The organism is Streptomyces sp. CNT360 (genome assembly GCF_000424785.1).
In genome coordinates, this window is the sequence record NZ_AUKO01000002.1 from 115,344 (window position 1) to 229,055 (window position 113,712).

Annotated in this window: 105 protein-coding genes and 5 pseudogenes (1 of these 110 cut by a window edge); 47 read left to right on the forward strand and 63 right to left on the reverse strand. The window is 72.0% G+C overall.

The window, feature by feature from the left end:
- A protein-coding gene (locus H297_RS41190) for a PE-PGRS family protein (protein ID WP_486589408.1) crosses the window boundary here: on the reverse strand, positions 1-246 show its 5' portion. The gene continues 1,701 nt to the left of window position 1, outside the view; only the first 246 of its 1,947 coding nucleotides appear in the window; it begins with the start codon at positions 244-246; its stop codon lies off the left edge, out of view.
- A 332-nt stretch (positions 247-578) separates the two neighbouring features.
- Between H297_RS41190 and H297_RS0105000 the strand changes: the two genes are divergently transcribed.
- Positions 579-1,694: an eCIS core domain-containing protein gene (locus H297_RS0105000; RefSeq protein WP_486589409.1), complete on the forward strand. Its 1,116-nt coding sequence runs from the start codon at positions 579-581 to the stop codon at positions 1,692-1,694.
- A 111-nt stretch (positions 1,695-1,805) separates the two neighbouring features.
- Here H297_RS0105000 and H297_RS0105005 read toward each other — a convergent pair whose 3' ends face one another.
- From H297_RS0105005 to H297_RS0105090, 17 genes are all read right to left on the reverse strand, one after another.
- A complete protein-coding gene (locus H297_RS0105005) occupies positions 1,806-2,870 on the reverse strand; it encodes an NADase-type glycan-binding domain-containing protein (protein WP_027736151.1) in 1,065 nt (354 codons plus the stop codon).
- Positions 2,871-2,874: 4 nt separating this feature from the next.
- Entirely contained in the window at positions 2,875-3,438 is a 564-nt protein-coding gene (locus H297_RS0105010) for a phage tail protein (protein ID WP_027736152.1), read from the reverse strand.
- Positions 3,435-5,399, reverse strand: coding sequence for a putative baseplate assembly protein (locus tag H297_RS0105015; RefSeq protein WP_027736153.1), 1,965 nt, complete (start codon positions 5,397-5,399; stop codon positions 3,435-3,437). The genes H297_RS0105010 and H297_RS0105015 overlap by 4 nt, the downstream gene beginning before the upstream one ends.
- The gene (locus H297_RS0105020; protein ID WP_027736154.1) at positions 5,399-5,821 is read right to left on the reverse strand and encodes a GPW/gp25 family protein; all 423 of its coding nucleotides are present in this window, start codon (positions 5,819-5,821) and stop codon (positions 5,399-5,401) included. The genes H297_RS0105015 and H297_RS0105020 overlap by 1 nt, the downstream gene beginning before the upstream one ends.
- The gene (locus H297_RS0105025) at positions 5,818-6,138 is read right to left on the reverse strand and encodes a PAAR domain-containing protein (protein WP_027736155.1); all 321 of its coding nucleotides are present in this window, start codon (positions 6,136-6,138) and stop codon (positions 5,818-5,820) included. The genes H297_RS0105020 and H297_RS0105025 overlap by 4 nt, the downstream gene beginning before the upstream one ends.
- A 57-nt stretch (positions 6,139-6,195) precedes the next feature.
- A complete protein-coding gene (locus H297_RS0105030) occupies positions 6,196-7,977 on the reverse strand; it encodes a VgrG-related protein (RefSeq protein ID WP_027736156.1) in 1,782 nt (593 codons plus the stop codon).
- Positions 7,974-8,696, reverse strand: coding sequence for a CIS tube protein (locus H297_RS0105035; protein ID WP_027736157.1), 723 nt, complete (start codon positions 8,694-8,696; stop codon positions 7,974-7,976). Before H297_RS0105035 ends, H297_RS0105030 begins: the two co-directional genes overlap by 4 nt.
- Before the next feature lie 55 nt (positions 8,697-8,751).
- Positions 8,752-9,177: a phage tail protein gene (locus H297_RS0105040; RefSeq protein ID WP_027736158.1), complete on the reverse strand. Its 426-nt coding sequence runs from the start codon at positions 9,175-9,177 to the stop codon at positions 8,752-8,754.
- A gap of 53 nt (positions 9,178-9,230) precedes the next feature.
- A complete protein-coding gene (locus H297_RS34575; RefSeq protein WP_158693642.1) occupies positions 9,231-9,455 on the reverse strand; it encodes a hypothetical protein in 225 nt (74 codons plus the stop codon).
- 2,713 nt (positions 9,456-12,168) lie between these two features.
- A complete protein-coding gene (locus H297_RS43625; protein ID WP_199787147.1) occupies positions 12,169-12,327 on the reverse strand; it encodes a DUF6760 family protein in 159 nt (52 codons plus the stop codon).
- Positions 12,324-12,839: a hypothetical protein gene (locus tag H297_RS0105060; protein ID WP_027736159.1), complete on the reverse strand. Its 516-nt coding sequence runs from the start codon at positions 12,837-12,839 to the stop codon at positions 12,324-12,326. The genes H297_RS43625 and H297_RS0105060 overlap by 4 nt, the downstream gene beginning before the upstream one ends.
- Positions 12,836-13,276, reverse strand: a complete 441-nt coding sequence (locus tag H297_RS0105065) for a phage tail protein (protein WP_027736160.1) — start codon at positions 13,274-13,276, stop codon at positions 12,836-12,838. The genes H297_RS0105060 and H297_RS0105065 overlap by 4 nt, the downstream gene beginning before the upstream one ends.
- A 37-nt stretch (positions 13,277-13,313) precedes the next feature.
- Positions 13,314-14,885 (reverse strand): phage tail sheath subtilisin-like domain-containing protein, encoded by a 1,572-nt coding sequence (locus tag H297_RS0105070; protein WP_027736161.1) that lies wholly within the window; start codon positions 14,883-14,885, stop codon positions 13,314-13,316.
- A gap of 39 nt (positions 14,886-14,924) precedes the next feature.
- The gene (locus tag H297_RS34580) at positions 14,925-17,237 is read right to left on the reverse strand and encodes an AAA family ATPase (protein WP_078513753.1); all 2,313 of its coding nucleotides are present in this window, start codon (positions 17,235-17,237) and stop codon (positions 14,925-14,927) included.
- Positions 17,234-17,953 carry a Pvc16 family protein gene (locus H297_RS0105080; protein WP_027736162.1) on the reverse strand — a complete coding sequence of 240 codons (720 nt, stop codon included), beginning with the start codon at positions 17,951-17,953 and terminating at the stop codon, positions 17,234-17,236. The genes H297_RS34580 and H297_RS0105080 overlap by 4 nt, the downstream gene beginning before the upstream one ends.
- Positions 17,950-21,102, reverse strand: coding sequence for a DUF11 domain-containing protein (locus tag H297_RS0105085; protein WP_037792977.1), 3,153 nt, complete (start codon positions 21,100-21,102; stop codon positions 17,950-17,952). The genes H297_RS0105080 and H297_RS0105085 overlap by 4 nt, the downstream gene beginning before the upstream one ends.
- A 184-nt stretch (positions 21,103-21,286) precedes the next feature.
- Positions 21,287-22,024, reverse strand: a complete 738-nt coding sequence (locus H297_RS0105090; protein WP_027736164.1) for a LuxR C-terminal-related transcriptional regulator — start codon at positions 22,022-22,024, stop codon at positions 21,287-21,289.
- Between the two features lie 245 nt (positions 22,025-22,269).
- On the opposite strand from H297_RS0105090, the gene H297_RS0105095 reads away from it, so the two are divergent.
- Entirely contained in the window at positions 22,270-23,619 is a 1,350-nt protein-coding gene (locus tag H297_RS0105095) for a hypothetical protein (RefSeq protein ID WP_027736165.1), read from the forward strand.
- A 359-nt stretch (positions 23,620-23,978) separates the two neighbouring features.
- Here the strand turns inward: H297_RS0105095 and H297_RS0105100 are convergent, their stop codons facing one another.
- Positions 23,979-25,775 (reverse strand): siderophore-interacting protein, encoded by a 1,797-nt coding sequence (locus H297_RS0105100; RefSeq protein ID WP_027736166.1) that lies wholly within the window; start codon positions 25,773-25,775, stop codon positions 23,979-23,981.
- Complete coding sequence (locus H297_RS0105105; RefSeq protein WP_027736167.1) at positions 25,775-26,782, reverse strand: ABC transporter substrate-binding protein; 1,008 nt, start codon at positions 26,780-26,782, stop codon at positions 25,775-25,777. Before H297_RS0105105 ends, H297_RS0105100 begins: the two co-directional genes overlap by 1 nt.
- 94 nt (positions 26,783-26,876) lie before the next feature.
- Between H297_RS0105105 and H297_RS0105110 the strand changes: the two genes are divergently transcribed.
- The 3 genes from H297_RS0105110 (at position 26,877) to H297_RS0105120 (ending at position 29,906) form a co-directional block, all read left to right on the forward strand.
- Positions 26,877-27,893 carry an iron ABC transporter permease gene (locus H297_RS0105110; protein ID WP_199787148.1) on the forward strand — a complete coding sequence of 339 codons (1,017 nt, stop codon included), beginning with the start codon at positions 26,877-26,879 and terminating at the stop codon, positions 27,891-27,893.
- 182 nt (positions 27,894-28,075) lie between these two features.
- Positions 28,076-29,086 carry an iron ABC transporter permease gene (locus H297_RS0105115; RefSeq protein WP_199787149.1) on the forward strand — a complete coding sequence of 337 codons (1,011 nt, stop codon included), beginning with the start codon at positions 28,076-28,078 and terminating at the stop codon, positions 29,084-29,086.
- 43 nt (positions 29,087-29,129) lie between these two features.
- The gene (locus H297_RS0105120) at positions 29,130-29,906 is read left to right on the forward strand and encodes an ABC transporter ATP-binding protein (RefSeq protein ID WP_078513754.1); all 777 of its coding nucleotides are present in this window, start codon (positions 29,130-29,132) and stop codon (positions 29,904-29,906) included.
- Between the two features lie 313 nt (positions 29,907-30,219).
- Here the strand turns inward: H297_RS0105120 and H297_RS0105125 are convergent, their stop codons facing one another.
- Entirely contained in the window at positions 30,220-30,501 is a 282-nt protein-coding gene (locus H297_RS0105125; RefSeq protein ID WP_027736171.1) for a peptidylprolyl isomerase, read from the reverse strand.
- Positions 30,502-30,780: 279 nt separating this feature from the next.
- A complete protein-coding gene (locus tag H297_RS0105135; protein WP_486589410.1) occupies positions 30,781-32,010 on the reverse strand; it encodes a PP2C family protein-serine/threonine phosphatase in 1,230 nt (409 codons plus the stop codon).
- 265 nt (positions 32,011-32,275) lie between these two features.
- On the opposite strand from H297_RS0105135, the gene H297_RS34585 reads away from it, so the two are divergent.
- Together H297_RS34585 and H297_RS34590 are read left to right on the forward strand one after the other, a co-directional pair.
- Positions 32,276-33,334 (forward strand): VOC family protein, encoded by a 1,059-nt coding sequence (locus tag H297_RS34585; protein ID WP_051351544.1) that lies wholly within the window; start codon positions 32,276-32,278, stop codon positions 33,332-33,334.
- A 150-nt stretch (positions 33,335-33,484) separates the two neighbouring features.
- Complete coding sequence (locus H297_RS34590; protein WP_158693643.1) at positions 33,485-35,077, forward strand: FG-GAP and VCBS repeat-containing protein; 1,593 nt, start codon at positions 33,485-33,487, stop codon at positions 35,075-35,077.
- Positions 35,078-35,372: 295 nt separating this feature from the next.
- On the opposite strand, the pseudogene H297_RS44020 reads toward H297_RS34590, so the two are convergent.
- From H297_RS44020 to H297_RS0105150, 3 genes and pseudogenes are all read right to left on the reverse strand, one after another.
- Positions 35,373-35,492, reverse strand: a pseudogene (locus H297_RS44020) (universal stress protein); the annotation flags it as partial.
- 90 nt (positions 35,493-35,582) lie between these two features.
- Positions 35,583-35,717: pseudogene (locus H297_RS43145) on the reverse strand (IS5/IS1182 family transposase); the annotation flags it as partial.
- A 358-nt stretch (positions 35,718-36,075) separates the two neighbouring features.
- A complete protein-coding gene (locus H297_RS0105150; RefSeq protein ID WP_027736173.1) occupies positions 36,076-36,411 on the reverse strand; it encodes a helix-turn-helix domain-containing protein in 336 nt (111 codons plus the stop codon).
- A 170-nt stretch (positions 36,412-36,581) separates the two neighbouring features.
- Between H297_RS0105150 and H297_RS0105155 the strand changes: the two genes are divergently transcribed.
- Positions 36,582-37,724 (forward strand): FAD-dependent monooxygenase, encoded by a 1,143-nt coding sequence (locus tag H297_RS0105155; protein ID WP_027736174.1) that lies wholly within the window; start codon positions 36,582-36,584, stop codon positions 37,722-37,724.
- A gap of 457 nt (positions 37,725-38,181) precedes the next feature.
- Here the strand turns inward: H297_RS0105155 and H297_RS44025 are convergent, their stop codons facing one another.
- From H297_RS44025 to H297_RS34595, 3 genes and pseudogenes are all read right to left on the reverse strand, one after another.
- Positions 38,182-38,481: a glycosyl hydrolase family 65 domain-containing protein gene (locus H297_RS44025; protein ID WP_027736175.1), complete on the reverse strand. Its 300-nt coding sequence runs from the start codon at positions 38,479-38,481 to the stop codon at positions 38,182-38,184.
- A gap of 77 nt (positions 38,482-38,558) precedes the next feature.
- Positions 38,559-38,722 (reverse strand): annotated as a pseudogene (locus H297_RS42565) (hypothetical protein); the annotation flags it as partial.
- A gap of 176 nt (positions 38,723-38,898) precedes the next feature.
- The gene (locus H297_RS34595) at positions 38,899-40,086 is read right to left on the reverse strand and encodes a hypothetical protein (RefSeq protein WP_158693644.1); all 1,188 of its coding nucleotides are present in this window, start codon (positions 40,084-40,086) and stop codon (positions 38,899-38,901) included.
- A gap of 217 nt (positions 40,087-40,303) precedes the next feature.
- Here H297_RS34595 and H297_RS0105175 point away from each other — a divergent pair, with 217 nt between their 5' ends.
- On the forward strand, positions 40,304-40,720 hold the full coding sequence (locus H297_RS0105175) for a hypothetical protein (protein WP_158693645.1): 417 nt from the start codon (positions 40,304-40,306) through the stop codon (positions 40,718-40,720).
- A 108-nt stretch (positions 40,721-40,828) separates the two neighbouring features.
- Here H297_RS0105175 and H297_RS0105180 read toward each other — a convergent pair whose 3' ends face one another.
- Positions 40,829-41,275, reverse strand: coding sequence for an anthrone oxygenase family protein (locus H297_RS0105180; RefSeq protein WP_027736177.1), 447 nt, complete (start codon positions 41,273-41,275; stop codon positions 40,829-40,831).
- Between the two features lie 91 nt (positions 41,276-41,366).
- Between H297_RS0105180 and H297_RS0105185 the strand changes: the two genes are divergently transcribed.
- Entirely contained in the window at positions 41,367-41,945 is a 579-nt protein-coding gene (locus H297_RS0105185) for a TetR/AcrR family transcriptional regulator (RefSeq protein ID WP_027736178.1), read from the forward strand.
- A gap of 176 nt (positions 41,946-42,121) precedes the next feature.
- On the opposite strand, the gene H297_RS34600 is transcribed toward H297_RS0105185, so the two are convergent.
- Genes H297_RS34600 through H297_RS0105200 form a run of 3 tightly spaced genes read right to left on the reverse strand, consistent with a single transcriptional unit; the run spans position 42,122 to position 45,967 of the window.
- Complete coding sequence (locus H297_RS34600; RefSeq protein WP_486589411.1) at positions 42,122-43,483, reverse strand: MFS transporter; 1,362 nt, start codon at positions 43,481-43,483, stop codon at positions 42,122-42,124.
- A gap of 22 nt (positions 43,484-43,505) precedes the next feature.
- Positions 43,506-45,131 carry an AMP-binding protein gene (locus H297_RS34605; RefSeq protein WP_078513757.1) on the reverse strand — a complete coding sequence of 542 codons (1,626 nt, stop codon included), beginning with the start codon at positions 45,129-45,131 and terminating at the stop codon, positions 43,506-43,508.
- Between the two features lie 20 nt (positions 45,132-45,151).
- Entirely contained in the window at positions 45,152-45,967 is an 816-nt protein-coding gene (locus H297_RS0105200; RefSeq protein WP_486589412.1) for an enoyl-CoA hydratase/isomerase family protein, read from the reverse strand.
- 131 nt (positions 45,968-46,098) lie between these two features.
- Between H297_RS0105200 and H297_RS0105205 the strand changes: the two genes are divergently transcribed.
- The 3 genes from H297_RS0105205 to H297_RS0105215 all read left to right on the forward strand — a co-directional run bounded on the left by H297_RS0105205 (position 46,099) and on the right by H297_RS0105215 (position 49,252).
- Positions 46,099-47,007 carry a LysR substrate-binding domain-containing protein gene (locus H297_RS0105205; RefSeq protein WP_027736180.1) on the forward strand — a complete coding sequence of 303 codons (909 nt, stop codon included), beginning with the start codon at positions 46,099-46,101 and terminating at the stop codon, positions 47,005-47,007.
- 459 nt (positions 47,008-47,466) lie between these two features.
- On the forward strand, positions 47,467-48,039 hold the full coding sequence (locus tag H297_RS0105210; protein WP_051351548.1) for a GNAT family N-acetyltransferase: 573 nt from the start codon (positions 47,467-47,469) through the stop codon (positions 48,037-48,039).
- Positions 48,040-48,394: 355 nt separating this feature from the next.
- Positions 48,395-49,252: an alpha/beta fold hydrolase gene (locus H297_RS0105215; protein WP_051351549.1), complete on the forward strand. Its 858-nt coding sequence runs from the start codon at positions 48,395-48,397 to the stop codon at positions 49,250-49,252.
- Between the two features lie 149 nt (positions 49,253-49,401).
- Here the strand turns inward: H297_RS0105215 and H297_RS0105220 are convergent, their stop codons facing one another.
- The 6 genes and pseudogenes from H297_RS0105220 to H297_RS0105245 all read right to left on the reverse strand — a co-directional run bounded on the left by H297_RS0105220 (position 49,402) and on the right by H297_RS0105245 (position 55,126).
- On the reverse strand, positions 49,402-50,748 hold the full coding sequence (locus tag H297_RS0105220; protein ID WP_027736183.1) for an MFS transporter: 1,347 nt from the start codon (positions 50,746-50,748) through the stop codon (positions 49,402-49,404).
- Positions 50,749-51,174: 426 nt separating this feature from the next.
- Positions 51,175-51,594 (reverse strand): annotated as a pseudogene (locus H297_RS34610) (tryptophan--tRNA ligase); the annotation flags it as partial.
- Positions 51,595-51,795: 201 nt separating this feature from the next.
- Positions 51,796-52,191: a GNAT family N-acetyltransferase gene (locus tag H297_RS0105230; protein WP_027736184.1), complete on the reverse strand. Its 396-nt coding sequence runs from the start codon at positions 52,189-52,191 to the stop codon at positions 51,796-51,798.
- A 94-nt stretch (positions 52,192-52,285) separates the two neighbouring features.
- Positions 52,286-52,648 carry a hypothetical protein gene (locus H297_RS0105235; protein WP_027736185.1) on the reverse strand — a complete coding sequence of 121 codons (363 nt, stop codon included), beginning with the start codon at positions 52,646-52,648 and terminating at the stop codon, positions 52,286-52,288.
- 338 nt (positions 52,649-52,986) lie between these two features.
- Entirely contained in the window at positions 52,987-53,946 is a 960-nt protein-coding gene (gene bla, locus H297_RS0105240) for a class A beta-lactamase (RefSeq protein WP_051351550.1), read from the reverse strand.
- 322 nt (positions 53,947-54,268) lie between these two features.
- Positions 54,269-55,126 carry a class I SAM-dependent methyltransferase gene (locus H297_RS0105245; RefSeq protein WP_027736187.1) on the reverse strand — a complete coding sequence of 286 codons (858 nt, stop codon included), beginning with the start codon at positions 55,124-55,126 and terminating at the stop codon, positions 54,269-54,271.
- A 397-nt stretch (positions 55,127-55,523) separates the two neighbouring features.
- Here H297_RS0105245 and H297_RS0105250 point away from each other — a divergent pair, with 397 nt between their 5' ends.
- The gene (locus tag H297_RS0105250; protein ID WP_027736188.1) at positions 55,524-56,777 is read left to right on the forward strand and encodes a glycosyltransferase family 4 protein; all 1,254 of its coding nucleotides are present in this window, start codon (positions 55,524-55,526) and stop codon (positions 56,775-56,777) included.
- On the forward strand, positions 56,774-57,775 hold the full coding sequence (locus H297_RS34615) for a hypothetical protein (protein WP_051351551.1): 1,002 nt from the start codon (positions 56,774-56,776) through the stop codon (positions 57,773-57,775). Before H297_RS0105250 ends, H297_RS34615 begins: the two co-directional genes overlap by 4 nt.
- Before the next feature lie 100 nt (positions 57,776-57,875).
- On the opposite strand, the gene H297_RS0105260 is transcribed toward H297_RS34615, so the two are convergent.
- Positions 57,876-59,303 carry an MFS transporter gene (locus H297_RS0105260; protein WP_027736189.1) on the reverse strand — a complete coding sequence of 476 codons (1,428 nt, stop codon included), beginning with the start codon at positions 59,301-59,303 and terminating at the stop codon, positions 57,876-57,878.
- Positions 59,304-59,711: 408 nt separating this feature from the next.
- Between H297_RS0105260 and H297_RS0105265 the strand changes: the two genes are divergently transcribed.
- The 11 genes from H297_RS0105265 to H297_RS34620 all read left to right on the forward strand — a co-directional run bounded on the left by H297_RS0105265 (position 59,712) and on the right by H297_RS34620 (position 70,182).
- A complete protein-coding gene (locus tag H297_RS0105265) occupies positions 59,712-61,199 on the forward strand; it encodes an aldehyde dehydrogenase (RefSeq protein WP_027736190.1) in 1,488 nt (495 codons plus the stop codon).
- Between the two features lie 110 nt (positions 61,200-61,309).
- Positions 61,310-62,317, forward strand: a complete 1,008-nt coding sequence (locus H297_RS0105270) for a VOC family protein (protein ID WP_027736191.1) — start codon at positions 61,310-61,312, stop codon at positions 62,315-62,317.
- The gene (locus H297_RS0105275) at positions 62,314-63,108 is read left to right on the forward strand and encodes an aspartate dehydrogenase domain-containing protein (protein WP_027736192.1); all 795 of its coding nucleotides are present in this window, start codon (positions 62,314-62,316) and stop codon (positions 63,106-63,108) included. Before H297_RS0105270 ends, H297_RS0105275 begins: the two co-directional genes overlap by 4 nt.
- Positions 63,105-63,950, forward strand: a complete 846-nt coding sequence (locus tag H297_RS0105280; protein ID WP_027736193.1) for an alpha/beta fold hydrolase — start codon at positions 63,105-63,107, stop codon at positions 63,948-63,950. Before H297_RS0105275 ends, H297_RS0105280 begins: the two co-directional genes overlap by 4 nt.
- A 25-nt stretch (positions 63,951-63,975) precedes the next feature.
- Entirely contained in the window at positions 63,976-64,497 is a 522-nt protein-coding gene (locus tag H297_RS0105285) for a cupin domain-containing protein (protein ID WP_027736194.1), read from the forward strand.
- Positions 64,490-65,251, forward strand: coding sequence for an SDR family oxidoreductase (locus H297_RS0105290; RefSeq protein WP_027736195.1), 762 nt, complete (start codon positions 64,490-64,492; stop codon positions 65,249-65,251). The genes H297_RS0105285 and H297_RS0105290 overlap by 8 nt, the downstream gene beginning before the upstream one ends.
- 68 nt (positions 65,252-65,319) lie before the next feature.
- Positions 65,320-66,108: an SDR family oxidoreductase gene (locus H297_RS0105295; RefSeq protein ID WP_027736196.1), complete on the forward strand. Its 789-nt coding sequence runs from the start codon at positions 65,320-65,322 to the stop codon at positions 66,106-66,108.
- A gap of 19 nt (positions 66,109-66,127) precedes the next feature.
- On the forward strand, positions 66,128-67,768 hold the full coding sequence (locus H297_RS0105300; RefSeq protein ID WP_027736197.1) for a thiamine pyrophosphate-binding protein: 1,641 nt from the start codon (positions 66,128-66,130) through the stop codon (positions 67,766-67,768).
- 13 nt (positions 67,769-67,781) lie between these two features.
- On the forward strand, positions 67,782-68,774 hold the full coding sequence (locus H297_RS0105305; RefSeq protein ID WP_051351553.1) for a PDR/VanB family oxidoreductase: 993 nt from the start codon (positions 67,782-67,784) through the stop codon (positions 68,772-68,774).
- Positions 68,775-68,821: 47 nt separating this feature from the next.
- Positions 68,822-69,055: a recombinase-like helix-turn-helix domain-containing protein gene (locus H297_RS0105310; RefSeq protein ID WP_027736199.1), complete on the forward strand. Its 234-nt coding sequence runs from the start codon at positions 68,822-68,824 to the stop codon at positions 69,053-69,055.
- Positions 69,056-69,057: 2 nt separating this feature from the next.
- The gene (locus H297_RS34620) at positions 69,058-70,182 is read left to right on the forward strand and encodes an aromatic ring-hydroxylating oxygenase subunit alpha (protein WP_078513761.1); all 1,125 of its coding nucleotides are present in this window, start codon (positions 69,058-69,060) and stop codon (positions 70,180-70,182) included.
- Here the strand turns inward: H297_RS34620 and H297_RS41205 are convergent.
- The 7 genes from H297_RS41205 to H297_RS0105345 all read right to left on the reverse strand — a co-directional run bounded on the left by H297_RS41205 (position 70,086) and on the right by H297_RS0105345 (position 79,113).
- Positions 70,086-70,646, reverse strand: a complete 561-nt coding sequence (locus H297_RS41205; RefSeq protein ID WP_078513762.1) for a MarR family transcriptional regulator — start codon at positions 70,644-70,646, stop codon at positions 70,086-70,088. The two genes, H297_RS34620 and H297_RS41205, sit on opposite strands and share 97 nt — an antisense overlap.
- Before the next feature lie 274 nt (positions 70,647-70,920).
- Positions 70,921-72,612, reverse strand: coding sequence for an AMP-binding protein (locus tag H297_RS0105320; protein ID WP_027736200.1), 1,692 nt, complete (start codon positions 72,610-72,612; stop codon positions 70,921-70,923).
- 882 nt (positions 72,613-73,494) lie between these two features.
- A complete protein-coding gene (locus H297_RS0105325; RefSeq protein ID WP_027736201.1) occupies positions 73,495-74,199 on the reverse strand; it encodes a peptidoglycan-binding protein in 705 nt (234 codons plus the stop codon).
- 188 nt (positions 74,200-74,387) lie between these two features.
- Positions 74,388-75,386: a winged helix-turn-helix domain-containing protein gene (locus H297_RS0105330; protein WP_027736202.1), complete on the reverse strand. Its 999-nt coding sequence runs from the start codon at positions 75,384-75,386 to the stop codon at positions 74,388-74,390.
- 291 nt (positions 75,387-75,677) lie between these two features.
- A complete protein-coding gene (locus H297_RS0105335; RefSeq protein WP_027736203.1) occupies positions 75,678-76,589 on the reverse strand; it encodes a hypothetical protein in 912 nt (303 codons plus the stop codon).
- Positions 76,590-76,858: 269 nt separating this feature from the next.
- A complete protein-coding gene (locus H297_RS0105340) occupies positions 76,859-78,337 on the reverse strand; it encodes a serine/threonine-protein kinase (RefSeq protein ID WP_027736204.1) in 1,479 nt (492 codons plus the stop codon).
- Positions 78,334-79,113 (reverse strand): hypothetical protein, encoded by a 780-nt coding sequence (locus tag H297_RS0105345; protein ID WP_027736205.1) that lies wholly within the window; start codon positions 79,111-79,113, stop codon positions 78,334-78,336. Before H297_RS0105345 ends, H297_RS0105340 begins: the two co-directional genes overlap by 4 nt.
- Positions 79,114-79,367: 254 nt before the next feature.
- On the opposite strand from H297_RS0105345, the pseudogene H297_RS0105350 reads away from it, so the two are divergent.
- A pseudogene (locus tag H297_RS0105350) lies at positions 79,368-79,514 on the forward strand (amino acid permease); the annotation flags it as partial.
- 167 nt (positions 79,515-79,681) lie between these two features.
- On the opposite strand, the gene asnB reads toward H297_RS0105350, so the two are convergent.
- The 4 genes from asnB to H297_RS0105370 all read right to left on the reverse strand — a co-directional run bounded on the left by asnB (position 79,682) and on the right by H297_RS0105370 (position 84,443).
- Positions 79,682-81,511 carry an asparagine synthase (glutamine-hydrolyzing) gene (gene asnB / locus H297_RS0105355; protein ID WP_027736207.1) on the reverse strand — a complete coding sequence of 610 codons (1,830 nt, stop codon included), beginning with the start codon at positions 81,509-81,511 and terminating at the stop codon, positions 79,682-79,684.
- Between the two features lie 288 nt (positions 81,512-81,799).
- A complete protein-coding gene (locus tag H297_RS0105360) occupies positions 81,800-82,336 on the reverse strand; it encodes a hypothetical protein (protein WP_027736208.1) in 537 nt (178 codons plus the stop codon).
- A gap of 361 nt (positions 82,337-82,697) precedes the next feature.
- Positions 82,698-83,072: a VOC family protein gene (locus tag H297_RS0105365; RefSeq protein WP_027736209.1), complete on the reverse strand. Its 375-nt coding sequence runs from the start codon at positions 83,070-83,072 to the stop codon at positions 82,698-82,700.
- A 198-nt stretch (positions 83,073-83,270) separates the two neighbouring features.
- Positions 83,271-84,443 carry an aldose epimerase family protein gene (locus tag H297_RS0105370; RefSeq protein ID WP_027736210.1) on the reverse strand — a complete coding sequence of 391 codons (1,173 nt, stop codon included), beginning with the start codon at positions 84,441-84,443 and terminating at the stop codon, positions 83,271-83,273.
- Positions 84,444-84,669: 226 nt separating this feature from the next.
- Here H297_RS0105370 and H297_RS0105375 point away from each other — a divergent pair, with 226 nt between their 5' ends.
- Positions 84,670-84,927 (forward strand): hypothetical protein, encoded by a 258-nt coding sequence (locus H297_RS0105375; RefSeq protein WP_027736211.1) that lies wholly within the window; start codon positions 84,670-84,672, stop codon positions 84,925-84,927.
- Positions 84,928-85,027: 100 nt separating this feature from the next.
- On the opposite strand, the gene H297_RS34625 is transcribed toward H297_RS0105375, so the two are convergent.
- Complete coding sequence (locus H297_RS34625) at positions 85,028-85,783, reverse strand: IclR family transcriptional regulator domain-containing protein (RefSeq protein WP_051351554.1); 756 nt, start codon at positions 85,781-85,783, stop codon at positions 85,028-85,030.
- Positions 85,784-85,919: 136 nt separating this feature from the next.
- Here H297_RS34625 and H297_RS0105385 point away from each other — a divergent pair, with 136 nt between their 5' ends.
- From H297_RS0105385 to H297_RS0105440, 10 genes are all read left to right on the forward strand, one after another.
- The gene (locus H297_RS0105385; RefSeq protein ID WP_027736212.1) at positions 85,920-87,062 is read left to right on the forward strand and encodes an amidohydrolase/deacetylase family metallohydrolase; all 1,143 of its coding nucleotides are present in this window, start codon (positions 85,920-85,922) and stop codon (positions 87,060-87,062) included.
- Positions 87,059-87,460 (forward strand): hypothetical protein, encoded by a 402-nt coding sequence (locus H297_RS0105390; protein WP_027736213.1) that lies wholly within the window; start codon positions 87,059-87,061, stop codon positions 87,458-87,460. The genes H297_RS0105385 and H297_RS0105390 overlap by 4 nt, the downstream gene beginning before the upstream one ends.
- Positions 87,461-87,479: 19 nt before the next feature.
- Positions 87,480-87,845: an SFCGS family glycine-rich protein gene (locus H297_RS0105395; protein WP_027736214.1), complete on the forward strand. Its 366-nt coding sequence runs from the start codon at positions 87,480-87,482 to the stop codon at positions 87,843-87,845.
- Positions 87,842-88,177 (forward strand): DUF4312 family protein, encoded by a 336-nt coding sequence (locus H297_RS0105400; RefSeq protein ID WP_027736215.1) that lies wholly within the window; start codon positions 87,842-87,844, stop codon positions 88,175-88,177. Before H297_RS0105395 ends, H297_RS0105400 begins: the two co-directional genes overlap by 4 nt.
- Before the next feature lie 7 nt (positions 88,178-88,184).
- The gene (locus H297_RS0105405) at positions 88,185-88,976 is read left to right on the forward strand and encodes a DUF4311 domain-containing protein (RefSeq protein WP_027736216.1); all 792 of its coding nucleotides are present in this window, start codon (positions 88,185-88,187) and stop codon (positions 88,974-88,976) included.
- A gap of 15 nt (positions 88,977-88,991) precedes the next feature.
- The gene (locus H297_RS0105410) at positions 88,992-89,738 is read left to right on the forward strand and encodes a DUF4310 family protein (protein WP_078513764.1); all 747 of its coding nucleotides are present in this window, start codon (positions 88,992-88,994) and stop codon (positions 89,736-89,738) included.
- A 95-nt stretch (positions 89,739-89,833) separates the two neighbouring features.
- Entirely contained in the window at positions 89,834-90,973 is a 1,140-nt protein-coding gene (locus H297_RS0105415; RefSeq protein ID WP_051351555.1) for a DgaE family pyridoxal phosphate-dependent ammonia lyase, read from the forward strand.
- 82 nt (positions 90,974-91,055) lie between these two features.
- Positions 91,056-91,331 (forward strand): HPr family phosphocarrier protein, encoded by a 276-nt coding sequence (locus tag H297_RS0105420; protein WP_027736219.1) that lies wholly within the window; start codon positions 91,056-91,058, stop codon positions 91,329-91,331.
- Positions 91,328-92,020 carry a bifunctional 4-hydroxy-2-oxoglutarate aldolase/2-dehydro-3-deoxy-phosphogluconate aldolase gene (locus tag H297_RS34630; protein WP_106959560.1) on the forward strand — a complete coding sequence of 231 codons (693 nt, stop codon included), beginning with the start codon at positions 91,328-91,330 and terminating at the stop codon, positions 92,018-92,020. Before H297_RS0105420 ends, H297_RS34630 begins: the two co-directional genes overlap by 4 nt.
- A gap of 875 nt (positions 92,021-92,895) precedes the next feature.
- Positions 92,896-93,369, forward strand: a complete 474-nt coding sequence (locus H297_RS0105440) for an NUDIX domain-containing protein (protein WP_027736222.1) — start codon at positions 92,896-92,898, stop codon at positions 93,367-93,369.
- Positions 93,370-93,421: 52 nt separating this feature from the next.
- Here H297_RS0105440 and H297_RS0105445 read toward each other — a convergent pair whose 3' ends face one another.
- Positions 93,422-93,979 carry a putative immunity protein gene (locus H297_RS0105445; RefSeq protein WP_027736223.1) on the reverse strand — a complete coding sequence of 186 codons (558 nt, stop codon included), beginning with the start codon at positions 93,977-93,979 and terminating at the stop codon, positions 93,422-93,424.
- Positions 93,980-94,199: 220 nt separating this feature from the next.
- Between H297_RS0105445 and H297_RS0105450 the strand changes: the two genes are divergently transcribed.
- On the forward strand, positions 94,200-94,994 hold the full coding sequence (locus H297_RS0105450) for an alpha/beta fold hydrolase (protein WP_027736224.1): 795 nt from the start codon (positions 94,200-94,202) through the stop codon (positions 94,992-94,994).
- Between the two features lie 38 nt (positions 94,995-95,032).
- On the opposite strand, the gene H297_RS43630 is transcribed toward H297_RS0105450, so the two are convergent.
- The 6 genes from H297_RS43630 to H297_RS0105480 all read right to left on the reverse strand — a co-directional run bounded on the left by H297_RS43630 (position 95,033) and on the right by H297_RS0105480 (position 99,820).
- Entirely contained in the window at positions 95,033-95,176 is a 144-nt protein-coding gene (locus H297_RS43630; RefSeq protein WP_199787150.1) for a DUF6126 family protein, read from the reverse strand.
- A gap of 25 nt (positions 95,177-95,201) precedes the next feature.
- Positions 95,202-95,822: a helix-turn-helix domain-containing protein gene (locus H297_RS0105460; protein WP_027736225.1), complete on the reverse strand. Its 621-nt coding sequence runs from the start codon at positions 95,820-95,822 to the stop codon at positions 95,202-95,204.
- Between the two features lie 111 nt (positions 95,823-95,933).
- The gene (locus H297_RS0105465) at positions 95,934-96,455 is read right to left on the reverse strand and encodes a DUF6314 family protein (protein ID WP_051351625.1); all 522 of its coding nucleotides are present in this window, start codon (positions 96,453-96,455) and stop codon (positions 95,934-95,936) included.
- A gap of 238 nt (positions 96,456-96,693) precedes the next feature.
- Entirely contained in the window at positions 96,694-97,725 is a 1,032-nt protein-coding gene (locus H297_RS0105470; RefSeq protein WP_078513765.1) for a DUF3048 domain-containing protein, read from the reverse strand.
- Between the two features lie 95 nt (positions 97,726-97,820).
- A complete protein-coding gene (locus tag H297_RS0105475; RefSeq protein ID WP_486589413.1) occupies positions 97,821-99,029 on the reverse strand; it encodes a DUF2330 domain-containing protein in 1,209 nt (402 codons plus the stop codon).
- 206 nt (positions 99,030-99,235) lie between these two features.
- The gene (locus H297_RS0105480) at positions 99,236-99,820 is read right to left on the reverse strand and encodes a TerD family protein (RefSeq protein ID WP_027736229.1); all 585 of its coding nucleotides are present in this window, start codon (positions 99,818-99,820) and stop codon (positions 99,236-99,238) included.
- 219 nt (positions 99,821-100,039) lie between these two features.
- On the opposite strand from H297_RS0105480, the gene H297_RS0105485 reads away from it, so the two are divergent.
- Positions 100,040-100,615 (forward strand): TerD family protein, encoded by a 576-nt coding sequence (locus H297_RS0105485; protein ID WP_027736230.1) that lies wholly within the window; start codon positions 100,040-100,042, stop codon positions 100,613-100,615.
- 28 nt (positions 100,616-100,643) lie between these two features.
- Here the strand turns inward: H297_RS0105485 and H297_RS0105490 are convergent, their stop codons facing one another.
- The gene (locus H297_RS0105490) at positions 100,644-101,423 is read right to left on the reverse strand and encodes a class I SAM-dependent methyltransferase (RefSeq protein ID WP_027736231.1); all 780 of its coding nucleotides are present in this window, start codon (positions 101,421-101,423) and stop codon (positions 100,644-100,646) included.
- Positions 101,424-101,652: 229 nt separating this feature from the next.
- Here H297_RS0105490 and H297_RS0105495 point away from each other — a divergent pair, with 229 nt between their 5' ends.
- From H297_RS0105495 to H297_RS0105505, 3 genes are all read left to right on the forward strand, one after another.
- Entirely contained in the window at positions 101,653-102,891 is a 1,239-nt protein-coding gene (locus tag H297_RS0105495) for a sensor histidine kinase (RefSeq protein WP_027736232.1), read from the forward strand.
- A complete protein-coding gene (locus H297_RS0105500) occupies positions 102,888-103,553 on the forward strand; it encodes a response regulator transcription factor (protein ID WP_027736233.1) in 666 nt (221 codons plus the stop codon). The genes H297_RS0105495 and H297_RS0105500 overlap by 4 nt, the downstream gene beginning before the upstream one ends.
- A 282-nt stretch (positions 103,554-103,835) precedes the next feature.
- Positions 103,836-105,629: a sugar-binding protein gene (locus tag H297_RS0105505; protein ID WP_027736234.1), complete on the forward strand. Its 1,794-nt coding sequence runs from the start codon at positions 103,836-103,838 to the stop codon at positions 105,627-105,629.
- Positions 105,630-105,655: 26 nt separating this feature from the next.
- Here H297_RS0105505 and H297_RS0105510 read toward each other — a convergent pair whose 3' ends face one another.
- The 3 genes from H297_RS0105510 to H297_RS0105520 are packed head-to-tail and all read right to left on the reverse strand — an operon-like array spanning position 105,656 to position 107,220.
- Positions 105,656-106,477: a rod shape-determining protein gene (locus H297_RS0105510; protein WP_027736235.1), complete on the reverse strand. Its 822-nt coding sequence runs from the start codon at positions 106,475-106,477 to the stop codon at positions 105,656-105,658.
- Positions 106,474-106,842, reverse strand: a complete 369-nt coding sequence (locus tag H297_RS0105515) for a hypothetical protein (RefSeq protein WP_027736236.1) — start codon at positions 106,840-106,842, stop codon at positions 106,474-106,476. Before H297_RS0105515 ends, H297_RS0105510 begins: the two co-directional genes overlap by 4 nt.
- A 60-nt stretch (positions 106,843-106,902) precedes the next feature.
- Positions 106,903-107,220 (reverse strand): TraR/DksA C4-type zinc finger protein, encoded by a 318-nt coding sequence (locus H297_RS0105520; RefSeq protein WP_027736237.1) that lies wholly within the window; start codon positions 107,218-107,220, stop codon positions 106,903-106,905.
- Positions 107,221-107,539: 319 nt separating this feature from the next.
- Between H297_RS0105520 and H297_RS34635 the strand changes: the two genes are divergently transcribed.
- The 4 genes from H297_RS34635 to secD all read left to right on the forward strand — a co-directional run bounded on the left by H297_RS34635 (position 107,540) and on the right by secD (position 112,169).
- Positions 107,540-108,601 (forward strand): sensor histidine kinase, encoded by a 1,062-nt coding sequence (locus H297_RS34635; protein WP_078513767.1) that lies wholly within the window; start codon positions 107,540-107,542, stop codon positions 108,599-108,601.
- Positions 108,594-109,250 carry a response regulator transcription factor gene (locus tag H297_RS0105530; RefSeq protein ID WP_027736238.1) on the forward strand — a complete coding sequence of 219 codons (657 nt, stop codon included), beginning with the start codon at positions 108,594-108,596 and terminating at the stop codon, positions 109,248-109,250. The genes H297_RS34635 and H297_RS0105530 overlap by 8 nt, the downstream gene beginning before the upstream one ends.
- 91 nt (positions 109,251-109,341) lie before the next feature.
- Complete coding sequence (locus H297_RS40150) at positions 109,342-109,782, forward strand: hypothetical protein (RefSeq protein WP_027736239.1); 441 nt, start codon at positions 109,342-109,344, stop codon at positions 109,780-109,782.
- Between the two features lie 80 nt (positions 109,783-109,862).
- Entirely contained in the window at positions 109,863-112,169 is a 2,307-nt protein-coding gene (gene secD / locus H297_RS34640) for a protein translocase subunit SecD (protein WP_486589414.1), read from the forward strand.
- 492 nt (positions 112,170-112,661) lie between these two features.
- On the opposite strand, the gene H297_RS0105545 is transcribed toward secD, so the two are convergent.
- On the reverse strand, positions 112,662-113,684 hold the full coding sequence (locus H297_RS0105545) for a LacI family DNA-binding transcriptional regulator (RefSeq protein ID WP_027736240.1): 1,023 nt from the start codon (positions 113,682-113,684) through the stop codon (positions 112,662-112,664).
- Positions 113,685-113,712: the final 28 nt, after the last annotated feature.

Genomic DNA, 113,712 nt, shown 5'->3' on the forward strand with positions numbered 1-113,712 from the left:
GGTCGTGTCCGAGGCGGCGGGCAGGCGCCGTGCGGACGCGGGGGCCTCGCCCCTCTCGCTGTCGTGCCGGTACGCCCGCATCCATCCGCCGCCCTTCGCTGCTTCGCGCGTCGTCGCCTGCCGCGCGCCCAGGCTCTGTTCCACGGGGACGAGACGGAAGGGCGAGGAGGACAGCACCAGGGGCACCGCCTCTGCCTGTTCGCACAGCAGGGGCGCGAGGGCAGGGCAGTCGGCCCTCCTGGACATCGAAGCTGCCCTCGCAGCCTGCTGACGGCACACGGCGCCCCGGATAGCCTCACCTCGACGACGGAACAGCGGGAGGGAAGCCACCTGTGCACGCTCACGAGGGTGTCCCCGACAGCGAACGCCGGCGCACCACCCCCCGTGCCGGACAACCGGACATGCGGGGGCCGGGGCACGCGCCCTGTGCACCCTCCAGCGCCCGGCCCGTCTCCGCGTTGACCGCCTTGCAGCGCGCTGTGGGCAACGCCGCAGTGACACGCATGGTGGAGCAGGAGCAGGAACGTCAGGGAAGTGCGGCTCCTTCGGTGCAGCGTTCCCCGGCACAGCCTTCGCCGGTGCACCAGGTCCTGCGTGCCGCGGGGCAGCCGCTGAAGGGCGCAGTCCGTGCCGAGATGGAGGCGCGGCTGGGGGCGGACTTCTCCGACGTGCGGGTGCACACCGGAGGTTCGGCCCGTGCGTCGGCAGCGGAGATCGGAGCGCGTGCCTACACGTCGGGCAGCCACGTCGTGATCGGTGCGGGCGGTGGCGACCGGCACACGCTCGCCCATGAACTCACCCACGTCATCCAGCAGCGCCAGGGCAGGGTCGCGGGCAGTGACAACGGCGACGGGCTCAGGATCTCCGACCCCGCGGACCGGTTCGAGCGCGAGGCCGAGGCCAATGCCACCCGCGCGCTGTCCGCACCCCTCGGGGAGCGGGCCCCTCAGCATCGGCAGGGACAGGCGGCTCCCGGCGGTGCCGTGCAGCGGGCTCCTTCGTCGTCGCGGCAGACCGCGTCCTCCAAACGCAAGAAGGACGAGGCAGGCATCAAGGGGAACAGCCCGCCCCCGCGCCGGGCCACGCGGTCCAGTGCACGCGGCCCCGTCGACCTCGACCACCCGAGGCTGGAGTTCAGATCGTGGTACGAGGGCCCCGGCACCCAGCGGCTCGACGCCGACCAGAGCATCGGATTCGGGCAGGCCGCCACTTTGCACAATCCGGCGAACGCACCACAGCGCGTCTCCACGAACTACCACTTCTGGCAGCAGGTCACCGACCGCAGCGTGCAGATCGTCGCCGCGGACGGTCTGCACGACCAGCAGGTGCAGCGGCCCTGGGGGCAGGACAGCAGGTATCGGCCGCCGTACACCAGCGAGGTCATCAACGACGAGCCGACCTTCATCACCTTCAACGACAATCCGGGCTTCAGCACGGACCAACGCCTGGCGGCCGGGTACTTCGTGAAGTCCTACAGCGTCAGCTTCCGCTGGAAGGTGGCGCGCGCGAACGGGACCTGGAACACCAACGACCCGGCCTGGACCAGCCCCGTCGTCACGCACACGTTCACCTCCGAGTTCGATCCCGAGGATCCCGGAACCGCCACCCCGGTGGTCCACCACGCGGCCGGTGACCGCACCTGGACCGTGGACCTCACCAACGTGGGCGGCAACGACGCCGACAACGGGACATAGCGCAGACATCGACGCTCCGGCGCCCGTGACTTCCGGCCATCCCGCGCTGCGGCGCACCCGTGGACCGGGGCGCCGCACACGCTGCACCGGAGCACGAGCGGCGGCCGGGCGTCAGCTCCGCTTGAAGAACTCCACTTCGCCCAGGGCGATGGCGCGCCCCTCCACCGCCCCGGCTGCGGCACGCACCACGAGTCGGACCTCGACGACGTCCGAGATGCCCATGCGGGCCGTCTGCGGGCCGGGCTTGTCGTTGAGGGTGAACTTCTCGGTGCGGCTGGTGCCGTCCTTGCTGGTGACCACGAGATCCACCCGGACCGGACGGGCCTGCCCCCGGAACTCCTCCGGGCTCTTCGAGGCTCCGCTGTGCACCACGACGCCCACCAGCCGGAAGGGCGTGGTGAATCGGCACGAGACCGAAGCGCCCACCGCAGGAGCTCCCCAGTAGGTGTTGGTGAGTCCGTCCGTGGCCGCGGAGGCGGGGTGCCGGGGCACCTGCGCGTCGGCGGACACCTGGGCCGGACCGACCTCGGTGGCCTTTCCGAGCTTGTCGCGGATGTCCTCCACCGCGCCGCGGCCCGCGGGCAGGAGCAGGAGACCGCCGACCGCCAGGGCGAGCACCACCGCGAGGACGACGAGGCCGCGCAGCAGCCGGCCCGAACCGCCCCGGACGCGGCGCCGGAGCGGCCACACCTTGCGCCACCAGGGCAGTACGGGCGCCTGCGGGGTGGGGACGAGTGGCTCCGCGCACCGGCGGCAGAACCGCCGCCCCGGCTGGTTGGGGACACCGCACTTCGGGCAGGGCGGGCCTTCCTGCTGCTGCCTCACCACCGGGGTGCGCGTGGCCGGGCGGCGGGTGGCCGGCTTGGCCGGCTGGACCGCCGTCACAGGGGCCGCCTCATCCGGCACCTGGTCCTGCGGTGGCGTGCGGGACGTCGTGGCGGCGGGAGCGGTCGGCGCCGAGAGGGGTGGCGGTTCCTCCTGGGGGTTCTCCCGGGCTGAGGCAGTCGGCGCAGCGCCTTCCCCGCCGGTCGTGGACGCGGCGGAACCCGAACCGGCCCGCGCCGCGCCCTGGGCCGGCGGCGCCTCCTGGCGCGACCAGCCGAGGTACGCGCCGCAGTTGCCGCAGAAGTCGTCGGTCTCCCCGTTGGCCGCTCCGCATGCCGGACAAGAGCGCATGAGCTCAGTTCCCTCCGTGAGCGGGCGGGCCCGTCAGGATCTCGACGCGGCATCTGAGGTGGACGGGGCAGGAGGCGGCGACGAGTTCCAGAACCTGGGTCTCGGTCACCTCCCGGCCGTCCACGGACCGTACCCGGACCAGCAGTTCCCCCGACGGGGCCGGTGGCAGCTCCGCACCGGGGGTGGTGGACCAGGCCGCTCCGCCCCCGTCGACCACCTCGGCGTGCACGCCGAGGCACAGCCGGAGCCGCTCGCGAAGACCGCGCGCGGTGCCGCGCCACCGGTGCAGTTCCATCGCCCGCACGACGATCGCCCGCCGCAGCTCCTCGGGGCTGTCCGGGTCGATTTCGGCGCCGATCCACGAGGCCAGCCAGAAAAGGAAGTCGCCGGGTGTCAGACGGGGATCGAGGTAGGCGGGCAGGTTGTCCAGCGTGGACAGGACGGGGGCGAGGACCGTGTCGAGCCCGGCGGTGAACCGCTGGGCCAGGTCGTCGTCCGCGTACAGAGCGGGCAGCAGACTGGCGAGGGGGTGCCGGCTGGGCAGGCCGGGTATCGCCGCCCGCGTCATCGGGGGAGCCCGGGTGCGGGGGCCGCGCCGACGACGACCTGGTGCTGGTAGGAGAACACCAGGGCGTTGGGGGCCACGTCGATCCGCTCCGCCGGCGAGCCGCGGCGGCCGGTGATCGGGTCCGCGGGGAACAGCAGCACCTCTTCCACCAGGGCGGTACCTGTGACCGACTGGAGGACGGCGAAGACGTCCCCGTACTGCACCGGACGGCCGAACGCCCAACCCGTCCCCTCGGAGCCCCCGTGCAGCGGATGGAGGTGGCGGAAGAGGGCAGCGGTCGCCTCTTCCCGCACCCGGTCCACGTCGGGGGGTGCGGCAAGCAGCCGGGCGACGACCGTGACGCCCTGGTAGGCGGGCGGTTCGACGACGAGGCGGGTTCCGACCAGACGCCGTTCGTCGAGCCGGGCGGTGATGGCGGCGAGTACCTGCTCGGAGGGGATCATCTGCTCGAACCGCAGCCGGTCCCCCTCGTCGGCGACCGCGTCCGGCACCACCAGGACACGCACGGCCCCGGCTTCCCCCTCGACGGCCGGGAGGCAGCGGACCCGGCGCACCGAGGGAGCGGCCTCCCGAGCGACGCGCTCGTAGTCCTCGGCCGTGACCGCCCTCTCCTGCATCCGCAGCATGTGGGGCGCTCGCAGCTCGGCGTTGGACACGGTCTCCCCGTCGACGCCGCCGCCGGCCGCCTCACGGTTGTCCACCTGGGCGACGTACGGCACCGAACTGCGCAGCACCGAGATCGCACCGCGGGCGACGTTTCCGGCAGCCCCGCCCCCCGTCCGGTAACGGGGCACCCGCAACTGCGCCCCCTTGGCGGGCACCGCCCCATAGGTACGTAGCGTTCCGTCCGCTTCCCGCACCGCGGGCGGAAAGGCGAACTCGCCGCTCGTCGCGTCGAGCACCACATGCCGGTCGCCGGGCGCGGAGGCGCCGAAGTGTTCGACCACGGTCCAGGTCTGCCAGCCCTCGGCCGTCGACACCTCGACCACCGGAGGGTCGCCGTCGAGCAGTACGGGAGGTCTGCTGAGGGTGAACCGCTGTCCGGCCACTCCCTCGGACACCCCCAGGGGGACCTCGTGCACGGCCTCCGCGTGCTGGACGGTTGCGGTGCCCCCGACGGTGAAGACCTCCGCCTCCCGGACCGTCGGGGACTCGGAGTAGAACGCCTGCCCGCGCTCCGGGGCGGTGACCCGGCAGCGCAACCAGCCGGCGCGGGTGCCCGAGACGACCGAGGCGGCGTGCCCCGCGGGGACGAACACGAGCACCTCGCCGGGCCGGTTGAGGCCGCCGGTCGTGTCGGACCGGGTCTCGCAGACGACCCAGCGGCCACCGTCCCACGCCTCCCACGCCAGCGGCGGGTTGCGGGGGTCGACGCCGACGCCCTCCACCCGGCTGTCGAGCCGCACGGCGACGATGCACCGGGGGACGGCGGTCGGGAGCCCCAGCAGCATGGCGTCACCTGCCGCCGGCTGCGCCTGGAAGCACGGGATGTCCGCACCCTCGGCGAGCACCGCGGTCCGGTCGTTCTGCTCTCCCGAGACCGGAGCGGTCACCAGCCGGACCAGTTCACTCGGCAGGATCGGCAGCTCGTCGTCGGTGGAGAAGACGACCACGTCCTCCGACTCGCCGCCCACGGTGGCGACCTCCGTCCCCGCGGGCAGCAGCACCGGATCGGGCTGTGGCGCCGACAGCCAGAAGTCGACCTCCGCGCGGGCCGCGGTGGGCGGGAAGAGCCGCAGACCCAGCAGGTCGAGGAACGCCGCGTAGTTCTTCTCCGGCACCCGGTTCAGCCGGTAGAGCAGCTGGTCGACCATGTAGGCGAACGTCTCGATGAGGGTGATGCCCGGGTCGGAGACGTTGTGGTCCGTCCACTCCGGAGCGCGCTGCTGGACATAGCGTTTGGCCTCGTCGACCAACTGCTGGAACCGCCGGTCGTCCAGGTCGGGTGAGGGCAGGGCCATCAGCGCCCGCCCCCGTCCTGCGCACCCTCGGCGGAAGGGATGGCGTAGAAGGGGAAGACCAGGTTGCGCCGGTCGTTGGTGGAGCGCACGGTGTACCGCACGTCGATGTAGAGGGTGCCCTCCTCGACCGCGTCGAAGGCGATCGCCACGTCGTCGACCTCGATACGCGGCTCCCAGCGCTCCAGCGCGACGCGGACCTCGTGGGCGATACGGCCCGCGGTGGCGCCGTCCGTGGGGGCGAAGACGTAGTCGTGTATGCCGCAGCCGAACTCCGGGCGCATCGGGCGTTCTCCCGGAGCGGTGCCGAGGACCAGCCGGATCGCCTCCTCGATCTCCCGGTCACGCTCGACCATGCCGATGCCCCCGGTGGGACCCACCCGGAGGGGGAAGCCCCAGCCCCGGCCGATGAACCGCTCGCTCACACCACCCCTCCGATCAGCACGGTGGGGTCGCCCGCCACGATGGTCGCTCCGCAGGTGGTGGAGTCCCGCATCCGGGCGGCGGGCAGTCCGCCGATCAGCACCTGTCCGCTCAGCGCGGTGGCCGGGTTCGGCAGGATGAAGTTGCCCGCGGACAGTGCCGCGTGCGGCGGGATCACACAGGCGTGCTCGCTGCCGACGACAGCCGCGGGCCTGCCGCCGATCAGGACGGTGGCCACGCGGGGCGCGGCGGCCGGTGGCGGCGGTCCGACGACTCCGCCGTGTGCCGTGGGATCGCCGGTACGGGCTGCGGGGGGCATGGTGAGGACTCCTTGCCGCGTGGAGGGGATGCTTGGTCGCATGCCGGGAGGCTGCTTTCAGTTGATGCGGATCAGCTTGGCCTTCAGCACCGCCAGCAGTCCGCCGTTGACCGAGACCCGCGAGGTGCCCTTGATGTTGACCGCGCTCCCCTTCACGTTGACCTCGCCGGTACCGGCGTCGAGGGTGATGCCCGAGGGGGAGAGCGTCACGGAGCTGAGAGTGCGCCTGCCGCCCGGGCCCGACACCCGCAGGCCGATCTCGTTGCGCCGCTCGTCGAGGGTGACCCGCAGTCTCTTGTTGCCGCTGGACAGCCGGACACCGAAGATCCCGCGGGCGGTGTCGAGCAGCTCCAGCCGGTGGCCCGAACGTGACACCAACGAACGCCTGTTGATCTTTCCGCTCGTCCGGTCGACGAGCGGCACGTCGTGCGGGGACGGCTTGTCCACCCCGTTGTAGAGGCCGCCGAGCACGTACGGGCTGTCGAGCTGGCCCTGCTCGAAGCCGACGAGCACCTCGTCGTTGACCTCGGGACTGAAGACACCGCCACCGCCTTGACCGCCCCACTGGACGGTACGCACCCAGTCGGACACGTACGTCTCGTCGAGCCAGGGGAACTTCAGCCGGACCCAGCCTCGTTGGGCGCCGCCGGTCTCCCGGATGTCGGTGACCACGGCGACGGCGAGGCCCGGCATCCGTGGCCCGCCCGCGGGGGTGCCGCGGGCGGAGGCCAGAGCCGCCAGCGACCGGTCCGGGGAGGCACTGACCAGGACGGTGGTGCGGTAACCGCCGTGCGGTTCGAGGACGTGCCGCGCGGCGGTGGCCGTGTAGCGCCCCGAGAAGTCCTCGCCCACGGTTCCCAGGGCCACGGGCCGTCCGGCCCGCAGCCGCGGGTCGCCCTCCGCGACGGCCTCGACCTCGCCGAAAGCGGAACTCACCTCCTGGGCAAGGGCGGAGGCCACGGCCCTGGTAGCGGCCTGGGTGCGGTACGGAGTGTCGACCACGGCCATCCGGGCGGACGCACCGAACGCCTGCTCGGCCTTCGACGGGGGCATCCCGGGGGTCACCGTCCCGCTCAGCACGGACGGCTGCCGGGCCACCAGCGGCTGCTTGGTGTCCACGTTCCACCCGCGCACCTCGACGCTGCCGGCGCCTTCGGCACCGGTCAGCACCGCGCGCAGAGCCAGCAGATTGCGGCCGTACTGCAGCACGAACGGGTTGCTGGTTGCCGAGGTGGAGGGTGCGGGTGCGGAGGCGGCGGGCTTGGGGCGGACGAACTCCAGCACCCCCTTGTCGGTCACGCGTACCTGTGCGCCGCTCTCCCCCGCCAGGTACTGGAGGAAGTCCCAGTCCGAGACGTTCGCCTGGGACATCTGCTTGTGCGTGATCCGCGGGGCCTGGATCCGGCCGCAGGGCAGTCCCGCCCCCGCGGCGACCTTGCGGACGATGGCAGCGGTCGTCATGTTGCGGTAGGCCACCACCTTCCGGCCGCGCTGCAACCGGTGCGCCTTGGACAGCGCCCTGACGACGGTGAAGGAGCCGGTGGTGTCGCTGTCCAGCTCGACGGCCGTCACCTCGCCGGCGAACAGCAGCTCCCGGGCGTTGCCCTGCACGGTCACCACGAGGATCCGCAGCACGGTTCCGATGGTGATGTGCGTCGTGGTGAGCAGTTCGTGGTCCGGGTCGCGGTACGTCAGGACGGCGGCGTCGGGCAGACCGACGTTCTGGTCGACCTCGCAGCTCACCAACTGGGTCACCCAGTGCGGTGGGAGCTCGCCGGGCGCCTCCACGATCGGGTCGGCAGCGAACGCCCTGCCCCCGCGGGCTGCTGGAGTGGTCACGCGTCGTCCTCCCGCACCGGATCCGTCGTACCGGGGATGATCAGTTCCCTGCCGGGCGCGAGCACCATCGGGTCGTCGATGTCGTTCGCCTCCGCGATCGTGCGCCACGCCGTCGGGTCGCCGTACTCCCGCCAGGCCAGCAACGGCAGACTGTCACCAGCCACCACCCGGTGGGTGCTGCGTGCCTCGCGCGCACCCGAGGTCGGGTTCTGGCCCGGGGGATCGACGCTCGCCTCCTCGATGGACAGCGAACAGGTGGCGCGCAGCGGGGTCCCGTCGACGTCGAACAACGTGTAGGAGACGGAGAGGTCGCACAGCACACCGTCGAACGACGTCGTCTGCGACGTGCCCCATTCGAACCGGACCCAGGGGCTGGCCGGCTTCTTGCGCGCCAGGCTGCCGGGCGTGGGCACGCACGCCTTCATCAGCGTCTGCACCGTCTTCTCGACGGAGTCGTCGTGGTCGGCCGTCGCGTCGAGAAAGACCTCCATGGACAGAGACCGCGGCCCGCTTCCGACGAATTCGGGCAGTGCGGACTGACCCGCCATCCGGGACGGGGTGCGCCGCCACTCGGTGCGCTTGCTCAAGGACAGCGCCGCCGGGTTGAACTGGAGCGAGACCCGGGCGAGCGTACCGCCGGGCCGGGCGCCGACCTTCGCGGGCGGTTCCATGAGAAGCAGATGCGCGCGGGTACGGCTCGTACGGAACGCGAGTGACACGGCGATCCTCCTTCCTGAAGTCCGGTGCCGGCGTGCGCGGTGCTGCTGGTGCCGGTCAGGCGGGCCTCAGTCCGCCGTGCGCGATCTCCAGCGTCTCGACCGCCGCCTGCGAGCTGGCCGGGTCGAACGAGGGGCCCTGCCAGCGCACCGGGACGATGCCGAGCACCTGCCAGCTCACGATGGGAGACAGATCGGGCTTGAGGGCGACGATCTCCCCGTCTTTCGGTTCCGCACCGGTGAGGATCTCGTCGAGCCATCGCGCGATCTTCATGGTGTCCTCGGTGACGGGCCGGGTCAGCGTGATGTTGGTCCAGGTGATACGTCCGGGAAGCTGCCAGGCGAAGCCGTTGTTGCCGCCCTCCGCGTAGCTTTCCACCTCCACCTCGGCGCCGAGCCCCGAGCAGGTGTGGAAGGCCCCGAGGTCGTCACCGCCGATGGCGAGCCTGAAGAACACGCTCGTCGCAAAGATGCTGTCCGTCATCTCGTTCTCTCCATCGCCGGTCCGTCTCCCCTCGCTGTGCCCGCCGCCGCGGGTCAGCGCCGTCTGTCGTACAGCCGCCCGGCGCGCTCCCGGTCGCGGCGCAGGTCGGCGCGGAGCAGCCGGCTGACCGGGTCGAGCAGCCGTCGGGCGAGCTCCTCGACGTCGATGCCCGCGATGCCCTCCTGTCCCTGGGCTCCCCGCGTGTTCTTCCGCTCCGTATTGCTCGGCTCTGCGTCGGACGCGTCCGCCGACGCCGCGGACCGGACCACCGGGGTCACGGGAACCCCCGTCAGGCCGGCTTCTTCCATCCGTTGCAGGGCCACGGCTCGGGCGGCACCGCCCGAGGCGGGACGGACGCCGGCCTGCGGACGGCCGCCGGGCCCCGGGCGGCGTAGGTGTTCCGGAGGGACCCCGCGCTCCGCGGCACGGCCGGGCCGATGGACAACCGGAAGGGCTGTGTCGCCACCGCTTGCGGGCGCGCGCTGGACGGCGCGGGCGGAACGAGCGCTGTGCGCACGTGCCGGCTCCGTTGCGGCCGGAGGGACTTGCCCGGCCGCAGCCGCCACGCCGGGAACGGGGTCGGGGCCGCTCCCCTCCCTCGGAACCGGGCCCGCGGCAGACGGGAGCGCGGCCCCGAGGGCGGATCCGGCCGCCTTCGGCGGTGCGGGGCGTACGACCGGGATCGCCCGGGACGAGGGAGCGGGGCGGCCCGTCGGAGGGGAAGATCCGCCGGCGTGCGGTGCCCGCTGGAGTGCAAGGGCCGCGGGCGCGTCCGGCTCCGTACGGGAGACGCCGGAGGCGGGGGGCGCGCCGGAGGGGCGCGGCGGAGTGTGCAATGGAGGACATGGAGGACGGGGTACCGCCGTCGACAGATCCGTGGGCACGTGCGGCAGCACCGGCGTGTCCGGCGCCGGGGCGGGCTTGTCACCGGGCCCCGGGCCGAGCGGGGTCGCCGAAGTGCTCCGTCCGACGACGGGCGGCCCGTGCCCACCGTTGACGTCGGAGCCGTGCGGGGACGGAAAGCCGCCGGATGACGGGGCCGGGAGGGAGACGGTACGGAGCTCGCCGACCGGCGTGTCCGGCGGGCGGTTCCCCTGCCCGCGCGGCATGGGAACGGCCCGGTGGGCGGCGGGCCCCGACGGGCCGGATGCCGAGGCACCGGGCGACGGAGCACCGCGCGTCGAGGCGCCCCGCGGAGGGGCATCAGGTGCCGGGGTGCCGGACACCGGGGTGCCGGGCGCCGGGGCGCTGCGCCCGATCCGCCGCTGTACTTGCGGCGCAGCCGTTCCGGTCGGTGCCGTCGCCGTGTCCACCGGGGCCTCGGTCCCCACCGCCGCGTGCTGGCGCCGCCAGGTGACGGGCACCACGGGCAGCGGAGCGTGCGCAGAGGCGGGGAGAGAGGCCGGCAGGGCGTCCGGCTGGGGAGTGGTGATGCCCAAGGGCCGCTCGCCGAGCAGCGCCGCCGCCCGCTGGACGGGAGGGGCCGCGGTCGGGGCCGCCGCCGACAGCCGCACCACCGGCTCGGTACCCGATGCTGCGGCCTCCCTCGGTCCGGCCGGTCCCCCATGGAGGCCGGACCGGCTTGCGGCCCGGACCGCTGAGGCGGCGGGGTCTGCACTGGGTACAGCGCGTCGCTCGGCGTCCGCTGGTGCGCTGTGGTCCCGCCGGTCCGGCACGTGTGTCCGGGAGGGGCCGGTGCCGCTGTTGCGGGTGGGGTCGCCGCGGAGCGCTGCCGTGTCCCCCGTGGTGGCGGTGGGCGGCAGCGCGGGAAGGGGCGCGCCGAGGCCCGTGCTGCGCCGTGGGCCGGTCGGCCCGGTGGCACGCGGCGCGTCCGCGCCCGCGCGCTGCACCCTCGTGGGCCTGCGCGGGCCGGAGGGTTCGTCGCCGGGCGGTGCACTTGGGGGCGGTGCGCCGTCGGCCGGCCGCGCCGGTGGCGTCGAACCGGCCGACGGCGCCTCCGACGTCATCGGCTCGGACCGCTCCACCGGGGGCCGCACCACGGGCATCGGCGCGGAGGGAGCGCGCTGGATGTCCGGACCGACCGCGGAGGGTGGCGACGGGAGGGCGTCGGCCGGGAGGGCGCCCAGCGGCGCGCCGAGGCCCGGCCGTACGGGGTGCCGTTCGCCGGCGCTCTCCACGTCGGGCGGCCCGGGCCGCTGCGGTCCAGGGTGATCGGCGCCGCTCCGCGCCCGGCGCTGGACAGGCGGCGTCGGCTGCTCCTGGGCCGGGAGGAGGGGGGAACCGCCGTGCGGGGCGGTGGCGCCGACCGCGGATGCCTTCGTGCCGGTGGGGTCGCCCGCAGTGGGGGTCGGTGCCGAACGGGATGGACCACCCACCGCCGGTGCGGGGTGCGACGGGCGGCCTGTCTGTGGCGGCGGCTCCGTAGGCGGAACGACGGCAAGTCTCCGCACGGGAGCTGCCGGACGCCGGGCCACGATCAGTGAGGGGCGCGGCGCGACAGGTCGCACGGCGGCCGGACGGGCCACGGACGTGCCGGACGGCGTTCCCGGCTTCCCCGGCGCGGCAGGGCCCGGCGGGTGCGCAGCGCGCGGCCTGGCGTTCCCGGACTCCGGCTCCTGGCCCGGTTCCGTCTGCGGGTCCGGAGTACGGGGGGCCGCACGAAGCAGCAGCGGGGTTGCGGGAGAAGCTGTACGCGGGGCCGGGGGGCGGGCCACGCCGTGGATCAGGCCCGGCGGGGCGGAGGGCAACAGGGCGTGGCCGAGTCCCGTGCCGAAGGCCGGGTTCTGCCATGCCGCCAGGCCGGACCGGAAACGGAGGCCGTCGCTGAGCCCGAGGGCGTCCCGGGAGATCGTCGTGACCGGCGGGGCGACGCGGCGCCATCCACCGTCCCAGTCCCCGCGAAGAGCCGTTCCGGACGGAGTCGTGGCGGGCGCGATGCCGTGCTCCCGGGCGTCGTCGGCCGACGCGACGCCGGTCGGGGCGGCCGGGCCGGCCCGCTGCCGTCGCTTCCTGTTCCAGAGTGCCACCTGATCAACCGCCTTCGTTCACGCGGGTGTTGATGCGTGCGATCTCCCTCACCCACTGCTGACGTTCCGCGTGACTGAGATCGAGAATGTCCTCTCGCTGCCAATGGAAGTGGTAGGCGACGTACGCGATCTCCTCCCGCAGACGGGGGAGGGCGTACGTCACGATTCCCCCAGGCGCCCTCCGGAGAGGTCGACCTCGAACGAGCCGTGGCACAGCGGACAGGTCACCGCGGCGTGGGTGTGTCCCTCGCTGTTGATCCGGCGGTAGAAGTCCTGGAGGAACGCGACATCCGTGGCGTACATCCGCTCGACCACCCCGGCGTGCACGTCGGTGAGAGTGCCCAGCCGGGTGATGACCTGGCTGAGCAGCACCACGCCGAGGTACGCCGGGTTCTCCTTCACCCGCAGGTCGATCTGCGGGCGCAGCTCGTCCCGTGCGGTCGCCAGTCGCATCGTGCCGGTGCGGTGCACCGTGCCGTCGTCCTCGACGTAACCCCGTGGCAGTTCGAATGCGAACTCGGTCTGCAGGGAGGCGGCTTGTTCGGACACCGGCGCCGAGGAGGCCGGAAGTGATGACGAGGGCGGGGGCCCGGAATCCTCCGGCGTGCGAGGGGCGGGTGCCGTCGCCTCGAGGAACTCCTCAAGGTTGGCGGTGGAGACCTTCCGTCGCTTCATTCGACCACGATTTCCTCGAAGGTGATCGTCACCGTCTCGGTGGCGGCGGTGGACTCGCCCGCCTTGAGCGAGGGACCCTCCCACTTGCTGGCCCAGCCCTGCATCAGCTGGATACGCCGCACCGTCTCCCCCGTGGAGTCCTTGATCTCGATGGTCAGGTTCTGCCGGGCGGTGTCCACCGCGCCGTTGTTGAGCGTCTCCTTGATCCAACTGGTGAACTCGCTGCTCTGGTCGAGGCCCCGGGTGATGGTGACCTCTCCGGACTGCCGGGCACCGGGCTGCTTACGGATGATCTGTTTGCCGTCCGAGGACACCTGGCGGACCTCGACGACCTCCTCCTCCACGGTCAGGCCGCTGACCTCCTGGATGGATTCGACGAGATACCCGCCCAACTGCACGCCGAACACGTGGGTGGAAAGAGCGTCGCCCTCAGCCATGTCTGCTGGTCACCTTCCGGTTCGCGGTCCTGTGGGGTCATTCGTTGACGAGACTGGTGCTGTCGGAGAACTGGGACAGCCGGAAGACCACGAACTCTGCCGGCTTCACGGGGGCCACTCCGATCTCGCACACCACCTGGCCCAGGTCGATGGACTCCGGCGGGTTGTTCTCGCGGTCGCACCGCACGTAGAAGGCTTCCTCCGCCGTGCGTCCGAACAGGGCGCCGCGGCGCCACTCCTCGGTGAGAAAAGCGGTGATGTTGCGCCGGATGCTCGACCAGAGGCGGTCGTCGTTCGGTTCGAAGACCACCCACTGGGTGCCCAGCAGGATGGACTCCTCCAGGTAGTTGAAGAGGCGGCGGACGTTGAGGTAGCGCCAGGCCGGGTCCGAGGAGAGCGTCCGGGCGCCCCAGACGCGGATGCCGCGGCCGGGGAAGGCCCGCACGCAGTTCACGCCGATGGGGTTGAGCAGGTCCTGCTCGCCCTTGCTCAGGCGCAGCTCCAGGTCCACGGCTCCCCGGACGACCTCGTTGGCCGGGGCCTTGTGGACGCCGCGTTCACCGTCGCTGCGCGCCCAGACGCCGGCGATGTGGCCGCTGGGCGGCACCAGCGTGTTGCGCCCTGTCGCCGGGTCGAACACCTTGATCCAGGGGTAGTACAGGGCGGCGTAGCGCGAGTCGTACCCCGCGTCGTCGTTGCGCCAGGCGCGAACCCGCTGGGCGCTCAGCTGCGGAGGGGTGTCGAGGACGGCGACCCGGTCGCCCATCTGTTCGCAGTGCGAGACGACCGCGAGCTGCACCGTCTTGACGCCCTCGGCGTCGATGTCACCGCGCTGGTGCGCGCTCATCAGGTCCGGCACCGCCACCATGGTGATCTCGTCGACGGCCTCCAGGCCCGCGAAGCCGGTGCGCGCCGCCGCATCACCGACGTACTCGTGCGGATCCAGCCGGACCGCCCCGCTGCCTGCCTTGCCGGGCGGGGGCACGGGGGCCGGTGCGGCGACGAGGGTGAAGTTCTGTTTCTCGGGGCGGGACTGCGGGGCGCCCGGCTGCTCGGCGACCTCGATCAGCTTGGACTCGCGCGCCTGGGTCACCAGGTAGCTCTTGACGTTCTTGCGGGTGGAGGCGTCGTAGGTCTCGGCTACCTTGTTGTTCTGGCGCACCACCAGGCGGAAACGGTCCTCCGGAGGGTTCTCTCCCTCCGGGTCGGTCACCTCGACCGAGATGTCCCCCTCTGCGCCGGGCCTGGCCGAGACCAGGAAGCCGCCGATCGCCGTCGGTGCCGGGGCGCCGGTGACGGCGGGTGCCGTCCTGCCGCTCTCGCTGCCGCCCGGGGCGTTCTCGGCCGGTCCGCCGATCCGGACCACGTACGCGGTACCGCCGCCGTTGGCGAAGTATCCGTACACGGCGTGCGCGAGGTAGGTGCCTTCCGCGAAGGCGCCGAACGTCTGCACGTACTGGTCCCAGTTGGTGACCAGCGTGGGCTGGTGGAACGGCCCGGACTCCGCGAACCCGACGAAGGCTGCGACCGCGGTGCCCACCCCCTCGATCGGCCGAGCTCCGGACTGCACCTCCTCCACGTAGACGCCTGGGGTGAGGTACGACGGCATGCTCGCTCCTTCGGCCGGCCACTCGGTCGCTGCCGAGTCTCATCCGCCGGCGGGCCCCGCAGTAGGCCCCAAAGTCCTGGCCGCGGGGCAGACACTGCTGCCTTCCGGGGCACATGGGGCAGCGGTGCGTGCAGCGGGCTGCCCTACGCGGGCGGACGGAGAGCTGCCGTCCAGCCAGGGGCCGAACTCGCTCTCCAGCACCAGCCGGCCGAGTTTGCGGTACTCCTGGAGGACCGCCGAGACGAGATGGGCCGTGGTCAGCGGCTGCCCCGACTCCGCCACCGCGTACGCGGCGGTCACGGCGCACGCGCGGATGGAGCCGCCCGCCAGCTCGAAGCGCTCGGCGCACAACTCCAGGTCGAGTTCGTCCTCGCGGGGGATCCGCGGTCCCAGGCAGCGCTCCCACAGCGCGAGCCGCTGCGAGACGTCGGGCATGGGGAACTCGGCGACGACGTCCAGACGCCGGGTGAACGCCTCGTCCAGGTGGGAGCGCAGATTGGTGGTGAGCACGGCGATCCCGTCGAAGGACTCCATGCGCTGGAGCAGATAGGCGGACTCGATGTTCGCGTGACGGTCGTGCGCGTCCTTGACCTGCGAGCGCTTGCCGAAGATGGCGTCGGCCTCGTCGAAGAGCAGAACGCCGTTGACCTCCGACGCCTCGACGAAGATCCGTTCGAGGTTCTTCTCCGTCTCCCCTATGTACTTGTCGACGACGGTGGACAGGTCGACGACGTACAGGTCCATGCCGAGTTCGGCCGCGAGGACCTCCGACGCCATGGTCTTGCCCGTGCCGGACTCCCCGGCGAAGAGTGCGATCACCCCGCGCCCGCGCCCGCCGCCGGGACGCATCCCCCACTCACCCAGAACCTGTTCGCGGTGGCGGGCACGCTGGACGAGCTCCTGCATACGGGCGTGCGTCTCGTTCGGCAGCACCAGGTCGTCCCATCCGACAGCGGGCTCGATGCGGCGCGCGAGCTGGTCGAGACGAGCACCGTTCTGCGCGCGGACGGCACGTCGAACGTCGTGCCCGGACACCGGCCGTCGTTCCACTGCCGCCGTGCGGACGGCGACGGCCGCGGCCTTGCGGATCTGCTCCCCGCCCAGCCGGTAGGAGGTGACGGTACCGGCGAGATCCTCGGGGGCGGCGGCATCGGCGCCCTGTTCCGGACCGGTGACGCGGGACGCCGCGGCCAGCGCCCGCTTCCACGCTGCGACGCGGCGCTCGGCGCTGGGCGGCCCCACGACGAACGACACCGGGCTCTCCCTCGACCACAGCGGGTCCCAGCCGGTGCCGCCGTACACGAGCAGCGGCGTTCCTGCGGCTGCCTCGCAGAGGTCGTGCAGCAGGCGTGCGCGCTCGGGCCGCTGAGGTTCGAGAGCCTCGATCGGCCCGGCCACGATCCCGCTCTCCCCCAGTCCCGCCTCGAAGGCCACGGTGCGCGGCAGCCGTTCCGGCGACGGGTCCGCAAAGAGGCCGGCGAGGTCGAGGACGAGGGGGCGCCGTCCGGCTGCCCGGAGTGCGTCGATCCCGGCCCCGGCCGCGTCGCCGCCCCTCTCGCGCAGGTACACCAGCCGGCTGCCGGTCGTGGCCGCATCCGTCACCCGGCGGATCAGCTGCGGCTCGCCGGTGCCGTCCGACTCGCCCACCCGCACGATGCCCCGAAGCCTGCCGTCGGCCTCGTCGTCGCCCAGCAGGTGGGCCGTCAGCCTGTCGGGCACCCGGAGGACCCGTGTGAGCAACGGGCGCTCGGGCTCGGTGAGTTCGACGAGTCCGTGGGAGACGAGCGGTGCGGCCGGGGAGAGCCGGAAGCGTCCGGGCCCGGCCGTGGGCAGGCCGCACAGCTCCAACGCCAGGCCGACGGTGGGCCTGCGCCGGGTCAGATCGTCGTTGAGGTAGCCGTAGAGCCATTCGAACCGGGTGTCGAGGTCGGGTGCCATGGCCACGAGCAGCAGCTCGGTGTCGAGCGGTGTCAGTCCGAAAGCGCCGGCCAGGTGACCGAGCCTCGACCCGGCCGCAGGAGGTGTCGGTCCGACCGTCGGGACCGTGGCGGCCAGCGCGTCGGGCGGGGAGTCCACGATCCGTGCGGCGGCCTGCGGTGTGAGGTACTGGCCCCGGTAGGGGTCGTCCGGCTCCGGGTCGTCGGCACGGCGGGCCGCCACCGCCGACCGGACGCGCTGCTCGACGCGGGCGAGACGGGCCCACAGATCGTCCTGCTGGGCTCCGTTGACGGCCGCCCGGTTTCCGGCGACGGCCGCGGAAGGGCCGCGGCTTTCGGTACCGGTGCGGTCTCCGGCGCCCGCATCAGGGGTTTCGGGGGAGCTGCCGTTCCGCGCCCCCAGGCCGGTGCTCATCGGAGAGGCCCCCGGTATCGGCGACGGCCCGTCGGCAGCCGGCGCTCGCGGGAGGAGGAGAAGCCCTCCGCACCCGGGTCCGAGGCACCCTGATAGCGCAGTCGCCGCCCGGGACCGGCAGGTTGTCCGGCCTCGGCCGCCGGACCAGGGTCCGGGTCCGACCGCAGGAGGAGTCCCTCGGTGACGAGTGGTCCCGCAGGCGTCCGGTCGCCGGTCATGGGGGCACAGACCCGAACGTCGATGGAGGCCTTGAGCTCGCCGCCCAGCGCGGTCCACACGTCCGAGGCAGAGGGGCCCTGCCGGCTGCGGCCCGCCGCTTCGATCCCGACGGCCAGCCCGAGTTCGGCGAGGGTGCCCGTACACAGCTCGGGAGGCAGCACGTCGACGCCGGTGAGGCACCGCAGCGCCTGGGAGAGAAGGCGGTGCTCGTCCTGCGGCCGGCTCGTCCACGCGGTGACCAGGTAGGTCAGCTCGAACCAGCGCGGCATCGCACGCCGTCCGAGGAAGGCGCCGTCGTCGTCGTACTCCTGGCTCTCGCCGCTCTTCCGGCGGGAGACGTCCTCCCGGATGTCGTAGAGGAAGACGCTGATGGTGGGCGCCGTGCGGCGAGCGGCCCAGTCGCTGGTGGGCGCGTCGAAGACCAGCTCGACGCCGCTGTCCGGCAGACCGGCCTCTGTCAGCAGCAGCCGCAGCGCCTCGTCGACTTCGTGGATCACCGGCGAGCCACCTCGTCAGGGGGTGCGACGCTGCCGCTGACCACGAGGAACTTCGTGGAGACGGAGCGGAAACCGGCTCCCTTCGCAGTGATCTTGCGCGGCCCCGTCTGGTCCTTGGACAGGATGAGGAGCTGCGCGATGAACGTGCCCTTGGCGCCGGGTACGGTCGGCGCCGCCGTCGCGGTGATCCCCGGCTGCCACTTGAGCCGCACCCGCGTGCCGGGCGGGAAGTCCTTGCCGCGCACGGAGGTGACGAAGCCGGGTTTGCCGATGTCCGGGACGGCCTTGATCCGGGGTTGCAGGATGCGCAGCCGCTCCGTGGCGTGGTTGTCGCCAAGGTCGGCGTCGGTGCCGCTGGTCGACAGGTTAGCGGTGATCGTGGCCCGCAGCGCCTTGTCGGGTGCCAGCACGACGCGTACGACGGTGGAGGTGCCCGGTGCCAGGTCACCCACCGCGCACTCCCCGCCGCCGCATCCGGCAGGAAGTGGTCCCGCGGGGATCCGGCGGGGCAGCCCCAGCCTCAGACGCAGCCCGGTGGCCAGGGCGTTCCGCCCGTTGCGCACGGTGTAGGTCACCACGACCCGGCCGCCCACGTAGCCGGGGTCGGGCTGGGCCCGGACCGTGACGCCCGGACCTGCCGAGGGCGTCTTGGGGGCGGGCGGTGGCGGTGGGTGCGGCGTGGTCTGCGGCGGCGTCGGTGTCGGTGTCGGTGTGGAGGGCGGCTGTGAGCGTGATTCCACGGGGACGACGGTGTCTGCCGCGTTGTCACCGGGGCTGGGGTCGACGACCGCTCCGGAGACGGACCAACCGACCGACCGGTCCCCCGCTGTGACTCCGGTCAGCCGCGCGGTGACCCGCACTTCCTCGTCGGGCGCGAGGGTGCCCAGGGTGCACTCGGGGCCGTCTTCGGAGCACTCCCCCGCGGGCGTCGTCAGCTTCTCCAGACGCACCCCGACAGGCACCGCCACCGTGAGCCTCGTGCCCGGTGAGGGCGACGGGCCGTGGTTGACGACGGTGACCGTCACCGCGCTGCTGTCGCCGACCTTCACCGCTGGGACCGTGCCCGGGGCGTTCACCGCCAGATCGACGGACTGCTGGTAGCTGGGCTCCTTCTGGCGGCCGGGCAGGCGGTGGTCGAACGGGGCGAGGCGGCCGGTCGTCAGGTCCAGGACGGAGAGGCCCTCCGGTGAGTTGGCGGCCACGGCCCGGCGGGAGCTGAGGATGAGCCGGCTGCCGTCCGGCGACCACGCCACGTCGCGCGGCTGGAAGGGTCCGCTTGCCGTGGTGTCCGGCAGCTCCCGGCCGCACGCGCCCTCGTCGCCGCCGGCTCCGGCGGGCAGCAGCACCCGGCACCCGTTCCCGTCGACCGGGGTGAGGAGGACGCCGTTGCGCTCGTTGAGGCGCCCACCGCCGTCCTTGCGGTTGAAGGCGACGGTCTCGCCGTCCGGGGAGAAGGCCGGGCTGTCGTCGATGACCTGGCAGTTGCCCGGACAGATCGTCGCGCTCAGGTCCCGCTGCCGGTCGAGCGCGTTCACGGGAGCCGTCCAGATGTGCTTGTTGCCTCCTTCCCCGTCGATCACCTGGTTGCGGGTGAACGCGAGCGTGGTGCCGTCCGAGGACCAGGCCGGCTGCGCGTCGCCGCCGTCGGCCTGCCCGGCGGGCGGGGTGATCCGTTCGACGATCTTTCCGGTGGCGACGTCGGCCACGAGGATGCGGCCCGGTCCCGCGTCCCCTCCCGCGCCGCCGGGCGACGTCCGGGTGAAGGCGAGGAGCTTGCCGTCGGGCGAGAAGGTGGGGTCGGTGTCCCAGTCGGTGGCGGCACGCCCCGCCAGCGGCATCGGCCGCGCGTCGGAGCCGTCGGCGTCGGCCAGCCAGATGCGTTCGATGCGCCCGGCGTCGGAGTTCTCGAAGCGGGTGACGACGATCCGCCTGCCGTCCGGTGTGTAGTTCTGCCGTTCCGTCCAGGGGTCGTAGCCGTCTGCCGGGTCGAAGAGCGGGTCGAGGGCGGGGTCGGTGTTGGTGTCCGCGGCCGGGTCCTCCTCCAGGAGGGAGAGTCCCAGGTCGCGGGGGTCGGATCCGTCCTCCCGCGCATCCTGGAGGGTCGCCACGTTGCGGGCGGAGGCACTCGTGCGGGTGACGACGACCTGACCGTCGCCCTCGGAGCCCAGCCAGGTCGGGGAGTCCACCGCGCGGTCCTCCTTCAGCACCGCCTGTGCGTCACCCGAGCCGGCCCGTGTCCGGTAGACGTAGTCGATGGTGCCGCAGACGCAGGCCTCGTTCGGGCTGAGGAACAGCACCTGGTCACCGTCCGGGAGCCAGGCCGCCGACCGCGTCTTCCAGTCGGCCTGGCCACCGGCCAGGAGCGGTTCGTCCGCGCCGGTACCGCTGGTCACCCTCAGCCGGGGGCCGGCGTCCCCGCCCGTGTCGAGGGTGTAGGCGACCTGGTCGCGGTGGGCCGGGTCGTCGACAGGGTTCCACGCCGGTTCGGTGGCGTCCCCGGCCGGCCCGTCGCTGATGCGGGTCGGCTCCCCTCCCGAGACCGCGCGGGTGTAGATCTGCTTGCCGCGGAGGGCGTCGGCATCGCAGGAGTAGGCGATCCTCGTGCCGTCGGGGGAGAACGTCGGATGGGTCTCGTCCTCGGGGGTGTCGGTGAGCCGGCGGGTTCTGGTGCCGTCGACGCCCACCTGCCACAGGTCGCGCTGGGTGCCGCTCGCGGTCGGTTCCGCCGAGTCGAACACCACGGTACGGCCGTCCGGGGACAGCGCGGGGTTCGCGGCGTCGCGGCCGGTCGTCAGCTTGCGCACGGCGCCGTCGGACGTGCGCAGGTAGACCTGGGGCTCGGTGCTGTCCCGCAGGCTGGTGAAGACCAGCAGGTCGCCGCGCGCGGAGGACTGCTGGTCGAAGTGTGCGGGTCCCGGGCCGAAGAGCGGCTCGCTCGTCGCCGTGCCGGTCACCCGCCCCATGCTGCGGTGCTCCGTCCCCGCGTAGGCGACCCGCCCCGCGTCCGCCTTCGCGGGTGCGTCCGGAGCTGCGGAGGCTGCCCCTGCTCCCGGCGCGGCTGCGACCACGAGCAGGGGCAGCAACAGCACCAGGACCGCCGCCAGTCTGCCCCGCCGGGAGCGCCCCGCCGGGCCGAGAATGCCGGTCACGGCCCACCTCGCAGTCCGGGAGAGAGTCTCAGGCGACGAGCCTCACCCGGCGGGGCGGGCGGGAACAGGCCCGGAGTACCCGGTCCGGGGGAAGCCCACGGTGCTCTTTCGGGCAATGCGGCGGCTTCCGGGCTCCGGACGCTTCTCTCGCCGGGGCCCACAGCCTCCGCCGAGGCCCCGCAGCTCAGATCAGGCCGTGACGCATGGCATAACCCACGGCGTGCGCACGGTTGCGCAGTTGCAGACGGTTCGTCACTTCGTGCAGCACGTTCTTGACCGTCCGCTCCGAGTACGACGTCTTCTGCGCGATCTCCACGGTGTCGAAGCCTTCCGACACCAGCCGGAGCATGTCCGCCTCCCGGGTCGTCAGGGTCGACAGTGTCAGCCCGCGGGGGTCGAGCACCGTGCGCTGCAGGCTGCTGACGTGTTCGAGGAGCTTGCCCAGGAGGTCTCCCGGGAGCACCCCCTCACCGTTGGCCATCGCGGCGATCAGATGCAGCAGCCGGTCCTGGTCGGCCTCCGCACGGCGCAGCACGGCGGCCACCCCGAACTCGATCATCGTCTGGAGGGCTCCGGCCTCGAAGGAGCCGACGACCAGACCGGTGCGGGTCGCCGTGTTGCGCTGCAACCGGCGCAGCAGCCGGACGGTGGAGTCGCCCAGGGTGTCCACCACCACGAGCGACACCTTGGCCTGGTCCGCCTCGGCGTCCGGGAGTAACTGCACGGCCGGTTGCTGGCGGAGCTGGTGGACGACTCCGGCGTGCAGGATGGCGTCTTCGGCGTACAGGGCGACCGGGATCCGGGCCTTGTGCGCGTGGACAGCCGTCCCGGTGGTCGGGGCCGTGGGCCAGGAGGCGGCGCCTCGGTACGCTCGGTGCGCAGCCGCCACGGTGCCGGGGCCGTGCTGATCGGTGGAAGTCATCGCTGTGTACCCGCTCTCTTGCGGATCGTCGGTAAGTGCTGTGGGTCCAGCGGGTCCGGTATGCGGGAGGCAAGCCGGCGCCCCGCCGCTGTGGCGCGACACGGGAGTTCGGCGGCGGCCGGAGGACACCGCACCGATGTGCCAGGGGGGCAGCGGGCCTGCCCGCTCGTTGCCCCCGCCGCCCCTCCCCTACGGCGGACCGGGCGTCCTACGTTCGCTGCGTGACCACATCCGCAGAACTCGCCATGCCGGCCGTGACGGTGTCGCCGGGCGACACCGCGACGACCAGCCTGACCGTCCGCAACGACACCGACATCGTCGAGGCCTACGCCCTCACGGTCGTGGGCGACTGTGCCGCATGGAGCACCGTCGAGCCGGAGCGGGTCTCGCTGTACCCGGGTACGTCGGAGACGGTCACCGTACGGCTCGCTCCCCCGCGCTCCCCCGAGGTGCGTGCCGGAGAGGTGCCCCTGGGGGTGCGGGTGCTGCCGGCCGAGCAGCCGGACCTGGTCACGGTTCCGGAGACCACCGTACGCATCACGCCGTTCCACGAGCTGCGCGCACAACTGGAGCCCCGCCGCCGACGCGGCTGGCTGGGTGCGCGGTACCGGGTGGCGGTACGGAACCGGGGAAATGTTCCGGTCACCGTCGCCGTGGCCGGGACGCAGGACGGTGAGGAACTGCGGTTCGCCGTCCAGAACGGGCAGCCGCGCCTTGAGCCGGGTGAGTCGGCCGAGTCGGGGCTGCGGGTCCGGGCCCGGAAGCTCATCTGGTTCGGGCGACCGGTCCCTTGGGCCTTCGGAGTCGACGCCGCCGAGACCGGCGCCGCAGGGACCGAGGCCGCCGAGGCCGACGGGGCCAGGAGTGCCGTGGAACAGGAGGGGCAGGGCCGAGGTGAGGCGCTGGAGGGCGAGTTCGTCCAGCTTTCGGTCCTCCCCAAGTGGCTGCTGATCCTGCTTGCCGCCCTTCTCGCCCTGCTGCTCGCCTGGTTCGCGCTCGTCCGCCCGGCGGTACGCAGCACGGCCAAGCAGGCCGCGAAGGACGCGGCCACGGAGCACGCTGCCGCGAAGGGCGGCGGGGAGCAGGGAGAGGGCGGCGGCGCGCCCGGTGCGGGCACCGGTGAGAAAGGCCAGCAGCCCGGCGGTGGGGCCGAGGGTGAGGGCTCGGGCCAGAACGGCTCCGGCGGCGGAGGCGGGAGCGGGACGATCACCGGTCCGGACATCGTCCCGGGGACTGGTCGGCAGAGTTCCGCCACCATCGATGTGCAGTCCGGCGGCGGCTCCCAGAAGGTGGGGTCGTACGAGGTTCCGAAGGGGAAGGTGCTCGGTCTCACCGACATGGTGGTCGCCAACTACCAGGGCGACGAAGGCGTGGTGACGATCAAGTTCGGCGAGCGGAAGATCACCACCATCGCGCTGGAGACCTTCCGCAACCAGGACTATCACTGGGTCACCCCCATCCGCATCCCTGAAGATGCCACCGTCACCGCTGATGTGACCTGCGCGAAGCCCGGCACACCGGCTACCGGGAAGCGGGCTTCCGGTTGCCATGAAGTGCTGAACGTGAGCGGGGTGCTGAGCGATCTCAAGCAGTGAGTCGATGACTGAGGCGTGCTGCTGCCTGCTCTGACAAGCAGACGGCGCCGGGACATTCCTCGTCCAGACATGACCGGTAAAATCGCCGGTTCCAGCCCACTGTTCGTGCAACTTGGCGCAATCGATGCACGTTGCCGCCCACACGTTTCATTTCGTCAGATCTCGTGTGCTGCCGGTGGCATGTGCAGCCGGTGGTGCCGGCCTCCCGCTTCAAGGCGGCGAGTGCCCGGCACAGGAGGGTGAAGTGCGCAGGAGGCCGGGGCGGGTGACCTGATGCCCGATCAGGCGCTCGGCGCTTGTCGGGCTCTCGGGTCACCCGCCCCGGCGATCCGGCGGTGCAGGAGTGCGGTGACGCCCTGTCAGTCGGCGGATCCCAGCTCGATCAGGTACAGGTTGTCGTGCAGCCGCACGGTGCCCAGGGTGCGCAGGCCGGCGCGGGAGGCCAGTGCGGTCCAGTCCGCCTCGGTGCGCTCACCGCTGCCGAAAAGCGCGTACATCTGGAGGTCGAACCCGGTGTCGTGGTCCTCCTCCTCGTCCACGCCCGCCAGCCGCTCGATGAGAACGACACGGCGGCCCCGTGCCGCCTCGGCGACGCGGGTGAGGATGGCCGCCGCCTCGGCATCCGGCCAGTCGTGCAGGACCTGGGCGATCAGATAGACGTCGCCGTCGCCCGGCAGTTCCTCGAAGAAGCTCTGCCCGGCGATCTTCAGCCGGTCGGCCACCTCGGCCAGCTCGGTCCGCGCCCGCTCCGCGGTGCTGGGCAGGTCGACGAGCGTGCCCCGGGCGTGCGGGTACGTTTTCAGCACCCGGCCGAGCAGAGCCCCGTTGCCGCCGCCCACATCGACGACGTGCTCGTCGGTGAGCGCGAGTTGGGAGACGGCTGCCGGCGCCCAGTGGGCCACCCACTGACCCAGCACCTCGTCGAAGGTGGACCCGAGGCGTGGATCGGAGGCCAGTTCGGCCCAGAAGTCGTGCCCCTTGATGTGGACGAATCCGCTCTCGCCGGTACGCAGCGTGTGCAGCAGGCCCGGCCACACGTCGTCGAGGCGGGGGTAGCCGTTGCGGTGGTCCAGGCCGTCGTGTGCCGAGTCCTCCAGAAGGAGGGTGCCCGCCGGTGTGAGCGCGACCGTGTCGTCGGCGCCCACGGTGAAGAGCTTCTCCCACGCGAGCACCCGCAGCAGTCGGCGCACCCCGCCCGGGGTGGCACCGGCCGCCTCGGCCAGCGAGGAAACGGTGGTACGGCCGTCGGCGACGTGTTCGGCCAGGTCCAGGGTGACGGCGGCACGCAGCGCGTACGGCACGACGAGGTCGGCCCGTTGTTTCAGGGCACGCAGTTGCTCGCCCTTCTCCCGTTGCGACTGCCCTGCACGCCAGTACCCGGAGACGTCCGTGTAGCGCGGGGCGACCTTCTGCTCGTGTTTGAGCCAGCGCCGCAGGGGACGCAGCGCGCCGGCCTCGCCAGCGGCCCACGCGTAGACCTGCCCCTCCCGCCAGGGCGCGCCCCGCACGGCGTCCAGGAAGGCGTCCGAGGCGTCGCCGCCCGTCGCGTCACGGTGCACCCAGGTCAGGTGGAGGTCCGCACTGTGGTCGAAGGTCTGCTCCTCGGAGGCCGAGGGCACCACGACGACGGCGGTGACCGGCGTGCCGGGCGGCAGTTCCTCGATCCGTCGCGCGATCGCGGGCAGCGCCGTCTCGTCCCCCGCGAGGAAGTACCAGTCGATCCCCTCGGGCAGCACGGTGGTGCCTCGTGGTCCGGCGACGTGCAACCTGTCGCCTGTGCGGGCCCGTTCGGCCCACGCGGCGGCGAGCCCGCCCTCGTGCCGCACGAAGTCCAGCTCCAGGCGGCGCTGTTCCGGGTCGTAGCGACGGGGTGTGTAGTCCCTGGCGCGGCCGATCGCCTCGGGGGTCCAGTCGAGGTGGCCGTCGTCCTGCGTCGGCGGCTCCACCTGCGGCGCGTCGTCGAGGATGACGATCTTCACGTGGTCGTCCGCGTTCTCCGTGCGGAAGGGGCCGATGTCGTAGCCGTTGCTGCGGAAGGCTCCGAGCTGCTCGCCGGTCAGCACCACGCGGCGCATCAGCGGGGTGACGTCGAAGACGTCGGCGACCTCCAGCTCCCGCACCACGATCGGGTAGGGCTTGTGCTCTCGGGTGGCCATCAGGAGCTCTTCTTCCCGGCGGACCGGTACTTGCCGGCCGCCTTCCTCAGATCCTTCACCTGCTGGTCCCCCGCGGGGAAGGTGTAGATGACACCCGAGGCGAGCGGGCGGACGTGGCCCGCCTTGGCGGCCGGGAGCCGTTTGAAGGACGCGGTGTCGAGGAGTTTGCGCATGTCCGGTGTGGGCCTGCCGTGCAGGTCCACCGAATAGAAGATCACGTCGGCCTTCTTGAGGTCCGGGATGTTCTCGGTGGACAGTTCCTCGACATACCGCTTGGGCTTGTGGGTGTAGCGGTCCAGGTAGCCGAAGCCGGCCGCCCGGATGCGTTCGTAGGCGAGCGACTTGGATGTGGAGACCCAGGTGGAGCCCTGCTCGGTGGACAGGGCGACGGCCTTGGCGTTCCGCACCCGGTCGCCGTACCGCTTCCGTACGGCTGCCAGGCTCTTGTCCAGCGCGGTGTTCCGCTGCGCGAAGTCGGTGGACTTCCCGACCGTGTCGGCGAGTTTCGGGTAGTTCTTCCAGACGTCCGGCGGCTCCGCGATCTTGAAGATGACCGTGGGGGCGATGTCGGACAACTCCTTGTAGTCGATGTCGAGTCCGCCGTTGTCCATGCCGACGATCAGGTCGGGCTCGGCCTTCAGCACCTTCTCGACGTCGACGCCCTCCCAGGTGCCGACCGTGGGCACCTTGTTCATCCTGGCGAAGGTCTTGGCGTCGAGCTCCTGCTTGAGGAACTCCCCCTCCAGCGCGGCGACCGGCTTGACGCCCATGTCCGTGAGCTCGGATCCGGTACGCCACAGGGCCACGACGCGCTTGGGGTGCGCGGGCACTCCCGAGACGTCACCGTTCATGGTGTTCTTGATGGTGCGCGTATCGCTTCCGCCCTTCGGGGACCCGCTGCCCGACTTCGCGTCGTCTCCGGTGTCCGCGCCGCAGCCGGCCAGGGCCAGGGCACCGGCGGTGACGGCGGCGAGCACCGCCCACCTCCCGCGTCTCCTCGTTGTCAACGTTCTCTCCTCGGTGGTGCTGCGCGGGCTCGGCAACGCTGCGGCAGGGAGCCGCCCCCGAAAGCCCGTTCGCGTTTAGGTTAGGCTAACCTACGTGCTCGTGAAGAAAAGTCCTCCGGGGCTGCGCATGCCCCTCGCCGCGGGGCTGCTGACCCTCGGAGTGGCCGCCGCCACGCTGCTCAGCCTCGCGTTCGGCAGCAACACCATCCCCTTCCGGGACGTGGTCGAGGCCGTCTTCACCCATGTCGACTCGGACGACGCCACCGTCATCACCACCCAGCGGCTGCCCCGCACCCTTCTCGGCCTCGCGGTCGGCGCCGCGCTGGGCATGGCCGGAGCCCTGATGCAGGGGCACACCCGCAACCCGCTCGCGGACCCCGGCCTGTTCGGCGTCAACGCGGGGGCGGCGTTCGCGGTCGCCTGCCTCACCTACGGCTTCGGGGTCTCCTCGCCGCCGGCCGTCGTCCTCGCCGCCCTGATCGGTGCTGCCACCGTCGCCTGCCTGGTCGCCCTCTACGGCCTGCGCTCCCTCAACCGGGGAGCGCTCGTCATGCTCGCCGTCGCCGGGACAGCGGTGAGCGCCCTGCTCACCGCGCTCACCACCGCCCTGGTCCTGCTGGACCAGCACACGCTCGACGTCCTGCGGTTCTGGCAGGTCGGCGCGCTCTCCGACCGCGACTACGGAATGGCCGCCGCCGTCGCCCCCTTGCTTGCCGCCGGAACAGTTCTCGCGCTCACCAACGCGTTCTCCCTCAACGCCCTCGGGCTCGGACAGGACGTGGCCCGTGCCCTCGGCACCCGGGTACGCCGCAGCCGCCTCACCGGCATCGTCACCATCACCCTGCTCGCCGGGCCCGCCACCGCCGTCTGCGGACCCATCGCCTTCCTCGGCCTGGTCGCACCGCACGCGGCCCGCACCCTGGCCGGGCACGACCAGCGTTGGCTCGTTCCGCTGTCCGGCCTCACCGGAGCAATCGTGCTGCTGGCCGCCGACACCGTGGGCCGCGTCAGCGCCAGGCCGGGTGAGTTGCAGGCCGGGATCGTGATGGCCGTCATCGGAACCCCCGTGCTGCTGCTCCTCACCCGGCGCCGGAAACTGGTGGCGCTGTGACCCCGGAACCGCGCACCCGAGCACGCGCCACGTCCGAACAGGCAACCCGCCTGCGGCCCGACACCGCGAACGGGAGGCCGGCGGGACGGTCCCACGGCACGAGAACCCCCGAGCGCGCTGCTGCCCGCGCCCGCATCGTGCTGCGACCCGGTCGCGGACTGCGGCTGGGCCCGGTCGGGTGGGTGCTGCACACCAGAGCCCTGCTCGCCGGCGTCGTCGCAACAGCCGCGGTGCTGGCCCTCACAGCGCTGGCCGTCCTCACCGGCACCGTCGACCTGCCGGTGGACCGCGCGCTGGCCGCACTCACCGGAACGGGGACCCGCCTGGAGCATCTCGTCGTCGTGGAGCACCGGCTCTCCCGCGCGCTGGCTGCCGTACTGGTCGGCGGCGCGCTGGGGTGCGCCGGTGCCCTGACCCAGTCGGTCACCCGCAACCCGCTGGCCAGCCCCGACATCCTGGGGGTGACGGGTGGCGCGAGCTTCTTCGCCGTCCTGCTGGTGACACGACCGGAGATCGCCTCCCGCACGGAGGACGGCAGCGCTGCCGGGTTGCTGGTACCGGCTGCCATCGGAGGGGGCCTCCTCACCGCAGCGTGCATCCTCGCGCTGGCGTGGCGGGGCGGGTTCGACGGTCTGCGGGTGGTGCTGGTCGGGCTGGGCATCAACGCCCTGGCCATGTCGGGCGTCTCGTGGTTGCTGACGCGGGCCGAGATCGAGGAAGCACAGGTGGCGACCCGCTGGCTGACGGGCTCGCTGGCCGGGGTGCGGATGCCGGACGTGACGCTGCTGGCGCCGCTGACACTGGCCGGGCTCGTGATCTGCCTTGTACTGGCGAAGGACCTCGGCGCACTGCGCCTGGGCCGTGAGGTGGCGCCGACGCTGGGCACCCGGCCGGGCCGCACCGAGGCCTGGGCGCTGGTCGTCGCCGTCGTCCTGGTCTCGGGCGCCACGGCGGTGGCGGGCCCCATCGCCTTCGTCGCCCTGGTCGCCCCGCAGGTGGCGATGCGGGTGTTCGGGACAGCGGGACCGCCACCGCTGGCGGGCGGCGTGAGCGGTGCGCTGCTCGTGCTGGGCGCCGACACGGTCTCCCAGCGGTTGCCGTCCGAGCTGCCCGTGGGCGTCCCGACCGCGGTCATCGGCGCGCCCTGCCTGCTGTTCCTCTTGCACCAACAGCGTCGGAGAACCAGTGTCTGAGCCACATCGAACGAGCGGGAACGCGCCAGAGGCCGCAAGCCCGATGAGCGCACACGAGATCACTGCGGGTTACGGTCGTCACACGGTGATCGAGCAGCTCTCGGTCGACATCCCGCGGGGCCGGGTGACCACGGTGATCGGCGCCAACGGCTGCGGAAAGTCGACTCTGCTCCGCGTCCTGGCCCGACTGCTGACCCCCACCGCCGGGCACGTCCTGCTGGAGGGTGAGCCGATCAAGAGCCTGCGGCCCCGCACCCTGGCCCGCCGGCTGACGATGCTCCCGCAGTCTCCGGTGGCCCCCGAGGGCATGACCGTGGGTGAGTTGGCGGCCCGCGGGCGGCAGCCGCACCAGCCGTGGTACCGGCGCTGGAGCGAGGAGGACGACAGGCTCGCCGCCGAGGCGATGGCCGCGACAGGCGTCAACGGCTACGCGGAGATCCCGCTGGAGGAGCTGTCGGGTGGCCAGCGGCAGCGGGCCTGGATAGCGATGGCGCTGGCCCAGCAGACCGATCTGCTGCTGCTGGACGAGCCCACCAACCATCTGGACATCGCCCACGCGGTGGAGGTCCTCGAACTCGTCGTCCGTCTGTGCCGGGAGACCGGACGCACCATCGTCATGGTGCTGCACGACCTGAGCCTGGCGGCCCGCTACAGCGACCACCTGGTGGTCATGAAGGACGGTGCGATCACGGCCGAAGGCACCCCGGCCGAGGTCGTTACTTCATCGATGCTCAAGGAGAGCTTCGGCCTGCGCGCCCACGTCTTCGACGATCCGCATGACCGGCTGCCCACGGTCGTCCCCGCCCGTTCGTTCACCTAGCGACACTCCGCCCCGCGCCGTCCGCATCCCCACGCCACGTGCCGACGTCCGGCCGCGCAGGAGATGCCGATGCCCCGGGGCACAAGAGGGGCCGCGGGGCGCTCACTCGCACCTGCCTGCGCCGTAGCGTGCACCCGACGAGAAGGCCCGGATGTGCCCGAGCGTGTCGTACGCGTCTGCGGTTCGGCCGGGGCATGAAGGCTGGGCGGCGACGCGGGCGCCGGGGACATCGACGGTCCCGGGGCCGAGCCGTCCGGGGTGAGGCAGCACCGCGCGGGGGGCCGAGCCGGCCCCCCGCGAAGGTGGCGCCGCGTCAGTTCTGGAGATCGGTCACCTCGATGAGGTGGTACCCGAACTGGGTCTTCACCGGCCCCTGGACGACGTTGACGGGGCCCGAGAAGACGACGCTGTCGAACTCGGGGACCATCTGTCCGGGCCCGAACGAGCCCAGGTCGCCACCCTGGCGACCGGAAGGACACGTGGAGTTCGCCTTGGCGAGCTCGGCGAAGTCGGCTCCGCCTTCGATCTCCGACTTCAGCGCGTTCGCCTTGTCCTCGGACGGAACCAGAATGTGACGCGCGGTAGCCTTAGCCATCAGTTACAGCCTTTCGTGTGCTCGTCAAGGTCGCGGGGAGGACGGCCCGAGGAGCGCCCGGAGGCCCGGCGCCAACGGCTCGATGCGCCGATCTCTGCGCCCCCATGGACGCCTCGGGCGACCACCACCGCCGCATCGTCTCACGCACCCCCTGCCGAGGTCGGCTCACGGGTGGCCGGCGACGGCGCCGACGACGCACCCGCCCTGATCACCGCGCACTCCGGCATCGCGATGGATGAAGCCCGTCTCGTCGGCACGGTGGCCAGGGCGCGCCGGTTGCTACCGGCCGCTGCGGGTGTCGGCCCCTGATCGGCTGGTGCGCCGGCTGGAGCCCGGGCCGTGCCAGTCCACGCAGACGACGGAGGCGTCGTCGATGATGTGCCCGCCTGTGGCCTCCCGCAGGGCGCGGGTGAGGAAGCGGACCACCTCGCGGGGGTGCAGGTGGGTGTCCCGCTCCAGCAGGGTGGACAGATCGAGGGTGGGGGTGTTGCGTTCGGTCATGCCGTCGGTGTAGAGCAGCAGCCGGTCCCCTGGCTCCAGGTCCAGCTCCTGCACCTGGTAGTCGCCGCTCCAGGGAGCGCCGAAGGGCAGGTCGACCTCGGGTTCGACCTCATGAACCCGGCCGTGGCGCAGCCGTAGCGGCCAGGGGTGGCCGGCGTTGACCATCTGGGCGCGGCCGGTGGTCAGGTCGACGCGTAGCAGCACACCGGTGGCGGTTGCGTCCCGGCCGTGCTCGACCAGAGCCAGATGGGCTGCGTGGGCCTGGTCGGCCAGGGTGGCGCGTGCACGACGGGTCTGGCGCAAGGCGCCGATGAGGAGCGTGGCCAGCAAGGCGGCGTCCTCGCTGTGACCCATGGCGTCGCTGACGGAGACGTGCAGAGTGTTCTCGTCCAGGCTGAAATCGAAGGTGTCGCCGGCGACCTGAGTGGCCGGTTCCAGCGCGCCGGCGACGGTGGCCTGCCCGGCCTCCACCGTCAGGGCGTTCGGCAGCAGGTTCTGCTGGATCTCTGCGGCGAGGGTCGGGGTTTCGCTGCGGCGGCACCACTCGTACAGGTCGGTGAAGCGGCGGTTGGCCGTCACGACATAGGCCAACGCGTGCGCCGCCTGCGCGATGTACTTCTTCTCCACCGCGCTCGGCGGGTCGGGCATGAACAGCTCCAGCACGCCGATCGCGTCCCCCCGGCTGGTCACCGGGGCGATCACCCGGGACGCACCGACCGCGTCTCCGCCGTGGGCGACGGCCCCGGTCACCCGGAGTTGCTGAGAGCGCACCACCTCGTCGTAGACCGTGCCGGCCAGCGGCTCCGGATCCTGTCTGCCCGTCCAGTCGCCCGGTACAGCCGGAAGCCGCCACACCGTGTCTCCGCCGATATCGGTGATCAGGAAACACACGTCCCGAGCCTGGAGCTGCTCGGCCACCAAGGCGGCCACCACCGGTACGGAGTCGACCGGTGGCGCCTGCTCCACCGCCGCCAGCAGCCGTTCCATGCTCATGTCGTGCTCAGCCATCCACTCAGCACCTCCTCCTTCCTCATGTTCCCGCTGCGCCGCAGCGGGGGTGCGGCGCAGCGCCGGTAGGGCGGAGGTGAGCACAACGATGCACCGACGGGTGAACCCGCACTGCGGGAACCGGTCGATGACCGCCTCCGGTCGCATCTCCCGATGGTGTCCCCGGTCACCTGTCCCGGGTTTCGAGCCGGACGTCACGGACTCAGCCCGCCGTACATCCGGCCGTACGCCGAGTGCCTGACCGGCGCTCCCTACGATGACGGCCATGGGACACGACATCACGGGGATCCACCACGTCGGTCATGTCGTCGAGGACATGGCCCAGGCAGTCAGCGTGTACGAGCGGCTGGGGTTCGTCGTGCCACCACCCAGTTGTCCGGCGCTGCCCCGAGGCGAAGGGGCGGATCCCGTGCCCTTCGGTGCCGCCAACACCCATGCGGATTTCCCGGGTTCCTTCCTCGAACTCGCCGCCCGGGTGGACGAGGGTGACGCCGGGAGTCTGCCCGTCGGCACGCATCTCGTTCCTCTGGAAGCACCGGCCGAAGCCCTTCCCCTGCTCGTCGAACGCATCGGTGAGACCAGCTCGAACCTGGCCGCGTGTCTGGCCCGCTTCCAAGGTCTGCACATCCTCATGTTCTCCTCACCCGCCATCGAGAAGGCAGCCGCTCGACTGACCGGCGACGGCGTTCGACACGGCGGGGTCAACACGGTGCGGCGGGCCGCTCCCCGGGGCGCGAACGTCCCGACGGAGACGGTTCGTTACCTGGAGATCGACGGTGACGAGCCCGGTAACCGGCCGGGCACGACCGCGGAGGGGCGCGTGGGTGTTGTCGCGGCCCTGGATCCGGACATCCAGGGCGCCCGCCACCTCGAACACCCCAACGGTGCCACCGAACTGGTCGAGGCGATGCTCTGCGTCGCCGACCCGGACCTACCCGCACTCCGGCGCCGTTACGAGACCTACCTGGGGCGGTCGGCGCGGCAGGCAGGGCGCACGCAGATCTTCGACCTCGACGGCGCCGCCCTGGCACTCGTGCCGAGCTCAGCTCTGGCGACGCTTCTGCCGGGCGAACGGCCCGCCGCCCTCCCGGCCCTCGTCAGCTGCACCGTCGCCGTCCGCGACCTCGCCCGCACCCGCGACCTGCTGCGCCACAACGGACTTCCCGTGCGGGAGACGCCATCCGGCGCCGTCTTCGTACCGGCCGAGGCCGCTGCGGGCACCGCTGTCGTCTTTTGCCCACAGCAGGAGCAGGAGGCGTCGTCCGCCGCCCGGCGTCCGTCGTCTCCGGGCCCGACACGCGGCCGGGCACCGGGGCTCTCCTGAAACGGAACCCCTGCCCCCGGAAGCAGTCGTGGCATGTCTGCAACCGCGAGGGGCCGGGGAGCAGTCAGAGACGGGAAAGGAATGTGTGGGGAGTACGGTTCCGGTCCGGAGCTTCCCCGCAACAACCGCCAGCGCGCTACTGGAGAACGTGTGACCGAGCGAATTGGCCTCCGCCAACATCCCCTCCGCAAGCGGAACGGCCGTATCGCCGTTGCCGTCGCAGCGACCGTGGCCGTCGTCGCCGCGGCACCGGTGGCCTGGGACCGCGTGGCCGGCCCGGGAGACGACCCGGCCGCAGGGCACAGTCCCTCGACCGGGCCCGCCGGAACAGCACCGCCGGCCGACTTCGACAACGACGGGAAGGCCGACCTGGTGGCCCTCAGCGATTTCGCGGACGTCCTGGCCGTGACCTACGGCTCCGACGACGCGGGCAGAAGCGGCCGGCGTCAGCTGATCGGTCAGGAGGTCACCGGCACTCCGTCCAAGAGGGGCGACGGCGTCGGCTTCGGTGAGCACGTCGTGACGCGCGACCTGGACGGCGACGGCTACACCGATCTCGTCGCGGACGTGGAGACCTACGGCAGCCCAAAGAAGGACGGGGCGCACAACGGCGCCCTGGTCGTCTGGGGCTCCAAGGACGGGTTGAAGGCCGACAGCGGCACGTACCTCGACGGGGTTCCCGACGACTTCAGCGTGGACCAGCCCGGCAAGGACACGCTCACCGGCGGCGACTTCGACGGTGACGGCCACGCCGACCTGGTCGTGCAGGTCGGTGACGACAAGGGGCTGCTGAAGGGGCCGTTCACCCGTGACGGCCGGGCAGCCGGAACCGCCGAGGTGCCCCGGCCGTCGCTGCCGGACGGCGCGTCGCTGTCCGACACGGTGGCCGGAGACCTCAACGGTGACGGCGTCGACGACCTCGTGAGCGTCCACGAGTACGAGGACGACACCGGAGGCGGCGGGAAGGTCTCCGCCTACAGCGCCGGGAGCGGGGACGGCTTCGAGAAGCCCGACAAGTCGGCACTCCCCGGTCTGGCCTCCGACGCCGCTGTCGGTGACGTCGACAACGACGGCCACGCCGACCTGATAGCACGCAGGCATCCCGAGGGAGCCGCGCCGGACAGCGGCGTCGACGGACCTGTCGAGGTCTTCTACGGATCCGACAAGGGGCCCGAGCCGGACGACGGACGGCACACCGAGATCGACCAGGACACCGACGGCGTACCGGGGAAGAAGGCCGACGAGGAGCTGTTCGGGGACGCGCTCGCCGCCGGGGACGTGGATGGCGACGGTTACGCCGATGTCGCAGTCGGCACCCCGGACCAGGCCCGTCCGGGCAAGAAGGACGGGCCGGCCGCGGGTGCCGTGACGCTCCTCAGGGGCGGCCCCAAGGGACTGACCGGTCGCGGAGCGCAGTTGGTCGACAGGTCCGCAGTCGACGATGCGAAGGACGCCGAGGGTCCCAAGGGCGCGAACGCGAAGGGCTCCAAGGATGCCGCGGCGCCCAAGGAAGGGGACCGGTTCGGGGACGCCGTACACCTGCTCGACGCGGACGGCGACGGCACCAGCGATCTGGCCGTCGGCGCGCCCGGGGAGAGCGACGCCGGGACGGCGTGCGTGCTGCCGACCACCGGCAAGAAACCGGCCGGCCACGGCGGCTACTCCCTCACTCCCGAGGACTACGGCGGCTTCCCGCAACACGAGGCGAAGCAAAGCGACTTCGCGATCCGGTTCGCCCGGTAGGGCGCGTGACGTAGCGGACGACCGGATCATCTCCTCGCTCGCCCGCACCGGAGCGGCAGCACCGCGAGCCCTCGCATCGCGGGGCTCGCGTACCGCAACTGTCCCGACGGGGTCACCCGGGCGCTCGATGGGAGACGGGACGTCGGCCGGCTCCCGGCAGACGCCCCTGCGCCCAGGTGACGCACCGTGCCGTACCTGGCCCGGACCCGTACAACTGGGCCGTGCGGGACCACGCCGAGAACGCGTCCATGGCAGTACTCAGCACCCACGCGCCCGGCGCCGGTCGGCCGGCGGCTCAGGTGTGCGGTACCACCAGGACCGGCGTACGCACGTGGTGCATGACCGCATGCGCGACGGGGCCGACGTGTGCGCCGAACCCGGAGGAGCGGTGCCGGCGACCGACGACGGTAAGGGCCCCGGCACCCGGCCCTCTGCGCCACCATCGCCTCGGCTTCCACGAAGAGAGCGGGGGAACGCCGCGCGATGTCGGCGGTGGCGTCGTGCACGCGAGCCGGGCGTAGGTATGGCCGCATCGTGGATGAGCCAGCACGAGCAGCGCCTGCCGTCCTGCGGCCAGCCGGCGCCATCGTGTCCCTTGTGCCAGACGACGTGCGGTCAGCTCACGGACGAGGAAGCGCAGAGCGGAGGTGGGCAGATCGACCCCGGCTGGGTGGACGAGCACGCGGAAGCTCCTGGCAGGATGACTTGGACTCGACACGCACCCGTCTACCGGGAGCTTCTCCACGCCCGGACCCCGCCCTCACCCGGTGGCCCCGCCCCGCACGCAGGTTGAGGAAACCTCGGTAGGTGGTGGCGTCAGGGGGCGCGCGCGGAAGTGCTCGACGCCGATCACGAGCGCGGGACGGTGGTCGAAGCGACACCGGCCCCCTTCGCGCCCGCGTCGTGCCCGGCTGCCTGCGAGCCGGGCACGAGCTGGATTCGGTCGAGCTCGCGGCTCAGTGCCGAATCGGACTCTCCTCCGTTTTGCTCAGCTGTGCTCAGCGAGGAGCGGTATCGGTCGGGGGCCCTGCTCCCAGGAGCGCGAGGAGCCCGGGGAGTCTTCTCTCGATGTCCGCGCGTCGTAGTCGGATGCCCTTGCGGTTGCCGTAGTCGATCTCGTCGATGAGACCTGCCTCGCGCAGGACCCGGAAGTGGTGGGTCTGGGTCTGCTTCGAGATCGGAAGATCGAACGAGTTGCAGCCCCGCTCGCTGTCGCTGCGGTCGGTGGCCAACTCCGTCATCACCGAACGACGGTGCTCGTCGGCGAGGGCACGGAACACCGCACCCAGATCGAGCGCATCGGCCTCCGGGCCGTCCAGGATCCTCCCGGCCACGCGGCACCTCCTTCAAGTACGACTTGCATCGTACCTGAAGGGCGTGCTTCTCTGAGGTACGAAATCGATCGTACCTTGGTCCGGTTGCACCGCCCCGTGCCGCCGTTCCCTTGGACCCGGCCCGGCACTCGCCGGAGACCTGGTCATCGACACTCGGAGAGGTCATCGTCATGAAGAAGCCCGAGGTGCTGATAGTCGGTGCCGGAATCGCAGGGCCCGCACTCGCGTACTGGCTCTCCCGGAATGGATACCGGCCGACAGTCGTCGAACACGCCCGGCAGCTGCGCTCCGGTGGTAGCGCGATCGTCGTGAAGGGGCCCGCGATCCCGGTCGCCGAGCGCATGGGCATCCTCCCGCAGCTCCGCGAGCTCGCCACCCGCAATCGGTCGCTGACCCTGCTCGACCCCGGCGGCAGGCGAATCCTGCAATCCCCGCTCACCTCGGACAACGCACCGACGGTCGAGGTGACCCGGGCCGACCTGTCCGAGGTGCTCCACCGGTCGGCGCAGACCGAGGCCGAGTTCTTGTTCGACGACACGGTCACCGCTCTCGACCAGGATGAAGGCGGGGTGGACGTCACCTTCCGGCGGTCCGCGCCACGGCGCTTCGACTTGGTAGTCGGTGCCGACGGGATGCACTCCGCCGTACGGCGCATGATATTCGGGCCCGAGCGGCAGTTCGGGAGCGACCTGGGCCTGTACGGCGCGACCGTCCCGCTGGAACCCGACGCCATCGAGGACCCGACCGAGATGACGATGCTGACCGTTCCGAACCGGATGCTGGTCCTCCACCCCTCCCGGACCACCCCGCTCGCGATCTTCACCTTCCGGGCCGCACAGCTGGCGCCCCACGACCGCAAGAACATCGCCCTTCACAAGCAGACCGTGGCCGACGCCTACGCCGACGTGCGGTGGCGGGCACCGGAACTCGTGGCAGCCTTCGTCGACCACCCGGCTCCGTTCTTCGACCCCCTGACCACCGTCCGGGTGCCCTCGTGGTCCCGCGGACGGGTCGTACTGCTCGGGGACGCGGCGGCGGCGACGGCCCTGCTGGGTGACGGGTCCAGCATGGCGATGGCGGGTGCCTACGCCCTCGCAGAAGAGCTCGCCGCCCATCCCGGTGATCACGCCCGCGCCTTCGCCGCCTACGAGTCGCGTCTCCGCCGTGAGGTAGGCCCGCGGCAGCGACGCGTCGGTCTCCTCTCCAGGCTCCTGGTGCCCCGCACCCGGCCGGGCCTCGCGGTGCGCAACGCGGTGGGCCGCGCGGTCGGTCGCACGAACCGGATCGCCTCTCGCGAAGCCGCGAACCGGTAGACCGGGTCCGCACCGACCGGTCACCGGCCGGTGCGCAGCTCCGCGGCAGCTCTCAGCCGGGTCGGCGCCGCCATGTCCGACGAGCCCGGCTCGGAGTGTCAGGTCACCGCCGATGCGGCAGGTCGACTGCTGTGGGCCTCACCCACCGTTCCCGGCACTCGCCACGACATGGGGACTGCCGGTGACTACGCCCCCGCGACGCGGAGGTGAAGCGCTGGGCGGACAAGGCACATCAAGGCGGCGACGGCATCGTCCCGGTGCCCTTCCGCAGCCTGCGTCTCAAGCTGCGGCAACGTCGGCACAACAGCACCCACGCCAGGATCCGCTGCCTCGGCGAGCACGCCATGGCCGCGCCCTCAGCGAGGTGGGCGAGTTCCTCCGGGTTCGGCAAGCCAGCAGGTCGCGGCCCGCGAGCCTTGGCGCCCGGGGCGTATCGGTCCAGGACACGCCGTAGCTTCTACGGGCCATCCGCTCCCCGTTCGAGGGTGCGGGTCTCCCCCGGTTGCGGCGTGACGAGTCGACGCCCGACAGCGAACTGCAACGGGAACCGCTCCGATGCGGGAAGGCTCACGCTCACCGTCTCACTGGTGACGTCCACGGCCACTCCCCAGGGCTCGCGCAAGCGGATCGTGAAGCTGTAAGCGCGCAACTCCCCTGCGGGCGCAGGGCCGAGACGGAGGACGTTGCACGGCTGGCTTCTCTCCCGCGAGCGCCGGCCGGAAGCCTGGCGGTACATGGAAGAAGTCTCGCTGGGCATGTCAGCCAGTGCTCCGGGCCCAAACAGGTAGGGTGCGGCAGTTCTCGCACCAGTTCGGGGGCACGGGTGAGCACTCAGGAGGCCGTCACGTTGGTGTAGGCGTTGTCGTCGATACCGGGTCGGAGGCAGCGTCCGGGTACATCTCGTGGTATTCGTCCGGCCCCGTCACGCCCTTGACCCGGTACCGCTCGGACGCGGAATCGTACTCCGCGAGACTCGACCAGGATCTCGCGATCCGGAGAGCTGGTCTCCGGGGCCGACGTCACGGACGGTTGCGCAGACGCCCGACTGCTGCGCTCGTGCAACGGAGTGGGGCGGCCCGGCTCGACGAGCCCGACCGCCCGCCCCCGGATGGACCGCGGCGCCGGGCCGCGCTCCCATATCCGGGGGGGGGGCGTCGAGACGGCTGGTGCTCGTTCAGTCCGCGCCGCCGCCGGGCTCGAAGCGCGTCCACTTCTGTCCGCCGTCCTTCGAGCGCCACAGTCCCTCACCCTTGACGAAGTCGTACGAGGGGTACTCGGCGTCCGCGATGCCGAAGAGGGTGGCGCCCTCGCCGGTGATCTGCTGGAAGGGGGCCGGGCGCTTCAGCTCGTGGAAGGAGCGGTTCTCCCCCGAGTCGGCCAGCCAGGCGTGTCCGCCCTGCTCGCCGACGAGGATCCGGCCGTCGGCGAGCACGTCCAGTTGCAGGGCGTCGGCGTTCTTCGTCAGTTCGTCCAAGGGCAGATCGGAGGAGCTCGGCACGGTGCGCCAGCTCTCGCCGCCGTCCCCGCTCAACCGGAGCGCCTGCACGACCGGTTCGTCGTCCCCGCCCCCGGGTGCGTCGGTCAACGCGACGACGGCGGTGCCGCCGTTCGCGGCGACCTCGCCGCCCAGGGTGTCAGCAGGCAGCTCGCTGCGGTGCCGCGTTCCCTCCCGTACCCACACGACGGCGTCCCGCTCACCACCCAACGGCGAGTCGATGCCCCAGGTCGTTCCCTTGTCGTCCACGGCCGCCTTGCTGACACCGTCCGGGAGGCCCGCGACCGGGGCGAGGGACTTGGTGGCGGGCCGGTAGGCGAGCGTGGGCTCGGACGCGGAGACCAGCACGTCGCCCGCGCGGGTGGCACGTGCCTTCTCCGCGCGCTTCACCTGGTGCTTCCTGCCCTGCTCGTCGAGGAGGAAGGAGCCGTCCGTACCGCCGGTGTCCTCTCCGCCGGAAAAGAAGAGGAAGCCGCCCCGCACAGCATGGAACCGGCCCTGTGTCGTGTCTGCGTTCGTGTGCACGGCGTACTCGGCGACCTTCTCGCCGTCCGGATCGAACAGCCGCCAGGCGAAAGCCGCCGGGCCCTCGTCGTCCTCGACATTGGTCGGGTTGTACGCGAGCGTCATCGCGCCGTCCTCGCCCACGGCCACGTCGGACGGCGCCCCGGCGATCCCGACCACCTCGCCTGCGGTGGGCTTGGGATCGTTGATGACCTTCTGATACTGCTCCTCGCGGCCGGCCGCATCCCGGTGCGACGAGCCGTCGACCGCGCCCCAGGCCGCGAACGACGAGAGAGTGAGTACGAGTCCGGTGCCCACCACGAGCGCGCCCTTCACGCCCCTTCGTCGGTAACTGATGGTCATTGGCTTCCCCCGTCGATCCGTTCGTTGTCCCATGGTCGAGTGTGCCCGACACCACTGACACGACCCCAGGTGGCCAGGTGGCTCATGCCGCCGAGCGTGCGGAGCAGTCTCATGCATCGCACCGCCGACAGCAAGGCCGGCACCGGTTCGGGCCCGATGAGGGCTGTCTGATAGAACTTCCGCCCAACTCACCGCGTTCCGTGGAGGATTGAACACCGTGCTGCCACCCGCCCCGCCGTACCGGGGCCCGCACGGTCCACGGCAGATATGGGCACCCCTCCTCCTCGCCGCCGTCTCGGCCGTGACCGTCGTCCTCGTCCAGCACCTCAACGGTGAGGACAGCAGGGCGATGTGCGGCAACCACCCGATCGACGTCTCGTGGTCGCGTGTGGTGCTCACCTACGGAGGCCTGGCGACGGCGCTGGCAGCCCTCGTCCTCGTCGCCCGCCAGTGGTGGAGAAGGCGCGCCCAGGCCGTGCGTCCACGAGGCCCGCTCGCCATGCTGGTGATCACCGGGCTGCTGGTGGCGTACGCGGGCGTCACCGCGGTGTCCACGCAGAACCTGCTCGACGGGGCGGAACGATCGCGCCAGCCCAACGATCTCGTCCTGTGCGTGAAGAGCGACTCGCTCTGAGTGGAGACCTCCCGCTCCCCGCCGCTTGCGCGGGGAGCGGGCGCGGATCGAGTGGGGTCGCCCTCGACGAGCGGGCTCCCTCCCGGGTGCTCGCGGGGGCCGTGAGGCTCAGGTGAGGGCGGCGACCAGCAGGGCGAAGGCGGCGATGATGACGGCGACGCGGGCGTAGTGGAAGCGGTCCCAGCGGTTCATCTGCTGCTTCCAGTCCGCGGGCCGGTTGTCGACGGTCCACTCCTTGCCCTGGTTGTTGATCGGGACGAGCAGCAGGATCGACATGACCACACTGAGGATCAGCAACGCGGCAGCGGTGACGACCAGGCCGGTGCCGTGGCGGTGCCGTCCGGCGAAGGCCCAGATGCCGACGAGGACGAGGGAGCCGACGTACCAGAACGGCATCACGGCGCCGAGCATCCGGCCTCCGTGGGCACGTCCGCGCAGAACGCTGTCGTCGGGGAGGCCGTTCAGGATCGGGTTGATGACGAAGGCGACGGAGAACTCCACCCCCACCATCACGCCGACGACCACGGTCGTGACGACCTCAAGTGCGTTGAACATGGCGACCCCTCCTGAAATCTAGCATTGCTAGGCGATGAGGCGACGCTAGCGCTGCTGCCGCTCGATTGTCTAGCGGTGCTAGCATCGACGCATGTCGGTACAGGAGCGCAAGGAGCGCGAACGGGCGGTCCGCGAACGCCTCATCGTGGGGACAGCCCGCGAACTCGCCGAGCAGCAGGGGTGGGACGCAGTCACCACCCGCCGGCTCGCCGAGCGCATCGAATACAGCCAACCCGTCCTCTACAGCCACTTCCGCGGCAAGCGCGAGATCGTCGGCGCCGTCGCCCTCGTGGGCGCCGCAGAGATGGCCACGGCGCTGCGGACGGCGGCCTCTGCCGCGGACAGCCCGCGCGCCCGGGTCACCGCCCTCGCGCGCGCCTACCTCGACTTCGCCGCACGCAACCCGGCGGTCTACGACGCCATGTTCCGGCTCGACGGCGGCCTGGCGTTCGCGCAGGAGGACACCCCGGAACCTCTCAAGGACGGCTTCGCCGCGCTGTTGGAGAGCCTCGGCGAGGTCGCCGGCGACGGCGTCCACCCGGGGCTGTTCACCGAGGTGTTCTGGGCGGCCCTGCACGGGCTGGCGACCCTGACCCGGGCGGGACGGCTGCCGCCGGGTGACGCGGAGCGGAGGGTGGAGCTCCTGGTGGACCGGCTCGCCGTGGTCTGACGCACCGTCCCGGCAGACACGCCGCCGGGCTCCTCGGTCACAGCTGCCTGCAACAGCGGTAAGTCGCCGGCTCGGCGCCGTGAAGTTGCTGCTTACTCAGCGGCACGCTGCGAACGCGGCAGCCCGTCGGGGCGGCAAGCGAGTGCTTCCCCGCCCCGACGGGCTGCCGGCCGTGGCTACGGAGCCGGTGCGGGCGGCCGGGCGCCCGGGCTGGATACCGGCGCGGGCGCCGGTTCGTCGAGGAGCGTCGTACGGGAGAGCGACAGGCGCTTGGTCTCGCGGAAGGCGAAGGCGACGACCAGCGCGGAGACGACCGCGAGCCCCGTCAGGTAGAAGCCGGGTGCCAGTGCGGTGCCCGAGGCGGCCACCAGGCCGGTGGCCGCGAAGGGGGCCGTACCGCCGAAGAGCACGTAGGCGGCGGTGTAACCGATGGCCGATCCGCTGGCGCGCAGCGAGCCGGGGAACATCTCCACCATGGCAGGCACGTTGGAGGTGCCGATGACGGCCACCAGCACGCCGAGCACGGAGGTCCCGGCCATGGCCCCCGCCAGTCCGGTGCCCATCAGCGCGAACGCCGGCAGGGTGAGGAGCGCGAAGCCGCCGCAGGCGACGAGCAGCAGGGGTTTGCGGCCGTACCGGTCGCTGGCGCGTGCGGCGACGGGGCAGGCCAGGCAGTAGAAGAACATGGCGACGACGCTGGTGAGCATCGCTGTACTGCTGCTGTAGCCCAGTTCCTCCGACATGTAGGCGATCATGTAGCTGCTCATGAGGTAGTAGCCGACCGCGTTGGTGATGCTGTAGCCGAAGAGGGTGGCGATCTGCCGGCCGCAGATCCGGACGGCGTCCCGCAGCGGGGTGGCCTCCACCTCCTCCCGGGCCTCCAACTCCCGGAAGACAGGGGTGTCCTCGACCTTGGAGCGCAGATAGAGGCCGATCAGGCCGAGGGGCGCCGCGATCAGGAACGGCACCCGCCAGCCCCAGCTCTCCAGCGCCGCGTCGCTCAGCGTGGCGGTCAGGGCGAAGCCGACCATGGAGCCCGTCACGCTGGCCAGGCCGACCGTCATCGGTACGGCTCCCGCGAAGCGGGCCCGCCGGCCGTCCGGCGCGTACTCGACGATGAACGCGGAGGCTCCGGTGTACTCGCCGCCGGTCGAGAAGCCCTGGAGCGTACGCAGCAGGAACAGCAGGACGGGAGCGGCCAGCCCGAGCGCGGAGTACGTCGGCAGCACCCCCATCAAGAAGGTGGCGCCGCTCATCAGCAGCACGCTGAGCGCGAGGGCCCTGTTGCGGCCGAGCCGGTCGCCGTAGTGCCCGAAGAAGGCGGCTCCGACCGGCCGTGCGAGGAAACCACCCGCGAAGATCGCCCAGGTGGCCAGGAGCGAGGCTGTCGAGTCGTACTGCGGGAAGAACAGTCCCGCGATGGTCGCCGACATAACCGCGTAGGCGCCCGAGTCGAACCATTCGACGAAGTTGCCGATCGCGGTGGCCAGGGTGATCTTTCTGCGGTCCGCCGCGGTCCGGCCGGAGTCCTGCTTCAAGGGAGCCTCCATGAGTAGGGCGTCAGTCCGCGCTGGGTGGTGGGGTGCCGGTGTCGCGGGCGCGCAGCTCGGCGCGGCGGATCTTCCCGGTGGCCGACCTGGGCAGGTCGTCGACGAACTCGATGTGCCGGGGGTAGGCGAACCGCGAGTGGCCTTCCTTCGCGTACGTACGGATGGCATCGGCCAGCTCCTGACCGGGCTCGTGGCCGGCGGCGAGCTGCACGAACGCCTTGACCGCCTGGCCGCGGACCGGGTCGGGCACCCCGACGACGCCGGCGTCGGCCACGGCGGGGTGGGCGCGCAGCGCCTCTTCGACCTCGTAGGGGCCCACTCGGTAGCCGGAGGTCTTGATGACGTCGTCGGTGCGGCCGAGGAACCAGAAGTACCCGTCCTCGTCGGCGTAGGCCTGGTCCTTGGTGTGGAACCAGGTCCCGCCGAAGGTCTCCTGCGAGGCCTGCGGCCGGTTCCAGTAGCCCAGGGGGAACTGCGGGTTGGAGCGTGCGCGCAGGCAGATCTCGCCGGGCTCCCCTTGCGGTACGGGATTCTTCTGCTCGTCGAGGAGCGTCACCTCCCAGCCGGGCAGCGGGCGGCCCATGGAGCCGTCCTTGACCGGGACGCCGGGAAAGTTGCCCACGAGCGGGTAGGACTCGGTGGAGCCGTAGTAGTCGAGGAGGGTGAGGGAGAACTGCTCGCGGAACCAGCCGATGAGGTCCTCGGTGAGTGGTTCGTTGGAGGAGCACACGACGCGCAGCGTCTGGGGGAAGCGGTCGCCCGCGTCCGGCACCTCGGCCCGCATCTTGCGCAGGAAGGTGGGGTTGACCAGCGCGGTTGTCACCTTGTTGCGGGACATGGCGGCCAGCAGTCCCGCCGGGTCGAAACCCGCCGCCGGACGGTGGACGAGGTGGACGGCGCCGGCGCGGAGCGGGCCCATCAGCTTGGCCATCGACCAGGCCCAGTCGCCCGCACCGTAGAAGACGTCGCCGGGGCGCAGGTCGTGGCAGTGCCGGAACTCGTTGTGTCCCAGCAGGGTGCGGTGGGCGTGCACGATGCCCTTGGCCGCCCCGGTGGTGCCCGAGGTGTAGAAGATCAGCGCCGGGTCGTCGGCGCGGGTGTCGGCCGTCGTGAACTCGGGCGGCAGGGCGGCGATGGCGGGGTCGTCGACGTCCACGACGGTGCCGGTGAAATTCGGTACGCGCCCGGTCGCACCCGCCTCTGTCAGGAGCACGCTCGTGCCCGAGTCGGCGAGACGGTAGGCGATGGGCCCGTCGGCCCACAGCAGCGACATGGTGACCAGGACGGCGCCGGTGCGCAGGACGCCCAGGTAGGTGGCCGGTGTGTCGGGGCGCTGCGGCAGCATGACGGCGACCCGGTCGCCGGGGCGCACTCCGAGACGGTTCAGGTGCGCGGCCACCTGGCGGGAGCGGTCCTGGATCTCGCCCCAGGTGACCTCGCGGCGGGCGCCGGTGTGGTCCTCGTGGATGAGGGCGAGCTTTTCGCGGGGGTGCCGGTCGGCGACGTCGGCCGCCATGTTGTAGCGCTCGGGCACCGCCCAGCCCTCGTGGGCGGGCAGGCCGGGCCCGGGGTGTGCCGTGGGGGCGGTGGCACCCGCGGCGGTATCGGCAGTGTTCGCGGTATCGATGCTGGTCATGGTGGTGTTCTCCCGGGAGGTCAGCGGCGGCGGCCGGCGAGGAAACGGGCCATCTCGCGCTGTGGCTCGCCGGTGGCGTACGCGGCCGCGTGGACCCGCTTCGCGGCGGCCACGGCCTCCACGAGCGCTGCTTCGTCCAGTTCGCGGATGCGGCCCTTGGTCAGGGCCACGGCACCCGGCGGCAGCTCGCCCAGTGTGCGGGCCTGCTCGATGGCGGCAGCCCGCACGTCGTCCGCCTCGACGAGGCGGGTCAGCAGGCCGAGTCGCGCGGCTTCCGTACCGTCGACCAGCTCCCCCGTCAGCGCGAACTCGGTCGTCTTCGTCCGCCCCAGGACGTCCCACATCGCCCAGATACCGGTGATGCTCGGGATGCCGGAGAGCAGCTCGGGCTGGCCCATGCGCACCCCGGCGTGACCGATCCGCAGGTCGGCCAGGAGCGCGAACTGGAACCCCGAGCCCGCGACCACGCCGTTCACCGCGGCGACCGTCGGCTTGTCGATGTCCCTGACAGCGCGGTAGAGGGTGTCGAAACTGTCGATCCAGGCCTCCGCGGCGGCGTGGTCGTCCGGATCGATGGCGCTGGTCTCACCCAGGTCCTGGCCCGCGCAGAAGGCGCGGCCTGCGCCGGTGAGGACGACGGCGCTCACCTCCGTGTCCTCGGCGACCTGGCCGAGGATGTCGATGAGACGGGCGCGCATCGCCGCGGTCCAGGCGTTGAGCTTCTCCGGCCGGTTCAGGGTCACCACGGCGACGGATCCCTCGCGGTCGAGGAGCACGGTGTCGTCGCTGCCGTCGCGCCGGGTGCTGGTGGCGGAAGTGCCGGGGGTCGCGTTCACAGGTACTGAGCCTTCCCACATGGTTGTACTGCTGGCCGCTCGCGAGCTGTCCGGAATACAAGCAGCCGGTGCGGTGAGCTGGCCAACACCAATGCGGACCCGGTTCCATATCGCATCGATATGGTTCGCGCATGGAATTCAGGCACCTGCGCTACTTCGTCGTCCTCTCCGAGGAACTGCACTTCGGCCGGGCCGCCGCCCGGCTCCACATGGCGCAGCCCCCGCTGTCCCAGCGCATTCGCGACCTGGAGAAGGAGTTGGGCGTGCGGCTCTTCGACCGTGCCCGGCACCGGGTCCGGCTCACCGAAGCGGGTGCACTGCTGCTGGAGTACGCACGGCCCGTGCTGGAGAGTGCTGACGCCGCCCGCGAGGCGATGCGCCGGGTACGGCCCGGCGCGGCGGGCGTGCTGCGCGCCGGGGTGCCGCCCGATACGGTGCCGGTCACCGTGCGTACGCTGGTCGACGCCTTCTCCGCGCGGGAGCCCGGCGTCCTCCTCGACCTCAACGAGATGACCACCGACGAGCAGCTCGCCGATCTGCGCGACGGTCGCCTCGACGTCGGCATGGTGCGGCACCCGACCGACACGGTGGGCCTGGAATCCGGCCCCGTCGTCCACCGGGCGCTCGGCGTCGTCCTCCCCGTGGAGCATCCCGAGGCCGGTCAGGAGCGGGTGCGCCTGCGGCGGCTGAACGGCTCACCGCTGGTGATCTTTCCCCGGCTGATGGCGCCGAAGCTGTACGACCATCTCCTCACGGCGTGCCGCGACAACGGCTTCCTGCCCGGCGCCATCCGGCACGCGCGCAACCCGCACTTCATCCACGGACTGGTCCTCGCCGGCCGCGGTCTCCATCTCAACGAGGAGCCCGCAGCGGGGCTGCCCGCCGGCCTGGTCTGGCGCCCGATCGAGGAACGCAGCCCGAGCCTGAGCTGGTCGACCTCCGTCGTGTGGCCCCGGGCCCAGACCACCACCGTCGTCGCCGCGTTCGCCGCCTCGGCCCTCGCCGGTCTCCTCGCCGCGGGCCACCTGCCTGCTGAGTGAGCGGTCGCCGCCAAAGCGATCGCCGCCACAATGAAGCGGAAGACCACGGGCCCCTTCTCGCCAGGCACCCGGCCCCTGCCCCTGCCCCTGCCCCTGCCCCTGCCCCTGCCCCTCGGCAGCGGTAACTCACCGGATACGGTCCCGTGCGGCCATGTCACCGGTCCACACCGTGGCTCTGACAGGCGGTCTGCCGTCTGAGTCTCGATCCAGAGAAGTGACGCCCGGGAGATGTGTGGCGGGACGTAAGAGATACCTCGTGACCTGTGATGACGGGCTTATCCGAAGCTTCTTCACCACAATCGGCTAGGCATCTCATGGGTGAGCAACTTCCCCTGCCGGTTCGGCGGTCTCTGTCTGGCTCGGCGGAGCGGTCTTTACCGCGGAGGCAGGTCTGTTGCCGGTGGTCCGGGGCGGGCTGGACCCGGCCGCCGTGGTGCACCGGGCCGATACAGTGAGGAAATGATCTCACCTGACCGTAGAGCAGCCAAGCATGAGGCGGCGGAGATGATCACCTATCGCGTGGCGGAGAGTGAGAGGGATAAGTCCGCCGTCATCAAGGGCGAGTTCAGCTCGGAAACCATCTTCGAAGTCGTCGGCTCCGAGGGCGGGTTCACCATTCGGCCCGCCCAGCTGGACCGGCCGGTGCACAAGGTCTTCCCCGACGACGAGTCCGAAACCGGTGAGATGTCGGAGGGTGAGCGCCGGTTTGTCGCGCTGGATGGCGAACTCGTGTGCGGCTATGTCGACACGCGGTATGAGCCCTGGAACCAGCGACTGATCATTGCCGATATCGAGGTGGCCGGGCCGTACCAGGGCCGGGGGATCGGGCGCACGCTGATGGACCACGCCATCGGCTGGGCCCGGGAATGCGGTGCCGGGCACGTGTGGCTGGAAGTGACGAACATCAACGCTCCGGCCATCCGCGCCTACCAGCGGATGGGGTTCACCTTCTGCGGCCTGGACACGTCCCTCTACAGCGCCACCGAGTCGGAGGGGGAGACGGCGCTGTACATGAGCCTCTTCCTCGACTGATCCGCCGGCCGCGGGTGTCTCTCTCCCCGCGGACGAGTCCCTGACGCTCCAGCGGTCGACGACGGCCGAGGTCGATGCCGAGCCGACGCCCAACTGCGCGCCCAGCCACTCGGCGGTGGCCGTCACGCCGTCGCGGCCCGCGTCCAGCAGGGGGATCAGCGCGCACACGTCGGTGAGGTGCAGTCTGCTACGCCCGGCGAACTCTGCCGCCAGAAGGCCCAGTTCCACCGTGAAGGCTCGCAACAAAGGGACGAGCCCCAAAGCGGGGTCCCCGTCATCCATGCCGCCTCCTACAGTGATACCTCGCTCACCGGGATCATCGATGTCCAGCCATCACCGAGACGGGGGCACAGGCGTGGGAAATGACGGGGCGACGGAGGGGAACATCGGCTTCTTCGCGGCGTACGACGCCGTCCTACGGCAATGGCCCGTGCCGGTCCACCGCGTTGACGTACCGACCCCCTATGGCAGCACGCGCGTCCACATGTGCGGCCCCGAGGACGGCACCCCCCTCGTGCTGCTGCCCGGCGGCGGAACGACCTCCGTGGCGTGGTTCGCGGTGGTCGGCCAACTGGCCCGCACCCACCGGATCCACGCCCTGGACCTGATGGGCGACATCGGTCGCAGCGTGCACGACGGCGCGCCGCTGCGCGGTACCGGTGACCTGACGGCATGGCTCGACGCCGTCCTCGACGCGTCGGGGCTCGGGGCGGTTCAGATGTGCGGCCACTCCTACGGCGGCCGGATCGCCCTTGCGTACGGGCTGCACGCGCCTCACCGGCTCAGCCGACTCGCACTGATCGATCCGATCAACTGCTTCGCCGGCATGAGTCCTCGCTACCTCACGCGGGCGCTGCCGATGCTGCTGAGGCCCACCGCCGGACGCGTACGGGCTTTCCATCGCTGGGAGACCGGCCACGCTCCGACGGATCCCGTATGGGCGGCCTTCCTGGAAAGCACGGCCACGGCCGCACGGTCGAAGGTCGTCGCGATGCGGCGCCCGAAAGCACAAAACCTGAGAGCTTGCACGGTGCCCACTCTGGTGCTCCTGGCCGAGCGCAGCCGCGCCCACGACGTACGCCGGGTGGCGAACAGAGCCCGGCGTCTTCTGCCGGAGGCCACTGTCGCGTTGCTGCCCGGCGCCTCCCACCATTCGCTCCCCGTCGAGCCGGCCGCGGAACTGAGCCGCCGATTGGCGCATTTCCTGGCGTGAGTGCCACGTTCGGACCCGCTCAGGAGAATACGTATGCCCCGTCGCAGCCGGGCCGCCCGGACCCCATCGGCCCGGCTCTGCGACTCCTCGACGTGGTTCTCCCCCAGGACCTCGCAGTCGGCTGTGGCGGATTCGGACCCACTCCCTGTTCAGCGGTCGGCTGCATATTTGTCGTCGGAAAGCGCGCTGCGGTAGGTCTCCCGCATGAAGCGCAGGACCACGAAAAGGGAGAGCATCGCGAGCGTGGCGAGGAATCCCCACAGGGCGAAGATCGTGCCGAACTCCGACACCAGCAAGGTGGCGAGGAAGGGTGTCGCACCGGCGAAGACGGCGAACGAGCTGTTGTACGCGATCGCACTGGCGCTGTAGCGCGTCTTCGTCGGGAAGAACTCCGCCGCACACACCGTGACGATGCCGGTGAGGAAGAACTCCGGAACGATGTAGACCAACTGGCCGAGCACCGCGGACAGGAACGTACCGCCTTCCAGTATCAGGAAGGCAAGAGGGACCAGGAAGATGCAGGCGAGCGCCCCGATGACCAGCATGGGCTTGCGGCCGATGCGGTCGGAGACTGCACCGGCCACCGGCAGCAGCGGCACCAGTACCCCGATCGATATGACGTTGGACAAAAACGCTTCGCTCTGTGAGAGCTTCAGCGTGCCGCTCAAATACTGGGGCAGGTAGGTGACCCAGCCGTACGACAGGACGGCCAGCGTGACCGAGGAACCGCAGAAGACCAGAATGCCACGCCACTGCGACAACAGGGCCTCCCGCAGCGGCGCTTGGACGGCCTCGTCGCCGCTGCGCGTCGCGGCCTCGAACTCCGGGGTCTCCTTGATGCGAAGCCGCAGGTAGAGGCCCGTGAAGGCCAATGGCAGCGCAATGAGGAACGGCAGCCTCCAGCCCCAGGCGCTCATCTCCTCGTGGGACAGGAGGCTGGTCAGCAACGACGAAAGTCCCGCGCCGCCCAGCAAGCCGAGAAAGACGCTGACGGAGACGAACGAACCGTAGAAGCCCCGCCGACGCTGCGGCGCATATTCGACGATGAAGGCGATGGCCCCCGCGTACTCGCCTCCCTGCACGACACCCTGGAGCACCCGGATCACCAACAACAGCGCGGGCGCCAGGAAGCCGACCTGCGCGTAGGAGGGCAGTACGCCGATCAGTGCGGTGAGAACGCCCATCAGCACGATTGCCCAGGAAAGCGTCGTCCGCCGGCCGACCCGGTCTCCGAACCTGCCGAATATCAGACCTCCGACAGGTCGGATGAGAAAGGAGATCGCGAAGAGCGCGTAGGTGCTCAGCACGCTGGCCACCGGGTCGCTCTCGGGAAAGAAGGCCGGGGCCATCAAAGGTGCCAGGTAGCCGTACACGGCGAAGTCGAACTGCTCGACGAAGTTGCCGATTCCACCGGCCAGGACTGCCCTGCGAACCTCGCCGGGTGTTGCCTCTGTTCTGCCACCCGCCTCGACGGCGGGCACAGCGGTCGCGGTCACAGGACCTCCCGTTTGACTCACGGTGTGGTTCGAGCGGGGAGGGCCGTTCCGCGCTCGCGTTGACGTGCATACGTATGCCGGTAGGTGGTCACCGTAGGAGGTGGCGACCACCAGGTCAAGGAGTCGTACGACAACGGCGCCTGCACTTCGGCCACTCCCCCACCTCGGCGGCGCGGACAGCGACATGGGGCAGGCGCCGTCGACCACCGGGGCACGGTCGCTTGCCGTCTCCGGAGGTCGACGGGGTGTTCGGGTGCGTCGGCGGACTTCCGCATCGGGACGCGGGGTCCGAGACGGCGGGGTGGCACGGCTGCGGGCCCGGCAGCAGTGCCACCGCGAGCGTCTGCCGGGCCCACATACCCCGAGGGCCTCACCAGGTGGGGCCCAGGGGCCGGACCGACAGCCCCCGGACCGGTGTCGGGGGTGTCAGTAGCGACTGTTCATCGCGGTACGCACCTCAGCGAGGGTGGCATCAGCCACGGCCCTGGCTCGTTCGTTGCCCTCGCGCAGGATGCGGCGGAGGTGGGCGCGGTCCTTCGCGTACTCGGTGCGGCGGGACCGGATCGGGGCCAGGCGCTCGTTGACCGCCTCGGTCACGGTCTTCTTCAGCGCGGCGGCTCCCGCGGAGCCGATGTCGGCGGCAACCTGCTCGGGGGGCCGTCCCTGACAGAGGGCCGCCAGCAGGAGGAGCGGCGAGACCTCGGGGCGGGTGGCCGGATCGTAGGTGATGTGGCGCTCGGAGTCCGTTCTGGCGCCCTTGATCAGGCGGGCGGTCTCGTCGGCGTCGGCGGCCAGGGTGACGGCGTTCCCGCGGCTCTTGCTCATCTTGGTGCCGTCCGTGCCGAGGGTTCACGAGGTCTCCTGGTGGGTCGCAGTCGCCGTCAAAACGACACGACCCCTGCTCCAGGGGCCACGGAAGGGCCGTCCGTCCGAACGGCCCGATGCCTACATGAGAGGTGGCCGCTCCTACAAGGAGCGCCACCAGCTCAGACACGGCGAAAGATGCACGGTCCCATCGCACCGTCGGCTGCGGGGGGCCCGGCCTGCTCAGAGTGCGATGAGCCCTGCCGTTGTCGGTTCGAATCCGCAGGCGTCGAAGTAGAAGGACGTCAGGTTCTCCTCGAAGTCGACGTGAAGCCATGCGCACCGCGCTTCGCGGGCCTGCCGGACGGCCTCGGCGACGAGTCCTGCGCCGATCCCGGACCGGCGACGGCCTCCCGCGACCACGGTGTCGAGGATGAACGCGTGGGCACCGCCGTCCCATACGACGTTGACAAAGCCGACGAGGTCACCGTCGTCCCGCGCACAGACCCATCCGAGGCTGTGACGTCGCACCTGGGCCAGCCAATCGACGTCCGGGCCCGGTTGGTTGCAGCCTTCTGCGTGCAGCGCGCCGACCTCGGCGTTGTCGAAGCTGCCCCGCCACTCGTAGGTGATCGTCATTACGCGAGCGTAGATCGTCACCCTGGCCCGCTCTTCCTCCGCGGACCGGGGCGAAAATAAGGGCTGTTGAGGAGACGTTGCCGCTCGTCAGGGATCACGAGCGTGTCCGCAGCCAGTGCTGGGCGGCGGTCAGTGTCACCTCGATGCCGTCGCTCCAGGAGCAGATCTCCAGCCATGACAGGTAGCCGCCTTGGGTGAAGACCAGGACCTCACCGGGGCACGCGCCGGTTCCGGTGACGAGCTGCGCCTTGGCCGCCACCTCCGTGCCGGGGCCGGTGGGTGCGGGCTCCACCTCGCTGGTGTCGAGGGCGAAGGAGGCGGTGCCGCACCCGCATGTGCAGCGCTCTCGCACGCTGAGGTGCGGGACCTGCCTGCGGAGCACAGCATGCACCGGACTGTCCGTGTTCAGGACTGTCGCGAGCACCTCGGCGACGTCGGCAGGCAGGCTTTCGGTCATCCCTTCAGATACCAGACGCGTGGCCCGCACCGCACGCGCAGGGCTGTGACCGACACGGATGAGGAGCGGATCCCGTACGGCGGAGCACCCCGTACCTGCCCAGGTGCCTTCCGGCCACGGTTGCCCCACCGGCTGCGCTCACTCGCACGCATTGCGACGGCGCATCCGGCGTCGCAGAGCGGGCCCACCCGTCCGCGACCTCACACTCCACCGCGCCGGGCAACGGTGCGGCGGTGCCTCGGGGCGACAAGCACGACATGGCGGACACCCTCAGACCCCGCTGCGTGACGACGCGCATCCCAGTTCCCGGACGCGTGGGAGGCCGACTTCCCGGAGCGTCATCGGCCGGTGTCGAGCGCGGTGATCGCGGCCTTCGCCGCGTCGGCCGGCAGTTTGTCGTCGGCCTCGGCGTTCTTCGCTCCGTCGCGGTAGGTGAGGACCGCCATCACCAGCGGCTTACGGCCGGGCGGCCAGATGACCGCGATGTCGTCGCGCGCCGCGTAGTAGGAGCCCGTGCCGGTCTTGTCACCGACCTTCCATCCCTTCGGGACGCCGGCGCGGATGGTCGTGTCGCCGGTGGTGTTGGTGCGCAGCCAGGTGGTCAGTTGGCGTCGCTCGGCGGTGCGCAGGGTGCGGCCGAGTACGAGTTCGCGCAGGTCGGATGCCATCTGGCGCGCCGTCGAGGTGTCGTGCTGCTCCCCGGGGCTCCACCGGCTCAAGTGGGGCTCGACGCGGTCGGTGCGGGTCACCGTGTCGTGCAGTTCCGTCTTCAGAAACGTACCCAGTCGTCCGGGACCACCGATGTCCTCGAACAGGACGTTGGCCGCGGTGTTGTCGCTGTAGCGGACAGCGGCGTCGCACAGCGCACGTCGGCTCATACCTGTACCGACGTGCTTCTCGCTGACCGGGGAGTTGGCGGTGAGGTCCGAGCGGTCGTAGTGCAGCACCCGGTCCATGTCGCCATCGCTGCGGTTCTTCTTCAGCACGGCTGCGGCGAGGAAGGATTTGACGGTCGAGTTGTACGAGAAGCGCCGTGTGTCGTTCCAGGTGACCTGGTTGCCGTTGCCGGTGTCGACCGCGTAGAGGCCCAAATGCGCGTAGTGGATCCGCTCCAGGCGAGCGAACGCGGCGTCACGGTGGGCCGACCCCTCGGATGCGGTGGTGGTCGGCCGGTCGTCGTCCCCCTTCGGGGCGCCCTGTCCGCATCCCGTCGCGGGCAGCAGAGCAAGGGCGGCGCAGACGGCGAGTCCTGCTCGACGGCTCAGGCCCCCGCGTGAGTCGGGTCGATGAGGCCACATGGGTCGTTCCTCCAGTGGTCGGCCCGGAACGTGCTGGTCCCGGGCGCAGTGAACGGGCGTGTGCCCCCGACAGGCCCCGCCCCGAACGCCGTCGGCGCCTGTTGCACACCCTGGCGGCCCAAGTTATGCGGCAGCCAACTCGTTCCGGCGAGTCTCCAGCCCGGCGCGGAGGCCCTGACGGGATACGCCGCCCGCACCCTGCGCGACCGTCTCCGCCGCCTCGCACATCGCGGGTGATGCAGCGTCCCTGGTGCGGGAGCCGCCCTCTGACCAGCAGCATTCCGACCGCGACCGCGAGCTTGCCCCACAGCGTGGGAGAGGGTCAGGTGGTGGCCAGCAGGAAGTCTTCCCCGCTCGACGGGCGGAGGCCGTCGGTGCGGTCGGCGAAGTAGCGCTCGGCGAGCAGGGTGCCCGGGACGTGGCGGCAGCTCTTGAAGCCGGCTGTGTGAGCCGACGCCAGCATCTCCTGCGGGGTGAAGAAGCTGAGGAACGGCGTTCCGGACGCGCGAGCGCCGTCGCTGCTCGCCCGGAGGCCGGGTCGGTCGGCAGCATCGACGAGTTCGGTCGGCAGCAGGAAGGTCAGCGCCAGCGTCGTCCCTGGGGCGAACCCGGCGATCCGGCGGAGGGTGGCAGCGGTGGTGTCCTTGGTGAGGTACATGGTGACGCCGGTGGAGACGACGACCGCCGGCCGGCCGGGGTCGAAGCCCGCAGCGGACAGCTCCTCGGGCCACGAGGCGCCTGCCTCGAAGTCGACCGGCACCAGGTGCAGCCAGTCCGGGATGCCGTAGCCGAGCTCGACCAGTCGGTGGCGCTTCCAGGTCTGGGTACCGGGCTGGTCGACCTCGAAGACCCGCAGGCGGGAGGCGAGCTCCGGCCTGCGCTGGGCGAAGGTGTCCAGGCCGGCCCCCAGGACAACGTACTGGGTCACGCCCCGGTCGGCCTGCTCGGCGACCAGATCCTCGACGAACCGGGCGCGGGCCACCATGGACGCCCGGAACCCGCTGGTGGCCTGCGGATCCATGTCCGCGCGGTGGCGCCAGTCGTCCCCGGGGTCCGCCAGTTGCAGGCCGATCTCGTCCACGACCACATGCGGGGGTGGGTCGGCCTTCAGATGCAGTGCCCGCCACAGGGCGGTCCGCACCGCGGTGTTGTCCGGTGGCTCGGCCTGTTCCTGCGTCATGGTCTCCCCTGTCGTCGTCGCGGTCGGTCTCGGCGGGAGCCCGGGGCCCCGCGGGCGACCGGGGCTCCTGGCCCGAGAGTCTCGGCGTCAATGCTAGCACGCTAGGTGGCTAGCGCATGGGGTGGACGCGCCGACGGTGCCCAGGTGCACGTCTCGGGCGTTCTCCCGCCGTACGGATTCCGCGTCGGACGCACTGACATCAGGGCTATTCCCGTCTTGGGATCGCCAGTCATGGAAAAACATCCCGAAGGGCGTGAACTTTCCTGGCGGGAGCGTCATCGAACCTCATGCAGACCACCGAGCAGCAGGAGATGGAGGGGGGGTCCCGGCATCTCGTGTCGCAGGCGGCGCCACCGGCGTCGTCACGCTCTCCGCAGACATAGGGATATGAGGAACCATGCACATCTCCTTTCTGATCTTCAGCGCGTACGGGATGGGGGGAACCGTCCGCACCACCTTCAACCTGGCGCAGGCGCTCGCAGAGCACCACGAGGTCGAGGTGGTGTCGGTCTTCCGCTACCGGGACCGGCCCTTCTTCGAGCCCGGCAACGGCGTGCGGCTGACGTCACTGGTCGACATGCGTCGGCACAGGCCGTCCTATGACGGCGGCGATCCGGAACACGCCCGGCCGGCCCGGGTGTTCCCCGCCGCCGACGGCCAGTTCTCCCAGCACAGCATGCTGACGGACCGCCGGATCGGCGAGTACCTGCGGAACACCGAGGCGGACGTCGTCATCGGCACGCGCCCCGGACTCAATGTGCACGTGGCCCGCCAGACGCGCCGCGGTCCCGTGCGCCTGGGCCAGGAGCACCTCACGCTCGCCACGCACTCCGCCCGGCTGAAGCGGCTGCTGCGCCGCACCTATCCCCGGCTGGACGCGCTCACCACCGTCACGGAAGCCGACGCCCGCGACTACCGCAGCAACCTGCGGCTGCCCGGCGTGCGCGTCGAGGCGCTCCCCAACAGCGTGCCCGCGCCGCAGGTCGCCCCCGCGGACGGCAGCGGCAAGTGGGTCGTCGCCGCCGGCCGGCTCGCCCCGGCCAAGCGTTACGACGTGCTGATCCGCGCCTTCGCCGAGGTGGTCCGCGAGCGTCCCGACTGGGGTCTGCGCATCTACGGTCACGGCCGTGAGCGCGACAAGCTGCGGAACCTCATCGACGAACTCGGCCTGTACAACCACGTCTTCCTGATGGGTTCGGCGAACCCCATCGAGGCGGAGTGGGTGAAGGGGGCGGTGTGCGCCGTCACGTCGAGTCTGGAGTCCTTCGGGATGACCATCGTCGAGGCGATGCGGTGCGGTCTTCCGGTCGTGGCCACCGACTGCCCGCACGGGCCCGGGGAAATCATCCGCGACGGCAGTGACGGACTTCTGGTCCCCACGGGCGATGTGCCGGCGATCTCCGGCGCGCTGCTCCGCCTCATCAACGACAAGGACCTTCGCGTGCGGATGGGCAGGGCCGCCCTCACCGCGTCGGCCCGGTTCGACCCCGCACATGTGGCCGGCCGTTGTGAGGACCTGCTGACCTCGCTGGTGAACCGGCGGGCCGGCACCTTGCACCGAGCACGCGGCGCCCTGCTCGGCGGCGCGTACGCGGCCCGGGAGACAGCCCGGGCCGGAGTGGGATACGCCCTGAAAGGAGCACGGACATGACCCAGCAGGCGCTCAGGACCTCACCTCGCGAGGTAGCGGTGGCAATCCGGCCGAGCGACGGCCCCACCACCGCTCGCCCCGCCCGCAGCCCACGCGCCGACTGCACGGCCGACAGCACCGGGGGGATCACCTTCGACGTGCGGCTCTTCGACGGGGCCGCCAAGGAACCCGGGGTTCTCGACGCGCTGGGAGCTGCGGCCGTGCTCCTGCGTCTGCGTCGTCATCACGGCCCGGACGCCTCCCTCCGACTGCCGCTCAGCCGTGCGACGCCGGGGGGTGCACTGCGCGCCACGCTCCCACCTGGCACGCGGCTCCGGGAGGGGCGTTGGGACGTCTTCCTCGCCCTGGGTGACGAGGAGCCGCAGCGATTGCTGCCCGGGGTGAGCGATCTGCGCCCCCTCATGGACGGCGTGCCGTTCGACGAGGACGCGGGGCTCGCTGTCCGGATCCCCTACACCACCAAGTACGGCAACCTGACCGTGCGCGCGTGGCACCGCCGTACGCACGCGGAGGCGGGATCGTTGCTCTTCGCCGACGGCACGCTCGTCCTCTCCGGCAGGCTCCACGGTGCGCTGCTGACCGCCACCGCATGCCTGGAGGCCCGTCCCCGCGACTCCGCGGCGGCTCCCGTGCGTGTGCCGGTGCGCGGGGAGGGCGAGGAGCGCACCAGGCGGCGGGCCTCCGCCGAGGACGCCGCCGAGGGACGCGGTGCGGAGAGCAGGTTCGTCGCCGCGCTGCCTCTCGGCGCTCTGCCGGCGGGGCAGACCGTGTGGGACCTGTGGCTGAGGCCTTCGGAGACCGAGAAGCCGGTCCGCCTGGCCCGGATACTCGACGACATCCCGGACAAGAAGAACATCTTCACCTATCCCGCGCAGCAGGTGCCGGGCCGCGGGGGTCCGGCCCACTGGGTGAAGCCGTACTACACGGTCGACAACGACCTTTCGATCCAGGTGCGTTCCGAGGCATCGGAACGGGACGACTGGCTGGTCGTGGCGTAGGCGGGGGTGGACAGCGGCGAGGCGGCCGGGGAGACAACGGCAGGCGCCCGTGCGGGAGCAGACGGAGCCGGGTTGCCGGGAGTTGCGGGTGGCGCCTCGCTCACGGCGCGATGTCCTCCAGCCGGCGCCCGGCCGTCTCCTCGGCGCCGAGGCCCGCGGTGAACGCCCCGACGGCGGCGACCGCGGCCAGGCTGAGGAAGACGACCGCCAACCGCCCGCCCGCGTAGACGGCGCCGACGACGATCGGACCCAGGATGACGCCCACCCGGTTGAGGGCACCGCCGACGCTGCTGCCCAGGGCACGCATGCGGGTGGGGAACAGCTCGGGTGTGTAGAGGTAGAGGCAGATGTTGGAGCCGAAGAAGAACACGGCGGCGAGCGATGTCCACACCAGGACGCCTCCCGCCGTGTCCCCACCAAAGAGGCCGAGAACGAGCAGGGCCGCCGCGGACAGGGCAAGGCAGCCGGTGACGGTGCGGCGGCGGCCGAGGAGGTCGACCGTGAGGGCGACCAGCGCGCAGCCCAGCAGGCCCGCGCACGAGGTGACGGTCGAGTAGAGCAGTGCGTCGTCGAGCGGTAGGTGGTAGCGGGTCTCGTAGATGGTGGGCAGCCAGGAGGTGATGCCGTAGTTGACGAAGTATCCGGCGAACCACAGCACGCCGATGACGAGGGTGCGGCGCCGGTAGTCCTGGGACAGCAGCTCGCGGAGCCCGCCCCTGGCCCGGTCGTCGGGCGCGGCCGGTGCGGCGACCGGGTGCGGGGCGGCGGGCGGCGGCAGCGGGGAGCCGGTGACCCGTTCCACCTCTGCCTCGATCCGGGCCATCACCCGGAGCGCTTCCTCGGGGCGGCCGTGGTCCGCCAGCCAGCGTGGTGACTCGGGGACCCGGCGCCGTACCAGGAGGCACAGCAGCCCGGGTACGGCCGCGATGCCGAACATCCACCTCCACCCCAGCAGCGGCACCAGCCAGGCGGCGAGCAGGGCACCCACCGTGAGCCCGGCCGGGAAGACCAGTTCGTACAGCAGGACGAAGCGACCGCGGCGGTGACTGCGGGTGATCTCCGCGATGAAGGTGGCGGCGACGGGGACTTCGCCGCCGATGGCCAGGCCCTGGACGAAGCGGGCCGCCATGAAGGGCTCCGGCGCGGCGCACAGCGTCAGCAGCAGGTTGCACAGGCCGGAAAGACCGATGCAGGCGGCGATCACCCGCACCCGGCCGTACCGGTCGGCCAGGCGGCCGGAGACCACGGCCCCCACCAGCATGCCGACCGAGCCCACGGTCAGCAGCGTCGTGGAGTACGTCGCGCTCAGGTGCCACTCGGCGCGGAGTTGGGGCAGCGCATAGGCGATCAGAAGCTGGTCGAAGGCCTCGAAGAAGGTCACCACGCCCACGATCAGCCGGACGGTGACGTGCCAGCGGGACAACGGCAGACGTTCGAACCGGGCCGCCACGTCGGCGGGGACGGTTCCGGGTGGGGGCGGTTGCGGCGGAGGCGGGGGCTCCTGGTGTGCGTGTGCGTCGAGCGTCATGGAGGGAGTCCTTCGGCTCCGCCGCCGTCTGTGGTGACCGAGGGGAGCGGATCGGGCCGCGGGCGTGGGCTGCGGCGGGTGCGTCGGCGCCGCGGCCTTGCGGGAGGGGCGCGGCGGTCGGTTGCGGTGGGCGAGCGGAAGCGGAACGGTGGCGGGGCCCGAAGCCGGCGGCCCGGCAAGCAGCTTGCCCGGCAGGCCGGCCACCCCGTCAGCAGGCTGCTCGGTAAGCACCAAGCCTCTTAGCGCTTAAGTTCTACCGCTCTTCCTTCGGCGGGCGTCAAGGGGTTGGACAGCCGAAAATCGATCCGGCGCCACCCTTGCGAGCTAATAATTAAGCCCTTAGATTTCTAGCGCTTGAGTACATCGACTCGTGCACATCCCCCAACTGCCACCTGCCGGAGGCCACAGATGCCACGCATCCCAGCGGACGAGATCCTCCTCGCGGGGCAGTGGCGGCGCGGAACAGGTGAGTCGACCGAGAGCATCGACCCCGCCGACGGCAGCGTTCTCACCACCCTCCACTCGGCCTCCGAGCAGGAGGTGGACGAGGCCGCGCGGGCCGCGGCCCGCGCGGCGGCCGAACCCGCCTGGCGCGACCTGCTGCCGCACGAACGGGCCCGCCTGCTGTACCGCGTCGCGGACCTCGTCGAGCAGGAGTCAGGGGAGCTGGCCGCACTGCAGACCGCAGACACCGGCAAGACCCTCACCGAGACCCGTGCACTGGCCCGGAGCGCGGCCGGTACCTTCCGCTACACCGCCGCCGCGCTGGAGACGGCCGAGGACGCCCTCACCCCCTCCCGCGGCCCCTACCTCACCCTCAGCGTCCACGAACCCCTCGGCGTCGTCGCCGCCGTCAACCCCTGGAACTCGCCCGTCGCCAGCGATGCGCAGAAGCTCGCCCCTGCCCTGGCGGCGGGGAACGCCGTGCTCCTGAAACCGGCGCAGTGGACGCCGCTGGTCTCCCTCGCCCTCGGCCGGCTCGTCAGCACGGCCCTGGCCGAACACGGCCTTCCGCCGGGCCTGTTGTCGGTACTGCCCGGCTCGGGGCGCACCGTCGGAGCAGCCCTGGCGCGGCACCCGTCGGTCGGCCGCATCGGCTTCACCGGCGGTACCCGCACCGGACGTGAACTCGCCCGGGTCGCCGCGGAGAAACTGATCCCCGCCTCGCTGGAGCTGGGCGGCAAGTCGCCGACGATCGTGCGGGCCGACGCCGACATCGAAGCGGCCCTGGCGGGGGTGATGTTCGGCATCTTCTCCTCCAGCGGCCAGTCCTGCGTGGCCGGTTCACGGCTGTTCGTGGCCCGGGAGCTGTACGCGCAGTTCCTGGACGCGCTCGTCGAACGGGTGCGTGGGCTCCGCGTCGGTCCCGGCACGGACCCGGCCACCCAGGTCGCGCCGCTGGTGCATCACCAGCACCGGGACGCCGTCGCCGACTGGGTCGAACTGGCCCGCAAGGAGGGCGGACGCATCCTGTGCGGCGGCGCGGCACCCACCGGCGAGCCCTACGCGAAAGGCGCCTACTACCTGCCCACCGTCATCGACGGGCTGCCACCCACCTCGCGGGTGTGCCAGGAGGAGATCTTCGGCCCCGTCCTGACGGCGTTCCCCTACGACGACGAGGACGACCTGGTGCGGCAGGCCAACGGCACCGTCTACGGCCTCGCCTGCGGCATCTGGACCCGCGACCCGCTGGCCGCCTGGCGGCTGGCCCGGCGGGTGGAGGCCGGAACCGTCTGGATCAACACCTACAAGCAGTTCAGCATCTCCACCCCGTTCGGCGGGGTGAAGGACAGCGGCCTGGGCACCGAGAAGGGCCGCGACGCCATCCGCGCCTACCAGCGCCAGAAATCCGTCTACTGGGGAACGTCCGAGGACCCGCACCCCTGGGCTTCCTGAACCGCACCCGCACCGGCCGCCCACCCCTGCCCACCCCTCGGATCCTGCCGCGGCCGCCCGCGTCCGCCGCCTGAGACACGCCCCGCTTCCCGCACGTCTGGAGAACCGGCATGCCCCACCCCTCCGCGCGCTTTGCACCCCACACCCCCGCACCACCCGTCGCGCGGCTGCGCGCGCTGCGCTCCGTCGAACTGCTCACCCCCGCCTTCACCGAGGCCGCCGGCTTCTACGAGGAGGTGTGGGGCCTGCGGGTCGTCGAGGCCGAGCAGGGCGCGAGCTGGCTGCGGGGCACCGGCGAGGAGCACCACGCCCTGCAGCTCACCCGCTCCGACCGCATCGGGCTCGGCAGGCTCTCCTTCGCCGTCGGGACCCCCGCCGAGGTGGACGAGGCCGCGCGCCGGCTGGAGGCACACGGCATCCGCCCCGGCGCCGGGCCGGGGCCGCTGGACCAGGTGGGCGGCGGCTACGGGCTGCGCTTCAGCGACCACGAGGGACGGCAGATCGAACTGTCCGCCGAGACCTGGGCCGTGCCGCCGCGCGGGCGCGAGGAGGCCGTACCTGTGGGGGTGACGCACGCCGTCCTCAACACCACCGACATCGACGCCTCGGTCGCCTTCTACCGAGAGGTGCTGGGGATGCGGGTCTCGGACTGGTCCGAGCACCAGATGGCCTTCCTGCGCTGCAACGCGGACCACCACTGCGTGGCCTTCAACCAGGCCGACTGGGTATCGCTCAACCACGTCGCCTACGAGATGCCGTCCGTCGACCACTTCATGCGCGGCCTCGGCCGGCTGCGGCACCACGGCGTCGTCCCGAAGTGGGGCCCCGGCCGGCACGGGCCCGGCAACAACACCTTCTCCTACTTCACCGACCCCACAGGGCTGGTGTGCGAGTACACCTCCGAGGTGGCCCAGGTCGAGGAGGACCGCTGGATCGCCAAGGTGTGGCGCCGCACCCCCGAACTCTCCGACCTGTGGGGCACCGCGGGCCCGCCGTCGCCCACCATCCGGTGCCACATGGCCGGCACCGCGGACGGCAGCCCCGTCACGCCGCCTACTGCTCCCCGCGGCCCCGCTCCCACCGCCCCCGCCGCCGCAGCACAGGAGGCCCTCGCATGACCCGGCTCGCCGTAGGGCTCGTCGGCTGGGGCGCCATCGGCCGCACCGTGGGCACTGCGCTCGCCGCGGGGCACGTGCCCGGCGCCGCACTGACCCGCGTCGTCGACAACCGGCCCCTGGGCGGCTCCGCTCCCGCACCGCAGACGTCCGTCGAGGAGACACTGGACCACTGCGATCTCCTGGTGGAGGCCGCCGGTCCCGGATTCGTCCGCGAGTGGGGCGAGCGGGTGCTGGCCACCGGTACCGATCTGCTGCTCGCCTCGACGGGCGCGCTGACCGACGACGAGCTCACCAAGCGGCTGCTGGCCGCCGCCCCCGGCCGTGTCCACTTCACCGGCGGCGCGGTCGGTGGACTCGACCTGCTCCAGGCCGCCCGTGCCATGGGGCCGCTCACCGAAGTGCGGCTGACCACCACCAAACTGCCCGCCACGCTCGAACAGCCCTGGATGGGCGAGGACCTGCTGGCGCGCCTGCGCACGGCCACGGAACCGGTGGAGGTGATGACAGGCACGGCCCGGGACGTGCCCGCGCGCTTCCCCCGGTCCACCAACGTGGCCGCCTCGGTGGCGCTGGCCGTCGGCGACCTGGACGCCGTGCGTGTCCGCGTCGTCGCCGACCCTGCCGCCGCCCACACCTCCCATGTCATCGAGGCGGCCGGGCCGTACGGCTCCTACCGCTTCGAGGCCAACCACCTGCCCGACCCGGGCAACCCGGCCACCAGTCAGGTGGTGCCCTACGCCGTGCTGCGCTCCGTGGGCGCGCTGGCCCACCGGGCGGGGCAGATCCTGTGACGGCCGCACCGAAGGCACCGGCCACGGCCGCCCCGTCTTCCCCCGCCTACGCCCTCGACGGGCTGCATGTGGCCGAGTCCGGCAGCGAGGGGCCGCTGCTGCTGTGCCTGCACGGCATCGGCTCCTCCTCGGCCGCCTTCGGACCGCAGTTGGCCGAACTGGGCGCGCACGCCCGGGTGCTCGCCTGGGACGCGCCCGGGTACGCGGCCTCGGCCGACCCGGAGGGGCCGATGCGGCTGGAGGACTTCGCCGACGTCGCCGCCGCACTGCTGCGCTCGCGCGGCGCCGGTGACGCCCCCGGATCCCGCGCGCATGTACTCGGCGTCTCCTGGGGCGGCGTCGTCGCCCAACGGCTCGCCCTGCGTCACCCCGGGCTGGTCGCCTCGCTGATCCTTGCCGACTCCACCCCCGGGTCGGGCGGCGAACCGGGCACGGCGGAGGCCTTGCGGGAGCGCGCCGCCCGGCTGCGCGAGCAGGGGCCCCGCGCCTTCGCCGCCGAGCGTGCCCCGCGCCTGCTCTCGCCCGGCGCGCCCGAGGGCCTGGTCCGCCGGGTCACCGGCACGATGGCCGCGGCCGTCCGGTTGCCCGGTTACGGGTACGCGGCCGAGTCCATGGCCGCCACCGATCTGCGGGCCGAGCTGCCCGCCGTGACCGCGCCCGCACTCGTCCTGTGCGGCGAGCAGGACCGGGTCACCGGCCCCGACGCCTCCCAGTTCCTGGCCGGTGCCCTCCACCGGTCCGCCTACGTGATCGTCAAGGACGCCGGTCACCTGGCCAACCAGGAGCAGCCCGAGCGCTTCAACGCCTGGGTGCTCTCCCATCTCCACATCGTCACCGCGTGACGTCCACCGGAAGGAAGCCCGCACCATGCCGCTGACCACCACCGCCTACGACGACAACGGCGACCTCGCCGCCTACACCGACTCGCTCATCGCCACCCGCGCCTCCCGCGAGCCAGACTGGAAGACGCTCGCCTTCCAGGAGAAGGCCGGAGAGCAGTTCCGCCGGGCCCAGATCCGCTACGTCGGCTCCGGCGCCACCGGCAACCACGAGGGCGACAACCGCATCCTGCCCTCCGGCGGGTTCACCTTCTCCAACATGCTGCTGCCGCCCGGCGCCGAGGGGCCCGCGCACACCCACCACGACGTCGAGGAAGCGTTCTTCGTGCTGGAGGGCCAGGTCCGGGTCGGCATCCACCGCGGTGCCGACGAGGCCGAGTACCGCACCCTCGGGTACCGCGACATGATCGTCGTGCCGGCCGGGGTGACCCGCTCCCTCAAGAACGAGGGCGACACCGACGCCCTGTTCTGCGTCATCATCGGCACACAGAAGCCGCAGGTGCCCTCCTATCCCGCGTATTCGCCGCTGTACGGCGTCACCCGTGACTGACCGGCACTCGCGTGTCCGCACGGTCGTGGTGACCGGCGCGGGCCGTGGCCTGGGGGAGGCCATGGCCCGCCGGGCGGCACGGGACGGGTTCCGCGTCGTCGTCGCCGAGTCCGACGCCGCGCGGGGTGACGCCACCGCCGCCCGGCTGCGCGGGGAAGGGCTGGAGGCGCGGTACGTCCCGTGCGACGTCGCCGACCCCGGCTCCGTCACCGCGATGGCCGACCGCGTCGCCGCCCTCGGCCCGCTCTACGCCCTTGTCAACAACGCAGCCTTGGCCAACGGTGTGGGCGGCAAGGAGTTCCAGGACATCGACCTCGCGGAGTGGGACCGGCTCACCGCCGTGAACGCGCGCGGCCCCTGGCTCGTCGCCAAGGCGCTGTACGGGCCGCTGACGGCGCACGGCGGGCCGGGACGCGTCGTCAACATCGCTTCCGACGCCGCCCTGCACGGCTCCCCCCGGCTGGCCCACTACATCGCCTCCAAGGGCGCCGTGATCGCCCTCACCCGGGCCATGGCACGGGAGCTGGGCGAACGCGGCATCACCGTCAACGCGCTGGCCCCCGGTCTCACCGAGTGCGAGGCGACCGAGGCGGTGCCCGAGGAGCGGCACGGCCTCTACCGTGCCGGCCGCGCCATCTCCCGCCCCCAGCAGCCCGAGGACCTCACCGGGCTGCTGTCCTTCCTGCTGAGCGAGGAGTCCCGGTACATCACGGGCCAACTTCTCGCCGTCAACGGCGGTTTCACCATGCACTGACGGGTGCCCGACCGCCGCCGTCCGCCCACCGTCCCCCTTCACCCTTCACCCTGTCTGGAGCACGCGCAATGGATCTCGGTCTGGCCGATCGCGCCTACCTGGTCACCGGCGGCAGTTCGGGCGTCGGTCTGGCAACGGTCCGCACCCTGCTCGCCGAGGGTGCCCGGGTCGCCACCTGCGGCCGGGACGCCGCCCGGCTGGCCGCCGCCACCGACCGGCTCGGCGGCGAGCCCGGCAAGCTGTTCGCCGACGTGTGCGACGTCAGGGAAGCGGACGCGGTCGACCGTTTCGTGCAGCGCGCCGCGGAGGCACTCGGCGGCCTCGACGGTCTCGTCAACAACGCGGGGCGGTCCCGGATGAAGGCACTGGACGAGACGAGCGCCGAGGACTGGCGGGACGAGCTGGAGCTGAAGTTCGCCGGGGTGCTCAACCCGCTGCGGGCCGCGCGGCGCCACCTGCGGGACTCGGACGCCGGATGCGTCGTCAACATCAACGCCGTGCTGGCCAAGCAGCCCGAGCCCCGGTTGATCACCACCAGCGCCGCCCGCGCCGGCATCCTCAACCTCTCCAAGTCCCTGTCGGGCGAACTGGCCCCCGAAGGCATCCGGGTCAACTCCGTGTGCCTGGGGCTGATCGACACCGGCCAGTGGGCCGGACGGCACGCCGCGGCGGACTCCGCTCTGAGCTACCCGGAATGGCAGGCCGAACTCGCCGCCGACCGGGGCATCGCGCTCGGCCGCCTCGGCAGCGCGGACGAGGTCGCCTTCGCCGTCGTCACACTGCTCTCCCCGCGCGCCTCCTACATCACCGGCACCAGCATCGACGTCTGCGGCGGCATCGGCCGCGGCGTCCTGTGACCTCCGAGAAGAGGCCCCCATGCGTTACGACAACGGAGGCGACCTGCTCGTCGCCGTCCTACGCGAACTCGGCATCGAGGTGGTCTTCGGCATCGTCAGCGTGCACAACCTGCCGCTCGTCGAGGCCGTCGACCGCGAGCTGCGGTTCGTTCCCGTACGGCACGAGGCGAGCGCCGTCAACGCCGCCGACGCCTGGGGACGTGCGCGCGGCGGTATCGGCTGCGCCCTGACCTCCACCGGCACCGGCGCGGGCAACGCCGCCGGCTCGCTCATCGAGTCCCTCAGCGCGGGCACAGCCGTGCTGCACGTCACCGGGCAGATCGACAGCGCCCACCTGGGTGGCGGGCGCGGCTTCATCCACGAGACCAAGGACCAACTCGGCATGCTCAGAGCGGTCTCGGCCCACGCGGCCACGATCGGCTCCGCCCACGAGTCCGGTGCGGTACTGCGCGCCGCAGCCGCCGCGGCGCTGGCCATCCCCGGAGGCCCGGCCAGCGTCGAGTGGCCCGTCGACCTGCAGTACGCGCCGCAGACCGACCGGAGCCGGCCGCCCCGGCCGGCCGCGCTGCCGCACCCCGGCGACAGCGCGCTGGACGCCGCTGCCGACGCCCTGGCCGCCGCCCGCCGGCCCCTGGTGTGGGCGGGCGGCGGCGCGACCCGGGCCGGTGACGCGCTGGGCGTCCTGCTGGAGGCGACCGGTGCCGGGCTGCTGACGTCCAACTCCGGGCGCGGTGCCGTGCCCGAGGACCATCCGCGGGTGGTCGGCAACTTCGCCACCGCACCCGCGGCCCGCGCCCTGCTCGCCGACGCCGATCTGCTCCTCACCGTCGGCACCCACTTCCGCTCCAACGAGACCGCCGACTACGCCCTGGCCCTGCCGGCCGTCCACCTCCAGATCGACGCCGACGCCGCCGCGCTCGGCCGCGTCTACCCGGTGACGCACCCGCTGCACGGCGACGCGGCCCGCGTGCTGGACGCGCTGACCGCGACCCTGCCGGGCACCCCGCGCACCGAGGAGAGCTGGCCCGGACGCGTCACCGAGGTGCGCGCCCGGGTACGTACCGCGCTGCACGAGAACATCGGGCCGCAGGCCGCCGTCTGCGACGCGCTGCGGGCCGCGCTCCCCCGCCGTGCCGTCGTCGCCCGCGACGTCACCATCCCCTCCTCCAGCTGGGGCAACCGGCTGCTGGAGGTCCACGACCCGCGCGACAACGTCTTTCCGCGCGGCGGCGGCATCGGCCAGGGCCTCGGCATGGGGATCGGTGCCGCGCTGGCCCGCCCGGACGAACCCACGGTGGTCATCGCGGGCGACGGCGGACTGGCCGTCCATCTGGGTGAATTGCTCACATTGGCGCAGGAACGCCCGCGTCTGACCCTCATCGTGTTCAACGACGGTGGCTACGGGGTGCTGCGCAACATGCAGGACGCGTACGCCGAGCGCCGCAGCGGCGTCGACCTGGCCACCCCCGACTTCGCCGGGCTCGCCACCGCCTGTGGTCTGCCGTACGCGCGGATCGCCGCCGCCGACGAGGCCGCCCCCGTCATCGACCGGGCCGTGGCGGCGCACGGGCCCACCCTCGTGGAGGTCGACCTGGCGGCGCTCGGCCCCATGAAGACGCCCTTCACTCCACCCGTCAAGATCCCCGCCGCAGGCGCGTGAGGAGGCAGCCCGCATGACCACCCACCCCGGATCCGGTGCGCCCCGGGACGGCGCCGCTCCCCCCTTCGTCCTGCTCGTCCACCGCACGACCTGGGAGGCCGACGGCGTCCTCTCCCTCGAACTCGTCCACCCCGAGGGCAAGCCGCTCCCGCCCTGGTCCCCCGGCGCCCACCTGGACGTGTCGGCCGGCGGACACCTCAGGCAGTACTCCTTGTGCTCGGACCCCCGCGACACCGGCCGCTACCGGATCGGTGTCCTCGACGAGCCCGACTCCCGGGGCGGTTCGCGCTACATCCACACGACGCTGCGTCCTGGCCAGACGGTCGAGGTGGCAGGTCCGCGCAACCACTTCGCGCTGGAAGAGGCCGAGGCGTACGTCTTCCTCGCCGGCGGCATAGGCATCACCCCCCTGCTGCCCATGGCCCGCGAGGCCGAGCGCCTGGGCGTGCCGTACCGCCTCGTGCACGGTGGCCGCAGCCGGCTGTCCATGGCGTTCCGCGAGGAACTGGCCGCCCTGCGGGGTGGCACCGTGCAGTGGGTGCCCCAGGACGAACTCGGCCACATCGATCTGCGGGCCGCCCTCGCGGACCTGTCCGCGGGCACGCTGGTCTACTGCTGCGGTCCCGAGCCGCTGCTGGCCGCCGTCGAAGCGGCCTGCCCGGCGGCGCAACTGCGCCTGGAGCGGTTCGCCGCCCCGACCGGGACCGGCGGGCCGGCCGACGCCCGGAACGAGCACGAGGACGCCTTCGAGGTCGAGTGCCGCGCCTCCGGGGTCACTCTCGACGTCCCGCCGGACACCTCCGTCCTCGACGCCGCCGAGGCCGCGGGGCTGCCTGTGGCCAGCTCGTGCCGCGACGGCATCTGCGGTACATGCGAGACGCGGGTGCTCGAAGGCACCCCTGACCACCGCGACTTCCTCCTCAGCGAATCCGAACGCGCCGCGAGCACCACGATGATGATCTGCGTCTCGCGGTGCGCCTCCGGCCGGCTCGTCCTCGACCTGTGAGCAACCGTGCCCGGCCCGCCTCCACCCCGTACAGGAGACCACCACCCATGAGCACCGCAGAGCACCCCTGGCCCGCCTTGGACGTCCACCAGTCCCGCGCCCACGAACCCACCCCCTACGAGACGAAACTCGCCCGCACTCTGGAGGAGGTCTTCACCCAGGACGGACACGAGCTGGCCGACGTCGTCGCCGGGCTCAACGCCCGCCAGGTCCACACCCCTGACGGGCAGCCGTGGACCGAGGAGACCTTCACCGCCGAGATGCACCGCCTGGGAGCCTGACCATGCCGCACACCCCGCTGTCCACCGCCGCCAGCGCGGAACACATCTACGCCAACGGGCTGCGCAACCAGTGGCACCCCGTCGTCCCCTCGCACTTCGTGCGGCCCGGCGGGCTGCGCAAGGTGACGGCCCTGGGCGAGAGCTGGCTGTTGTTCCGGCGCGCCGACGGCACCCTCGCCATGCTCGCCGACCGCTGCCCGCACCGTGGAGCACCGCTCTCCCTGGGCCGGCACCTGGGCGACCGTATCGCCTGCTGGTACCACGGTGTCGAGGTCGACGGGGCCGGTACCGTCGCCTCCGTCCCCGGGCTGCCCGGCTGCGCGCTGGAGGGCCGCACGCTGGTCACCTCCCTGCCCGTACGGGAGACCGGCGGCGCGATCCTCGCGTACTTCGGCGACGAGAACCACCCGGAACCGAGCGAGCTGACCCTGCCCGAGCCGCTCACGGACCCGGACATCTCCTCCTTCCTGTGCTACGCCGAGTGGGAGGTGCCCTGGCGGTACGCCATGGAGAACCTGCTCGACCCCATGCACGGCGCCTTCCTGCACCGCGACTCGCACACCATGTACGACGGCGACACCACCGCGAAGTTCCGCATCAGGGAGACCGGGCGCGGCTACTTCTTCGAAAAGACCGACCAGCGCGGCGTCAACTTCGACTGGGTCGAGCTGTGCCGCACCGGTGTCGACTGGGTCGACCTGTCCATCCCGTACCCGCCCTCGGCCGGGCCCGGCGGCCCGTTCGGCATCGTGGGGATGGCCTGCCCGGTCGACGCGGGACGCACCGGGGTCTTCTTCTGGCGCTACCGCCGGGTCTCGGGCTGGCAGCGGGACACCTGGCGGTTCCTGTACCGGACGCTGATCGAGGAGCGGCACTGGCAGGTGCTGGAACAGGACAGGCTCATGCTGGAGGCCATGCCGCACGACGCCGACCAGCGGGAGAATCTCTACCAGCACGACCTGGGCGTGGTGCGGCTGCGCCGCCTCTACCAGAGCCAGGCCAGGGAGCAGGCGGCACCACGGGCCGGGTCTCAGACCTCCGGGCCGGTCCCGGTGCCCTCGGCGGTCCCGGCAGAGCCGTCGTCCAGCAGGGAGCGTTCCAGTTTGGAGAGCAGCCGGGCCAACTGACGGCGCTCGGCCGGTGTGAGACCGCCGAGCATCCGGCGCTCGTTGTCCAGATGCTCGGCGAACACCTCGTCCACCTTCGCCAGCCCCGCGTCCGTCAGCCGGGAGTAGACGATCCGCCGGTCGTCGGCGTCCCTCTCACGCACCAGCAGTCCATCCTTCTCCAGCCGGTCGATCCGCAGTGTCACACCTGCCGAGGAGACCAGACCGGAGTCCGCCAACTGCCCCGCCGTCAGGCGGTAGGGGGAGCCCGCCCGGCGCAGCGCCGTCAGCACGTCGAAACCGGCCACGGAGAGCCCGTGCCGCTCGATGGGACGCTGCATCCGGGCGCTGTAATGCAGAAAGGAACGGTGCAACCGGGCGAGCACCTCCAGCGGGGCCGTGTCCAGGTCGGGCCGCTCGCGCGCCCAGTCCTCGACGATGCCCGCCACCGCGTCCCGCCGCCCCGCGGCCTTGCCCGCCGCCATACCGCCCCCTCACCTCGGTGTCCGTGACAGCGAGAAAATCTTAGCGGTTAGACGAATGGGACGGTGCGGCCCCGGTCGGCACCTTCAGCGCCGCGGGAGTACCCAGCAGTCCTGGACGAAGCGACAGCCGACGTCGAAGCGGAGCCCGCCGCCGCCAGTCAATTGCCTGCGTCGTCGGCCGGATGACTGCGACGGCTGCACCGGCGGTCATGGCAGCAACGACGCCAGCACAGCGCAGCGCAGCGTTCCTGGCGGGCCATGGCGCCCCTCCCCCTCATCCGCTGCTCGGCCGGATCCGCTCCAGCAAACCGGCTGCCGCCTCCTCGGCCGCCTGGGCGCGGACCTGGTAGGGGACCTTCTTGCCGGTGGCGGTCACCGGCAGTACGTCGGTGAAGCGGTAGGCGCGCGGGCGCTTGCAGGCGGCGAGCATCGGGTGCGCCTGACAGTGTTTGTCCAGGTCCGCAGCGCTCACCTCGCAGTCGCGGCGTACGACATACGCGGTGACCATCCGGCCCCACTCGGGGTCGGGAGCGCCGACCACCGCGCAGTCGGCGACACCGGGGTGCCGGCTCAGCACCTCTTCCACCTGTACGGGGTGCACGTTCTCCCCGCCGGTCAGGATCATGTCGTCGCGGCGCCCCATCAGCGTCACGTACTCCTCCTCGTCCCAGGTGGCGAGGTCGCCGATGTGGAGCCACCCGTCGCGGAAGTTCTCCGCCTCCTCGTCCGCGCGTGCGGTGTAGGCGCACGCGGACTTCACGGAGCGCACGATGACCTCGCCGGCCTCCGTCCCGTCCTTGGCGGCCAGGTCGTCGGGCGCGGCCCTGCGGTCCTCGTACACCTTCACCACCGCGACGTCGTCGTCGGTGCAGGCCCGGCCGGCGCTTCCGGCGTGCTCCGGAAGGTCGGCGGGGCGCAGGAAGGTGTTCCAGAACGCCTCGGTGGTGCCGTAGCCGTTGAAGATCTGCGGGGTGAGCGTCGACTGGTAGCGCAGGCAGGCCCCGCGGTCCAGCGGCGCGCCCATGGTGACGATGCCGCGCAGCGTCGACAGGTCGCGGGCGCGGCTCTCCTGCGCGTCGGCGAGCCGCTCCAGGTTGGCCGGCGCCCCGATGAGGAAGGTCAGCCCCTGCTCCTCGACCAGGTCCAGCACGCTGTCGGCGTCGAAGTGGCGCAGCGGGACCACTTCGCCGCCCACGTACAGGACCGGGTTGGGTCCGCCCGAGTAGAGCCCTCCTCGGTGGAACCACGGTGACATGTTGAGGGTGCGGTCCTGGGGCGACAGCGGGAAGTGCATGATCACGTCGTGGGCGGAGAGCACCTCGGTGGCGTTGTTGAGCGGCACGCCCTTGGGGAGCCCGGTGGTGCCCGACGTGTAGAGGCGGGTGGTCTCCGCGTAGATCCCGCCCGACGGTTCGGGCAGCGGCGGGTGCCCGCAGCCGCGGGCAGCCAGCGCAGGGAAAGGCACCGAGCCGGGCAGCGGCCGGCCCCTCTCCTGGCCGGTCTCCTGGCCGGCGTCGACGTGGACGACCAGCGCCGGGCGGTGCGCGGCCAGCGCCAACGCCTGCCCGGCGCGCTCGGCCACCGCCGTGTCGAACACGAAGACGGCCGGTCTGCCGGTGTCCAGCACGTGCGCTGTCTCGCCAGGAGCCAGCCGGAAATCGACCGGCGAGCCGACCGCACCCATGCGCTGGGCCGCCAGGTACATCAAGACGAACTCCGGGCCGTTGAAGAGTTGGTAGGCGACCAGGTCACCGGCGCCGACCCCGGCCGCGACGAGCCCGGCGGCGACCCGCTCCACCTCCTCGCCCAGTTCCGCGTACGTCCACGAGCGGCCGGTGGCCGGGTCGAAGAGCGCGCGAGCGCGGGCACAGCGGTGGGTGTTGCGGCTGAACCCGGCCCAGTACGTGAACCGCTGCTCGAACACGCCGCGGAACGAGGCCGGGTCGTAGGCGGGCGTGCTGCTCATGTACATACCTCCCGATCTGGCCGGTGCGTCCGCATTTCTGTCCGGACAGCGGCGCAACTGCGCCCGCCGAAGGTTGCCGACGGCGGGCGACAGCGCGGGCGTCCGGGCCGTGTGGCGGTGCCCGGTCGCCGAGGGCGTGGCCGCGCGGCGCGGAGCACGCGAGGAGTGGCGGGGTCAGTGACGGGGCGCCCGCGAGCCGCCGGTCACGGCGCGGGGCGGTGGCCGGTCCGGGTACGGCGGCGCCGTTCGAAACCCGCGGCGGCCTGTGGGCCTCGGGGGTCACCGGGTACGCATGCAGGGTGCCCGGGACGGAGCGCCGGGGGGCTGATCGGTGTGCGCGAGCTGCGACATCCGACGACGCCTGTAACAGATCGGACGGCTGTCATGGCGCGGGGATCCGGGAGAGGGTCCCACTGGTCGTGGCAGTAGCCGAGGTGCGCTCGTGCGCCGGCGGCGACGCACGGGGAAGAGCGTCCGGATGACCGGCCCGCGGGGGTCCGCGCCGTGCGGCACGGACGCGGCAGCGGTTGCTCAGTCACGCCGCCTTTATATCATTGGCCTATACACGTATGAGGGCGGCCGTCTCCCCCGGGCACCACCCGGGTACTGCACCCGGCCCGCTGGAAGCTGTGCCGCCGTGGCGCAAGACAACACAGAATCGCCATCCGCCCACCAGCATCGGGCGAATGGCGATTCAGCGAAAGGACGACCGGCGCATCGTTGCCTGCGGCCCTGGGACGGCTTGCGTCTGCACGGCCCGACGGCGCTCAACCGCGGGCAGCAGTCGACGCGCCGGGCACCCGCAGCGTCATGCTCCTGTCAGGGCGACGACTGCCGGAGCGGCCCGCTGCTGCCCGGGCCGCCCGGCCATGGGCTGTTCGGTCAGGGGATCGGCGGGACCGTCGGGCCCTCCTGCGCGAGCAGGTCGCGGGCGAACTGCTCCCACTGCGCGTAACGGTCGGGGTACGCCGAGCCCTGGACGGCCTGGCAGACATCGCCGGGCGGCATGGTCTCCCAGCCGGCGATCTGGATCAGTCCCGGGTTGGTGCCGAAGTCGGCCACTCCGTAGAAGGACTTGGACGAGGTAGGCACATCGGTGATCTGTTCCGGAGTGCCCCATCCGGTGCTGGGGCGCTGCTGGAAGATGCCGAGGGAGTCGTGGTCCACCGGCGTCAGGTAGTTGACGAACTTCGACTCCTGCATGGCCGTCATCAACGCGATGACCTGCCCCTGCTCGGGGATGCCCGCGCCCTTCCCGACGCCGATGACGGTACGGGCGTTGGCCAGCTCCTCCGGGCCGAGGTCGGCGGCTGTCCGGAAGGTCTGGTGCAGCTCGGTGTCGGAGGCCCGGTCGAGGGCCTTGGCGGTGGCTCTGTCGACCGAGCCGGTACGAGCCAGCCCGTGCCGTTCCTGGAACTGCTTCAGGCCGTGGCCGCTCTTCCCCACGGCGGAACCGGACGCGGCGGTGCCGGACGCGGACGTGGGAGAGGTGGACGACGCCTGGGCCACGCCGGGTACGGCGAGCAGGGTTCCCGCGGCGACGAGAGAGGCGGCCAGGACGGCGGGGCGGGTGAGATGGGTGCGCAACGCCAGCTCCTTCATGGGGTCGTCGTCGCGTCCTCGCCTCGTCCGCGGGCGTCCGCACCTACCTCGCGTGCCGACGCCGCGTGACGGGGCGTGCTGCCGGGACACGACGTGGTGGGGGGACAGGTGCACGACAGCCCGAACAGACTCCTCGCATGGGCATGACAGCGGCAACGGATGAAAGCCCAGACTTACGCCGCTCCCCCACCGCGCTCACCGCTGCGCAGCAGAGCCCGGCCCTCGGATGTCGTGACATGGAGAGCCCGCCCCGCCCGGCGCGCCGTCGTGACCAGGCCCGCAGCGCGCAGCACCTTCACGTGCTGGCTGACGGCCGGGTGCGTGACCCCCAGCAGGCGGGCCAGCTCCACCGTGGAGGCGCCCGTGCCGGCGGCGCTCAGAACAGCGGCGCGCGTGTGTCCGATGAGCTGTCCCAGGGCGGCGCCACCGCCTGGACGGCCGGGCGCCCCCGGACGGGACCACCCGCTCTCGTGGTCGATCGGGTACACCAGGACGGGTGGAAGCGCGCCGTCCGACAGCGTGACGGGGGTGGGCCAGCAGAAGAACGAGGGCTGGAGGAGAAGCCCCCGGCCGTTCAACCGCAGCTCGTGCTCGACGGGGTAGTCGGCCTCCAGGACGGGCGGACGCCACCGGAACCGGGGCCCGAGACCGGCCAGCAGCCCGTCGACGGCACCGTCGAGGAGGCCGTGCACCCGCAGGGCGCGGTCGGCGTCGATGTGCGCGTGCACCCGCTGCCAGAAGGGAGCCAGCACCTCCTGGTGGTACGCGTGCAGCACCTGCGCCAACTGCCGCAGTGCGCCGCTGTCGCCGTCGGCCAGCGAAGTCGTCCACTCCGGGAGCCGCCGCGAGGCCGCCACGCGCTGCAGGTCGGCGCGCAGCCGCGGGCGAGGTGTCCGGACGAGCGCGTCGACGGCCGCCGGGAGCGACTCGCGGTCGCCGCATGCGGGGGTGAGAAAGTCCGGCGAACAGCCGTGCGGCGGCAGGAGAGGCGAGAGGAGACCGCAGCTCTCCGGCAGCCGGGGCCGCGCCCAGCGGCGCCATTCGCCGAACACCCGTGTGCCGTCGGTGCGTTGCAGTGTCTGCACGCTGTTGCTGATCTCCCACAGATAGTCGGGCCCCGCCGAGACCCGCACCCGTGCCAGATCCTCGGCCGTGAAGTGCACCCGCAGCATGGCCTTCTTCCTCCCCGTGCCCCGTTTGTCCCGCGACGCCGCCCCTTCGCGCTTGTACCGCCTGACGCGCTCACGAGCCGCAGTGGCCTAGGCGACCGTCGAGGGGCGACCGCTGTCAAGAGGCCGGGCGGGCCCCACCGGAGGCGGCGGGAGGCGGATCCAGTGGAGGCGGTGGCCCCTGCCCGGGCCCCGCGCCCCCGCGCACGGCCGCGTGGGGACGAGACCTCAACCGTCGTCAGCCGAGGCCCCGTTGCTCGCCACATGCCCCGTGTGCCACATGGCACGCGCTGCTTACCTGCTCATCCGGCCCAGCAGAGCCGGATGGTCGGTGCCGCCGAGGTCACCGCCCGACACGCTCTCGAAGTCGAACCGAGGGGAGGCCATGATGTGCTGCACGCTGCGGTCTCCCTTCCGGGTGAAGCCGCTCGGCACGCAGTCCTGGGCGTCGATGTCGTGGTCGGCGTCCGGATAGGACAGGTTGAGGTCACCGCCGAAGACCGTGGCCCGCACGTCGCCCGCACCTGCAAGCCGCTCCTTGAGCAGGGCGCACTGTGCCTGCTGAGCCCTGCGGGCTTCCTGCTGCACCGCGGGAACGTCCGCCGCGCCGTCGTACTCGTCCTGGTCCACGGTCAGATGAGTGACGCAGGCGGTGGCTGCAGGGTACTCCGCGCACATGTAGGGCCGCAGTTCCGAGACGTGATACTTGCCGTTCCCGTCGTTCCGCTCGCTCACGTCCTTCTGCTGCGCACTCGTCGGGTAGACGCCACGCGTGACGTCGCCCTTGACGCCGACGGTTTTCGTCAGCGACAGGATGCCGATGCCGTAGGTGCCACGCTCGGGGGTGTGGTCGTCGGGGCCGCGGACGCACTGGTACTTCGCCGGAGGGTCGCCCGCCGACCTCGTGTACCCCGAGGCCTGCCAGGCCCGCTGGTAGGTGAGCCCGAGCTCCTCCTGGAGCTGGTGGAGCACCGTGTTCCCGACATCCGAGGTGATCCCGATGTCTTTCGAGCACCCTTCGTCGATGGTGATGAAGTCCGGCGTCTCGGGCCTCCCCTGGGCATCCTTCTCCTGTTGCAGGTCGCGCACCTTCTCGACCAGCGCGTACAGCGAGGAGCCCGGGTCGCCGACGCCGCCCTCATGCCAGCAGCCCCTGGCTTTGCCGCTCCGGCAGAGGTTGACCTGCAACACTTTCAGTGCGGTCACGGGTGCACGCTCCGCACGGGCTGCCGACAGCCCCGTCGTCGGGGCCGGTCCCGTTGCCCGACGCGGCGGCGCGCAGGCGAGCAGGGTGAGGGCAGCCGCCACGGCAACGGCCAACAGCGGGAACCGTGTGCGCAGTTGCGCAGTGAATACCATGAGTTCCACCCAAGCAACACGCCTGCCGGCAGACCACCTCGCACCTGTGAGGTTGCCTCGAAGGTCTCATCGGTGCAGTGGACGGATCCGAAGGGAGCTGCACCGTCGAGGTGTGCTCAGCAGTCCCGGACCCATCGGTGAGAGCCCACCCGGTAGGTACCGGCGAGGTTGCCCTGTTGATTGATGCTGGTGCATCCCACCCGCTGTTCGTAGTGGGGCCGCAAGTAGAACTCGACCTTGTAGTAAGGGTTGTCCTCGTCTCCGTTGTTGAACAGGGAGGCGATGGGTCTGCTACGGGTCCAGGCGCAGTGGCCGTTCTTCGGCCAGTCGCTGTCGTTCTTCCGGTAGCGGCAGATGTCGCCGTTGCCGTTCTCTTCGCTGAAGAAGCAGACATGGCCTGCAGGACAGCGGGCGTAGCCGTAGCCGCTGTTCTTCGCAGGTGGTTGGAGCAGGCTCCAGCCGATGCCCAGCCCGAGCCCGCACAGCAGCGCCAGGGTCCCGACAAGGGTGGTGCGCCGCCCCCGTTTCGGGGGCCTGTTCCTGCTGTCCGGCTCGTCATCCGGACCTGCCCTCGGCGCCTCCGCATCTCGACCCGGCTCGGCAGCCGAGGCCACCCTGGCCACCAGCGAGGCGCTGGTGTGCTGGGCGCGTGCCTCGTGTGTCGGGGCGAGGCAGTCGGCGATCAGCTCGCGCCAGACGTGTGGCAGCCGCGACGAGAGCGACAGCGGTGCGTTCCCCGAGACGTAGCGCAGCACGGCGTCGCGACGGAGACTCGGCGTACCGCCGGGGAAGGGGGGTGCGCCGGTCAGCAGCAGGCAGGCGAGGACGCCGAAGGCCCACACGTCGGCGGTCTGGCGCACGTGGATGCCGCGTGCGCCGGTCTCCGGCCAGAACAGCTCGGGGGGCGTGTAGTCGAGGGTCGAGAAGGCCGGCGCGTAGGCGTGCGTGCCTTCCAACTCGGCGGCAAGGTTGAAGTCGGCGAGCCGGGCGTCACCGCCGTCGAACAGCAGCACGTTCCCCGGCTTGAGATCGCCGTGCACCCAGCCTGCCGCGTGCAGATGCGCCAGCCCCTCGGAGACATGGGCCAGAATTCGCCCCGCCCCCGGCAGGGCGCCTCCCGGGCTCACCAGGTTCTTCAGGTGCAGCAGCGCGTCCAGTGAGCTCTCGGCCTGCTCGAACACCAGGACGCTGCAGCCGTCCAGCTCCGGGCGGTCCGCATCGTCCACGGTGTGTGCTTCGTACATCCGCACGAGGCGGGGGTGGCGCAGTTTCCTGTGCAGGCGCTGCTCGCGCTCCGAGAGCTCCTGAAGGTGCCTCAGCTGTCGCGGAGTGTGGGTCCCGGTGGCCACGAACTTCAAAGCAGCGGTCGCCGGGACCGTGTGACCGGCGGCCCTGATGCCCTCCGCCTCGACGCTGCTCTGCGCCCCGGCAGTGCGCTCGGCCTGGACGGTGCCTCCCGCCGCTTCGGGCCCCTCCGTGTCCCTGGCCGCGTAGACGCTGGAGAACGCGCCGGAGGCGAGCGGGTGCAGCACTTCCCAGCGCCCCACCCGGTACCCGAACGGCACGACGACCGAAAGCGGTCCCGAACGGTTCACCGCAGCAGGGTCGGAGGCCCGGCCGCCACCGTGGCCGTACTCAGCAGTTCGAGGTCGGTCTCGTTCACCAGGTCGAAGCGCAGGGCGAGCGAGGCCAGCTTCTCCTTCTTGCCGTGCAGGCGGTCACCGCACTCCGCGTCGCTCCGGGCCGGCTTCAGCCCGAGCTTGACCGCCAGGTAGTCGATGTTCCACTGCACGGACGCCCGGTTGACCCCTGGCCAGCTCGGCCGCATGCGCTCCATCATCTGCGTGGTGGTGGGCAGGGGCGCCAACGTCGCGCCGCGCAGCCGTGGTTCGCACAACGCGGTGAGGACGAGAAAGTAGCGCCTGCTGCGGTCCAGCGAGAAGGCGAGCGCCGTGGTCTGCCCCTCACCGTCCGCGCGCGTCCCCGATCGGTAGAGGTGGCGCGGCGCCCACACGTCGAACGTGGCCACCCCCTCCCGCGCGGGCAGCACCACCCTGGAGAACTCGAAAGGCACCGGCGCCTCCAGCCGTCCGGGCGCGACCTTGACGTGCTCGCCGGCGCCCTCCGGGTTCTCGACGACGTAGGTGTGGTGTCCGCTGAGGTTGCTGAGCATCCAGAAGGACGCACAAGCCGTCACATACCCGGCCGTCCGGGACACGGCTTCGTCGCCGAGGGCCAGTCGCCTCACAGCGGGCTTTGAGGCGTCGGCGTGCCGCTGTGCCCGCCCGAAGTACATCTGCTGCCCCGGCGTGAGCCGGACCTGTTCCTCCCCCTCCGCGCTTCCCGGCGGGACCACGATGATGCTGTCCATGGTGAACCTCCCCCCGATGCAACGCTTCAGATTAGGCAGCGGAAGCGGCAGCAGCCAAGGCCCACCGGCGCGCAGCTACCGCAGCGGGCGTCGACGAGGCGCCCGGCAGCAGGCGAGCGCCCCCGGCGGAAGCCGCGCGTGAGAAAAGGCGCTTCCCGTTCGCGCCGACCGCCCGGTGGACCCCCGAACGGATCGGGCCACTCCGGTGGGGGCGTCGCGTGGTGTCCGTGACCGGAGCGGGGCACAGGTGTTCCATGGAAGACGTCCCCGATCCAGCGGCGGACCGCTCCAGCCCGCTGCGCCAGGCCCTCACCACCACGCTCCTGTACTTCTTCATCCTCGGTGACATCTTGGGCGCCGGGGTGTACGTGCTGGTGGGCCAGGTCGCCGCGGAGTCGGGGCCGGGCACGCGCCGTCGTCCGGCGGGGGAAGACGCGGATACCCGGCGGTGAGGGGGCCGTACGGGGCGCGTGTTCGCGAGCCGGCACCGGCTGCCGGGGGAAGCCGGTGCCGGTGCCGTCGACCTGCACCGGCTCGGCATCGGGGCCCGATGCCGAGCCGCACGGTGTCAGAGCTTGACGGTGGGGTGGTGGATGTCGAACCACGCCCCGAGATCGAGGACGCGTTCCAGCAGCATCCGCTGGTGCTGCGACAGGTCGGCGGTGGGGCTGGTGGTGGCCACGGTGAGGCCGTCCCGGCTGACCAGGTCGACCGCCGGGTGGCCGGTGCGCAGCAGGTCGGCCGCCTGGGACTGGATGGCCGCCACGTAGCTGGGATCGAAGGTGCCCGGATAACCGCTCTTCTTCCGGTTGGCCACCGACTCCGGAAGGACCTCACGGGTCGCGGCGCGCAACAGGCTCTTCTCGCGCCCGTCGAACGTCTTGAGGGACCAGGGGGCGTTGAAGACGTACTGCACCAGGCGGTGGTCGCAGAACGGGACGCGGACCTCCAGGCCCACGGCCATGCTCATCCGGTCCTTGCGGTCCAGCAGGGTCTGCACCATGCGGCTCAGGTGCAGGTAGCTGACCACCCGCATCCGCTGGTCCAGGCCGGTCTCGCCGTCCAGCGCGGGGGTCTCCGCGACAGCCGACCGGTAGCTCTCCGCAATGAAGTCCCCTACGCCGAGCACGGGTTTGAGATCGTCGGCGACCCAACCGTTGGGATCGGTCAGCGCGTGCTGCCCCGCCAGCCAGGGAAAGGTCTCGGCCCACTGGCGCTCGTCGTGGAACCACGGGTAGCCGCCGAAGACCTCGTCGGCGGACTCTCCGGACAGCGCCACGGTCGAATAGCGGCGGACCGCGGCGAACAGCAGGTAGAGGGAGTTGTCACGGTCACCGATGCCCACCGGCAGGTCGCGGGCGCCCACGGCGGCCCGGCGGACCTCCGGGGCGGAGAGCGCGGCCCCGTCCAGGATGATGTCCTGGTGATCGCTGGCGACGTGTTCGGCGACGGCGTGGACGTACGGCGTGTCCTGGGTCGGCGCGACGTCGATGGCCTGGAAGTACTTGTCCTGGTCGGGGAAGTCGACGGCGAAGCTGCGGACGGTCTCGCCCTGGGGCGCGAGGTGGATCTGGGAGAGCGCGGTGAGCGCCGAGGAGTCCAGGCCGCCGGAGAGCAGCGTGCAGCGGGGCACGTCCGCCACGAGCTGCCGCTGGACGATGTCGTCCAGGAGTTCGCGGACGTGCGCGACGGTCTCCTCGCGGCTGTCCGTGTGGGGTTCGGAGCGCAGCTTCCAGTAGGTGCGGCGGCGCAGTCCCCCGCGGTCGAGGAGGATGATCTCGCCCGGGCGGACCTCCCGCATGCCCTCCCACACGGCGGCGCCGGGTGTCTTCACCCCGGCGAAGAGCTCCCGCAGGCCGTCGGCTCCGACCACCGGGTCGACGGTGGAGTTGGCGAGGATCGCCTTGGGCTCCGAGCCGAATATGACGCCGTCCTCGGTCTCGTAGTAGTAGAACGGCTTGATGCCCATGCGGTCGCGGATCATGACGAGCCGCTCGCTGCGGGCGTCCCAGATCGCGAAGGAGTACATACCGTTCAGATGCTCCACGAGCTGCTCGCCCCAGACGAGGTAGCCCCGGAGGACGACCTCGGGGTCCGAGTCGGTGTCGAACCGCTGTCCTGCGCGGCGCAGTTCCGCACGGAGCTCGGTGAAGTTGTACGCCTCGCCCGAGTAGACCATGCTGACCGCGCCGTCCGGCGTCTCCACGGTCATCGGCTGGGCGCCACCGGGCAGGTCGATGACGGCGAGCCGTCGGTGGCCCAGGGCCGCGTGGGGCGCGAGCCACACGCCTGCGGCGTCAGGGCCGCGGCACGACATGGTCTCGGTCATGGCGTCGAGCTCTTGCCGATGCGCCGTCAGGTCACGCCGGTAGGAGACCCAGCCAGTGATTCCGCACATATGCACCTCGTTCTGCCCGCGATGGTTGCCTCGGGACACTACTGCCCCATACACGCGACTGTTCCACGCGGCGAGACCGACCGCTCGGTGTGGCATTTCTGACAGGTGCACCGATGTTTATACGGCTTACCGCTCACGGCGCGTGAGCCCTCGCTGCCGCGGCCACCTCGGGCCGATGCACGCCACGGTGACGGCCCCTCATGGGCCGACCTGCTGCGAGGGCTGTGCCCACCCGCTCTGCTCCCCGGTGGTGGCGGGCGGCAAGGGAGTCACCGTAGTCGGGGCCCGTCAGTCCTCGTCCGTCCTGGCCAGGGCGTCGGTGATCATGCGGGTGGCGAAGTCGGGGTCCTCGGTGATGCGGTTGATGTGTTCCGCGAGCAGAAAAGCCGTGGCCTCCAGGGGAGTCAGCTCCTCCTTGGTCCAGTCCCCGTACTGCATACGCCACAGGTTGGGGCTCAGTCCGGTGCCCGCGGCGATGACGAGACCGGCCATGGTGGGGATGACCTCGCGGGGGATGCTCTTGGGCATCATGCGCAACGTGGCCACGAGGTTGGGCACCACGTACTCGATGACGTCCTTGCCGTGGTCCTCGTGAGCCTCCCGCAGCCACCGCATGAACATGTAGATGAGCGTGCACACGCCGTCCAGCACGTCCTGGACGCCCCTGCGTCCCATCGACGCGACGAGTTGGTCGCTCAGCGCCTGCTGTTCAGGGGTGACCTCGCCGTTGCTCTCGTGAATACTCTTGAGCCGCGAGTCGACCATCATGAGCGCCGCGCCCACGTCGCCGGCGGAAGCATGCTGGGGGTCACAGGACGATGTCACAGAGTTCCTCCTCACGTGACCGCGACAGGCAGCGCGGCGGTCCGACAGTAGACGGCGGGAAAGACGGGCGTCCGGCGTATTCCGACGGAGCCCCGGTCGCCGGCCACTCCTGCCTCGGGGCGGAGCGCCGACGCCGCAGGACTCGGCTTCCCCTCCGCCGGGCCCTCAGCGGCATCTCCGCTTCCACCTGCGGAAAGTCCCCGCCCGGGACCAGCCAGGACCTCGGTTCCGCCGACCGCCGGCCCGCGGGAGGGGCCGTCATTCCCGCCTCACCCTCAAGGGGGCCGGGTGCACGGGAAGTTGACTCAGGCCCTGCCGGCCGAGCGGCCCGCGCATGGGCGCAGTCGGCTCGCCGGGCCGGTCACGCGCCCTCCAGGAAGAGGCAGAAAGGGTGTCCGTGCGGATCCCGGAGAACGCGTACGTCGTCCTGCGGCTGGTACGCCTCCAGCGTGGCCCCGAGGGCACAGGCACGCTCGGTCTCCGCCTCCAGGTCATCGACCTGGAGGTCCAGGTGCGCCTGCATCTGCTGGGTGCCAGGGCCCTGCGGCCACACCGGAGGCGTGTGCTCGGTCTCCAGCTGGAAGCTGAGGCCGGGACGCTCACGCTCCGGCGCCCGCAGGCGGACCCAGTCCGGCTCGCGGTCGACCTCCTCCCACCCCAGGAGTGCCCGGTAGAAGTCGGCCAGTGCGGGCGGATCGGGAGAGCCGAGGACAAAGGCACCGAGCGTCGTCGTCATGCCACCACCATGCCCGCACCGACCCCTCTTACGCGTTGTTCCGGGCCGCCCCCTCCCGGCACCGCCCCTCCGCGCTGCCGGGGCCCCGCTCCAGGTGGTCGGGGACGCCCCGCGGGCCGGACCGGTGGGCGCCGCTTCCACCTGGGGTTCGACCGCCCGACAACTCGACCGCCCAACAGGGGGCGGGCCGGCGGTCCGTCAGTCCGTGCCGAAGGCGTAGAGCGTCGTGCTGCGGTGGGTTCGGCCGGGCCGCAGGACCGTGGAAGGAAAAGCGGGCTGGTTCGGGGAGTCGGGGAAGTGCTGGGTCTCCATGGCGAACCCGTCCCCTTGCCGGTAGACCGAACCCGAGGTGCCCGCGAAGGTGCTGCCGAGCTGGTTGCCGCTGTAGAACTGCACGCCGGGCTGGGTCGTGGCCACCCGCATGACGCGCCCGCTGCGCGGTTCACGCACCGTGGCGGCATGCTCCGGCCGGCGGGTGGCGCCCTTGTCCAGCACGAAGTTGTGGTCGTACCCGAGCCCGTAGAGGATCTGCTGGTGCGGCGTGCGCAGATCCTCGCCGATCGCCTTGGCTCGCCGGAAGTCGAAAGGTGTACCGGCCACCCGCGCCAGTTCTCCGGTGGGGATGAGGGTGGAGTCGACCGGTGTGTAGCGGGCGGCGTCGAGTCGCAGTTCGTGCCCGTAGACGTCTCCGCTGCCCTCGCCCGCAAGGTTGAAGTAGGTGTGGTTGGTGAGGTTGACGACGGTCGCGGTGTCCGCCGTAGCCGTGTAGTCGAGCCGGAAGGCCCCGTCCGAGGTGAGCGTGTAGTCCACGCGCACCTCCAGCGTGCCCGGATATCCTTGCTCGCCGTCCGGGCTGGTACGGGTGAGGGAGAGCCCGCACTCTCCGCGCCGGGTGAAGGGCTCCACGTGCCAGACGTGTTTGTCGAAACCCTTCGTGCCTCCGTGCAGGCTGTTGGGGCCGTCGTTGACCGGCAGATGGTACGTCTTCCCGTCGAGGGAGAAGCGGCCCCGGGCGATGCGGTTGCCGTACCGGCCGATGAGCGCCCCGAAGTAGGGAGAGTCCGCGACGTAGGAGCTCAGGTCGGAGAAGCCGAGGGAGACGTTCGCGTGCCGACCGTGCCGGTCGGGGACCTCCAGCGACTGGACGACACCACCGTAGGAGAGGACCCGCAGCCGCAACCCGCCGTTCCCCAGCGTCCAGCGCTCGACGGCCGTACCGTCCTCAAGCGTGCCGAAGTGCTCCTTCTCCGGTGCCCGCACACCGCCCTCCTCGCGTCCCGACGCCGCTGCGTCCCCCATGGCCGTACCGCTCACGACCAGCCCACTGGCCGCTGTGGCCGCCGCAAGAAATGTTCGTCTCCTTGTGGTCATGACTGCTCGCGCCCTCCATTCCGTTGACTTCTGTTCGATTTGCCAACTTTGGCGCACACCCGGTGGGGATGGCCAGAGGCGGTGCCCGGTCTCTGTCGTCGAGCGCGTGAGCGGCGTCTTCGACGCCCTCCCTCACGTCGTGGCGTCTGCACGGTGGCCCCGCCTTGCCCGGAAAGGTCCCTACCGGGCTCGCTCGGGTGCCAGGGCACGCCCTAGGCTCGTCGTCATGACCAACGGGGACATGCGCTACGGGCACTGCGGCGCGTGCGGAGGCAACGAGGTGTACCGGGGCGAGTACGCGGTCCAGGGGAGCCTGCGCAAGGCAGGTGGGGGCGTGTTCGGTTCGAAGCAGGCCCTGTTCGACGCCTTCGTCTGCGCGGCCTGCGGGAACACGCAGATGCACGTGCGGCTGGACCCGTCGATGGCCTCGCACATCCGAGCCAGGCTCGACAGGGTCCCACCGCAGTACGGTCCGGGCTGGTGACGGGAGGCCCGGCGGCCGGCCCGGCCATGGTGAGCGGGACATCGCTCGTGGCGGGCGGGACGGGGAAGGGGCGTCGATACGGCCTCGTCCCGGCAGGTGGTCACAGCCGCCGGGAGACCTCCTGGGCGGCCTGGCAGACCGCGGGGGCGAAGCCCGGGAGCTGTTCACGGGTGACGAGGAAGACCAGGGAGGAGACGGACACCGCCCCCCGGGGGTAGCCCTCCGCGTCGAGAACAGGGGCGGCGAGGGAGCAGACGGCCTCGTCGGCCTCTTCGTACTCGGTGGCGTAGCCGTTCTTCCGTACCAGGTCGAGTTCTTCGCGCAACCGGTCGCGGTCGGTGAGGGTGTGCGGGGTACGGGCGGGGAGCCCCGTGCGGTCGAGAAGGTTTTCGGTCTCGGCCTCCGGGAGGTGCGCGAGCAGGACCTTGCCCGCGGCGCTGGCGTGCAGCGGCAGCGGGGTGCCGACGTCCGTCGCGATGCGGTAGGCGTGGCCGGGGTCCACCTTGTGCGTGTAGGTGGCCTGGTCGCCGCTGAGCACGGCGAGGTGGACGGCCTGGCCGAGCCGCTGCTGGAGGGCGCGCAGGACGGCGTCGATGCCGACCGCGTCGTCGGAGAAGACCTGCGCGGCCAGCGCGCGGAGCTGGAAGCCGACACCGTAGCGTCCCTCGCCGTCTGCGACGACGTACCCCTCTTCCACCAGCGTGGCGAGGATGCGGTGGGTGCTGGCCTTGGAGACGTCCGCGCACTCGGCGATCTCTCCCAGACGGTGTGGGAGTTCGGGCCGCGCGACCGCCTGGAGCACCCGCAGCGCCTTGGCGACGGCGTTCCCGGCGGCTGCCGACTTCTCGCGATCCATTGACCCTCCGTACGCCATCTGGTTAGTTAGCCATCGATCCGCTGGACGGAACGCCAATCTACTCTACGGAACGATTGGCGTCCGCCGACCACGGCATCGTGCCCTTTTCGACCACGCCCGCGAAAGGCGGCCGTGCATGTACGAACTTCTCCTGACCGGTGGCCTGTTGGCCGACCCGGTACGCGGCACCGTCCAAGCCGGGGACCTCGCTGTCCAGGACGGGAGGATCGCCCGCACCGGTGCCCCCGGCTCGCTCGACGCCGAGGAGACCATGGACGTCGGCGGGCTGCTGGTCTGCCCCGGACTGATCGATCTGCACACCCACGTCTACCCGGACCGCACGGCTCTCGGCATACCCGCCGACTCCGCCGGCGTCGAGCGGGGCGTCACCACCGTCGTGGACGCGGGCAGTTGCGGCAGTGACGACTGGGCGCACTTCCGCGACCACGTGGTCCGCATCGCCCGCACCCGTGTGCGCTGCTGGCTCAACGTCTCCCGCCACGGCCTCGTGCAGGGCCACGCCGAACTGGCCGGGGGCGAGGACGACCTCGACCTCGCGGCGACGGACGCCCTGCTGCGCGCGGAGGCGGAGACCGTGCGCGGTCTCAAGATCCGGATGAGCCGCTCCGTCCTCGGCGACAGCGGCCTCGCCCCGCTGCGCGCCGCCAAGGAACTGGCGAGCGCCCACGGCGTGCCGGTCATGGTGCACGTCGGCAACGAACCACCCGCCCTCGGCGACGTGCTGGAGCTGCTCGGCGAAGGCGACGTGGTGACCCATGCCTTCCACGGCAAGCCCGGCGGACTCTTCGGCACCGGACCCGAGCCGCTGCCCGCGGTGTGGGCGGCGCTCGAACGCGGCGTACGGCTCGACGTCGGGCACGGCAGTTCCAGCTTCGCCTTCCGCACCGCCCGGCGTGCGTTGGCCGCGGGGATCAGGCCGTACACCGTCAGTACCGACCTGCACCACCGCAACATCGCCGGCCCTGTGGGCTCGCTGACGGACACGTTGAACAAGCTGCTCGCACTGGGCATGCCGCTGACGGAGGTGCTGGCCTGCGCGACCGTACGGGCCGCGCGGGTGCTCGGCGCCGAGGACGATCTCGGCACGCTGCGCCCCGGCTCGGTCGCCGACCTGACTTTCCTGGAACTGCGCCAGGAGCCGGTGGCTCTCACCGACGCGCACGGCGAGCAGCACCGGGCAGAGCGTCACCTGATCCCGCACGGCACCGTCCTGGCGGGCCGCCCCCGCCCCCTAACGCCCGAGGAGGAAGCGGCATGAGCGCAGCCTCCGACCGGGTCGCCGAGGTGTTGCGGCGACTTGAGCACCACGTTGCCGACAGCGTTGCGGTCACCGCCCAGGACCGTGCCGAGCTCGGTGAGCTCCTGCCACTGATCCTGCACCATGCGCACGAGGACGGCGTACGGCTGGACGACGAAAGACTGCTGGCCCTCGCTGTGCACTCCCTGGCCTTCGTCAGGCGGGTCCGCGAGAGCGAAACCCTGGAGCCGCTCGACAGTGATCTCTACGACGAGGTGCCCCCCGCCCGGCTCGCCACGGCACGACAGCTCGTGGACGACTACTGCCGGCCCCGCGCCTTCGCAGCGGCCGACAGCGAGGTCCTGCTGTTCGCGCTGCACTTCGAAGTGGCTCACACCTCCGCCTCCGAGACCCACTGAACGCCAAGAGGAGACACACATGACCGTCAAGATCGTTATCGGGCACCGGCTGGGCAAGGGACAGGCCGTCGCCGACGGGGTACGGGCCGCAGGTGCCGAGCCCGTGCTGATCCCCGGCCCCGGAGCCGACATGAAGGTCGGCGACATCATGGCCGCCGAAGGGGCCGCACTCGGCATCTCCTTCTGCGGCAGCGGAGGAGCCGGCGCCGTGACGGCGAAAGCCAAGTACGGGCACGACATCGAGTTCGGCATGCGCTCCGCGCAGGCGGGCGTCACCGCTGTCGAACAAGGCCGCACCGTCCTGGGATTCGGCTTCCTGGACAGCCAGGAGCTGGGCTACGCGGTTGCCGAGGCACTGCTGAAGAAGCTGGAGGAATCGGCATGAAGCACACCCGCCACATCCTGCGGCTCACCGGCACAGGACCGACCCGGGACAAGGCGTTCGCGGACGCCATGGCACGGGTGCGGCAGGCCGCCGGCGACCGTGTCACCGGTGTCTGCTTCCGGGTGGAGCCGGTGGACCTGGAAGTCGTCGAGGCCGTCGAACACCGCTGGACCGAACGCTTCCTGGGCCTCCTGTTCGCCCGTACCCGGTCCCGCTACGCGCTCACGCTCCGGATAGAGGTGCGCGTCGCGGCACTGGACCTGGACGCGGTCGACTTCACCGTCCGCGAGGAACGGCTCTCCCCGCTCCAGCACGCACTGCGCATGAGGTGAGACGGCTGTGAACCAGACCCTCACCATCCTGCTGGAGTCCATGGTCATCGGTGCGCTCATCGGTTTCGGGGCCTCCGCCGGGGTGGCCCGCATGTTCCATGCGCCCAAGGTGCAAGGCATGGGGGCGTTCCGGACGCTGGGCGAGCTCAACGCCTGCGAAAACGACCCGGTGGCACACTTCTCCTTCGGGTTCGGCTTCTTCTTCAACGCCTGGGCGAGTGCCGTCGGCACCGGCGCGCTGACCTCGGACGTGGACCACCGCATCGTGCCGCACTGGGCGGCGGCCCTGTCCATGGCCCGCAACCGCAACCTGGCCGAGACGCTGCACAACCCGCGCCGTATGGCCTGCTACGGGGCCGGCGTCGGCGTCGTACTGGTCTCCGTGCTCAACACCACCGCGGCCTCCATCCCGCACTCCCTGCAGAAGGTCGCCGCCGATGTGCTGGGCCCCGCCTCCGAGTGGCTGATCAATCCGGTGATGCCCATCGTCTTCTGGATGGCGGCCGTCGACGCGGGACGGCGTACCGGCGGATGGGGCACCGTGCTGGGCGGCCTGGCCCACGTGGTGATGGGCAACGCCGTTCCGGGCATCGTGCTCGGCATCGTCGTCGGCAAGGCCCTGGACGACCTCGGCCGCACCCGGGTGACCCGGGTCCTGGTGGGCGCCGTCGTGTCCCTGTTCGCAGTCAGCGCGGTGCTGCGCGGCGTGGACATCCAACTGCTCCAGCAGATGAAGGCCGACGTGCCGCACTGGCTGAGCCGGTTCCACGAGGCGACCGGCACCACCCCGACGGACTGAGAGGCAGGAACCAGCATGGCGCACGCGGAATCCGGCGCGAGCCCGGGCGCGGCCGCCGCGTCCGAGGGCGAGCGCTCCCCCACCGCGGACGGCACCAGGGCGCGCGGCAAGGTGCCCGGCGAGGGCAGCTTCTGGCTCTCGGAGTGGGCGTTCCCGGTCTTTGTCGCGACCCTGGCGGCGGGCATCTTCGCCGGAACGCACCTCTACTACGTCTACCGGACCGGCACCTTCAGCGACGTGGCGGTCACCGCGCTCCTCAAGGGCGGTATGGAGAACGGCAGCTACGGCGCTGCGGCGGCCTTCGGCGCGGGCTTCCTGTTCGCCCGGGTCATCGAGGGGCCGATGGTGGGCATCCTCGACATCGGCGGCTCGCTGCAGACCGGCGTCGGCATCGGCATCCCCGCGATGCTGCTGGCGGGCGGCATCACCGCACCGCTCGAGCACTTCTGGCTGGCGCTGCCCACCGGCGCCGTGGTCGGCTTCGCGATCGGCTGCGTCATCCTGCTGATCCGCCGTGCGACCGTCAACTCCTCGGGAAACACCTCCACGTTCGGCGCGGACGTGATGATGGGGGCGGGCAACTCGGCGGGCCGGTATCTGGGGCCCCTCGTCATCATCGCCGCCGCGACCGCCTCCATCCCCGTCGGACTCGGCTCCACCCTGGGGGCCCTGCTCTTCTACTGGTGGAAGAAACCACTGACCGGCGGCGCGATCCTCGGCGCGATGCTCTTCGGGCTGTTCTTCCCCCTCACCGGCAAGTGAGCCGCGCCCCGCGGCAAACGGGCCGCGCGGCTCCACCCGGAACCCGGCCCCTTCCTCCGTCCGCGCCCCTCCGCACGACAGCAGAGAAAGGCACCATGTCCCACTCCTCCCCCGCCTCCCTGTACGCAGACCTGGGACTGCCCCCCGCACTGAACGCCAAGGGAAAGATGACCGCGCTGGGCGGCAGCAGACTCAGCGACGATGTCGTCGCCGCCATGGCCGAGGCCGCCGGAAGCCACGTGGTGATGGACGATCTGCTCGTCGCCGCAGGCCGCGATCTGGCTGCCGCCGCCGGCTGCGAGGACGCCTGCCCCACCACCGGTGCCGCCTCCGGTGTCGCGCTGGCCGTCGCAGCGCTCGTCGCGGGGGAGGACCTCTCCCGCATCGAGCAGTTGCCCGACCCGGGCGGGCGGCCCAGCGAGGTCGTCCTCGCCAAAGGCCACGCGGTGCACTTCGGTGCTCCCGTCAGGCAGATGATCGCGCTGGGCGGCGGCACCCCCGTCGAGGTCGGTGCGGCCAACAAGGTGCAGCCCTCGCATGTCGCCGCGGCGATCGGCGAGCGCACGGCCGCCTTGCTGTACGTGCAGTCCCACCACGCGGTGCAGAAGGGCATGCTGTCCCTCCGGGAGATGGTCGCGCTCGGCCGCGAGCACGGCGTACCCGTGATCGTCGACGCGGCGGCGGAAGAGGACCCGCGCGCCTGGACCTCGACGGGGGCCGACCTGGTCGTCTTCAGCGGCGGCAAGGCGTTCGGCGGCCCGACCTCCGGATTCGTCTGCGGGTCCGCGTCGCTGATCGCGGCCTGCCGGGCCCAGTACTCCGGCATCGGGCGGCCCATGAAGGTCGGCAAGGAGACCGTGCTCGGGCTGGTGCGCGCGGTACGCGACCACGCCGCACACGCCGACGGCGCACACGACGGCCACGACGGCAGCCACGACCGGATGGCCCGGCTGGCTGCCCGCCTGGACGGCCTGCCCGGTATCACCGCCCGCGTCGTACGCGACGAGGCCGGGCGCGACATCCACCGTGCCGAGCTCCGCGTCGACCCGGCACAGGCGGGGCGGGACGCGACCGGGCTGGCGGCGGAACTCGCCGCGGGCAGCCCACCCGTCTTCGTCCGCGACCACCACGCCGCGTCCGGCCGTCTGGCCGTCGACCCGCGCTGCCTGACCCCGGAGGAGGAGGAGACGGTGGTGCGCCGTCTGATCGGCGTGCTCGACGGCCCACCGCGCTGACCGCGCCCCCCGCACCACGCCCCTCCCCGCCCACAACACACCTGCCTCAAGCGGCGACAACCAGCACAAGGAGATCGAAACCGTGACGACGGTGGAACGACGCCTCACAGTCACCGAGACAGCCGGGCTGCACGCCCGCCCCGCAGCCGCCTTCGCCCAGACGGCAGCCCAAGCCGCAGCAGAAGTGACGGTCGCCCGCGGGGACGCCGGGCCCGGAACGTCCCCGGTCCCCGCCCACAGCGTGCTGTCGCTGATGACGCTCAATGTCCGCTGCGGCGACGAGATCGTGCTGCGCGCCATCGGAGACGACGCCGACAGCGCCGTCGAAGCCCTCGCCCACATCGTGGCCCCCGCATGAGCGCCGCACCGGAACCGGCTGCGCCCACCCGCACGCACGCGGGAAACCCCGCCACGGACCTCGGCGCCACCGACCACCTGTCCCCCGCCGTACGCTCGGTCATCGGCCGGCTGGGAGCGGCACGGATCGTCCCGACCGTGCGGGCGCCCGACGCGGAGGCCGCCGACCGGATGGCCGGCGCCCTGTACGAGGCGGGCATCACCGCCTTCGAGTTCACCGCGACCACCCCCGGTTGGGAGGAACTGGTCGCCCAGTGGGCGCGCCGTCAGCCGGACGTTCTCCTGGGGCTGGGCACCGTCGCCTCGGCGTCGGTCGCCGAGTCCGCGCTGGAGGCCGGTGCCGCCTTCCTGGTCAGCCCGTTCCAGGTGCCCGAGGTACGCACGGTGGCGGACGCCGCCGACCGGCTCTTCGTCGAGGGAGGGCTGACCCCGACGGAACTGCGCGCCGCCGCGCAGCGCGGCGTCGCCAAGCTCTTCCCCGCCCACGTCGGCGGACTGCCGTACCTGCGGTCCCTGCGCTCGGTACTTCCCGGCGCCCGGATCATGGCGACCGGCGGGGTGAAGCTGGAGAGCGCGGCCGACTGGCTGGCCGCCGGGGCGTTCTCCGTGAGCATCGGCAGAGAGCTGACCGACGCCACCGACCTCCCCGCCGCGGTCACCCGGCTGCGGGAGCACCTGGCGGCCGGGTAGCACCGCACGGCACGCTTCCGGTCCGTGTGCAACGGTGCCATGCGCGCTCCGGGCACCTTCGCCCACCGGTGCCGGACAGGGCGGCAGTTGACCAGGATGACGAGGAGGCTGACGACGCTGAGGGGGAGCTGCGTGCGGGCGTCCGGCACGAGGCACCTGGAGCCTGCGACGGCGAGCGTTGCCGTCCGGGTGGCCCAACCGAGGCAGGGCAGCTTGCAGACGGGCATCGCCGACTGACCAGCGGTGCGCGGGCGCCCGCCGACCGTCGGGCCGGCCCACGCGTCGGTGCACCGGTCCGGGCGCCCCCCGCTCCCGCGTCGTCGGGGTCGTCCGGCGAGCCCGGTACCGCGAAGTCCGTGACGGACGAACTGCTGCGCCTGCCGGCCCCGGACGGCGCGGCCCCCACCGATCTCAGCGCGAGGGGGGCCGGACACAAGGCGCTGATCGCCGCCGCGGGCGTGCCTTCACCGGGCAAGGGCCGGCCGGTCTGCGGGTCGAGGACATCGCGGCGGCGGGAACGTCAGCCGGCTCGGCCCTGCTGGGACCCGAACTGGACCAACTGGGGCCGGGGGTGCACCGGGGAGCAGCCGAGCGGTTCCTTCCCGCACGGCACGCTCGCGCCCACGGCGTCGACGGTCCCGTCCAACTCCTGTGCGGCGCCGACGACTCGGGGCTGCCCGAGCCCTCCGACGGCGCGACCCGCGCCCTGCTCCACGAGGGGCACGGCCGTGCGCCGCGCGGAACCTCGTGCGGCGCTCGCGCGGATCGTCGCCGGTTGCGCCCGCCAGTGACCGCTCGACACATTGCCGACGGGCCGCGTGTGTCACACACTGTGCGGCTTCAGGACATGGGCGGGCTGGGAAGGTGATGCGGGAATGAGTTTCCGGCTGGCGGCGTACGCGGTGTGCCGTGAGGGCGGACGGGTGCTGCTCGCCCGTCACGTGTCGCCGAGAGGCGGAAGCAACTGGACTCTTCCCGGCGGCGGGGTCGAGCACGCGGAGGACCCGATCGACACGGTGATCCGGGAGGTCGCCGAGGAGACGGGCTGCGACGCGGTGGTCGAGCGCCTGCTGGGAGTGGACTCCCGAGTGATCCCCGCGGCCGACCGCCCCTCGCCCGGCCTGCCCGAGCACCAGAACGTCGGCATCTTCTACCAGGTCCGCATCACCGGCGGCCGGCTCCGTCCGGAGCCGACTGGTGACATCGCCGAGTCGGTCTGGACCCCGCTGACCGGCGTCGCTCACCTGCGCCGGTCGTCGCTGGTCGACACCGGACTCACCCTCGCCCGAACCCGACCACCCACCGGCCACGTGTCCCCCATCCCGCTGGGCGGGCTCATTCAGCACTGAGAAGACTGAAGACCGACACGTTTTGGCCCGGCGACCGGGCTGTAGGCGGTGCTCAGCCGGACGGCGTGGCGGAAGACGCGCGCAGGGAGGTGTCCAATGCGCTCATCAGTTGGGCAACACGGTTGTTGCCGGTCGGCGCGGGGGGATAGCGGAGGAGGACGTCGATCAGCGTTGGTGTGGCGCGTTGCCGGGCCTGCTCGATCACCGCGTCCCCGGCCTCGGGATCGTCGCCCGCGGCGATGTCGGCGATGCGTGCCGCGCACGCGGCGGCGCGCAGGATGTGGCCCACCTGATGAGCCTTCGCGATGGGGTGGAGATACGCGGCAGATGCGGCATCGCCCGCGGCCCGGGCAGCGAGGCGTGCGGCTTCGGTGGCAGCTTCCTTCGCCGCTCGGTGCGCGTCCGACGAAGTGACACGCTGCAGCTTGGTCCTTCCGGCACCGTCGACGAACTCCCAGGCGGCGTCGAGGGCTGTGCGAGGCCGAAGGTCGCCGGGCTCGGCGTCCTCGAACACCGGGAGGACTTCGTGCGCGGTCTGCGCCACATAGCGCGCCACGACGCGCAACTCGCCCATGGTCAGCTCGAAGTCACCGGATACGGCCGCCGTCATGACAGCGAGCATCTCACAGGCGTTCCCGCCCGCGAGCCGGTCACGCTGCGGGCGGTGACGGCGCCCCGGCCCCGGGCTCTCGGGGCGGTGATCAGGCTGTCGGCGAGAAGGCATGCGGCGCCCGCGGCAAGCAGGCGACGGCCTGTCCCGCCTTGCGGGTGCCCGAGAGACGGCGGAGACTGACCGGTGACGACGGCAGTCCGGGGAAAGGCCTGGAGCGATGGGTGAGTACACGGACCTTCGTGGCGTCAGGACATGGTACGAGAGCGAGGGAAGCGGCGATCCGCTGATCCTCCTGCACGGCGGCTTCTGCACCAACGAGACGTGGGGGGCGCAGCGCGCCGACCTTGCCGCTCACTACCGTGTCCTTCTCCCCGAGCGGCGCGCGCACGGGCACACGCCTGACGTCGATGGGCCGCTGACCTACCAGGACATGGCCGACGACACGGTCGCCTTCCTGGAGAAGGTCGCTGGAGGGCCGGCGCACCTGGTCGGCTGGAGCGACGGCGGTGTCGTCGCGCTGCTCGTCGCCCTCTCCAGGCCCGACCTGGTCCGCAAGACCGTCGTGATCGGGGCCAACTTCCGCCCCGCCGGGGAGAGTTTCGCCGACCCGGCGATGCTTGATGCGATGACGCCCGACAGCCAGGACATGGCGTTCTTCCGTGAGCTGTACGACGCCGTCACCCCGGACGGCGCGGACCACTGGCCGACGGTGGCGGCGAAGATGCTCGACATGTGGCGCACCCAGCCGACGCTGACCGCCGGAGAGTTGGCCCGCATCGACGCGCCCACCCTCGTGGTGGCCGGCGACGACGACATGGTGACGCTGGAGCACACCACCGCCCTGTACCGCGCGATCCCCGCGTCGCAGCTCGCCGTCGTTCCCGGAGCGTCCCACACGGTGCCCCTGGAGAAGCCCGCCTTCGTCAACCGGCTGATCCTCGACCACCTCGCACAGGACGCGGCGGAAACGATGATGCCCATCCGGCGCTCCGCCGGTCACACGGGACACTGAGGCGCCGGCACCGCCCCGGCCGGGCCGATGCCGACGGGTCAGCGGCTGCCTCCGAGCTCGAAGAGCAGGTAGAGGAAGCCCGCGAAGAGGTGGCCGGCGACGACGTAGGCGAAGAGGCGCAGGGCCAGCCCGCGCGGGAAGCGCCCGTATCCGCGCTCGGCTCCGGGTTCGTCCTTCGGCATGGTGCCGCCTTTCAGGGTTGCTGGATCATTCGGTGGAGGGGCGGGATGCGCTGCGGGACCCGCCGCCGAGGCACAGTTCGGCGGCGCCGCTCTGGAGCAGTGTGTGGACGAAGAGGAGCTGCGCGCCCTGCGGAGTGCCGGCGGCGATGCGGTGCGGGGTGAGCGAGTCGAAGTGTGCGGAGTCGCCGACGTCCAGGACGTACCGGCTCTGTCCCAGGGTGAGCCGCAGCTTGCCTTCCAGGACGTACAGCCACTCCTCGCCGGGGTGCACCCGCACCAGGTCGTTCTGCACGCCGACCGGCACCTGTACGCGCAGCGCCTGCATGGCCCGGCCGGAGCCGCCGGCCCGCCAGTACGTCCAGCCTTCGGCTTCGGCCGCCTCCATCCGGTCGGCCCGGATGATCGGCTCCTGCTGGGCGGACGTCTCACCGAGCAGCTCGGAGACCGTCGTACCGTAGATGCGGGCCAGGAGCAGCAGCACGGGCAGCGAGGGCTGGCGTCGGCCGGTCTCCAGGCGGGAGAGGTGTGCCGGCGAGAGCCCTGAGTGCCGCGCTGCGGCCTCAAGAGTCTGGCCACTGCGACGCCGCATGGCGCGCAGTTGCGGGGCGACGACGGGGAGCTCGGCGCCCTCCGGAGTGGAACTCATCCTCCGATTGAGCCAGAGCCTTGCCTCACGGGCAAATTTTTTGCCCCAAAGGCAAAGGCCGATGGGCTTTCCCGCCGCCGGCACGGGACATCCCCGGCGTCCTGCGACGGCTCAGTCCAGGCGCGTGTAGTCCGTGACCAGCAGCAGGTCCTTGGCCGGGCCTGTGACCCGCCAGCGGAGCTGCCATCGGCGGTGGTCTTGGACGGCGTACGTGCCGTCGTAGCGATCGTGTCCGCACGGGTGCACAGCGCGGTGGTGGCCGTGCCGGAGGTCCAGGTCGTGGAAGTAGCGGCCGTCGGCGAAGTGGACGTCTGCCGTGCCTGCCGGTTCCCCGGCCCGGAAGAGAAGTTCCCGCTCGGCCCGCCTCGTGGTGCCCCGCCAGGTGAACGCGCCTGCTTCCCGGTGGAGGAGCGCGTCGGTCCCGCCGGCGGGGCTCCGGCCGGGGGACGGGGTGAACCAGGTCGTCCCGGAGAAACGGCCCACGAGTGGTTCTCCCCCGACCGACCCTGCGTAGTCCCGCACCGTCCGCTCCACCTGCCAGCCTCCGGCGAGGAAGGCCAGCGCGTCGGGGACCGGGTGGACACCGGGCGCGCTCACCGGCGAGGACGCGGGGTCGGACGCCTGGTATGACATGTCCTCAGCGTACTCGTCCCGGTCTTCCGGGAGCGACGCGGCCGGACGGCCCCGGCGACCAAGCCGCCGGAGGGTCGGACGGTCCGACGGCCACGCAGCCAGGCGCCCGCGTGAGACCTCCACCCCTCCGGCACCGCTCCCGGGCCGGAGCAGCGCCGCGGAGACGTTGCCTCCCGTACCCGGCCGGCCCCAGGCGTGGAGCCGGTGCGCGGGGGCGGGCAAGGTGGCAGGGGCAGGGTCAGCGCTCCTGGTAGACCAGCCAGACCTGCCCACGGTCGAAGGGCATCCGCTTGCCGTTCGGGAGCGTGTACGTCGTGCCCCCCGTGGCGCTCTTGCGTTGCCACTTCGTCTCGTATGCCTTGCCGTCGCGCAGCACGGTCGCCTCGCCGCTGCCCACGGTCTCGATGTACGGAGTCTCGCCGCTGGAGTCCGGCGGCATGTCCGTCTTCTGGATGATCACGGTTCGGCCGCCGAGTGATTTCCCGGACGTCCCCTTCGCCGGCTCGCCGTCGAAGGACGCCAGCCAGCGGTCCTCCTCGGCGGACCAGTGGAAGCCGACGCGGGAGGAACCGTAGTCGACGGTGCGCTCGTCGGCCGGCTTGCCTCCGCCGGGCTCCGCGCCGAACCGGAATCCGATGTCGTCGGCCTCGCTCGCGCCCTGCGCCTTTTCGAGGAGCTTGTCCGGATGACCGTAGAGATTGTGCGGGGCCTCGTTGTCGCCTCCGCGCTCGTAGGCGTCCGGGTGGTCGTCGTGCGAGACGCCGTGCAACGGCGATTTGTTGATCTTGTCCACGACCGCCTCGCGCGCGCCCGAGTAGGCCAGGGCGGGACGCTGGAACATCCGCAGCTGCTCGACGTTGTACTCACGTGCGCTGCGCACCGGCCCCAGCGTCTCGGGGTAGTGGCTGGAGTAGACGGCGAACAGCCGGTTCAGTCCCCCTTCGACCTTCTCCACGCCGACGATGTCCGCGTCCTCCAGCGCCGTTTGCGGACGCGCGTCCTTGTGATTGTCGATCTTCACCGCGAGCACGGGGTTCCGCTCTGCGGGGAGCCCCGTGAAGGGTGACGTGGAGTCCTGCTGCGCGGCAGCGGTATCGACGGCCCCGATCGGGGCGGAGGAGGGCGACGCCACGGCGGTGCCTGTCAGCCCGGTGACGAGGGTCAGCGCAGCGACCAGGCACAGCCGCCGACTGCGGGCGCGCAGCGGCCTCTCGGTGTGCTGCGATGTGTGGTGCGCCGAGGGATCCTGCACGGTGGAGCTGCCGGACATGAACAGGCCTCCTGTGAGCGGCGTTGTGGGGAGGCACCACCCCACAACGCCGCTCACGCGACGTCAATACCTGACGGCGAAGACGGCTCGCTCCGCTACGGAGCAGGCAGCACCGGCCACCGGGGCCCGTACCGTCGGCGGCGCAGGCTCACGGTAAGGGCTGTCACAGCGCTCAGGATGAGCAGCAGCAGGCCGCCCGCCGTCACCATCCAGGCAGGGACGCCGGCCCAGCGCAGCAGGACGTCGTGGTCGTACGTGCGGTGGAACGAGTGGTCGGACGCGGCGGGGCGCAGGACGTGGTCACCGGTGATTCTCCCCGGTTCGGGGAACTGCTGCTGGACAGCGGTGAGATGGACGTCGCCCCCCGCGAGCTTCCGTACGCTGGGCGGCTGGTCCGCCCTTCTCAGCAGGTCGGCGAAAGTGACCTCGGGCCTCGAACCGCCGATCGGGCCGCGCGGTTCCATCCGGTGCCGCGCGAGAACGTACAGGCTGAGGCTCTGGCGCTCCTTCGCGGCGCGGGACAAGCGCATCGGGTAGACGAGCCGGTCCGAGGCGAAGGTGAGGTGCAGGGGTTCGAGTGCGCCGGAAAGGCGGCTTCCCGTTCCGCCCCGGGTCCCGCCGTCGCCGGTTCCCCGCCGGGGCGCGAGCCGTACGGCGACGTACTCCCACTTGTGCTCGACGTAGGGCCTCAGTTCGCCGGCCAGCCTGCGGGGGAGGCGGAAGCCGTTGTCGTGCAGCCACGCGCGCAGCGCATCGGGGTCGGTGGCGGAGAGGCGCGCGACGTCGAAGGGCCCCAGCCGTTCGCTGCCGACGACGTCGACACCGTCGCCGCCCTGAGCGGCAGCGCGAGGGGCGCCCACCTCGTCGGTGCCCTCGAAGGGCCAGTCGCCCGAGCGGGGCAGGAAATGCGTCCGCTCCTCGGGTCGGGGCGCGGTGAGTCCGGCGAGGTCGTCGAAGAGCGCGCTGTCCCCCAGCTTCACCGAGGCACGGTGGGGCACCGGCATGACCCAGGCCGCTTCCTCGGCGTCGCCGTGGACGGTCAGGCCCATGACGATCTGTTCGGTGTGCCCGTCCCAGCGCACGGCCGAGGTCTCCTGGTCGACGCCGATCCGCGCCTGGTCCCGGGGCACCATCGCGCCGCACCCACACGCGTAGGCGGGCCAGGCCACTGCGACGACTTGAGCCCACCACAGCGCAAGGACGACGACCAGCGCCCGCAGCCGGCCTCGTCTCCGCCCGGCGGCACGCTCCGCGCTCCGCGCCTCGCGCCGGCTGCCGCCCGCGCCGATCCCGACCAGGCCCACCTCGGCGACTCCCCCGTGTCCGTGACTTGCTGCCCACGGCCGACCAGCGCCGCAGTGGCGCCGACCAGCCGTGTCCCTGAGCAGGACTGCGAGGGCCCGCCGTACGGTTCCGCTCTCCCGTCACTCCCCGGCAGCACCGGGGGCGGTCGGCTGCGTCCAGGGCACGCGGTGCGGGCGGCCCCCGGACACGACCGGTCAGCAGCGCCCTACTTGCTGACAGCGAAGCGCATCAGCGCGTGCTCGTCGCCCTGCTTGATCTTTCCCGTCACGTTGATCACTTCGAGCTTCCATGTCGCGCCGGCCCGCACGGCCTTGGCCACAGCGCAGCCGTTGTCCTGGGTGAGCATGCTGGGCCAGATGTCGGCCACCTGCTGCGTACTGCCGCCGGTCGCGTCGTAGACCTTGAAGCTGATGTTGCGTGCCTTCTGGAAGCTGCTGCCCTTCTTGTAGGCAGCGGCCACGAACACGATCGAGGTGATGTTGCGCGGAACTCCCGCGAACTCGACGGTGACGGTCTCGTCGTCACCGTCGCCGTGCCCGGTCTGGTTGTCGCCGCTGTGCAGCAACGAGCCGTTCCCCATGGGGTCCAGCGAGTCGAGGCCTGCCAGGCGGACCGGGTCGCCGTCCTGCATCGCGATGGCGATCAGATCCAGGTCGGTTCCGGCCTTCCGGCGGAACTTGCCCATGACCCCGCCGCTGCTGCCGGCGGTGGGGTCCCAGGACACGCCGATGGACAGATGGGTCACACCGTCCAGGTCTGCGGGACCGTCTTCCTTGGTGAGCGTGATCATGCGCGTTTCATCCTCTTGTCAGTGGGACTGCACCCCGAAGTCTGCCCGGCGCCCGCGCGCTGCCCCTGCGAGGGGCCCGGTCCGCGGGCACGGGCCGCACCGGGAGCGCTTGTCGCGCACGCGCACCGCTGTCCACCGGGCGGCATCATTCTACAGTGATGTAGTTTTCACCTGGGGCCCGATGCGGGTTCCAGGCCACTGACGCGGAAGGAGAAGAACGTGGGAGTTTCCCTGGCCAAGGGTGGCAACGTCTCGCTCAGCAAGGAGGCACCGGGACTGAGCGCGGTCCTGGTCGGCCTGGGGTGGGACGTGCGCACGACCACGGGTGCCGACTACGACCTCGACGCCTCGGCGCTGCTGTGCGACGAGAGGGGCACCGTCGTCTCCGATCAGCACTTCGTCTTCTACAACAACCTCACCAGCCCGGACGGTTCCGTCGAGCACACGGGCGACAACCTCACGGGCGAGGGGGAGGGCGACGACGAGACGGTCAAGGTGAACCTGGCCGCGGTGCCCGCCGGAGTCGCCAAGATCGTCTTCCCCGTCTCCATCCACGACGCCGAGGCGCGGGGGCAGAACTTCGGGCAGGTGCAGAACGCCTTCATCCGCGTCGTGAACCAGGCTGACGACCAGGAGCTGGCCCGCTACGACCTGACCGAGGACGCCGCGACGGAGACGGCCATGGTCTTCGGGGAGCTCTACCGGCACGGCGCCGAGTGGAAGTTCCGCGCCGTCGGCCAGGGGTACGCGTCCGGACTGGCCGGCATCGCGGCCGACTTCGGCGTCAACGTCTGACGCCGGACGCACCGGTGGCGCGCCGTGGTCATCCGGGCGACCGGTGGGTGACGCGGATCTTGGACTGGCCGTGCGGGAGGACCTCCCAGTCGTCCATGAAGCGCGCCGCCAGGCCGTGGTCCGCGGCCAGGGCGGTGAGCGTCCCGGTGCGGTAGTAGAAGTCCTCCCGCAGTACGTGGTGCTCCTCGCCCTCGGTGCGGTCGAAGGTGAAGTCGAACCAGCCGCCGGGCGCGAGGACGCGGCCGACATGGGCGAAGCACTCCTCGATCACCGACAGCGGCGAGTGCGAGAACACGCTGTGGGCGTGTATCACGTCGAAGCGTTCCTCCGGCAGGAAGCCGAGCGTGAGGTCGCGTACCGGCGTCAGCGTGGGCAGCCGGTCCTGGAGCCCCTGGTCCCGGAGCGTGTCCTGGGCGGCGAAGAGGATGTCCGGGGAGATGTCGACACCGTAGTAGTGGCCCGGGTCCAGGTATGCGATGAAGCGCCAGCCGGCCCGCAGGTTGCCGCAGCCGATCTCCAGCATCCGGTGCTCCGGACGCAGACCATGGCTCAGCAGGTAGTCGAACTGCATGGCCCCGAGCGCCAGCCAGCGGTCCTTGCTGTGGCTGCCCACGGCCGCGTCCGGGTCGCGGCGCGTGTCCGACTCCATGACCGCGCGGTAGTAGGCGACGTGGTCCGGCGAGCGGTGACGCAGCCAGGCGTCACGGGCCGTGCGCCGCAGATGCCGCGGCACCCGGCCGGGGTTGCGCAGCGCGTAGGACAGCCGGTGGCCGAAGGAAGCGCGGTTGGCGGTGAGGTTCTTGGACATGGCGGCTCTCGTTCTGCGTAGGTGTCGTTGTCCCAGCAGTCTCATCGGCCCCGCGGCGCCGGACGTCGGAGGAGCGGCCGGTCCTGGAGGGCCGGTCCGGGCCATGCCGGTATCAGCCGATCGGATGATGTGGCCCGAGGTGCGAACCCGTATACGTGGTGAGACCTCGTATGCGCACGAGGACCCGTACACGGGGCGAGACAGGCCAGGACGAGCCGATGGGGACACGGTGGAGCACGACAGCACGCAACCGGACCCCGACGCACGCTGGTTCAGCGCCGCACTGCACACCGCCTTCGTGCTGCTGCTGGGCGGGGCGGTCGCCAGGCTGCTGACGCACGGACCCGTCGACGGTGTCCACACCGGGTGGGTTCTCGCGCTGTTCCTCGCCTTCGGGGCCCTGTACCTGTGGGGACGGTCGAAGGCCCCCGCGCCCCGGCACGGCGAACGCCCCACTCGCCGGCACCTGCTGTGGCTCGGGGCGGTGCTCGCCCTGTGGCTGTTGCTGCTCGTCCTCGAACCGAGCGCCACCTGGTGCACCATGCCGCTGCTGTTCACCGGGCTGCACCGGCTGCCGGTACGGCTCGCGGTGCCGCTTGCCGCAGTCCTCGTGCTCTGCGTGGTCGTCTCCGAGGTCCGGGTCGCCACCGACGGGTTCAACCCGAACCTGGCGATCGCCCCGGTCGCCCTCGGCACCGTCGCCACCGCCGTCCTCGTCCACAGCCGGCGGCTGACCACCCGACAGCGCCTGCTGATCGACGACTTGGTGCGCACCCGGGGGGAACTGGCCACCAGCGAACGGCACGCGGGCATCCTTGCCGAGCGCCAGCGGCTGTCGGCGGAGATCCACGACATCCTCGCCCAGAGCCTGTCCAGCCAGCAGATGCTGCTGCTGGCCGCCGACCGCCACTGGAACACCGCTCCCGACACGGCGCACGAACACGTGCGGGACGCCGCCGCGACCGCGGACCGCGCGCTGGCCGAGGTCCGCCGGTTCGTCCGTGACCTGGCGCCGCTCGACCTCGCGGAGAACTCCCTGGTGCAGGCGCTGCGCGGGCTCGCCGGACGGGACGGCGCCCCGGGACCGGCCGTCGAGTTCCGTCTGGACGCCGCGCCCGGTGCCTTCAGTCCGCTGCCGGGGGCGGTCGAGGCGGCGTTGCTGCGCGTGACCCAGCAGGCGCTGGCCAACGCGCGGGAGCACTCCGGAGCGTCCCGGGCCGTCGTCACCCTGACCTGCCTGGAGGACCGGGTCACCGTCGACATCGCCGACGACGGATGCGGCTTCGACGTTCGACAACCCCCGCGCCGCGACCGAACCACCGACCGCGGCCACGGCTTGGCGGGCATGCGGACGCGGGCCCGCGCCGCCGGTGGAACCCTCACCGTCGAGTCGTCGCCCGGCCAGGGCACCGTGGTGACGATCTCCATCCCCCTGGCCAGTGACGACGCCGAACAGGAGACGCCGTGACCTCCGCCTCCCCCGCCGGTCCTGCCGTCCGGGTGCTGCTCTGCGACGACCACGCCGTCGTCCGCGCCGGGTTGCGCGCCCTGTTGGCGAGCACCGGCGGCATCGATGTCGTCGGGGAAGCCGACAGCGGCGAGCAGGCCCTGGCCATGGTCGCCGGTCTGCGTCCCGACGTGGTGCTCATGGATCTGCAACTGGGCGCCGGCATGGACGGCGTGACCGCCACCCGCCGGCTGACCTCCGCACCAGCCGCCCCGGAGGACGGCCAGGCCCCGCGGGTGCTGGTCCTCACGATGTTCGACACCGATGCCGACATCGCCCGGGCCGTCGCCGCCGGCGCCACCGGGTATCTACTCAAGGCCGAGCAGCCTGAACGGCTGTTCGCGGCGATCCGGGACGCCGCGGCCGGACGCACCGTGCTGTCGGGATCGGTCGCGGACCGGGTGGTCTCCCGTCTGCACACCCCCGGGCCCGCTCTCACCACGCGCGAGCGCGACATCCTCGCCCGCCTCACCCAGGGCCTCGGCAACCGGGACATCGCACGGGCCCTCTTTCTGAGTGAGGCCACGGTCAAGACCCACCTCGGCCGCATCTACACCAAATTGGGCGTCCGCACCCGGGCGGGCGCCGTCGCGGCCGCAGCCCGCCACCGCCTGCTCCCGTGAGCAACGGCACCGAGGGGTGCGGCTCTTCGCGCCGAGCCGGACCCGGGTTGCGCATCGCGGGGCTCGGCGTCGCCGCGCCGTAATAGTTGCCGACCGGCTGCCGCCGCCGGGACCACTGCGGCGGCGCTCTCATCGTGCGAAGGGGGTGCGTGGCGGGACCGGCCTGGGCAGACTGCGGGCTGTGGTGACCACTTCGACGAGGAGTTCGACAGGATGCCAGTGATCAGTGAGGTGTTCACGCCTCGGGTGCACGGTGCCCGGCGGCGGGTTGCCCGAGGAGGCGTGGCAACCGTCCTGGCGGCAGGCTGCCTGCTGCTGGGACAGGCCGTCGCACCGCTGCCGGAGGCCGCGGCCGCCTCCGGCAGCCCCGCATCGCACGCCCGAAGCGGGGCGCACAACGACGTGCTGTTCGTCGGGGCGCACCCGGACGACGAGTCCCAGTCGTTGGCCACGCTCGGGCAGTGGCACGAGCGGCGGAGGACGAGCATGGGCGTCGCGACCGTCACGCGCGGCGAGGGCGGCGGCAACGCGGTCGGCCCCGAGGAGGGTGCCCCGCTCGGGCTGATCCGCGAGGGCGAGGAGCGCAAGGCCGTGTCCACGGCCGGGATCAGAAACGTCTACTACCTGGACAAGCCGGACGCCTGGTACACGCTCTCGGCGCCGCTGACCCGGAAGGTCTGGGACGGTCCGCCGCAGCAGGCGGACTCGCTGGAGCGGCTGGTACGCCTCATCCGTGCGACCACCCCGCGCACCGTGGTCACCATGGACCCCCGCCCCTTCGACCAGCACGGTGCCCACCAGATGGCCGCCCGCCTGGCGATCGAGGCCTTCCGCCTCGCCGGCGATCCGCGCTCCTTCCCCGGCCAGATCAGCCAGGAGGGTTACCGCCCCTGGCGACCCTCCCGGCTGCTGACCCAGAACTCCTCCTTCGAGGGGCCGACCGGGTCCGACTGCACGAAGGCGGATCTGCGTGACCCGGCCACCGGCCTGCCGCAGGTCGGGGCGTGGGAGGGCGCGTGGTCACGGCGCGGCGGGACCACGTGGGCGCAGCAGGAACGCACCGCCTCCCGCGTCTACCGCACCCAGGGGTTCGCCTCCCTCCCCGCCACCGTCACCACCCCCCGGGACAAGATGGGCTGCGAGTGGTTCTCCGTGCTCGCCGCACACGGCAGGCCGCTGACCGCACCGGTGCACCGAGGGCACGCACTGCGGCCGGTGTACGCCGAGTTCGCCGCCTGGGCCGACCGCGTGCAGATGCCCTGGCTGGCCAACAAGGCCCAGCCCCGGTACCCGCAGCGTCCTGAGACCTCCGTCCCTGCGGTGTCCCGCGGGCCCCGCCTGGACGGCAGGGCCGGTGCCGGGGAGTATCCGGGCCAGGCGCTGCCGCTCGCGCACTGGCAGGGCGACAAGTGCGCGTCGTCCGCCGACTGCTCGGCGACGGCGCGGCTGTCCCGGCACGGCGACGACCTGTACGTCCTGGTCGACGTCGCGGACAACACCAAGGGCACGGCCCTGTCCCAGGACGACTGCAAGCGGCACTGGCGCACCGACTCCGTCGAGATCGCCCTGGATCCGCGCGGCACCTCCGACGACACCGCGACCACGTTCAAGGCGGCCGTGCTGCCCTTCACCGCCGACGGCGGACCGTGCGCGGCCCGGGACGCCGACCATCACCAGGGCCCGGCGGCACAGACCGCTGCCGGCATGCGCTGGGCGACCGCCGTGCACAAGCCGTACACCGGCTACAGCGTCGAGGTGAAGATCCCGCTGGCCGACCTGCCCGCCGCTGCCGACCCCGCGGCCATGACCGGCAACATCATGGTCTACGACTCCGACACCCAGGACCGCACGGGCAAGTCCCGCCTCGCCTGGTCCGCTTTCGGCAGCGCCCAGGCGGACCCCTACACCTGGGGCACCCTCCGTCTGCCCGACTACACGCCTCCGGCCGGCCGGCCCACCGTCCCCGGGCCCCCGACCATTCCGCTGGAAGCGGCCAAGAGCAGCGACTCGCCCGCGTCCGTCGCCCAGAGCAGGCGCACGGGAGTCCCCCTTGCCGTGGGGCCGCGCCTCGGCTGAGGCTCCGCCCCGCACTGGCCGGGCCGTCAGCAAGGAGGCACGGAAGGCGGTGCCGTCGCGCGTACGGACGGGTGGTTGCCGGCCGCGCGCAGCAGCGTGGCGGCGCCGCGGACGGCTGCCGTGTGCGGCGCGGGAACCGTCGTGGCCCGGGCACCCAGCCGCCCGGCTAGCCGATGGGTGAGGCCCGGGACGAGGGCTCCCCCGCCGGCCACGAGGACGCCGCGCCGCAGGGCGTCGGCGGCGTACGAGGTGGTGTCCTCTTCCCTCATCCGGGTCACCATGGCCACCACGGCGTCGATCAGTTCGGTGGCGCCGGGCGCCCCGTCGAGGTCGCTGGTGCCCAGTGCGGTGCGGCGGGCGTCGAGCACCGCACCGTCGGCGAGCAGCACCACTTCGGTGACGACGGCGCCGATGTCCACGACGAGCACGGGACGTGACAGGTCGGCTCCGGCAGTGAGGGCGACAGCACGGGCGGTGGGTACGGTCAGCACCGTGCGGGGCCGCAACACCTCGACCGCGGCGCGCGCGTCGGCCCGGTAGGAGACCCCGCCGAGCACGGGAGCGGTCAGGATGACGAGCGGCCGGCCCGAGCGGGGCAGCCGGCGGCTGAGCAGCCGTTCGAGCAGGCGGGCGGTCCCGGCCGTGTCCCCGAAGGTGCCGCGCCGGAGGGGGCGTCCGGTGCCGGGCCCCTCGGAGGTGACGGTCGGCACGTCCAGGACCCGCCCTCCCCCTGCCGGCAGCGCCCGGATGCGGGCGCTGCCCAGGTCGAGGGCCACACCGGAGCAGCGCGGGCACAGGGGCCAGGCGGTGTCCGGGTGGGCCTGCGTGAGCCGGTGCCCGTGTGTCATCGCACTGCTCCCCGTGCCTGCCCGCAGCGGGCGCAGTAGCGGGCCTGCGGTACGACGTCGAGGTGCTCCCAGGCGATGGCACGCCCGCACAGGTGGCAGTCGCCGTAGCCGCCCTCGTCCATGCGTCGCAGGGCTGCTTCCACGTCGGCCAGGACCATCCGGGCGCAGGCGATCAACTGGTGGCGTACCTCGGTCTGTGCCGGTACCTGCGGGCCGGCGGTCGCGGAGGCCCCGGCAGGCGGCGCGACGAGCGCGCGCATCTGCCGGCGCCGGAAGAGTCGCTGTTCGTGGAGGTTCTCGCGCAGTGCCGCCAGATCCGCCGCCGACAGCGGGGTCTGGCGAGCATCGAGGGTCGGGTTGTACACCGGGTCACCCCTTGGACAGGGCGGAGGAAACGGACGTGGGCGGTGCCGGGCGCGAGGCGGTCAGGTGGCCCGGCCCTGGCAGCCGACGCAGAACCGGACGTAGGGCAGGATTTCGAGCCGCTCCGCCGGGATGGTGCGGTCGCAGGCCATGCAGACGCCGTAGGTGCCGTCATGGACGCGGCTGAAGGCGGCCTCGATCTCGTCGAGGACCCGTTCGATCGCCTCCTTCTGTACGGCGCTCAGGTGCTGGTCCGTCTGGGATGCGGCTTCCTCGACGGCCTGGAGCTGCATCGTGCGCGCGTCGCGTTCGTGCTCCAGGCGCCGGCGGGCCTCTTGAGCGGTCAGCCGGGCGGCGGGCCGGGCGGTCTCGAACGTCATGGGCTTCCTCGGGTGCGGGTGGGCGGGGTTCGTCGGCCGCGGTGCGCGGAGCTCCCCTTCGGCCTCGACTCCAGCCTGGGCGACGCGGGAGGAAACGCCCATGGGTCCCGGCACCCATATCCGCCGGAGACGGGCACCCATCTCGCTCCCGCGCACAGCGGGCACGGGCCACAGCGCCGGCCCGGCGCCCCGCATCGGTGCAGGTCGAGGGGGTCGCTCCGGCGGACGGCCGGGGCGGCTTCGCGGGTGGGTGCGCGCAGCGGGCGGGTGACCATGGCGGATAGTGGGTGTGCCGAGCGGAAGAAGGAGGTGTGGCCCGGTGTCCCTGTTCTGGCGGATCTTCGTCCTCGACGCCGTGGTGCTCGGCAGCGCGACGGCGTTGCTGCTGTGGGCGCCCGTGACCGTCTCCGTGCCGGTGGTGCTGACCGAGGCCGTCATCCTCGTGGCGGGGCTGGCCGTGATGCTGGTCGCCAACGCCGCGCTGCTCCGCGTCGGGCTGGCGCCGCTGGACCGGGTGATGCGGCTCATGGCAACCGTCGACCTGCTGCGTCCCGGTCAGCGGCTGCCGGTGCGCGGACGCGGGGGGATCGCCGAACTCGTCCGCGCCTTCAACGCGATGCTGGAACGGCTGGAGACCGAGCGGGCGACCAGCAGCGCCCGTGCCCTGGTGGCCCAGGAGGGCGAGCGGCAGCGGGTCGCCCAGGAGCTGCACGACGAGGTCGGGCAGAGCATGACCGCCGTCCTGCTGGAACTCAAAAGGGTCGCCGACCGGGCTCCCGAGCCGCTCCGGACAGAGCTGCTGCAGGCGCAGGAGACCACGCGGAGCAGCCTGGACGAGGTCCGCCGCCTGGCACACCGGCTGAGGCCGGGCGTCCTGGAGGACCTCGGGCTCGTCAGCGCGCTGACCGAACTCACCACCGATTTCGCCACCCACACCGGGCTGGATGTGCGACGCCGTCTCGCCCACGACCTGCCGCCGCTCGGCCAGGAGACGGAACTGGTGCTCTACCGCGTGGCCCAGGAGAGTCTGACGAACGTGGCCCGCCACTCCGGAGCCGATCGCGCCACGGTGAGCGTGGAGCGCGACGACACCCGTACCGCTGCCGTCGTGCTGACCGTCACCGACAACGGCCGCGGTATGGGCGTCGCCCGGGAGGGCGCCGGCCTCCGCGGAATGCGCGAACGCGCTCTGCTCGTCGGTGGAGACCTCGACATCTCCTCCGCCCCAGGCCCCGGTACGACGGGAGCCGCCGCCCGGCCTCCCGGGCAGGAGCAGGCCCCGGGGGCCCCAGGGGAAGGGCCGAAGCTCCCGCCCTCGTGGTCCGGGACCCGGGTCCGGCTGACCGTCCCCACCACCGGAGAGCGCCGTGCCCATGTCTGAGCCCCCCACCCGGATCCTCCTCGCCGACGACCACACTCTCGTCCGCCGCGGGGTGCGGTTGATCCTCGACGGTGAACCGGACCTGGAGGTCGTGGCCGAGGCGGGCGACGGGGCGGAGGCCGTGGCCCTGGCACGTACCTGCGCGTTCGACCTGGCGGTGCTGGACGTCGCCATGCCCCGGATGACCGGCCTCCAGGCGGCGCGCGAACTCGCCACGCTCACGCCCGGGGTGCGGACCCTGATGCTGACGATGCACGACAACGAGCAGTACTTCTTCCAGGCCCTCAAGGCGGGCGCCTCCGGTTACGTGCTCAAGTCCGTCGCCGATCGTGACCTGGTCGCCGCCTGCCGGGCCGCGATGCGCGACGAGCCGTTCGTCTACCCGGGCGCGGTGACAGCCCTCATCCGCAGCTACCTCGACCATGCGCGACGCGGCGAGGACCCCTCCGACCAGGTGCTCACCGCCCGCGAGGAGGAGGTGCTCAAGCTGGTGGCGGAGGGGCACTCCTCCAAGGAGATCGCTGCCCTGCTGTTCATCAGCGTCAAGACGGTGCAGCGGCACCGGGCGAATGTGCTGCACAAGCTCGGCCTGCGCGACCGGCTGGAGCTCACCCGGTACGCCATCCGCGCCGGACTGATCGAGCCCTGAGGGCGCGGCGTCCACTGCCGCCGGGCCGCACGGACGCGTGCCCGGCATACGCATCGACGGGGAAACCGACACCTGGCGAAGGAGGGGGCGGATGAGCCGGACACCGCGTCCCGCTCCGGGGTGCGGGCGGACCGGGCAGGCGGGGCGGCTGCTGGTGCTCCTCGCGCTGCTCGCCGCCGTCTTCACCGCCTGGACCGCGCCGGGGGAAGACGGGCGCGAGGCGCACTTCGCCCAACCCGCGTCCGCTGCCGCTCCGTCGTCCGCCGCCACGGCCGCGCTCGGTGACGGCTCCTGCGACCGGTACGAAGACACGTGCGCGGGATCCCTCGCCGCCAGGCCGAAGACGCACCCCGACGTCGGCCGCGACCGGCCGGGGTCCCCCTCCCACCCTCCGGCCGCGCTGCCGTCCGCCGCCGCGGTCCACCACGTCGCGGCCCCTCCGCCGCAGGCGTTCTCCTCTCCCGGCGCCGCGACCTTCCATGACGGCGACGTGCCCCGAGGCCGCGGCCCGCCCCTCCCTTCAGGCAACTGAGCGCTCCCGCTCCCTCCCTTCCACTCTCTGCTTCTTCTTCCTCTTCGCGGCACAGCCCTGCTGCGGCCGCGGCATGCCTGATGGAGACCCCCGTGACCCGTTCCACGCGCGTGCGGGCGTTGTGCGCCCTCGCCGTGCTCGCCTTCTCCGTGTTCATCGCCGTGACCGTGCCGGTCCGCCTGGGACTCGACCTGCGCGGCGGCACCCAGATCGTGCTGGAGACCCGCTCCACCCCCACCACCGACGCCGACAGCGAGGCGACCGACCGCACCATGGAGGTGCTGCGCGAGCGCGTCGACGCCCTCGGCGTCGGCGAGCCCGGCCTCACCCGGTCCGGGGACAACCGGATCGTCGTCGAGCTGCCCGGAGTGCAGGATCCCCGGAAGGCGGCCGAGGTACTGGGCCGCACCGCCCAGTTGACGTTCCACGAGGTGCTCGGCGCCTCCCAGGAGACCGGTAAGCCCTCCCGCAGCCAGGACAAGCACGACCCGTTCCGGCCGCAGGCCCTGCGCGACGAGTCCGGGAACCCCCTGCGGCTGGCCGCCGCTTCCCTGACCGGGGAGGCCGTCAAGAGCGCCGAAGCCCGCGTCGACCAGCAACAGGGCAGCGGATGGCATGTCGTCGTCGACTTCACGGGTTCGGGCCGGTCGAGCTGGGCGGAGCTGTCCGGCAAGGCGGCCTGCGAACAGCCCGGCGACCCGGGACGCCGGGTCGCGATCGTCCTGGACGGCAAGGTCATCTCCTCGCCGCAGGTCGATCCGTCGGTCGGCTGCCGTACCGGGATCACGGGCGGCTCCACCGAGATCACCGGACGGTTCAGCCACGCCGAGGCCCGCGAGCTGGCGCTGCTCATCAACGGCGGGGCACTGCCCGTGCCCGTGGAGACCGTCGAGCAGCGGACCGTCGGCCCCACGCTGGGAGCGGAGGCCATCGAGGCCAGCACCTGGGCGGCCGTGGCCGGTACCGGGCTGACCGCGCTGTTCCTCGTAGCGGTCTACCGGTTGACGGGGGCACTGGCCGTGGTGGCCCTGGCCTGCTACGGGCTGGTCTCCTACGCCGCGCTGGCCGCTGTGGGAGCCACCTTGACACTCCCGGGGCTGGCAGGGTTCGTGCTGGCGATCGGCATGGCCGTGGACGCCAACGTCCTGGTCTTCGAGCGGGCGCGGGAGGAGTACGCGGCCCGCAGCCGTCCCACCATCCGGGCCTCCTTGGCGGCGGGCTTCCGCAACGCCTTCAGCGCGATCGCCGACTCCAACATCACCACCCTGATCGCGGCGGCTCTGCTGTTCTTCTTCGCCTCCGGGCCCGTCCGCGGTTTCGGCGTCACCCTGGGCATCGGCGTACTCGCCTCCATGTTCAGTGCCCTGGTGGTCACGCGGGTGCTCGCCGAGTTCGCCGCGTCCCGGCGCGCGGTGCGGCGCCGCCCCCGGCTGACCGGCATCGGGGCCGCCGGAGCACTCCGGACCTGGCTGCTGCGCCGCGCCCCGCGCCTGATGAGCCACCCGTGGCGCTGGATCGCCGCTTCCGTCGCCGTACTGGTCCTGGCCACCTCGGGCATCGCCGTCCGGGGGCTCGACATGGGGGTGGAGTTCACCGGCGGCAGGCTCATCGAGTTCGCCACCGCCTCCCCCGTCGATCCCGACCGGGCGCGGGCCGCCCTGGCGAAGTCGGGCTTCCCCCGCGCCGTCGTCCAGTCCTCCGGGGACGACAACCTCACCGTGCGGACCGACCGGCTGACCGAGGCGGAGGAGAACGAGGTCACCGACACCGTGACGTCCCTGGCGGGCGAGGCCGACAAGCTGCGCGACGAGACGATCGGCCCCAGTCTCGGTGAGGAGCTGCGCCGCGGAGCCGTCATCGCCCTGGCGGTGGCCCTGGGCGCCCAGCTTCTCTACCTCGCCGTCCGCTTCCGCTGGCTGCTGGGTTCGGCGGCAGTGGTCGCCATGGCGCACGATGTGCTCGTCCTCGTCGGAGTGTTCGCCTGGCTCGGCAAGCCCTTGGACGGCGTCTTCCTGGCCGCCCTCCTGACCGTGATCGGCTACTCCGTCAACGACTCCATCGTGGTCTTCGACCGGCTCCGGGAGCTGTGCCGGGACCGGGGTTCGGCCCCTCTCCCCCGCCTGGCCGACCAAGCGGTCCTGCAGACGCTGCCCCGCACCGTCAACACGGGCCTGGGCGCGGTGTTCATCCTTGCCGCGCTCGCCGTTCTGGGCGGCGACTCCCTGACCGACTTCGCACTTGCCCTGCTCATCGGCATCGTCGTCGGGACCTACTCGTCCATGTTCACCGCCACCCCGCTGGCCGTGGCCCTGACCGGACGGCGAGGCAGGAGGGCCACCGGGTCGACCCTCGGCATCCGCCGCTCACAGCCCGACGAACGGGAGTGAAAAGGCTGGTGGATTCCTGTTCCAGCAGATCGGTGTCGACAGCCACGTCGAGCCGGGACTGGACGTCCTCGTCGTGGCCGGTCACGGCACACCGAACGCGAACACGGGCCCGCAGCCCCCCGCTCCGGGCCATGTCGCCTGGCTGCCCCAGGGCTCCCGCAGGAGTCCCACCGCGAACGGGGACGGTCTGTCCTGGTGCACCGTTCACCGGCGCCGCCCGGGGATGCGGGTCCGGGCCCCGTCCCGGCCTGATTTCGCGGGCGGCGCACGGACACCGCACCCCGCCAGGTGGTGCACGGCAGCGGCGTCACCGACATCGGCGCGGACACGAGCGCATCTTGTGCCCGAGGGCTCGGGTTGCGCTCGTACGTCCCGCTGGTGGCCGGGGTGTGTCCTCGGTCGCGGCGCCCACCGGGCGGCGACGGCTTCCCTCGCTCAGGCACGTCGGTGAGACCGGCTCCGGCCCCGGTCCCCGGCGCCGCGCACGGTCGGTCACGGAGGTGATGCCGTGCTGGCGCGGACGACGAGACGCGGTTCCACCAACGCCGGTTCGGGGGCCGCCTCCGGAGCGGTCATGTACCGCAGCAGGTGGGCGACGGCGAGTTCTCCCGTCTGCGCGAACGGCTGCGCGACGGTGGTCAGGGCCGGTGAGCAGTACTCCGCCAACTCGATGTCGTCCACCCCGACCACGGAGACGTCGTCGGGCACGCGGCGGCCCAGCTCACGCAGCGCCCTGACGACTCCGAAGGCCATCTCGTCGCTGGCCACGAACACCGCGGTCGCCTCCGGGACACGCCCGACCACCAGGCCGTTGCGGTAGCCGGAGGCCGGCGACCAGTCGCCCTCCAGCGGGGGCGGCGCCGAGCGTCCCGCCGCTTCGAGCGTCGCACGCCAGCCGTCCCGGCGGCTGGCGGCCTCCAGCCACTCCTCGGGGCCCGCCACATGCCAGACCGTCTCGTGGCCCAGGTCCAGCAGATGCTGGGTGCCCAGCCGGGCCGCCAGCGACTGGTCGACGGCGACGACCTCGGTGGCGTCGGTGCGCGAACCGTCGATGGTGAGGGTCGGCGTGGCTCTGGTCAGCTGTTCGAGCCGTGGGCTGCTGTGGATCAGCGGCACCGCCAGGATGATGCCTTCGACGCCCTGATCCGTGAGGCGGGAGAGAGCGGCCTCGATGGCGAAGGTGTCGAGCGAGGCGGTGGTCGCGGTGCTGACCGCGTAGCCGGCGGCCCGGGCAGCGCGCTCGATACCCGAGGTGACCGCGGCCCGCGAGTAGAAGCTGGTCTGCAACGTCACCACGCCGAGGGTGCGGCTGCGCCCCGAAGAGAGCATGCGGGCGGCGTTGTTGCGCCGGTACCCCAGCTCCGTGACCGCTGCCATCACCCTGGCACGCGTACCGTCCTGGACGTTGGGGTGCTCGGAGAGTACGCGCGAGACAGTCTGCGCGGAGACTCCGGCGGCCCGGGCCACGTCCGTCATGCTCGGCGGCCGCTGTCCGCCCTCGCTCTGCCTCGCCATGGTCTCCGCCTCGCAGTGCCCGACTCGT

Coding starts and splice junctions, on each gene's coding strand:
- H297_RS0105005 (WP_027736151.1), bottom strand. CDS start 2,870: ATGCGCTCTTGTCCGGCATGCGGAGCGGCCAACGGGGAGACCGACGAC.
- H297_RS0105010 (WP_027736152.1), bottom strand. CDS start 3,438: ATGACGCGGGCGGCGATACCCGGCCTGCCCAGCCGGCACCCCCTCGCC.
- H297_RS0105015 (WP_027736153.1), bottom strand. CDS start 5,399: ATGGCCCTGCCCTCACCCGACCTGGACGACCGGCGGTTCCAGCAGTTG.
- H297_RS0105025 (WP_027736155.1), bottom strand. CDS start 6,138: ATGCCCCCCGCAGCCCGTACCGGCGATCCCACGGCACACGGCGGAGTC.
- H297_RS0105040 (WP_027736158.1), bottom strand. CDS start 9,177: ATGACGGACAGCATCTTTGCGACGAGCGTGTTCTTCAGGCTCGCCATC.
- H297_RS0105060 (WP_027736159.1), bottom strand. CDS start 12,839: ATGAAGCGACGGAAGGTCTCCACCGCCAACCTTGAGGAGTTCCTCGAG.
- H297_RS0105065 (WP_027736160.1), bottom strand. CDS start 13,276: ATGGCTGAGGGCGACGCTCTTTCCACCCACGTGTTCGGCGTGCAGTTG.
- H297_RS0105070 (WP_027736161.1), bottom strand. CDS start 14,885: ATGCCGTCGTACCTCACCCCAGGCGTCTACGTGGAGGAGGTGCAGTCC.
- H297_RS34580 (WP_078513753.1), bottom strand. CDS start 17,237: ATGAGCACCGGCCTGGGGGCGCGGAACGGCAGCTCCCCCGAAACCCCT.
- H297_RS0105090 (WP_027736164.1), bottom strand. CDS start 22,024: ATGACTTCCACCGATCAGCACGGCCCCGGCACCGTGGCGGCTGCGCAC.
- H297_RS0105095 (WP_027736165.1), top strand. CDS start 22,270: ATGCCGGCCGTGACGGTGTCGCCGGGCGACACCGCGACGACCAGCCTG.
- H297_RS0105100 (WP_027736166.1), bottom strand. CDS start 25,775: ATGGCCACCCGAGAGCACAAGCCCTACCCGATCGTGGTGCGGGAGCTG.
- H297_RS0105120 (WP_078513754.1), top strand. CDS start 29,130: ATGAGCGCACACGAGATCACTGCGGGTTACGGTCGTCACACGGTGATC.
- H297_RS0105125 (WP_027736171.1), bottom strand. CDS start 30,501: ATGGCTAAGGCTACCGCGCGTCACATTCTGGTTCCGTCCGAGGACAAG.
- H297_RS0105135 (WP_486589410.1), bottom strand. CDS start 32,010: ATGGCTGAGCACGACATGAGCATGGAACGGCTGCTGGCGGCGGTGGAG.
- H297_RS34585 (WP_051351544.1), top strand. CDS start 32,276: ATGGGACACGACATCACGGGGATCCACCACGTCGGTCATGTCGTCGAG.
- H297_RS0105155 (WP_027736174.1), top strand. CDS start 36,582: ATGAAGAAGCCCGAGGTGCTGATAGTCGGTGCCGGAATCGCAGGGCCC.
- H297_RS44025 (WP_027736175.1), bottom strand. CDS start 38,481: ATGCCCAGCGAGACTTCTTCCATGTACCGCCAGGCTTCCGGCCGGCGC.
- H297_RS34595 (WP_158693644.1), bottom strand. CDS start 40,086: ATGACCATCAGTTACCGACGAAGGGGCGTGAAGGGCGCGCTCGTGGTG.
- H297_RS0105180 (WP_027736177.1), bottom strand. CDS start 41,275: ATGTTCAACGCACTTGAGGTCGTCACGACCGTGGTCGTCGGCGTGATG.
- H297_RS0105185 (WP_027736178.1), top strand. CDS start 41,367: ATGTCGGTACAGGAGCGCAAGGAGCGCGAACGGGCGGTCCGCGAACGC.
- H297_RS34605 (WP_078513757.1), bottom strand. CDS start 45,131: ATGACCAGCATCGATACCGCGAACACTGCCGATACCGCCGCGGGTGCC.
- H297_RS0105205 (WP_027736180.1), top strand. CDS start 46,099: ATGGAATTCAGGCACCTGCGCTACTTCGTCGTCCTCTCCGAGGAACTG.
- H297_RS0105210 (WP_051351548.1), top strand. CDS start 47,467: ATGATCTCACCTGACCGTAGAGCAGCCAAGCATGAGGCGGCGGAGATG.
- H297_RS0105230 (WP_027736184.1), bottom strand. CDS start 52,191: ATGACGATCACCTACGAGTGGCGGGGCAGCTTCGACAACGCCGAGGTC.
- H297_RS0105235 (WP_027736185.1), bottom strand. CDS start 52,648: ATGACCGAAAGCCTGCCTGCCGACGTCGCCGAGGTGCTCGCGACAGTC.
- bla (WP_051351550.1), bottom strand. CDS start 53,946: ATGTGGCCTCATCGACCCGACTCACGCGGGGGCCTGAGCCGTCGAGCA.
- H297_RS0105245 (WP_027736187.1), bottom strand. CDS start 55,126: ATGACGCAGGAACAGGCCGAGCCACCGGACAACACCGCGGTGCGGACC.
- H297_RS0105250 (WP_027736188.1), top strand. CDS start 55,524: ATGCACATCTCCTTTCTGATCTTCAGCGCGTACGGGATGGGGGGAACC.
- H297_RS34615 (WP_051351551.1), top strand. CDS start 56,774: ATGACCCAGCAGGCGCTCAGGACCTCACCTCGCGAGGTAGCGGTGGCA.
- H297_RS0105260 (WP_027736189.1), bottom strand. CDS start 59,303: ATGACGCTCGACGCACACGCACACCAGGAGCCCCCGCCTCCGCCGCAA.
- H297_RS0105265 (WP_027736190.1), top strand. CDS start 59,712: ATGCCACGCATCCCAGCGGACGAGATCCTCCTCGCGGGGCAGTGGCGG.
- H297_RS0105270 (WP_027736191.1), top strand. CDS start 61,310: ATGCCCCACCCCTCCGCGCGCTTTGCACCCCACACCCCCGCACCACCC.
- H297_RS0105275 (WP_027736192.1), top strand. CDS start 62,314: ATGACCCGGCTCGCCGTAGGGCTCGTCGGCTGGGGCGCCATCGGCCGC.
- H297_RS0105285 (WP_027736194.1), top strand. CDS start 63,976: ATGCCGCTGACCACCACCGCCTACGACGACAACGGCGACCTCGCCGCC.
- H297_RS0105295 (WP_027736196.1), top strand. CDS start 65,320: ATGGATCTCGGTCTGGCCGATCGCGCCTACCTGGTCACCGGCGGCAGT.
- H297_RS0105300 (WP_027736197.1), top strand. CDS start 66,128: ATGCGTTACGACAACGGAGGCGACCTGCTCGTCGCCGTCCTACGCGAA.
- H297_RS0105305 (WP_051351553.1), top strand. CDS start 67,782: ATGACCACCCACCCCGGATCCGGTGCGCCCCGGGACGGCGCCGCTCCC.
- H297_RS0105310 (WP_027736199.1), top strand. CDS start 68,822: ATGAGCACCGCAGAGCACCCCTGGCCCGCCTTGGACGTCCACCAGTCC.
- H297_RS34620 (WP_078513761.1), top strand. CDS start 69,058: ATGCCGCACACCCCGCTGTCCACCGCCGCCAGCGCGGAACACATCTAC.
- H297_RS41205 (WP_078513762.1), bottom strand. CDS start 70,646: ATGGCGGCGGGCAAGGCCGCGGGGCGGCGGGACGCGGTGGCGGGCATC.
- H297_RS0105320 (WP_027736200.1), bottom strand. CDS start 72,612: ATGAGCAGCACGCCCGCCTACGACCCGGCCTCGTTCCGCGGCGTGTTC.
- H297_RS0105330 (WP_027736202.1), bottom strand. CDS start 75,386: ATGCTGCGGGTGCACTTCACGGCCGAGGATCTGGCACGGGTGCGGGTC.
- H297_RS0105345 (WP_027736205.1), bottom strand. CDS start 79,113: ATGGACAGCATCATCGTGGTCCCGCCGGGAAGCGCGGAGGGGGAGGAA.
- asnB (WP_027736207.1), bottom strand. CDS start 81,511: ATGTGCGGAATCACTGGCTGGGTCTCCTACCGGCGTGACCTGACGGCG.
- H297_RS0105365 (WP_027736209.1), bottom strand. CDS start 83,072: ATGACGACGACGCTCGGTGCCTTTGTCCTCGGCTCTCCCGATCCGCCC.
- H297_RS0105370 (WP_027736210.1), bottom strand. CDS start 84,443: ATGACCACAAGGAGACGAACATTTCTTGCGGCGGCCACAGCGGCCAGT.
- H297_RS0105375 (WP_027736211.1), top strand. CDS start 84,670: ATGACCAACGGGGACATGCGCTACGGGCACTGCGGCGCGTGCGGAGGC.
- H297_RS34625 (WP_051351554.1), bottom strand. CDS start 85,783: ATGGATCGCGAGAAGTCGGCAGCCGCCGGGAACGCCGTCGCCAAGGCG.
- H297_RS0105385 (WP_027736212.1), top strand. CDS start 85,920: ATGTACGAACTTCTCCTGACCGGTGGCCTGTTGGCCGACCCGGTACGC.
- H297_RS0105390 (WP_027736213.1), top strand. CDS start 87,059: ATGAGCGCAGCCTCCGACCGGGTCGCCGAGGTGTTGCGGCGACTTGAG.
- H297_RS0105395 (WP_027736214.1), top strand. CDS start 87,480: ATGACCGTCAAGATCGTTATCGGGCACCGGCTGGGCAAGGGACAGGCC.
- H297_RS0105400 (WP_027736215.1), top strand. CDS start 87,842: ATGAAGCACACCCGCCACATCCTGCGGCTCACCGGCACAGGACCGACC.
- H297_RS0105410 (WP_078513764.1), top strand. CDS start 88,992: ATGGCGCACGCGGAATCCGGCGCGAGCCCGGGCGCGGCCGCCGCGTCC.
- H297_RS0105415 (WP_051351555.1), top strand. CDS start 89,834: ATGTCCCACTCCTCCCCCGCCTCCCTGTACGCAGACCTGGGACTGCCC.
- H297_RS34630 (WP_106959560.1), top strand. CDS start 91,328: ATGAGCGCCGCACCGGAACCGGCTGCGCCCACCCGCACGCACGCGGGA.
- H297_RS0105440 (WP_027736222.1), top strand. CDS start 92,896: ATGAGTTTCCGGCTGGCGGCGTACGCGGTGTGCCGTGAGGGCGGACGG.
- H297_RS0105445 (WP_027736223.1), bottom strand. CDS start 93,979: ATGACGGCGGCCGTATCCGGTGACTTCGAGCTGACCATGGGCGAGTTG.
- H297_RS0105450 (WP_027736224.1), top strand. CDS start 94,200: ATGGGTGAGTACACGGACCTTCGTGGCGTCAGGACATGGTACGAGAGC.
- H297_RS43630 (WP_199787150.1), bottom strand. CDS start 95,176: ATGCCGAAGGACGAACCCGGAGCCGAGCGCGGATACGGGCGCTTCCCG.
- H297_RS0105460 (WP_027736225.1), bottom strand. CDS start 95,822: ATGAGTTCCACTCCGGAGGGCGCCGAGCTCCCCGTCGTCGCCCCGCAA.
- H297_RS0105465 (WP_051351625.1), bottom strand. CDS start 96,455: ATGTCATACCAGGCGTCCGACCCCGCGTCCTCGCCGGTGAGCGCGCCC.
- H297_RS0105470 (WP_078513765.1), bottom strand. CDS start 97,725: ATGTCCGGCAGCTCCACCGTGCAGGATCCCTCGGCGCACCACACATCG.
- H297_RS0105480 (WP_027736229.1), bottom strand. CDS start 99,820: ATGATCACGCTCACCAAGGAAGACGGTCCCGCAGACCTGGACGGTGTG.
- H297_RS0105490 (WP_027736231.1), bottom strand. CDS start 101,423: ATGTCCAAGAACCTCACCGCCAACCGCGCTTCCTTCGGCCACCGGCTG.
- H297_RS0105510 (WP_027736235.1), bottom strand. CDS start 106,477: ATGACACACGGGCACCGGCTCACGCAGGCCCACCCGGACACCGCCTGG.
- H297_RS0105520 (WP_027736237.1), bottom strand. CDS start 107,220: ATGACGTTCGAGACCGCCCGGCCCGCCGCCCGGCTGACCGCTCAAGAG.
- H297_RS0105530 (WP_027736238.1), top strand. CDS start 108,594: ATGTCTGAGCCCCCCACCCGGATCCTCCTCGCCGACGACCACACTCTC.
- H297_RS40150 (WP_027736239.1), top strand. CDS start 109,342: ATGAGCCGGACACCGCGTCCCGCTCCGGGGTGCGGGCGGACCGGGCAG.
- secD (WP_486589414.1), top strand. CDS start 109,863: ATGGAGACCCCCGTGACCCGTTCCACGCGCGTGCGGGCGTTGTGCGCC.
- H297_RS0105545 (WP_027736240.1), bottom strand. CDS start 113,684: ATGGCGAGGCAGAGCGAGGGCGGACAGCGGCCGCCGAGCATGACGGAC.